This is a genomic window from Pseudoalteromonas sp. MMG024 (genome assembly GCF_021654175.1).
Lineage (GTDB): Bacteria > Pseudomonadota > Gammaproteobacteria > Enterobacterales > Alteromonadaceae > Pseudoalteromonas.
The window spans coordinates 115344-230686 of the sequence record NZ_JAKFZO010000005.1 but is presented as its reverse complement, the minus strand read 5'-3'; the positions used below and the strand labels follow the sequence as shown (position 1 = coordinate 230686).

The following is a 115343-nucleotide window of genomic DNA, read 5'->3' as shown; positions in this document are numbered from 1 at the left end:
GGTCGCGTGATCGGCGTTATGGCAACACAAAGCTATAATGTAAATCAGCCGTTTGATGATAGCCAAATAGCACTATTTGAAACCGTCGCATTCTATTTTAGTACCGCGGTTGAAAGGGTTAAAAAGCGCCAGTATATGGCGCAACAAGTTGCTGAGCGCACAGAGCAGTTAAGCCGCGAAATTGCTCGAAACCAAGATACTATTCGCAAACAAAATATTTTGTATGCGATTTCTAAGCTAGCGACAAAAAGCCTTAATAACCAAGACTTCTTTGAGCGAGTTCACAATATTGTTAACGAAGAAGTGTTCGCTAAAAACCTGTTTATCGCGCTTTATGATCACAGCGAAAATATGATCAGCTGTCCTTACGCTGTAGATGAAATGTCTGTTGATTATCAACCTCGTACCTTCTCTAAGGGGTTAACTGAATTTGTTATTCGTTCAGGTAAAACGGAATTGTTTGACCAAAACCGTATATTAAATGAGGTAGCAAAAGGTCATGTTGAGCTGCCCGCTAAATTTAATAACTCTCCTTTACCAACTTCTTGGATTGGCGTGCCGCTTTATCACCGTCAACAAGTAATTGGAGTATTAGCTTGTCAGGCGTTTAATCACGAATACAGCTACAAACAATCTGATATTGAGCTTATCTCATTTGTCTCAGAGCAAATTTCCAATGTAATCGTAAAACACTTGGCAGATAATCAATTAGAGCAACGAGTAAAAGAAAAAACCGCTGAATTACAGCAAGCCAATATTCATTTGCAATTGCAAATTGAAGAGCGTAAGAAAATTGAGCGTCAGTTATTTCACGATGCCCACCATGATAATTTAACAGGCTTAGCAAACCGAAGTTTGTTTATTTCTCAATTAGACAAAACCCTGCAACGCCATAAGCGGGATAAATCGCACGGCTTTGCTGTGATGTTTATTGACCTCGATAATTTTAAAGATATCAATGATACTCTCGGTCATCATGCTGGCGATAAATTTTTAAAATCGACCGCTAACGAATTTTCTACCTGCATTCGTGAACATGATTTACTGGCTCGTTTTGGTGGTGATGAATTTGTTATTTTATTAACTCATTTACAGCACAAAGACGAAGCTGAGCTTATCGCTAAGCGCATTATCAAATTAATGAACAAGCCTTTTTGTATTAATGAGTTATGCGTTAAAAGCGGGGCAAGCATTGGTATTGCATACAGCAATAAAGCCTATACCAGCACAGATCAAATTATTCGTGACGCAGACAGTGCTATGTACCAAGCGAAGAAATCAGGTAAAGGTACCATTGAGCTCAGCGCTGAACATCTAGAGCCAAGAAGTAGCCTGATTTGCCCGACAGAAATTAACGCTGGGCAACTGAGTTTTGCCAAATCGAATGTGATTGATCTGCATAAAGATCACAGTGTCGCTACTTTTTACAATCCACAGCTAACACTGGAGTCAGGTGCAACAATAGCCCTTGCTCATTTATTACAAGAACAACATGCAGCAATTGATTACTGTGATTACTTACTAAATCAAATTCTCCCTCATGTTGTGCAAAATGGTACGGTGTTTTTGCAACTGCATACCAGTATTTTGGCACGTGAATTTGATCGTTTTTACAAAGAACTAAGTAAGTCAGCAAATAATATTTGCTGGTTAATTAACGACAGTAACCTTGCTGAAATGTCGACGACCCAAGTTGATAATCTAGCAAAACTCAAAAAATTAGGATTTAAGATAGGTGTTATTGACGTTGCTCGTCAGCAAATCGATCTTGCAAAGCTAACCTGTGTGGAATTTGATTTTATGCAGTTAGAACTTAACTTTTGTCGAAAGTTAGTCACCGAGAAAATAGCACAGCAACAGCTTGCAGCCTTACTTGCACTAACAAAAGACAGTAAGTGTGAAATTATCGCAACCGGACCTGCCATAGTGAATTTTCAGTCGGCGCTCAAAATACTTGGTATCAACTTATTTTTAAGCCCACTGACGCAAGGCTCTGAGCAGCTATCGCAGTTCGATAAAAGCCAATCACTGCTCAGTAAAACCAATAAAAAGTAAACGTTATTTCTTTAACATGGCGCGTAAGTTAGCAACTCGCGCTTGGCCTTTTTCCATACGTTGTTGTTGGTTTTGCGGTTGTTTTCGCATCTCGTAAGCAAGATCATCTTGTGGCATTTCAGCAACAAAACGACTTAACTCTGGCGTTGCCGTTTCACCAAACATTCTGCGCTCTTTTGCATAGGTTAAGATCAACTCTTGCTGCGCACGAGTAATGCCTACGTAAGCTAAACGCCTTTCTTCTTCAACGTTATCTTCATCAATACTGGTTTGGTGTGGCAACAATCCCTCTTCCATTCCCACCATAAACACATAAGGGTATTCCAAGCCTTTCGATGCGTGTAATGTCAGTAATTGTACTGCATCTGACTCGTCTTCTTCTTCATTGCGTTCAAGCATGTCGCGCAGAGTTAGCTTCATCACTACTTCAGGTAAAGTCAGCGGCAGGTTATCGCTACTGCCAACCAACATATCGGTGATCCAACGATACAGCTCCGACACGTTTTTCATACGCATTTCAGCAGCTTTAGCGCTAGTTGAGGTCTCATACAAATAATCTTCGTAATTAATCTCGCGTACCATGTCTTTTACAGCTTCAAGAGTATCTCCGCGAGTTGCACGGTCTGAAAGCTCAACCACCCAACGGGCAAAACCCATTAACGCATTATAACCACGCCCAGCTAAGCGCGATGATAATTCAGGTTCAAAACACGCAGCAAACAAACTAATGTGCTTTTCATTCGCCAGCGATCCTAATTTCTCAAGTGTGATAGGACCAATTTCACGGCGTGGCGTATTTACGATACGTAAAAAGGCGTTATCGTCATCTTGATTCACCAACAACCTTAAATACGCCATAATGTCTTTAATTTCTGCACGTGAAAAAAACGACATACCGCCGCTAATTTTGTACGGAATATGGCTTCCCATTAAGGCTTTTTCAAATACCCTTGCTTGGTGATTACCACGATACAAAATTGCGTAATCTTTATAGCTGGTGCGCTTCATAAACTTATGCGAAATAATCTCAGCAACCACTCTCTCAGCTTCATGCTCTTCATCTTTTGTCGCAATAACTTTAATCTGTTCGCCATAAGCTAATTCACTAAATAACTTTTTATCAAACACGTGCGGGTTATTAGCAATCAGAATGTTGGCAGATTTAAGAATACGCCCCGCACTACGATAATTTTGCTCAAGTTTAATTAAACGTAATCCGGGAAAGTCTTTACTCAACAGCACTAGATTTTGTGGTTTTGCCCCGCGCCAAGAATAGATACTTTGATCATCATCGCCTACCACGGTAAAGCGCGCTCGCTCACCCACTAACAGTTTAACTAATTGGTATTGGCTGGTGTTAGTATCTTGATATTCATCCACCAACAAATAGCGAAAGCGATTTTGCCAGCGTTTACGCACCTCAGGCTTAGCGCTTAGCAGCAAAGTTGGGATCATAATTAAATCATCAAAATCGAGCGCGTTATAGGCGCGTAATTGATTTTGAAAACGTGCATAAAGCTGAGCAAATTGTACTTTTTGTTGCTCTCTGGCTTCTGCAATGGCCTGCTGTGGCAAAATCAGGTCATTTTTCCAATTAGAAATCTGCATTTTTAACAGGTTAAGTAAGTCTTTATCGCCTTTTAATTCGGGTTCTGTTAAATCAGCCAAGAGTTTGTTGCTATCTTGGTCGTCAAATAATGAAAAACCTGGTTTATATCCCAGTGCATCTAGCTCTTTTTTAACAATTTCCAAGCCAAGCGTGTGAAACGTAGAAACCCATAACCCTTTCGCTTCTTGCTTACCCAGTGTTTGTGCCACACGCTCACGCATTTCTTTAGCTGCTTTATTGGTAAAGGTTACCGCCGCAATATTGCGTGCCTTGTATTCGCACTTTTGCACTAAGTAGGCAATTTTATTTGTGATTACACGGGTTTTACCTGAGCCAGCGCCTGCCAGCACTAGGCACGGACCACTGATATATTTAACCGCTTCATCTTGTTTAGGATTGAGTTTCATTAAAATCGCTTGCATTAATACAACAAAGAAAGGGATTTTAAAATGCAGCTATGTCAGGCGCAAGGATTGTCTTTGCCTGCACGCCCTGATGGGTTAAACTAAACACAGTTTTTATTACTAGAATTTGACTATGATTAACCCAGCTAAACTTGAAGAAATTGCCAAGCAAATTACTGAAAACATGCCACAAGGTGTTAAAAACTTAGCAGATACATTGGAAGGCAAAACGAAACAAGCTATTCAAAATAAATTAAGTGAAATGGATTTTGTTAGCCGTGAAGATTTTGAAGTACAAAGCCAAGTATTATTAAGAACACGTGAGAAGTTGGCGATTTTAGAGCAACGTGTGAACGAACTAGAAGCAAAGCTTGCCGATAAAGACGCAGAATAAAAAAGAAGCTAAAGCGCTTCTTTTTCCTGTGCTTTTAATTTTGCTAACTCGCTGTTGAATGCGTCTAAAAACCAGCGATGCTCTACTAAAAAGTTATTTGAAAAGTAAACAGAGAAATTTTTGCTTGCTTCAGTAATACTTGCTATATTATCAAGGCTTTGCGAGCGTTTTGATAACGCATGAACAAATACACTCTCCGATAAAAACACCGCATCTAGTCGGTCAGCCAACAGCATTTCAACTAGCGTATCTACATCATTACTAAGAGTTGCTATAGGATAATTATTATCTTGTAGCCACACCTGCGTATTGGTGTTTAAAATAGTGCCGATTTTTGCTTGTTCGCGAAATCCACTGTGTTTCACATCAATTACATTAGATGATTTATAAAACCAGCTCCAATTGTTAATGAGTACCGCATCGCTAATTTTTGCAATACGGTCGCGAAAACGGTTTCGCGTCGCTAAGAAAAAACCATCAACATTGCCACTTCGCATTTCACGCAGCGCCACACCGTAATTTGCAACAAGTTCAAATTCGTAGTTTACTTCCAAGTTATTAAGTACTTGCGTTACTCGCACAATACCTTGCCCTGCAAGCTTTTTATTTTCATTTAAATAAATGTACGGTGGAAAATGCGGTACTGCAAAACGCAGTGTTATTTTTTGCTCTGTCGTTTGTGGTACAACTTGTTCGGCATAGGCATTATTAGCTGTTAAGGCAAAATACGCACTAACGACTAAACACACCTTGAACGGCATTGTTATAAATTTTTGCCACATCGTTCGCCCCATTAATGCTGGTTTCTAAATCTCTAATATGGCCATCGGCCAACCCATATATCCAGCCATGGACTTCTAATGCTTGCCCTCTTTCCCACGCATCCATCACAATATTTGTTTGGCACACATTCTTCACTTGCTCAATGACGTTTATCTCACATAAGCGATCAAACTTTTGCTGCACACTAACAGAACTACTAAGTTGAGTCTCATACTTATCGCGCGCATCGACAACATGACGCAGCCAATTATCGATTAAACCAAGTCGAATGCCGTCAAGAGCTGCTTTTACGCCACCACAGCCATAGTGGCCAACCACCATAATGTGCTTAACTTTTAACACCTCTACTGCATATTGTAGTACAGACAAGCAGTTATGGTCGGTATGTACTACCATATTTGCCACATTTCTATGAACAAACAATTCGCCTGGTAATAAACCAACTATCTCATTAGCGGGTACACGGGAGTCGGCACAGCCGATCCATAAATATTCGGGGTTTTGTTGCATTGAAAGAATCTTAAAAAACTCAGGATCCCGATCCGTTGTTTCTTTTGCCCACGAGCGATTCTTGACAAAAAGATGCGCTAATTTATTCATCAGTGTTTGCGTTCCTGATAGTGTTTAGGCTTTTGCCTGAATTAGAATATTCCTTGGTGTGATTTGCTTTTCACAAAACTCACTGAGTGTAACGCGGTAGCCAAATTGCTCCAAATATAAAACGCGATCTAGCACTAACCAAAGCTCAATCAAACGCCTAAAGCCATGGCGCACTAACTCAATGCGCTGCGTAATCTGACGCCGTAATTTGCCTTGCGCTAAATAAGCTGCGTAATCTATTTGTGCTGGTAAAGTGATATTTTTTTGCTTGGCAGCCCACGTACAAAAATCGCTAAATTCACCGGTGAACAACGCTTTTTTGGCGGACGGCACCGGAAGGTAGCTATCTTTTTCAAGTACATCATCAAGCAAACAATCAAATGCTAAACGCCATACGGTTTCAGTTTCACGTAAACGTGAAATACGTTTACCTGAGGTAACCGTCTCTTGCAGTGCAAGCTTTAAATCACTGGCAGTAAAGGTAACCTGAGATTGCTTGGCAATCTCACTCATTGCAACATACTGTTCAGATTGCTGAAATAAGTGATAACAACACGGTGAAATACTCATTAATTTAGTGCCTTTGGCGACACCATGTTTAATCAGTGCTTGATGCAGCCCACCACAGGCATGAAGTGCCACTGCATGTTGTTCTTGCTGTAAATAATCTGCCGCACGTTCAGATAAAACATCCAATTCAGCCAGTTTAATATCTAAACCAAATTGCTGTGCCAACTGCTGCCCCTGCGCCACCAGTTGAGGCTGTATTTCTACGCTCTGTACCGGCACTTTGTGGGCAAAATGATATAACCGACCTAAATGCCCTTTTCCTGCACACCACTCCAGCAGGGGTAAGTTTTGCTCTGCGGTTTGCATCACAAAACTTTCTAATTGCGCAATTTTGCTGCCTTTTATGCCGTTTGTAAGCCAAAACGGAAATTCAGCTGTTTGCTTATTTGCGCTTGGCAATTGCAATAAGCTTTCAACATTAGCTAATTCAGGAATAAGATTTGCCAAGTAACGCTGCAACTCAACTTGATTGCTTTCAAGTTTTTCAACATCATCGTCAGATAACGCCAGCAGGATTTCCGTTAAATGCGGCCAAGGTATTTCGCGCGATGCAAACGCAACACATTGCCAATAGGCTTGTGTTTTAGTTAATAGCGTATCGATTGCGGTAAAAAGTGCGGTGTGAGACATCTTCAACACAAGCTAAATTTGAATAGCGCTATGATAGCAAATCTTGCTGTGATGTTCAGAATAGAAAATACCCCAATAATTGGGGCATTTAGGTAAGTTGTTTACGTTAGCTATTTGCTACCTGCGCGAGCTTTTGTGCTTTACTCGACAAAAACTGCAAATAGCACGGATTGTTTGTTTCTTCTTGATAAGCATAAGCTAAACGTTGTAAGTGCTCACTAAAGGCAGCGTTATCTTGTTCAGGCACTTCAAATGCAGCCAATACATTTCCGGTTGCGGCACCATGATTGCGATAGTGAAACAAGCTGATGTTCCAATTTGCACCTAAGGTATCAAGAAAACGCTCAAGCGCTCCTGGGTATTCAGGAAACTCAAAACGGAACAAGCGCTCTGATAGCTGCTCACCCGGTTTACCGCCAACCATATAACGCACATGCAATTTAGCAAGCTCGTTATTGGTCATATCAACAAAAGCATAGCCTTTTTCAGTCAACTCTTGTTTTAAGCTCACCAGTTCTGCTTCACCATTACGCAAGCCAACACCAACAAAAATTTCAGCATCGCCTGGACCTGTGTAACGGTAATTAAATTCCGTAATTGAGCGACCATTTAGTGCCTTACAGAAACTTTTAAAACTGCCTTTCTCTTCTTTAATAGTTACCGCTAAAAGTGCTTCGTTATGCTCACCTAGCGCAGTACGCTCTGCCACATAACGTAATCTATCAAAATTAAGGTTTGCACCTGATAAAATTGCCGCAAGGTTTTTACCTTTTGAACCCGTTTGTGCTACCCACTTTTTAAGCCCTGCGAGTGATAAACCGCCAGATGGTTCAGCGACAGCGCGGGTTGAGACAAAAATGTCCTGCATCGCGGCGCAAATTTCATCACTCGAAACGGTAATGACTTCATCACAGTATTTTTGTGCTAAGCGAAAGGTTTCTTTACCAATTATTTTAACTGCAACACCATCAGCAAAACTGCCTACGCGCTCAAGCTCCACGGGTTCACCAGCTTCCATTGCAGCTTTTAAACAGGCGCTATCTTCCGCTTCAACACCAATTACTTTAATGTCAGGTCGCAGTGATTTTAAGTAAATTGACATACCCGCCAATAAACCACCGCCACCAACCGGAATAAATACCGCATCAAGCAATGGCAACTGCTGCATCAGTTCGCGCGCAATGGTACCTTGCCCGATGATCACATCTTTATCATCAAACGGTGGCACAAACACCGCCCCTTCTTTTTCTGCAATTTCCAGTGCATAAGCATTCGCAGCATCAAAGTGATGGCCATGTAAAATAACTTCGCCACCCAGATTGCGCACCGCATTTACTTTGATTTCCGGTGTAGTCACAGGCATTACAATACGTGCTGTATGACCAAGGTGACTGGCGCTAAGCGCAACACCTTGTGCATGGTTACCTGCCGATGCGGTAACTACTTGAGAGCCTTTTGGTAACTGCTTTAATTTGTTGTACGCACCGCGTAATTTAAACGAATATACCGGCTGCTGATCTTCACGCTTTAGCCAAATATGATTGCCAAGTTTTTGTTCAAGGCTGGTAACAGGGCTGACCTCCGTTACTTTTGCCAAGGGCTCCATATTGGCTTGGATAATAGCGCGAAAATAATCGAGCTCTTGGGAGACCATTAACTGAGCTCCTCTAACTTTTTAAGGTCGCGTACCGCGCCTTTATCAGCGCTGGTTGCGAGTAATGCATAGGCTTTTAATGCTGGCGTTACGCTACGTACGCGGTCCACTGGCTTATAAGCATCTTTACCACGGGCTAATTGCTTTTCATGACGCGCGGCAAGTTCTTCGTCGCTAACAATCATATCAATGCTACGCTTGGTGATATCAATGACGATTTCATCGCCGTTTTCAACCAACGCAATTGCCCCTTGGCTAGCGGCTTCAGGCGATGCGTGACCAATTGATAAACCCGAGGTACCACCCGAGAAACGACCATCCGTTAATAGGGCACAATCTTTATCTAATCCCATTGATTTTAGGTAACTTGTTGGATACAACATTTCTTGCATACCAGGGCCGCCTTTTGGCCCTTCGTAGCGGATGATAACCACATCCCCTTTTTCGATTTGACCACCTAAGATGCCGTCAACTGCGTCATCTTGGGATTCGAATACTTTCGCTGTGCCCTTAAATACCAACATGCCTTCTGCAACACCGGCAGTTTTAACGATACAACCGTCTGGCGCAAGGTTGCCGTAAAGTACCGCTAAACCACCATCTTGACTAAACGCATGTTCAACACTGCGAATACAACCATTTTCACGGTCTAAGTCAAGTTCAGGCCAACGCGTTTCTTGGCTCATTGCTTTAGTGGTGCGAATACCTGCAGGGCCCGCTTTATAGAATTTTTGCGCAGCGCTATTGTCAGAATTGGTTGCATCCCACTTTTCAATTAATTCGCCTAAGGTGCCACCAGCCACATGGCCTGCATTTAGTTCTAACTTGCCTGCTTTACCAAGCTCGTTAAGAATACCCATGATGCCACCAGCGCGGTGCACATCTTCAATATGATATTCAGGTGTTGCTGGTGCTACTTTACATAAGAAAGGTGTTTGACGTGACAGCTGATCAATATGGGTCATATCAAAATCAACGCCCGCTTCTTGCGCTGCGCCGATGATATGTAACACGGTATTTGATGAACCACCCATTGCAATATCGAGTGTCATAGCATTCATAAACGCACTGCGATCGGCAATATTACGCGGTAATACTGAATCGTCTTCATCGCGATAATAACTGCGACATAAATCGACAATACGGCGACCTGCTTCCACATAGAGTTGTTTACGATCTTTGTGTGTTGCTAATGTTGTACCGTTACCAGGCAGCGCTAAACCAAGCGCTTCTAATAAACAGTTCATTGAGTTAGCGGTAAACATACCTGAGCACGAACCACAAGTTGGGCAAGCACTACGCTCAACTTGATCGGAATCTTCATCACTTACCGATGGATCAGCACCTTTTACCATGGCATCAACTAAATCCAGCTTGATATCAATTTCAGCAAGGCGCGTTTTACCCGCTTCCATTGGACCACCCGATACAAAAATCACCGGAATATTTAAACGAAGTGCAGCTAACAACATTCCTGGGGTGATTTTGTCGCAGTTCGAAATACACACCATAGCATCAGCACAGTGAGCATTCACCATGTATTCAACAGAGTCTGCAATTAGGTCACGTGAAGGCAATGAATACAGCATACCGCCATGACCCATAGCGATACCATCATCAATCGCAATAGTATTAAATTCGCGCGGAACACCGCCTGCATCACGAATGGTTTCTGCCATCATTTCACTTAGTTGATTTAAGTGAACATGACCCGGTACAAACTGGGTATATGAGTTCACCACAGCAACAATGGGTTTACCAAAGTCTTTATCTGTCATCCCTGTTGCACGCCACAATGCACGAGCACCAGCACGTTTACGACCTTCAGTTGTTGTTGCACTTCTTAATTTTGCCATGGTTTACCTCATTTTAGGGCTCAGCCCCATTCCTCATTCCCAATAAATATGTCGTGTTTTTCTATTATTCGTTGATTAGTGTTAACCAGCCATTTTCATCTTCTGTTTGGCCTTTCACTAAATCAAAATACGCCTGCTGTAATTGCTCGGTGATTTCACCGCGCTTACCTGTACCAATTTCAATTTGGTCTACGCTACGCACTGGTGTTACTTCTGCTGCTGTGCCTGTCATAAAGAACTCATCTGCAAGGTAAAGCGCTTCACGCGAGATTGATTCTTCACGTACTTCAAAGCCCGCTTTTTTCGCAAGATACATCATGGTATCGCGTGTTAAACCTGGCAGAATTGCGGCGGTTGTTGGTGGCGTATAAATTACGCCGTTTTTAACAATAAATAGGTTTTCGCCAGCACCTTCACTAAGATAGCCATTTACATCAAGTGCGATACCTTCAACGTAACCATTACGTTTTGCTTCACCTGAAATTAGCTGCGATGACAAATAGTTACCACCAGCTTTTGCTGCTGTTGGCATGGTATTCGGTGCTAAACGGTTCCACGATGAAACACACGCATCAACGCCCGCTTCTAATGCGCCATCACCTAAATACGTCCCCCATTCCATTGCAGCAACGGCAACGTCTGCTTTATGAGATTTAGGATTCACGCCTAATCCCACATTGCCTAAAAACGCAAACGGACGTAGATACGCATTTTTTAAACCGTTTTCATGTACCGCTGCTTTACACGCTTCATTAATTTCATCAGCTGTGTAAGGGATTTGCATACGGTAAATTTTTGCTGAATCAAATAAACGCTTGGTGTGGTCTTGCAAACGGAAAATAGCTGGACCATTTGGCGTTTCGTATGCACGCACACCTTCAAATACTGAGCTACCATAGTGCAGCGCATGGCTAAGTACGTGAGTAGTTGCTTGTTCTTGTGGGATAATTTTGCCGTTGAACCAAATTAAATCTGACATTCTGTAAAACCTTAAAAAATAATAATTAGCTAGTTGCTGCTATCGATTGTTGTTCAAGTATTTCAACTTGGTTTACTTCAACTAACTTTTTTAATTGTTGTGTTAATAAATAAATAGGTCGATCACTGTCTACCATCATATTTACAATATACTTTTCTTCGCTAGTCTCAATGTTCATTGAGGTTAAATTAAAACCGCGGTGGCGTGTTACACGTAAAAACCGCTCTAATGCGATACTTTGTTGTTTCACTTCGATTGATAAGTTGTGCTTCATTTTGCCACCTCAGTTAGCATTTGGTCGTTCGCGGCGCCTGGCGGGACTAATGGCCAAACATTCTCTTTATCATCTATACACGCGTGAAGAATATATGGGCCTTCACTCGCCACTAATTTATCTATCGCAGCATCTACCTGATTTGCATGGGTAATGGTTTCACCCGGAATACCAAAAACAGCGGCTAATTGTACAAAGTCAGGATTATCTGAAAGATTTGTTTCACTGTAGCGACCATCAAAGAAAAGTTGCTGCCACTGTCTAACCATACCTAAACGCTGGTTATCTAAAATAAGTAGTTTAACGGGTAAGTTGTTACGACGAATTGTGGCCAGCTCCTGAATGTTCATCATGATTGAACCATCGCCAGAAACGGTTAATACAAAATCGTTAGGACGAGCTATTTGCGCACCGATTGCGGCGGGTAAACCAAAGCCCATAGTGCCTGCACCGCCGCTGCTTAAATGATTACTTGGATGTGAAAACGTCATGTGTTGCGCAACCCACATTTGATGCTGACCAACATCGCAGCACACCACGCCATTATTTGGCATTAAACGGCTTAAACGGTTTAATAAATAAGGGGCATATACTTTTTCACCAGGATAGTCATAGCGCCATGCATACTGCTGTTGCATGTGACTAATATGCGCCAACCATTCTGGATTACTTTTGTGTATCGCTAAATGCGGTAATGAATCTTTTAGATCAGCGACCAGTGAGGCATTAACTGGTTTACGCTTACCTACCTCAGCAGCATCAACATCTAAATGAATAACCTTAGCTTTACTGGCAAATTTAGCAAGGTTACCTGTTACACGGTCGTCAAAACGAGCACCAATACACACTAGCAAATCGCATTCTTGCACTGCTAAGTTAGCCGCTTGACCGCCGTGCATGCCCAGCATTCCGAGGTTATAGGCATAATCAGGCGTCACTGAACCTAGCGCTTTTAATGTGCTGACAGCAGGCATATTAGTCGCTTTTAAGAATTGCATAAGCTCATCTTGTGCATCTGCCATTTGTACACCGCCACCCACATACGCCAGTGGTTTTTTCGCTTGGCTTAGTAGTTCATTAGCTTTGGTTAGTTCCGATTGGCTCAATTCAGGTTTGTAGTCGTCTGCCGCAAGCCAAGGGTGATAGTTAACAGCGCCCATTTGGATATCTTTCGGAATATCAACAAGCACGGGGCCTGGTCGGCCTGACTGCGCTAAATGCATCGCTTCTTGTAAAACCTCAGCTAAATCTTCAGCTCGTTCTACCATGTAGCTGTGTTTAGTACAGCTCAGTGACATACCTAACACATCGACTTCTTGAAAGGCATCTGAGCCAATCGCTGCGGTAGGTACTTGGCCGGTAATTGCAAGCAGTGGTACAGAATCCATCATGGCATCGGCAAGTGCAGTGATAAGGTTTGTCGCGCCAGGGCCTGAAGTTGCAAAACAAACACCCAGTTCGCCTGTGCTTCTTGCGTAACCAACAGCGGCAAAACCAGCGCCTTGTTCATGACGGGTTAGGTAGTGGGTAACAGGCGAGCCATACAGCGCATCGTAAATTGGCATAATCGCACCACCAGGGTAACCAAATACCTCTTTCACGCCATGTTTGGCTAATAAATCGATTGTTAACTCTGCACCTGTCATTTTCTCTACCCTGTGATGTTTACTACTTGCTCATTTTTTTACTGCCAAAAAAAAGCCCCCGGACTTTTCAGTTCGGGGGCTCTCTCAATGCTTAACTTATGCTACAGCACTACGAAGCCCCCGCGGTAATAATAATCACCACGTTAATAATTAGGACTAGTACGTTTACTGTTTTAAACATGTGTTTAAGCAACCATAAATTCTTTACAAAAATAGCCAAGCGTTCGTCTGCTTGGCTTCTTTTTTATTAATATCGTTTATGAGTAAAAAAGTCAATCAAGAAATCTATGCATTTTTAAATCAATAGAATTAACTTAAAACCAAGATAAGCATAAAAAAACACATAAAAAGAATAAAAAATCCATTTTATACAATTTTAAAGATTATGTATGCTAAGACTAAAGCTTATTTGAATATCGCTTTATTTTTAAAAGTCTTATAACTTTTTTGTTAATAATTAGGCAAAGACTAATATTGCACTATCAAGTACACTGATACGCAAAATTAATTATTAACGCAAGGATCTGCAATGCGACTTTTCTTAATTACGCGAATACTGCTACTACCCATTTTATTACTTGGTTTAGCTCAACCAGTATTTGCAAACAGCAATATCAACCCAAGTCTTTGGAAAATTGAAAAAAATGGCGTGACATCTTATTTGCTTGGCACTGTGCACTTGGGTGATCAACAAATGGCGGGATTACCTAGCTACGTAAAAAGCGCGATTGAAAAAACCGATAAACTGGTTGTTGAGGTTGATCTATCAAAGGTGAATCCAATTGAACAACAGCAAGTAATGATGAACTATATGCTGCTCCCTGCAGGTAAAACATTACAGTCAGAGCTATCCGCTAAGAATTACAAAGCGCTAAGCAGTTATATGGCGAAGTTAGGCCTTGGTATGGAGCTTTTTCAGCAGATGCAGCCCTTTGCTGTAATGCTACAGATCACCCTAATGGAATACCAAAAAGCAGGTTATCAAGATTCCTTTGGTATCGACAAGCAAGTAATGAATGTCGCGCAACGTTTGCAAATTCCAATTATGCAACTAGAAACGCTAGAGCAACAAATGAGCATGTTTAAAGGGTTTAGCAAACATAACAACAAAATGATTGAAGACGGTTTAAAAGAACTGGCTGATATGGATAAGTACTTTAATCGTCTGATTGGTAACTGGAAACGAGGCAACGATAGCGCACTTGAAAGCTACTACCGCGAGACCTTTACAGGTGACAGCTACAGCGCGCTAACCGAAAAAGTACTGCTTACTGATCGCAATAACAACTGGGTAGATCAGTTAAAGGCTTCCCTTACCAAACACCCACATTTTATTGCTGTTGGCGCACTTCATTTATACGGTCCACAAGGTCTACTAAAGCTTCTTGAAAAGGAAGGATTTAAACTCTCGAAAAAAAATAAATAATTTTTTAAACCTTTTTAATTGATGCCTGCGTCTAACTAAATAACAAACAGTTAAAACTGATTAAGCGCAGTCATCAAAAGGAATAATCATCATGAAAAAATTAGCGTTAGCAATGACATTAATCGCCGCAAGTATCTCAACCAATCTGTATGCTGGCGATGAAAAACGTATCACTGAAACTCTTACATTAAACCAAGGCCAAAATCTTGAAATTGATTTCCCTGTGGGCAGCATCGAAATTATCACAGTAGATAGCAACGAGCTGAGCATTGAAATTGAAATTGAAGGCAAAGACGAAGGTTGGTTTTCAAAAAACCGTGATGTATCAAATGTAGAACTAAGTAAACGCGTTCGTGATAACCGCATTTCACTTGAAATTGACGAAGAAAACTTAAGTCAAGAATGGGTTGTAAAAGTACCAAAGCATGCAGCGATCGACATTGAGATTGGTGTTGGCAGCATTGATGTAGAAAAGCTTGAAAACTCACTTGAAGCAGAAGTAGGTGTTGGTTCAATTCGTGTCGACACAGTACTTGATGACTTTAAGCGCATCGAACTATCAACGGGTGTAGGCGATACTAGCATCAAAGGCTTTAGTGGCGACTTAGAAAGCACACGTAATATTGTTAGCTCTGAAACACGTTACTCTGGCGCAGGCGAGCACAGCATTGAAGCCGAAGTAGGTGTAGGTGATATTAAAGTGCGTAAATAAAATATGCAGCAAGTAATAAAAAAGGCGCGCTAAGCGCCTTTTTTATTATTTAGATTTTTTGTTCACCGTGAACATCGGCCAATGTAAACTGGGCATTGGTATCGCCAAAAACATACACAGAACAACTTCCCCAAGACTCAGGAATTTGCCATTTATTGCCTGATTCAACTAAAAATTGTGAATGATGATTATCACAACGCACTTCAAGATTAGTTAAATTACCAACCACATTATCAATGATAAAAGCACTGCGTTCGAGTTGATAGCTCCAAAAATCACGCTTACTTATTTGTGCATTAATAATAATTGGTTTGTCACTTTTTAAATACGCAGTTACTTGATTGTAGTAAGGCGAAAGCATCGCTAACTTTTCATTTTCAGGGTAATGCCTTTTAAGTGTTGCAAAAATCGAACGCGCATCACCATACTCCTGTAGTTCTACCGCTAAACTAAATGCACGTGCAGCAAGCGAACTGTATTGCGCTTCCTTTTGTAAGTCGTCATAAGACAACACTTTTTGAATTGCCGCGAGCTCTGCCTTTGGATTGGTATTTTTTTCGGCAATAAGCGAGGTAAGAATTGAATAATACATATCTTCATAGGCATTCCAACGACCTTTTTCTTCGATCTTCTTCGCTATTTCTTCGGCCTCGGCGACTTTATTTTCCTCTAAAAAAACCATTGCCGAGCGATATTGCCTAAAGAACCACTTTGAAGCACCTTTGGGGGCATTGCTTAATTTAAAGTCCAATTGTACTTGATTTCGACATTGCTGAATTGGCTTACCATCTTTAGTGGCTGGTGAATATTTCCACTTTTTGATTGAACGCAGTGCATACTTTTCAAATGCCTCATTAGAGGAATCTTCAACAATAATATTAGATGTTGAACCATCTGGTTCGACTACAAAACTTAGTTGTACCCAACCTTCTTTGCCGTTACGCGCAGCATTGATTGGATATTTAGGCGGCTCACGTTTAATTGCCTCAGCATTGACAATGGTATTTATGTGAAGTTGTTCGGTTTTGTTTGCTAAATCAGATGTATCAGCTGCACTCAAGGCACTTGCAGACAGCGTTATAAGCGGTAATAGAATCATTATCTAAGTCCTTTTATATTTATGGCGTTAACCAACTCTTTGCGTCTATATTCAAATATCGTGCTGTATAGATGAAGTGCTAATAAGACGGAATTTGTCTCATAGTGTTACGCTGCATCGATAAATTTAGGCCTAGTCAACATGGCTTCTAGCCCACTAGAATAATAACGATTACAGTGAGTTGGAGTTACTCTTCGTTGAAGTAGATTACAATACTGCCGCCACTAAGTACACTACCCTCGTTGTAATGCAAGCCAATACCGATATTATCAAACCAAGATGTCCACGGCCGAGTGTCAATTAATAAACCGCCACCGTACTCGTAATAATGGCCTGTGCTAAAGGCGCTACGTGCGTCCCCACCCAAATCAACACGTTGAAATTTAAGGTAGATTGACTCGGTATGTTTTAACTTTTGGTCGAGCTTTATGGTTGCCCTAACGCTATTCGCAAAATACCAACCTGATGGGGTTGAATCACGTGTTGCATCATCACCACCAAACCCTTTACCAAAGAAGTGGTTATAACTCGACTTAACGAGCCAATGCCCCCAACGACTGGCTTTTCTGCGACTGAGAGTTAACCCCATATCAGTTAAAACTGAGTTTGCAGTTGTATTAAAATAAATACCTTCCACTTCTGCTTTAGCGGCACGACTTTCAGGGCTGTTGTAGTCATGAATATTGTCGTAATGCATCACATGCGCACCAATTGAGCCTTCTAACAACCAATTATCGTAACGATACAGCGCTGTTTCATAATCGGCATAAGCGGTGAAGATTTGATCATGGCTATCGTCGGGAATGGTCACATCATCCAGCAATATTTCTTGCGATTGTGAAATATAAGAAAAGTGCGTGTTTATGCGTGAATCTTCGTCTAACGTGTAGGTATAAGGCAGTGCAAATACTTGTAGCTGAGTTCTTAAATCAACACTTTTATCGCCTGCATCATCTCCGAGTTGCTCTAAAATATTAACCGGGTCAAAATTACCAAAGCCAAAGCGCACTACGTCAGAGTCACTTAACACAACCGACGACGCAAATGATTCCTCATAGGCTTTTTTCACCGATGCATCGCATGGCAAGCTTATAAAAACGCACAACAGAAATACTAACTTTCTCACAACTAAAGATTTTTACTTAATTTCAAGGGCAATAGCCGCTAGTTATATCATTAAACATCATGCGATTGCAGTGCTCTAAAATAAATTTTATTGACATTTAGACGTCCAAAATGTTTCAATTGCCGCTCAATCACCCTATTTTACGTTAGTGGCTATTTAAAATAGCGGCTAGCTTAGGGCTGGAAGAGGTGCGTTATTCAGGTAGTTCAGTTGAGGGGAGCAAACTCCAAAGACACTGAATGAGGGGAATTAACGCCGAGAGATAAGCTTTTTTGCTGATAACTTATCTCGGGCGCTTGGGCTGAATCCCGGCGACTGTCACCAATTACTTGTATTAAGTAAATATGTTTGGTGGAGAGCTTCTGGTCTTAGAAAAATAAGGCCATTCGCCTTATCTATTTTTTAAGTCCATTGCTCTTCGAATTTTTAGTTGTTCGAAGCTGGACTGAGCCTTTCTCTTATCCCTTCTTCGAACACATATTAAGTTCGCTAGAGATGAAATCACAATTTAATTTAACGCAGTACCCACTTTGGACTGCATTAGTCACCCCCTTCACTGAGACAGGTGAAGTTGACTATGACAATCTTGCGCAATTAGTAGCAGATCAACAAGATGCCGACAATGGCATTTTATTACTCGGCAGCACAGGTGAAGGTTTAGCATTAACCATCGCAGAGCAGCAGCGAATCGTGCGTTTTGTCTGTGACTTATCACCGACGGTACCTTTGATGGTTGCGGTAGGCGGGGTCAACTTACCGCAACAACTTGAGTGGTTAGAATTCTGTAACCAACAACCGATTGACGCACTATTACTAGGTTCACCACTTTACGCTAAACCTGGCATTAAAGGCCAAATTCAGTGGTTTGATGCATTACTCAGTGCCACAGAACTTCCTTGCATGTTGTATAACGTACCAGGACGCAGCGCCGTAGCACTTGCTCCTGAACTGTTATCAGCACTAAGTCATCACACCAACTTATGGGCTTTAAAAGAAGCCAGTGGTGACATTAGTAAATTTGAAGTATTTAGAAGCAGCAATCCTAATGTAGCTATTTACAGTGGCGATGATGCCTTAATGCCATATTTTGCCCAAGCTGGCGCAAAAGGTTTAGTATCGGTTGCAGCTAACGCATGGCCTAAACAAACCGCAGAGTTTGTTCGCAGATCGCTTTTAGGCACACCAAACCTGTTTACTACTTGGAGCGACGCGGTAAATAGCTTATTTGAAGTAGCTAACCCTGTGCCGGTAAAAGTGCTAATGCACCAACAAGGCAAGCTCAACACCCCAAATTTACGTCCACCGCTTACCCATCATGAGCTGGAATCACCTGCAGCAATTCTCGCTGCTAATCAAACAATTTTATCCTGGAATTAAGAGAGAAGTACTATGAACTGGCAAGAACTATTAAAAAACCTAGAAAACGGCACCTTACGCGCGGCAAACCAAGATGAAAATGGTAACTGGCACGCGAACGTTGAAGTTAAAAAAGGCATTTTAGATGTTTTCAAAAATGGTACTAATACTGAATTTCCAGGTGGATTTGTAGATAAAGATAACCTTGCTGTACGCGGTTTTTCTGCACAAGAAGGTGTACGTATGGTGCCAGGCGGTACGAGTGTTCGCCCAGGTGCCTATGTTGCAAGCGGCACAGTAATTATGCCACCAGCCTATGTGAATATTGGTGCCTACATCGACACCGGCACTATGGTTGATAGCCATGCATTAGTAGGCTCATGTGCTCAAATTGGTAAAAACGTACATTTAAGTGCTGCAGTGCAAATTGGCGGTGTATTGGAGCCTGTTGGCGCAAGCCCTGTAGTAATTGAAGATGATGCATTTATCGGCGCAGGTTGTGTCATCGTTGAAGGTGTGGTCGTTAAAAAAGGTGCGGTACTTGCACCAGGCGTGCGTCTTTCTGCAACTATTCCTGTTTATGACTGTGTAAATGAGCGCGTATTAGAAAAAGGCGAACCAATTCCAGAAAATGCGATTGTTATTCCTGGCTCACGCCCTTCATCAAGTGAATGGGGTCGTGAGCAAGGCTTAAGCATGTCATGTGCCCTTATCGTTAAATATCGTGATGAGCAAAGCGATGCGTCACTAGAACTTGAAGAGGCTTTACGTTAATGAGCTTCTTGAGCACACAACAGCGTCATGTGCTGGCTGAACTATGCCAGCAAAACGATACTCCCTTTTATGTTTATGATCTCGATAAACTAGAAGCGCATTTAACCACGATAACATCTCAAAATGTGGTGAAGCTATGGTATGCCGTTAAAGCCAATCCGCTATCAGAGATTATTAAAACGTTAGATAAATGCGGTTTTGACTTTGATGTAGCCAGCAGTGGCGAGCTAAATCAGGTATTAGATCAAGGCATAGACGCAAAACGTGTGCTCAACACTGGACCTGCTAAATCGAAAAAGCAGATCCAACACTTTCTCAGCAAAGGTGTTCGCACCTTTGTTGCTGAAAGTCATAATCAAGTGGCTTGGCTAAACCAAGCTGCTAGCGAACATAACATAACACTGCAAATTTTATTGCGGGTGCAACTGCGCTGGCCAGACAGTGAGAAAAACCCTCTTGGCGGTGATAGCCTCACCCCTTTTGGTCTCGGCATTGAGGATTGGGCTACATTAAATATTACGGACTTTCCAGCGCTCGACTTTGCTGGGTTACATATTTTCCAGTGGGGTAATATGCTCAGCAGTGACAAACTTGCTGAACTATGGCGAGCCATGATTGCACCACTACAAAATTTAAGTGCACAGCTTGGATTTAAACTACGCATTTTAGATTTAGGCGGTGGCTTAGGTATTCCTTACACAGCAAATGATGAACACTTAGTATGGCCGCAATTATTAGATGCGCTCGATAACATCAAACAGTCTGTTGGCTGTGAAGAGCTGTGGATGGAGCTCGGCCGTTACGCCGTAGGCGAAATTGGCTTTTACGCAAATCCAGTTATTGAGCAAAAACAAAATTATGGCGCTAATCAACTCATTGTCGCTGGCGGCATAAATCATATTTTACGCCCTGCGGTGACTAATCAAGCATTTCCAGCCGAATTACTTCGCCAATCAAGCGAAGCGACTAAATCATTTTTAGTACATGGGCCACTTTGTACAGCACTGGATAGCCTTGGTGAGTTTTCGTTAGCGTCAGATATAAATGAAACGGACTGGCTGATCTTTGCTCAGTGCGGAGCATATGGTTTTACTGAAAGTATGCCGTATTTTCTGTGCCACGAACTGCCAGCCGAATACACCTTAAAACAAGGCCAAATAAGCTGTGTAAGACAGCCAGAAACTGCCGATTATTACCTGAGGTAGCCATGAACCAAATAACACAAGAAAATATTCAAGTGGGTGAGATTGCCAATGGCTTACCACTGACAATTCCTGTTTATCGTCTTGAAGGAAACGGCTCAGGACCAAATGTGTATATTCAAGCGAATATGCATGGCGCAGAAGTACAAGGCAACGCGGTGATATATCAGTTACTTGAAAAACTGAAGCACGAGACGTTGGCATCAAACATTACCTTAGTGCCTTATGCGAACCCAATTGGTTGTAATCAAAAGTCGGGGGAGTTCACTTTGGGTCGTTTTGATCCGATCACGGGTACTAATTGGAACCGTATGTATCAAGATCACTCACATCTTGTAAATGACTTTGTAGCTGAGTTTATCGACGCCGATATTGAAACCATTAAACGTGAATTTCAACAACGCTTAATCGATACTACGAGTGCTATTTTAGATGGCCCGAGTTATGCGCTAAATACAGGGAAACGTATTGCTCTTAACTTACAAAAATTGGCACACCAAGCTGATATAGTGCTCGATTTACATACCGGACCAATTTCAGCTAAGCATTTATATTGCCCAAATTATGCTAAAAACAGCGCGCGCTATTTCGATATTGAACATGTTTTATTAATTCCAAATGAATTTGACGGCGCGATGGACGAAGCCAATTTTTGCCCATGGTGGCAATTAAGTGAAACGTATCAAGCTGCTGGACGAGATATCCCTGTGTTGGTTGAAGCCTTTACCGTTGAGCTTGGTTCACAAGAAAAAATTGATCTTAGCGAAGCTGAAAACGATGCAAATAGCATCTTAAGTTATTTAACCTATAAAGAAGCGTTGCTTGACTCACAGTTTAAGCCACAACCAATTACGCGCTATGCATGTTACTTAAATGATTATCTAGCGTTCTACGCCCCTATGGGTGGCATGGTTGAATACACCGCAGAGTTAGGCAGTCATATAAAAGCTGGCGATACCATTGCCAAAATTTTACGTATGGAGCGCTATTTGTCTGAGCAGCCACTAAATGAAATTGCCCTAGAGCAAGATGGCATAGCAATTTTGCACTTTGCTTCAGCCAGCGTAAATCAAGGCACTGAGCTTTATAAATTTTTTACAAACTACTTTGAATTGTAACAGTTGCGTGAGAAGTCCCCTTTGGGGCACAAGGCGGCAAATATGCCGCCTTTTTTATGTTTCTAAAATGGTTATAATAAAAGCTCACTCATTTTAGGGATATAATTAATGCGCCTTTTAGCTTCTAGCTTAATACTCTCACTGGCCAGCTCGCTTGCATTTGCAAACGAAGACACTTCCGAAAAAGAACTCGCCAAGCAATGTATTCTTAACGAACTTGCTGCGGGTGATGATTCGCAAACGCTTGCTGAAGTTAAGAAAAAGTGTTTGAAAATAACAGATATGGATGACATGTCGGCAATTGATAAACGCGTTATCCGAGAAAAAGTTACCACTAATAACCCCAATGTAATTACGCCACATAATCGCAACTATATTCTACCGGTGACTTACATGGATCGCCCCAAGAACACGCCTGCAGAAAACGACCCTAACCTCAAAGGTGCGCCTTTAGATGAATTAGAGGCTAAGTTTCAACTTTCGTTAAAAGTGCCGCTATACCAAGTTAAGTCTGATATCGACCAAGCATTTTATTTTGGTTTTACCATGCAGTCGTATTGGCAACTCTATAATAATGATATTTCATCACCATTTCGTGAGACCAACTATCAACCTGAAGTATTTTGGATGAACTTACTGGACGATGAAAATCGTTTATGGGGTGACGAAATGGGTATAGTGCTTGGTTTTGAACACCAATCAAATGGTCGCAACATTCCCCTTTCACGTTCATGGAATCGAATTTATGCAAACCTGTTTTGGGAGCAAGACGGCTTTGTCTTTAGCTTTAGACCCTGGTACCGCATCCCTGAAGAAGAAAGACGCAACGAAGATGACCCAACTGGTGATGACAACCCAGATATTGATGACTACATGGGACACTTTGAGTTTGCAACGATTTATCGCTACGAAGAACATGAGTTTACCGTAATGTTACGCAACAACTTAAAGTCAGAAAACAAAGGTGCTGTACAGCTTGATTGGTCATTCCCTGCGTGGGGTCGGTTACGAGGTTACGCGCAATATTACAATGGTTATGGCGAAAGCTTGATTGATTACAACCAGCACATTGAACGCTTTGGTGTGGGTATTTTATTAACTGACTTTTTATAACTCCTAACTATTTCGTTAAATTTCAAACATAAAAAAAACCAGCCGAGGCTGGTTTTTTTATTACAAAACGAAATCGCTATTAGGCTTTTTTCGATTCGCGGCTAGCACGCTTGCGCTCGCTTTCAGTAAGAAGTTTCTTACGAATACGAATGCTTTCAGGCGTTACTTCTACTAGTTCATCGTCATCAATAAACTCAAGCGCTTGCTCAAGAGACATAATGATTGGTGGTACAAGGTTTTGCGCTTCATCAGTACCTGATGCACGAACGTTAGTAAGTTGCTTACCTTTAAGCGCGTTAACTGTAAGGTCGTTATCACGAGCGTGAATACCGATGATCATACCTTCGTATACTTCTACACCGTGACCGATAAATAGTTTACCGCGGTCTTGTAGGTTGAATAGTGCGTTAGTAAGCGCTTTACCTGTTGCGTTAGCAATAAGTACACCGTTCTTACGCTGACCAATGTTACCGCCTTTGTGAGGGCCGTAGTGATCAAACGTGTGGTACATTAAACCTGAACCAGACGTTAGTGTCATAAAGTCAGTTTGGAAACCGATTAGACCACGTGAAGGCATCATGAAGTCCATACGAATACGGCCTTTACCATCTGGTGCCATATCAGTCATTTCAGCTTTACGCAGACCAAGTTGTTCCATGATAGAACCTTGGTGCTCTTCTTCAACGTCAACTGTTACTGTTTCGTATGGTTCTTCTAACTGACCATCTACTTCACGAAGGATTACTTCTGGACGAGATACTGCAAGTTCGTAACCTTCACGACGCATGTTCTCGATTAAAATACCTAGGTGAAGTTCACCACGACCTGATACGCGGAAGCTATCTGGGTTATCTGTTTCTTCAACACGTAATGCTACGTTGTGAACTAGTTCAGCTTGTAAACGCTCAAGAATGTTACGTGAAGTAACGAACTTACCTTCTTGACCTGAGAAAGGTGAAGTATTTACAGAGAACGTCATAGTTACTGTTGGTTCATCAACAGAAAGTGCAGGAAGTGCTTCAACTTGGTTTACATCACATACTGTGTCTGAGATTTTAAGCTCACCCAAACCTGTAATTGCGATGATGTCGCCAGCTTGCGCTTGTTCAGCTTCGTGACGATCAAGACCTAAATAAGTAAGTACCTGGCCTACTTTACCGTTACGCTTAGAACCATCAGCACCAACAATTGTTACTTGCTGGTTAACTTTAACCGTACCACGCTTAATACGACCTACACCGATAACACCAATGTATGAGTTGTAGTCAAGCTGTGAAATTTGCATTTGGAATGCGCCTTCAGGATCGGCATCTGGCTTTTCTACTTGATCAACAATTGCTTCAAACATAGGTTGCATGTTTTCTGATGGTGAGTCTAGATCTAACGTTGCCCAACCATTGATTGCTGACGCGTAAATAACTTGGAAGTCTAACTGGTCATCAGTTGCGCCTAAGTTATCGAAAAGATCGAATACTTGGTCCATAACCCAATCAGGACGTGCACCTGGCTTGTCGATTTTGTTGATAACAACGATAGGCTTAAGACCTAATGCAAATGCTTTTTGCGTTACGAAACGCGTTTGTGGCATTGGACCTTCTTGTGCATCAACAAGTAGTAATACTGAATCAACCATTGAAAGAACACGTTCTACTTCACCACCGAAGTCGGCGTGTCCCGGAGTGTCCACGATATTAATGTGGTAATCATTCCACTCGATTGCTGTATTTTTAGCTAGGATTGTAATACCGCGCTCTTTCTCGATATCATTTGAATCCATTACACGTTCTTCATTACCGCCACGTGTTTCTAATGTACCTGATTGCTCAAGTAGCTTATCAACTAGTGTTGTTTTACCGTGGTCAACGTGCGCGATAATCGCAATATTACGTAATTTTTCGATACTCATATTTTTACTCAAGTTAGTGCTCTGGATAGAAGCTACGGATTATCTAATAGGCACAATACCCATCAAAGCCCGCTAAAAATCTAAGCTAAACACCTTTTATATCATCTTAATGATGACCTAAAAAGGGTCTGCGCCTGCAAAAAAGTGGCATATTATCCCCTATTACTGTGACAGATGAAAGTTTAGACAGAATAAAAATAGCTGATTTTTGCGATATTTTTGTCACATTACTGGTTTATTTTAAAAAATCGATTTTGGCCTTGCGATTTTAGCCGTGTTTTCTAGACTTTATCGCGCACCATATCAGTGCAAGCAAGGATCTTTTTGGTGCATCAAAATGGTGCAGAGTAAATTTAATTTACTAAAAATCATTAATATTCATTAAGTTATAAAACTGGCACAAAAGCCGCTTTATAAACAGCGATTTCACAATTAAAAACAACACACGGTTGGAGGACTATATGTCACACACGGTTTTACAGTTTATCAAGGAAAACGACGTTAAGTTTGTTGACCTACGTTTTACAGATACAAAAGGTAAAGAGCAGCACGTTTCTATTCCTCATCACCAAGCTGACGAAGATTTCTTTGAAGATGGTAAAATGTTCGATGGTTCTTCAATTGCGGGTTGGAAAGGCATTAACGAATCAGACATGGTATTAATGCCAGATGCAGATTCAGCTAAACTAGACCCTTTTGCTGAAGAAGCAACACTAATTGTACGTTGTGACGTAGTAGAGCCTTCAACACTACAAGGTTATGAGCGCGACCCTCGTTCTGTTGCTAAACGCGCAGAAGAATACATGCGTTCAACTGGTATCGCAGATACTGTACTTTTCGGTCCTGAGCCAGAATTCTTCCTATTTGACGATGTTAAGTACAAAACTGATATGTCTGGTTCTATGTACAAAATCGATGCTGAAGAAGCGTCATGGAACTCAGACAAAGACTACGAAGGCGGCAACTCTGGCCACCGTCCAGGTGTTAAAGGCGGTTACTTCCCAGTAGCACCAGTAGATTCATCACAAGACTGGCGTTCAGCTACTTGTCTAGTGCTAGAAGAATTAGGTCAAGTTGTTGAAGCTCACCACCATGAAGTAGCGACAGCTGGTCAAAACGAAATTGCAACTCGCTTCAATACAATGGTAATCAAAGCGGACGAAATTCAAGAAATGAAATACGTTATTCACAACATGGCTCACCTTTACGGTAAAACGGCTACATTTATGCCTAAGCCAATTGTTGGTGATAACGGTTCAGGTATGCACTGTCACCAATCACTTGCTAAAGATGGTCAAAACATCTTCGCTGGTGACAAGTACGGCGGTCTTTCTGAAGAAGCACTTTACTACATCGGCGGTATTATCAAGCACGCTCGCGCAATCAATGCATTTGCGAACGCGTCAACTAACTCATACAAGCGTCTAGTACCTGGTTTTGAAGCTCCGGTAATGCTTGCATACTCTGCACGTAACCGTTCTGCATCAATTCGTATTCCAGTTGTACCATCAGCAAAAGCACGTCGTATCGAAGTTCGCTTCCCAGATCCGACAGCTAACCCATACTTAGCATTCTCAGCAATGTTAATGGCTGGCCTTGACGGTATTAAAAATAAGATCCACCCAGGTGAAGCAATGGATAAAGATCTATACGATCTACCAGCTGAAGAAGCCGCTGAAATCCCAACTGTTGCAGCTTCATTAGACGAAGCCCTTGCAGCACTTGATGCTGACCGTGAATTCTTAACTCAAGGCGGCGTATTCACTGACGACTTAATCGATGCATACATCAATCTTAAGAGTCAAGAAGTAGAAAGATTAAACAGTACAACTCACCCAGTTGAGTTTGAAATGTACTACAGCGTGTAATAATTTCACGCCTTCCAGAATCAATTTATTGTTTCAATGTGTGTTCCTAAGCCCGTTCTGCGGGCTTTTTTTGTGGAAAAATGAATATATATATTATACATTTATACTATCTGAACCTTATCATATTGTTTCGCTGGGTATTTTGTAGCTAGTTTTTCTGTAAAACAGGCGAATTTTTCCGTTCAGTACTAAAATAAAAACAACATATCTAAGCAAGGAGCTGATGTGGCTTTTAGAAGCGCGCTGCTATCACTTTTAATTTTTATCATGTTACTGCCGGTAACAAACGTCGCTGCGAAAGAAATTTATATGTGGCGCGATGAAAACGGTGTTTTAGTATTCTCAGATACGAAACGTCCGGGTGCAAAAGTGATCTCTTTAGCTGACGATAAAACAACCAGCATGAAAAAAGCGGATACATCTATCTTTGATAAACCGGATGACCCCAATAAAAAAATAGAATACGGTGTTGAGATTGTATCGCCAAGTCATGAAGAAACAATTCGTGATAACACTGGCTCTCTCCATGTTTCTATTAGAATAACACCAAGCTTTAATCCCAAATATAAAGCACAGCTATTGTTTAATGGCAAACGTAACACTCCACCGCAATCCAAATCGGTTTTTGTAATGCGTAATGTGGACCGCGGCGCACATACAATTCAAGCGCAACTATTTGATGAAAAAGGTAATGCTGTTGCGACCAGCGAGCAAATCACCTTCTTTATGCACCGCGCAAGCAGTATCGCAAAATAACTCTCTAAATAAGCTCATTGCGGAACGCTTCTTGCTTTTTCTAATTAAACATCAATTTACATTGATTTTAATTAAAATAGCGCACTAAAATGGTGCAATGATGCTTAAAGACTTATCCAGCTACATTAAACTACTAGAAAATCTCACAAGCTGTGTATTGTTAGTCGATGGTGACTTTAAACTTCACTACGCAAATACCAGCGCAAGCGAATTATTTGGCATCAGTACCAAACGCATTGTCACAACCAATTTTAAACAACTATTTCATTATCACTCGATTGATTTGCATAAGATCTTAGAAAATACGTTTCTCAGTGGTAACGACTGCGTTCAACATCGCGCCAATGTGGTATTTAACGATGGTCGACATGCAACCATTAGACTTTCTGCGCGTCGCGTCAAATTAGATAACCAGCTTTTAATGCTGCTTGAATGCCGTTCACTTAACCAAGAGCTCAAGCATGATCAGGCCTCACACCAAATGCACCAACAAAGTGCAGCGCGTAATTTAATCCGTGGCCTCGCCCATGAAATTAAAAATCCGCTAGGCGGAATTCGCGGTGCAGCACAGTTACTGCAATATGAAAGCGACCAACAAGAACGCGAACAATGCGCCAACTTGATTATCGAACAAGCCGATCGTCTCACTGAGCTTGTTGACCGACTACTTGGGCCAAACCAGCTACCAAACAAAGAGTGGATAAACATTCACCAAACCTTAGAGTCAGTGATAAAACTAAGCCTGTTAGACAATCAACATAAAATAAAGCTCGTTAAAGATTACGATCCAAGCATTCCCGATGTATTTATCGATAACGGTAAAGTTCAGCAAGTACTGCTCAACATCGTTAAAAATGCGCAACATGCGCTCAATAAACTGGCAGAGCTTGGTACTATAACGTTAAAAACCCGCGTTAAACATCATGTACGCTTGCATAATAAAGCATTTAAAAATGCACTCATCATTCAAGTTATCGACAACGGCCCGGGCATTGATGAAGCGCTAAAAGAAACCCTCTTTTTTCCTATGGTCACCAACAAAGACGGCGGCTCAGGTTTAGGGCTAGCCATAGCACAAACACTTATTGACCAACATCAAGGCTATATTGAATGTGATAGTTGGCCAGGCCATACCGAATTTAATATTTATCTACCCCTGTCTATGGAGAAGCCATAATGAAAACCGTTTGGTTAGTTGACGATGACGCTTCGATTCGCTTTGTACTAGAAAAAGCACTTAAGCGTGCGGGTTTTAATACCGAATCATTCGCCAGTGCAGAAGCGGCAGCCTCTGCGCTTGAATACGATCAACCAACCGTACTGATTTCAGATGTGCGCATGCCAGGCCAAGATGGCATGTCATTGCTTGAAAATATTGTTGAGCAAAATCCGGGCTTGCCGGTAATTATTATGACCGCCCACTCCGATCTTGATTCTGCTGTACAGGCTTTCCAAAAAGGGGCATTTGAGTATTTAGCAAAGCCATTTGATTTAAATGAAGCTGTTTCACTTGTTGAAAGCGCATGTCGCGCCAACACACGCGTTAAGGTAAAGCCGAAAAAAGTCGAGAAAAAAGCCCCCGATATTATTGGTGAAGCGCCTGCCATGCAGGAAGTATTTAGAGCCATAGGCAAACTCAGCGCATCGAGCATGAGCGTACTTATCAACGGTGAATCCGGTACGGGTAAAGAGCTGGTTGCAGGCGCGCTGCATAATCACAGTCCACGCCGCGAAAAAACCTTTATTGCGCTCAATATGGCGGCAATTCCAAAAGACTTAGTTGAGTCAGAGCTATTTGGTCATGAAAAAGGGGCATTTACCGGTGCCGATAGCGTGCGTAAAGGCCGCTTTGAACAAGCTAATGGCGGTACACTGTTTTTAGATGAAATAGGTGATATGCCGCTTGATGTGCAAACTCGTTTGCTACGCGTACTGGCCGACGGTGAGTTTTATCGTGTCGGTGGCCATCAAAGCATTAAAGTGGATGTACGCATTATTGCCGCAACCCACCAAAACCTCGAAAAACTGGCCCGAGAAGGCAAATTCCGAGAAGACTTATTTCACCGCTTAAATGTAGTTCGCTTAAAACTGCCGCCACTGCGCGAACGCAGCGTCGATATTGAAAAATTAGCCAACTACTTTTTAAGTCGCAGTGCCAAAGAGCTCAAAGTCGATAGCAAAATCCTGTCTAAAGAAGCAGCCAATAAAATGATGGAATTTGCATGGCCTGGCAATGTGCGCCAGCTCGAAAATACCTGCCGTTGGCTCACGGTTATGACCCCAGGTCAGCTGATTAGTGTTGAAGATTTGCCAAGCGAAATTACCGAAAAAATAAGCCACAGTGACAATAGTCATGATTCAAACTGGCAACAGCAATTTCAACTGTGGTTTGAAAACGAGCTAAAACAAGGTAAACACAATATCTGGCCGGATATACAAAACAAAATTGAAAGCCAAATTATTAAAAGTGCGCTTAAACACAGCAATGGCCACAAGCAAGATGCCGCGCACTTAATTGGTTGGGGGCGTAATACCCTAACCCGTAAACTTAAAGAGCTAAATATCGATTAACTAACTTCAGGTTTAAATAAAAAATAGTAAAGGCACTTAAATCTGAAGTAACCACCTGTTTTTAATCATTTTGCGCTGGCAAGACGCGCCATTTAGTGCAATATTTAAGGTTCTAAATACAATAGCACCGCCTCAGGAAGTTGAATGCTTAGCACGGAGTCTTTACTTACTAACTTTTCCAAACGTTATAAAACGGCGCTTTTTGCAATTGCGGTGCTCATTTCATGTGCGTTTTTAATTATTACCCTGCAGCAACAGCAGCAAGAAAGCTATGCCAGTATTGTTAACAGTGCCGGCGAGCAACGAATGTTGTCGCAACGTATTGCCTTATTAGTGCAACGAGAGCCAACCCAATACCATCAACAGCAGCTAGCGAAGGCCGCAGAAAAACTACTAAGTAATCAAACACAGCTACTCAAACAACTTGAGCTATTTGACCAATATGCTCAACAACAAATTAAACAAATTTACTTTGCTGATAATCAGCTGCAAGTAACCCTTGAAGCCTACGCGAACGCTGCGTTATCTCTCTCGCGAGGAACAGCGCTTTCAACCTCACAAAACAGCTTGTTTACCACAGATAAAACCGACCAAATACTCTCCCAGTTAGACCAAGTTGTAAGTGAATTTGAAAACGCCGTAATACTTGATAAACAACAACAGAATGAACTGATTTATATTACTTGGATTGGCTCCCTGCTATGCCTGCTCGGGCTTGCTTTTGCGCTACTGAAACCAACGCAATCTTGGCTTGCAGACACCTACTCTAAACTGCTAACGCAGCGTAATCGCGCATCTGATTTTGAGTTCGCAATCAATAAACATTCTGCAGTTTTGCGAGTTGATAACCAAACGAACATCTTGTACTGCAATAAAATGTTCACACATTTTTATGGTTATGAGCAAAATGAGATTATTGGCCACTCAACACGTACGCTCAGAAGTTATTACCATGATGACGCCCTTTATCAAGAAATAACCGATGCCATCACAAAACACACGGTATGGCATGGCGAACTATGCAATAAAGCTAAAGATGGGCGTTTTTATTGGTTTAGCACCACCATAGTGCCGCTGCGCAGTAATGACGCGCAAAAAGACACCTCAATTATTATTCAAAACGATATTACTGAGCAAAAACATGCCGAGTTAGCGTTTAAACGCCTGCACGAAATAACCAGTGATATCAATGCGAACCTTGATGATAAAATGAATGCCATGCTAGCGCTCGGTTGTGATATTTTTCAGCTACCGCTTGGCATAGTAAGTGAAATTTCAAACAACTATAAAGTGCTGTACGCAAAAAGCCCAAATAACGAAATTTCACCAAGTGATCAATTTGATTTTGAGAATACCTACTGCTTTCACACCTTTAATGCTGACCAAGCAATTGCATTTCACCACGTAGCAAAAAGTGAAATTGCAACGCATCCTTGTTACTTAAACTTTGGCCTGGAAAGTTATATTGGCTGCCCTATTTTTGTCGATGGCAAGCGCTTTGGCACACTAAACTTTTCAAGCCCTGATGCATCATCGCACCCATTTACTAATAGCGATCTCGAATTGATTCGGCTATTTGCTCACTGGATTGGCTTTGAGTTAACGCGCGCAGCGCAACAAAACAAATTGCTTTCACAACGTCAATTAATGGAAGAAATGAGTGAACAAGCGCTCATTGGTGCATGGGAATATAATGTAACGAACAATTCATTGTATTGGTCACATATGACCAAGAAAATCCACGAAGTCAGTCACAACTTTGAGCCACAAGTTGAAACAGCCATTGACTACTACAAGCCTGGCGAAAACCGTGAGCGCATCGCACAATTAATGGCAAACGCAATAGAGCATGGCACCCCATTCCAAGAAGAGCTTCAAATAATCACAGCTAAAGGCAACGAGAAATGGGTTGCGGCACGCGCTCAACCAGAAATGCTAAATGGCCAATGCCTACGTGTATTTGGTTCATTCCAAGATATTACCGACCGAGTTTTAGCACGAGATAATTTAACCGATACTAACCAGCGCTTGCAGTTTGTGCTGCAATCTACAAGCGTGGGTATTTGGGATTGGGACGTTGATAGCGGAAAAACCACCTTTAATGATCGCTGGGCGACCATGATTGGCTATACGCTTGATGAATTAGCACCCACCTCAGTTGATACTTGGATGAGCTTGCTACACCCCGATGATTTAGCTAAAGCAGAACAGCAATTACAGCGTCACTGGCAGGGAGAAGACGAACACTATAGCTGTGAAACCCGTATGAAACATAAAAACGGCGAATGGGTTTGGGTACTCGACACCGGAAAAATAGTTGAATGGCATGCCGATGGTTCGCCAAAACGGATGATCGGCACACACCTCGATATTCATCAGTCGAAACAAGCTGAACTCGAAATTCAAGATAAAAACGAGCGCATGGCACTTGCCGCTGATTCCGCAGGCATTGGTATTTGGGACTACAACGTACAAACCCAAGCATTAACTTGGGATACGTGGATGTTTAAGTTGTACGGCATAGATGATGATCAATTTATCGGTGCATATGAAGCGTGGGAAAACGGGTTGCATCCCGATGACAAAGCCGACGCTGTTGCCGCACTCGCACACGCATTAGAAACCAATTCTAAATTTGATACTGAATTTAGAATTATCACACCAGCAGGTGAAACACGCTATATTAAAGCGTCTGCAATTAATAAGCTCGATGGCAACGGGCAAGTTTCCAATATGATCGGTGTAAACTACGATATAACCGAACGCGTTAGAAATGAGTTAGCACTTACTAAAGCCAAAGTGAATGCAGAAGCAGCCATGGTAGCCAAAGATGAATTTTTAGCTAGTATGAGCCATGAAATTCGTACGCCAATGAATGGCGTTATTGGTATGCTCGAATTAATGCAAGACAGTCCACTCAATGACGAGCAAACACACCGCTTAACTATCGCCAAAAACAGTGCAAATTCTCTTTTAAATCTGATTAACGATATTCTCGATTTTTCAAAAATAGAAGCAGATAAACTGGAGCTGGAGCAAATTCAATTTGATTTACACCTGTTACTTTCTGAGCTTGTTGAGTTATTTGCTACTCGCGCAGAGCAAAAACAACTTGAGCTTATTTTAGATACGGTCAATTTAAATGAGCATTTCGTAATAGGCGATCCCGGACGAATTCGCCAAATTCTGAGTAACTTAATCGGCAATGCCATTAAATTTACTCACCAAGGCGAAATCATTGTGAGTGCAGCTCTATGCGATGACAGTGAACACTATTGGCGTCTCACCTTAGCGGTAAAAGATACTGGCATTGGTATTTCCAAAGAAAAACACCAACATGTATTTGAGCTATTCAGCCAAGAAGATTCTTCAACCACACGTAATTATGGCGGCACCGGGCTTGGTTTAGCTATCGTAAAGCGATTATGTAATCACATGGATGGCGATATTAGCTTGACCAGTGCCACAAACAAAGGCAGCGAATTTGTTTGTAATTTACGTATTAAAAAGGCAAATCAAAGCTCGCTTTCTCAGCCTAATGTAGCAATAAGTGGATTAAATATTTTAGTTGTCGATGATAATGAAACTAACTGTGAAATATTAGCAAAGCAGCTTAAAAACTGGGGCGCCAAGGTCACTACGTTTTCAAACGGGCAAGAAGCCTTAGCGCGATGTAATACACTCAAAGCGAGCGAAACGTTATTTGATGTAGCGATACTTGATATGCAAATGCCAATAATGAGTGGTGAAATGCTGGCTAAAGAGCTAAAAGCAGATAACCAACTGGCTGCTATTAAGTTGATTATGATGACCTCAATGCAACATAAAGGCGATGCTAAACATTTTGCAAAGATTGGCTTTGATGGCTATTTTCCAAAACCTGCGACCAGTGCAGATCTGCGCGCGGCTTTACAGATTATAGTTGATAATGGCGAACCGTTAAAACACGCTGAACCACTGTTAACACGCCACTACATTAATGAACTAAATAACACCAAGGTTCAGCCTACCAGCAAGGAGTTACCACAACTTAATGCGTTGTTAGTTGAAGATAATAAAGTAAACCAAATGGTTGCAAAAGGTATTTTGTCTAAGCTCAAGCTAACTTGTGAGATTGCTGAAAACGGCCTTGATGCAGTGAATAAGCTAAAAGCACAATCAACACCGTACGACGTAATTTTTATGGATATTCAAATGCCGGAAATGGATGGTTACCAAGCAACTAATGCCATACGACAAAACCAATGTGGTGAACAACACCAGCACACAACCATTATTGCGATGACTGCCAATGCGATGGAAGGTGATAAAGAAAAGTGCTTAGCAGCAGGCATGAATGAGTATATTTCGAAGCCTATTTCAATTGACGATGTAAAAGGCAAGTTAAAGTTACTGTTTACGTAATCCCCTTATGGTAGAACTTTGGGAATTATCGTGAATAAATTCTATATCTACTATAGCGTCTAATTTAATAAACTGTTGCATCTTGTAAACAGCTTTATCACCGAGGACATTGACTCTAGGAAAGACCACCTCTCACCTTCAGGCAAACCTTTAATAATCTCAGCAAATCGGTTTACTCGCTCTTCATTAGAATCAGTTTCCGCCATGTAGATAAACAATTCTTTGAATCTGCTATCCAGTTCCAGTATCGATTTATCACTCAAGGCATTAACAGCATGGCCACCATCACTAAAGCCCAGCTCTAGTTTGGCTATCAATGGATCTATATCGGCTATGGTTAACTGCTTTTGCATGGCGTTTTTTATCTGGTTTAGCTGTTGGCTTATTAAGCTAGTGTCTAACGTCCTTGAATGAATAACAAGCCCTTTTAGCTGTAAAATTAATGGCTTGAGGCGCTCCATCAATACCAAGGCCACCTCGAGTTTGTGTGTCCTAAGGCACATCCTTATTTCCCTCATTCCAAGGCGCTTAGGTATTTTAACCCTAAGGTAATAAGTGGCCTTACGGCAATATAAATATTGGCAACCAACTACGGCCTGCATATTCACCTCACTAACCAATAAAAATTAAAGCACCGTGTACCAAAGCCATGTACCACGAAATTGTGCTTTTGAACTTTAAAATCAAACTGTTAGTGAAAAGTGTATCAGGCGAAAAGAAGTACCTAAATCAATACCTTAGGAATTTATAACGAGTTAAATTTTGTCTTGTGAATTGAGTTTTGAAGCTGCGAGCCGTGTACCAAAGGGTACATGGAAATGTGATTTGATGATGGATAATTTTAGCGAACCGCTTGATCTACATAAGCAAATCAAGCGGTTACTAAAATTTCTGAGCTAGCCATAAGCCGGGTTCTGTCGTGGATAATCATTCGTCTAGGCCTTGGATCGCTCCAAGGCTCAAGCAACCTACCCGGTTCCGATGTGGGCCACACGTTCTTTATAAATAAAGATGGAACCCTATTTGGTCTTGCTCCGGGTGGAGTTTACCTTGCAACCAACTGTTACCAGTGGCCCGGTGCGCTCTTACCGCACCCTTTCACCCTTACCAACCGAAGTTGGCGGTCTTCTCTCTGCTGCACTTGTCGTAGGCTCGCGCCTCCCAGCCGTTAGCTGGCACCCTGCCCTGTGGAGCCCGGACTTTCCTCCCCTTTACCCGTATATCCGAAGATACAACGATAAAGCAGCGATTATCTGGCTGACTCAGGGCGCCATTATACGGATTTTAACGTCTGCGGCTAGTTTTATTAGCGCCCCCGCAAAACCATTCATCTTAGATCAAAGAAACTGCGGCGATTTTAAAACTAGTTCAACACGTCTATTTTGCTGCATATTCGACTCGGTATCGTTTGCTGCTTTTGGCGCAACTGGGCCTACACCTACAGGCGTCAAACGTTGCTTATCAATTTTGTAGTTTGATATCAGCGTATTAACCACCTCTGCAGCACGGCGTTTAGACAAATCATGATTGTAACCATATTGTCCTTTGTTATCTGTGTGTCCCACCACATATAAAGATACTTGCTTCGAGTTTTTCAAAAAGTCTGCAATTTCTGCTAGTTGCTTATCCGAACTAGCTTTTAGTGTGTGCTTATCAAAATCAAATTCGATGCCATACAAAGACACGCTGCCTGTCGCTTGAATTTGCTTGCTTAGGGTATCGCTATCAATATTAAGTGCAACTTGGCTCATTGCACGTTCTTCAATAATATCAACCACCATGTCTACATTAAATTGAGCGCGTTTTTGAGTGCTATACATGGTTATGTAAATCTTACCTTGAGGTGTTACTTTTTCAGCACTGAATAAATAGTAATGACTCTCGCGGGTTATATTATAAATGTCTGAACGGTGATTCTTGGCATGAATTGTTTTTTCAAGGTTATCGCGAAGAATATAGTTACCACAATCTGCTGCACTGCACTCATAAATTAAATTGAACCCTGCTTTTTGTAATGCATTAATGTAATTCTGATGCACTGCGTAGGGGCCAACATTTTTGTCGATACTGTAGTTAATCGTAGTAATTTTACCGCTTACTTTTTTAGTCGGTATCGATTTTTTATACGGGCCAATTATTAAAGGGTAAGACTCGAAATCATTAACCGCTGAATGAATAATATAACTGCCAGGGAAGCGCTCTATCATTGGGTGGTCAGTACTACCTTTGGCATCTTTTTTTGGCGCTTTTAAATTCGAAAAATCGAGCGATTGTATTTCAAAATTGCTATCAATAGATATACCAATATCTGGCATTTTCGTTTCAACAATCTGCTCATAGGCATACTTTAATGCATCTCGATAATCATTTTGTGCAAACACTTGTATCGCTTGACGACTGCCCTCCTCTCCTTTTATCGCAGAAAGATAACCAAAGCGACTTTTTCTAACATTTGAATAACCCACTTGGTAAATATTGTTATAGCGAAAGCTATTTTCAACGGTTTTCCGGTAAGGTTTTGTACTGCAATCTGTGAGGCATTTTGTGGCAATCGTAAAACCGTCTGCAATTAGGTTATTTGCTAATTCTTCAAGGTAATGCGAGTAACTGATGCTAGGCTGATTTTTTTGTTCTTGAACATAAGACTTATATTGACCTGTAATTTCAACGGATTTTTTACCTTCATTGTCCATCATTATTACAGTAGGCACGTACGCATATTGCGCACTGCTAAGAGTTTTGGCGCTATCGTTTTTTGCCACGACTAAGCCATCTGAGCCGGCCATAGCAACCAATGGTAAGAGTGCGCATGAATATGCGAGTGCTTTTTTAAACATCTATCTTCCTTAATCTATTGCTGTTTAATATTTAAAAGCGCACGGTTAATGCGCTTTACATGTGAATATGTGTTTTTACTCCAGTTCGAGCATTGCTTTATACAGCGCGTTTTTCTTTAAATCTAAATACTCTGCGGCAATACCACAAGCCTTTTTCAGTGGCATTTCTGCTTGTAGCAATTGAATCAGTTTTATTGCTTCAGGTGATATTGCATTTTTATCCGCTTGTTTTCCAGGCAACATTAACACAATTTCCCCTTTCTGCCGTGCAGTGTCTTCCGTTAAGAAATCGATTAATTCCACCACTGTGCCACTAAAGAAAGTTTCAAAGCTTTTCGTTAACTCTTTTGCCAACACTACTTTTTGCTCATCACCAAGCGCGAGTTTTAAGTCATCTAAACTGGCCATAATACGGTGTGTACTTTCGTACATAATACTTGTCATACCTGAATTGAATGCATCAATAAAGAACTCTTGGCGCGCTTTGCTTTTAGCTGGCGTAAAACCAATAAATTGAAAACGATCTGTCGCTAGGCCAGAACATGAAACTGCAGCAATTGCAGCACATGCTCCTGGAATTGGGCTTACTTTTGCGCCTTTTTCACGACATAAATTAACCACTGCATAACCAGGATCGCTAATCAGCGGCGTGCCTGCATCCGATACAAGCGCCACATTTAATCCTTGCTCCAACCAATCGAGTAGCTCGCTCGCTTTTTGCTTTTCATTATGATCATGTACCGCAATCACTTTTGCTTTAATTGAAAAGTGGCTTAACAGCTTGTTGGTATGGCGCGTGTCTTCTGCTGCAATAATATCAACACTTGATAAAACGCTTAGTGCTCGTTGCGTAATATCCTCTAAATTACCAATGGGTGTTGCTACTACAAATAACTGCCCTTTAGCGCTTTGGTGATTTGATGTTCCTAAATCGGTTGGTTTCTGGCTATTTGCCATTGAGCTCTCCTACAACAGTTTGTAATATATGACCTAATTGGATAGAAAAATACTGAGATCAGCGTGCGACTAAAACTATTAGGGTTAACAGCTATATTTTCCTTGTTATCAGCGTGTAGTACAACCGAAAAAACACCGGTTGTTGAAACGGTAAAAGCCAAACCCGCTGTTGAGGTCGATCTAAGCGCACAAGATTTATATCAAAAAGCCTTATCTAAACGTGATTTTGATAAGATTCAGTTGCTTTATACTGCACGCGACCGTGCGATTGAAGAGCAAAACTGGCAGCTTGTTATTACCATTTGCGAACAATTAATCGAATCGGGTGGCCCAGATAGTGTGCGTAATCAGCTTTATATTGCCTTGGCTTACACCCAGCAAAAAGATTATCACACGGCATTAGAAACGCTTGAGTCGCTCAATGCCAAACTCACATCCCCAATGCATTTTTTTCTACACCAAGAAATTTACGGCAATATATACTCAGCTCAAGCTTTGCCTCATCAAGCGACACCGTATTTAATTCGCGCGTCAGAAACCGCAAATAAACACGACTTTAAGGCCGACAAAGTAAATAAAGCACTGTGGCAGGTGTTAAACCAACTTTCCATTAAACAGCTTGAAACACTTAACTCAGGTAGCAGTATTCAACGAGGATGGGTTAGCTTGGCACTTTATACCCAGCTTTATATTGGCGATGCAACCTCATTACAAGCCGCGCTAAATAAGTGGAATTATGCCTATTCAAACCACCCGGCAAGCTTTGCTCTACCTGATAACATGCAGCAGATTATCGATGTGCAACCAATTAATGTGAACCGCATCGCAATTATTTTGCCAAGCAATCAAAGTAAACAAAAAGCATTATCGCAATCATTAAAGGCTGGCATTTTAGCGGCATCAGAAAAACACCCTGACCGAGAATTGCACTTTATTAATTCAGCATTGAGCGCAGAACAAATTGCAGAGCAACTAAATGAACTTGCGCCTGATTTTGTTATTGGCCCACTTTTAAAAGAAAACATTGATAAGTTACAACAAGCGGGTACGCTCGATGCTTACCCTGCAATGTACCTTAACACCACACCACAGGCACTTGAGTCAATTGATCACTTTGCCTTTGCACTTAATCCTGAACATGAAGTAACCCAAGCGGTTTACCACTTTGTAAATAAAGAGTTTAAAAAGCCACTTGTTATTGCACCGGGCAATCGCTTAGGTAAACGATTAGCCAACCATTTCACCAACCAATGGTTGGAATTTTCTGATAATGAGCCGGAAGTAGGTTTTTATGCAAACAAGCGTGATATGCAAAAGCTGGTGCAAGAGCTACTTGAAGTCGACAAGAGTAAAAAGCGCATTAGAGAAATCAGCCTAATGTTCAGAGGTAAGCTGCATGAAGAAACACGCTCTCGCCGCGATATTGATGCGATTTATATTATTGCCGATGCCGCGCAAACGCGACTGCTGAAACCGTCTTTTGATGTGAATATTTCAACCTTTGCTAAGCGTATTCCTATTTTTGCCAGCTCGCGTAGCCACGATATTAAATCCGATAAAACCGATAAAAAAGACTTAGCCGGTTTGTATTTTTCAGAAATTCCCTGGATGCTGCCATTAACAGGCGAACAACAGTCTTTACGCAGTGAATTTGATCAAATCTGGCCTGAGCACACAACCTTAGAGCAACAGTTGTTCGCCATGGGTTTTGATGCGGTTAAGTTAATTCCGCAATTGCGCCAACTACAAATGGTGCCGGGCAAAACATTAACAGGCCTAACAGGTGATCTAACGGTCAATCAAGATGGCGACATTGAACGCGCATTAAAGTGGGCACAATATCGAGAAAAACAAATCGTAACGCTCGATATTAAGTCGCAAAAACCAACGCCGTTATTTATTAAAAATCACCAACAAGAAACGCAGGAAGCAGCTTTATAAGGCAAAAGGAATAGCATGGGATGGACCTCGAGATTATTTAAAAACAGTAAAGAAAAGGGAAACTTTTTCGAACTACAAGCTGAGCAATATTTAAAGAAACAGGGTTTAACACCAGTAACACGTAATTATAATTGCCGTTATGGTGAACTCGACTTAATAATGAAAGACGGTAACACTTTAGTGTTTGTTGAAGTTAAGTACCGCAAGTCAGAGGCATTTGGCGGTGCAATTAACGCGTTATCACACGCTAAACAGCAAAAATTAACACGCACCTTGTTTTATTATTTGAAACAAAATAGGCTAGAGGATTGTCCATATAGAGTCGACTATGTCGCAATAAGCGGACAAAACTCAGAACAATTTACTTGGATTAAAAGCGCATTTTAGTATGCAAGAACTCGTTAAAGAAATATACACAGAAAGCATTCAAGCTCAAATTGCCGCTGGTGAAGCATTGCCTAGCGCTTTAGAAGCTGCGGCATTTACCATAGTGCAAAGCCTAATTAACGGCAATAAAGTACTGTGTTGCGGTGGCAGCAATAATCATATGTTAGCAGCGCATTTTGCCAACTTGCTGGTTAATTTTTATGAAACTGAGCGCCCGTGCTTGCCAGCAATTGCATTAAGCAACGAATTAACGCACCTGTCGAGCTATGCCACAACCGATGCCAACGAAAGCTTTTCGCGCCAAGTACGTGCCTACGGACAAAGTGGTGACTTGCTTGTGGTGATCACGGTAACCGGTAACGAGAAAGAAGTGATCAGCGCCGTTGAAGCTGCTCTAACCAAAGATATGCAAGTAATTGTATTAAGTGGTGATGATGGTGGCGAGCTGGCAGGACTATTAGGGCCAAACGATGTTGAAATACGCGTGCCCTCAAAAAGACCGAGCCGAATTATCGAATCTCACTTGTTTAATATCCATTGCTTAAGTGAGCTTATCGATTTAACCCTTTTTCCACAGGATGATAGTTAATGAAATTTAAATTAGCTGTTGTTGCATCTATTGTTCTTTTACAAGGGTGTAGCGCTGCCATTGTAGCTGGTACTGCAGGCGCAGTAACATCAGCAACCGATCGTCGCACGCTTGGCACACAGATTGATGATAACAACCTTGAAATCAAAGCCACACTGGCCTTAAAAGACGACGAGCAGTTAGCTAAATTTAGCAATATTATTGTGGTGAGCTTAAATGGCCGCGTATTACTGATTGGCCAAACACCAACCACAGAAATGCGCGCTAAAGCCGAAGCGATTGTGAAACCAATACGTGGCGTTGAAAAAATCCATAATCAAATTCGTATTGGTAACATCACAGGTGTTAGTACCAAAACACACGATACTTGGCTAACTTCCAAGGTAAAAACCATGTTGGTATCTGAAGAAAGTGTCAGTGCTAATGATATCAAAGTGATTACCGAAAACGGGGAAGTCTTTTTAATGGGGCTCGTTACAGAACAAGAAGCTAATTTAGCAGCCGACGTTGCCCGTCATGTTTCGGGAGTCGAAAAAGTAATAAAAGTATTCGAATACCTTTAAGGCGCAGTTAGCGCCTTTTTTATTATAAAAATAAGAATAAAAACATGCGCCATTATTTAATTTTACCGTTACTGCTATTTGCAGTATTCACATTACACGCCAAGCAGCATTTTGCTGCGCCTTATAGCGAACGTGTTTATGTTACCCAAATCACCAAAGCATTTGCTGATGAAGTAAATCAAGAATTAGGGCTTAACATTGTTTTTCATAGCGGTGAAAGCCTTTACAAGCACAATGAAATTTACCGCGCACTGCGCACAAACCAAATACAACTTGGTGAAATATTTATCGCTCGTTTGAGCAATCATGGTGCTATCTATCAACTCGACAACTTACCGTTTTTAGCCACAAATTTTAGCAGCGCTCAACAACTAGCTAAGCAACAAGCCGTTGAATTACGTAGCCAATTCGCCGAGCACGGATTACATCTGTTACTTACCAACCCTTGGCCGCCACAGGGCTTATTTACCAGTAAAGCAATCAAAGCTGCAAGCGACCTCAGTGGCCTTAAGGTTAGAAGCTATAGCGCAATGACGGCAAAATTAGCAAACCACCTTAAAATGATCCCAACCGCCGTTTCAAGCGCTGAGATTGCACAGGCATTTGCTACCGGTATGATTGAAGCAATGATCACCTCGCCAGCGACGGGAGTTTCGAGCAGAGCATGGCAATTTAGTCGCTATTACACACCAATCAATGCCTGGATCCCAAAAAATATGGTGCTAATGAACCATGTCTTGTATCAATCTTTAACCCCAACGCAAAAACAGAAACTGAAACAAATCGTGAACAAGTATCAGCAGCGTGCATGGCAACAAGCTGAGCAGCAAACCACACAGATGACTAAGTTATTAGCGGATAACGGCATGATTATTTCGCCTGTGAGCGATAGTTTATCGCAGAGTTTAAAAATTGTTGGCGCTAACATGGCGCAAGAATGGGCACTCAATGCAACACAAAGCGAGTTACACGTGCTGCAAAAGTTTAAGGAGCAACAAAATGCTCAATAAATTAAATGCGTTCAACATGAAAGTGAGCATTTTACTTATCGTTGCGATTTTTTTGTTAGTGCTCAGCCAAATCGTATTGCGTTTGTTTAATTTGTACATTCCGTCACTCAATGAGATATGCGGATATTTGCTGATCAGCAGTTTTTTCTTGGCGTTAGGCTATAGCTTTGAACAAGAGAAACATATTCGTGTGGCTCTGGTGTTTGAATTCGACAACCCTCATCTCAGTCATTACGCCCAAGTAGTTAGCTATTTAACAGCGACCTTAATTTGCACCTTTATTAGCTATGCATGTATTCAGCTAACTATCGACTCTTACCATTTTCATGAAGTATCGAGCGGTGAGATTGCTATTTTAGAATGGCCCATTCAAGCTATTATGGCTTACGCCAGCTGCGTAACAACTATTACCATTGCATTTAAGGGATTGGAGGTACTACGTGGACATAGTTAGCCTTAGCGCTATTTTGGCGGTTATTTTTGCCGTTTTACTGCTAACAGGCGTATGGATTGGTTTTAGTTTAATCGGCGTTGCTTTAGTAGCACTTATTCTTAATAACAATTCGGCTATCGACCTGATATTTGCGGGCACTGCATTTGCGCATTTAACGCCCTGGTCATTAATCGCTTTACCGCTATTTATTTGGATGGGCGAACTGCTATATAAAGCCAAAGTAGCCGATGACTTATTTAATGGTTTAAGCCCGATACTGGCAAAGTTACCGGGGGGACACTTGCACATTAACGTGTTTGGCTCTGGTATTTTTGCGGCTTTATCGGGATCATCTGCTGCTACTGCCGCAACAATTGGCCGTATGACTATTCCAGAGCTAAAAAAGCGCGGTTATAACGAGCAAGATATTTATGGCTCTCTAGCTGGATCTGCTACTCTTGGACTGCTAATTCCACCGTCGATTATTTTGATTGTGTATGGCGTTGCTGCGGATATTTCCATTGCAGACCTATTTATTGCAGGCATTCTGCCCGGACTAATTTTATTAGCGCTGTTTTCCACTTATATTGCGATTCGCGGCTACTTAAAACCGGTAGATAAAAGCCAACTCATTGCAAGCTCAGGTAATCCATTAACGTTACTTCCAATTATCTCGTTAATCACATTTGTTATTGCTGCCATCTACTTCGGCTTTGCAACACCCAGTGAGTCTGCGGTGTTAGGTATAGTAGGTAGCTTTATTTTGATTAAAGCAAAAAAACGACTGACGCTAGAGCTGGTTAAGCATAGCTTAGTTGATGCGGCGATGACCACAGCTATGATATTACTGATTTTACTCGGTGCGAGCTTTGTTACTATCGCGATGGGCTTTTTACAATTACCTGCAACACTTGCCACTTGGATAGCCAGCCTAGAACTTGGTAACTATCAACTGCTAATCTATTTAACCTTAGCGTTTATTTTATTAGGGTTATTTTTAGATGGTATTTCGATTATTGTGCTCACCGCGGCCATACTCTTACCTATTGTAGAGCTAGCTGGCATCGACCTCATATGGTTTGGTATTTACTTGGTTGTGGTGGTGGAAATATCGCAAATTACGCCGCCGATTGGCTTTAACTTATTTGTTTTAAAGTCACTCACCAATGCCTCTTTGGCTCAGTTGGCAAAAGCCTGCTTACCGTACTTTTTGATTATGTTGCTGATGCTTAGTTTATTAGTGATGTTTCCAGAGATTGTTACCAAATAGCGTTATCGCAGGTTGTAAAAAAACCGGCCTAAGCCGGTTTTTTTTTGCGATTACTTAACCACTTTTAAATGCGAACCACGCTTTTTCGGTGGTTCATCATTACCATCACCCTCAGATGGTGTTTCCTGTGATTCAACCTCTGCTGGTTCTTCATATTCTGAAAAGTCTTCAGGGGTAAACACTGTACCTTCGCCATTTTCTCTTGCGTAAATAGCAAGTACGGCGCCAATTGGTACCACCACACGCATTGGTTGGCCACCAAAACGTGCATTAAAGCTTACTTCATGATTATCCATATGAAACTGTGCAACCGCACTTGGGTTGATGTTCAACACAATTTGTCCGTCTTGCACAAACTGCATTGGTACAGTGACATTTGGAAATTCAGCATTCACCACTAAATGTGGTGTACATTGATTGTCTACAATCCAATCAAAGAAAGCTCTCAGTAAATAAGGGCGATTAGAAGTCATTAAAGTCGAATCTCGCGCTCAGCTTCAGTTAATGATGCTTGGAACGACTCTCGCTCAAATAAACGCATCATGTAGTCTTTAAGCTCTTTGCTACCTTGACCTGTAAGTTCAATACCGAACTCAGGTAAGCGCCATAGTAGTGGTGCTAGGTAACAATCAATTAAGCTAAACTCTTCGCTCATAAAGTAAGGCGCTTCACCAAAAATAGGTGCAATCGCTAATAAACCTTCAGTTAACTCACGACGTGACGCATCAACATCAACACCTGCTTCAATTTTCTTAGCAAGGCTATACCAGTCATTTTCAATGCGGTGCATCATTAAACGGCTGCGACCACGCATAACTGGGTATACAGGCATTAGTGGTGGGTGAGGAAAACGCTCGTCAAGGTATTCCATGATGATGTTTGCTTCGTATAAACCAAGCTCACGATCGATCAATGTTGGTACAGTGCCGTAAGGGTTAATTTCATGTAACGCTTCTGGCAAGTTATCCTTTTCTGCTAGGTGAATATCAACACTTACGCCTTTCTCTGCAAGTACGATACGTACTTGGTGGCTATACATACAGTTTTCACCAGAAAACAGTGTCATCACAGGGCGCTTATTGGCAGCTACAGCCATGCTTTCCTCCAGTATATTAAAAACAGCAATAGGGGCTTAAGCCCCTATTACAAATTTTGTGCTAAAAAGTGTGCAAATTAATGCACATCTCTCCAGTATTCTTTCTTCAGTAAGAACGCTAGGATAAACAGGATTACTAGGAAACCTAATACCTTATAACCAATCGCTTCTGACTGTAAACGTGTTGGTTCACCAACATACGCTAAGAAGTTAGTTAAGTCACGTACCGCTTGGTCGTACTCGTCATCGCTCATTTCGCCTGAACCATCAGTCGTAATTTCAACAACTTTCTTAACTTTAACGCCGTGCTCTTCAACTTCTTCGAAACGCGCAGTAGGTACGCCTTGCAACTCTTGCAATACGTGTGGCATACCAACCGATGGGAATACAGTGTTGTTTACACCAAATGGACGACTTTCATCAACATAGAAAGACTTCAGGTAAGTGTAAATCCAATCTGCACCACGAACACGTGCTACTAACGTTAGATCTGGTGGCGCAGCACCAAACCATTTTGCAGCATCGTCTTGTTCGATTGCGTTAAGAATGTGGCTACCTACTTTTGAACCATCAAAAATAAGTTGCTCTTCGCCCACTTTAGTAGGAATACCGATATCACGGAATGTACGCTCATAACGCTGGTACTGCATTTGGTGGCAACCTAAGCAGTAGTTCATAAACGTTTTAGCACCACGTTGTAACGATGCTTTGTCCGTTAAATCATGATTCGCTTCTAAAAGTGGAACCGACGGGCCTGCTGCCATTGTTAGTGAAGGCAACAAAGCGAATAAACCAATAATTAGCTTTTTCATCATTTCGTTAACCTCTCTGGCACTGGCTTAGTCTTTTCGTTTTTACTGTAGAAGAACAGTAATACGAAGAACATGAAGTAAGTTACAGTCGTAATTTGTGATAACACAGTTTTAAAGTCTGTTTGTGGTGTCGCACCAACCCAACCTAGGATGATGAAAGTAACAACAAACTGAGCAATGTTTAACTTGTGGAAGCCACAACGGTAACGAATTGATTTCACTTTACCACGGTCAATCCAAGGTAGTAACGCAAGCACAACAATTGATGCGCCCATCGCGATTACACCTAGTAGCTTATCAGGGATAGCACGTAGGATTGCGTAGAATGGTGTGAAGTACCAAACAGGGAAAATATGCTCAGGCGTCTTCAACGGGTTTGCCGCTTCAAAGTTCGGCGCTTCTAAAAAGAAACCACCCATCTCTGGCGCAAAGAAAACAACCCAGCAGAACAAGATTAAGAAACCTGTTACACCCACAATATCTTTTACTGTGTAGTAAGGGTGGAACGGAATCGCGTCAACGATATCTTTCTTATCTGTGTAATATTCATGGAATTTGAATTTAGCTTTATCTTCTTCAGCAACAGTGCCTTTCTTACGTTTAATTTCAACACCGTCAGGGTTGTTTGAACCCACTTCGTGAAGTGCAATAATGTGTAAGAAAATTAAGATAACAAGTACTAATGGTAATGCAATTACGTGTAGTGCGAAGAAGCGGTTAAGCGTTGCACCAGAGATTACGTAGTCACCACGGATCCACTGAGTAAGGTCTTCACCAATCACTGGAATCGCACCAAATAGCGAGATAATTACCTGCGCACCCCAGAAAGACATTTGTCCCCAAGGTAGTAAGTAACCCATAAATGCTTCAGCCATTAGCGCTAAGAAGATAAACATACCGAATAACCACAGTAGTTCACGTGGTTTTTGGTAAGAACCGTAGATCATGCCGCGGAACATATGCAGGTATACAACAACGAAGAATGCAGAGGCACCCGTTGAGTGTAAATAACGCAGTAACCAACCGTATTCTACATCACGCATGATGTATTCAACTGAAGCAAACGCGCCTTCTGCTGAAGGAACATAGTTCATTGTTAACCAAATACCCGTTACGATTTGGTTAACAAGTACTAACATGGCTAATGAACCAAAGAAGTACCAGAAGTTAAAGTTTTTTGGCGCAGGATATTGTGCAATGTGCATATTCCAAACGCGAGTCATCGGAATACGCTGATCAATCCAATCGATAATATTCGCAAACATTACGCAGCCCCTTCTTCTCCACCAACTAAAATAGTGGTGTCATCGATAAATGTGTAAGGAGGGATTTCTAGGTTTAATGGTGCTGGTACAGCTTGGAAAACACGGCCAGCCATATCAAACTTAGAACCATGACAAGGACAGAAGAAACCATCTTCAGTACCTTCAACCTTTTCACCAAAACCACCGTTAAGGAAAGTTGGTGAACAACCCAAGTGAGTACAAATACCAACAGCAACAAAGATATTCTCTTTTTGCGAACGGTACGCATTTTGTGCGAACTCTGGTTGTTGTGGCTCTTCAGAATTAGGATCACGAAGTTGACCTTCGTGAGCTTTCATCTGCTCAAGCATTTTTGGTGTACGATTAATAACCCAAACAGGCTTACCTCGCCACTCAACACGAATTAATTGCCCTGGCTCAAGCTTTGAGATATCAACTTCTACAGGCGCGCCTGCAGATTTTGCTCTCTCACTTGGGTTCCACGACGCGATAAAAGGAACAGCAGCCCCTACAGCTCCCACACCACCAACAACAGAAGTTGCGATAGTTAGAAAGCGACGGCGGCTATTGTCTACTGGCGCATTGCTCATCCACTCATCTCCACTATGATTCTCAACACTTGCCATATTGAGAACATCAGTTACAGCAGTTTAAATTTTGACTTTACAAAATAGGTGCGATCATAAATAAAAGCCTTGATTAAAACAAGGTTATACCGGTCTTCAAGCACAATTAAATTGTATTTTAGTTCGATTTATTTGAAATCACGAACACACAGCCTAAAACTGTGAAAATTCTGTGCTTTTACAGAGCCTACCCAAAATTGAGCGAGCGTGTCCTGATAGAGATCAAAACTCCGTAGAAGTATGCGTGAAATTCAAAGTAATTAGTCGCTAAATTATGCTTTTCGAGCCACATTTGATGCACGCCAGAGTATAGCAACCTGCGGGAGGATTAACCAATGAAATAAGCGAGGAAATTCCTCGCTTTAGACTAATTTGTGACTAAAATGTGAAACTAAAACCAACTGACGGGCGCATTTCAAAGTCATCGCTCTCTTCTTTCAAAATCAAGTCATCGGTTGACTTCACCTTTGCGTAATCAAGGTCAATATACGCCGTATTGTCTTTAGCGTATAAATTCATTACTTCTAAAATCAGCAATGCATCGAGTCCAAAAAAATCTGTTTTGCGTTCAAAGCGCAAATCTAAACGGTGATAAGCATCAAAACGCTCAGAAAATGGTTCGCCGTATTCCGGTAAGAAACTCCCCTCAAATTCAGGGTTTTCACGCACACCTACAATAGGTGTGTAAGATTGACCACTGCGCGCTGTGAAGTTAAAGCCACCATTCCAGCGTTCGCTAATTTGGTAGTTAAACACCATATTAAACACAAGCGGTGTGTCGGCATAATAATCACGAGTGATATCACGGCGCTCATCAGTGCGTTCACTTTTGCCATAACTTAAACTCATCCAGCCGTACCATCGGTCAGTTTTGTTTTTATTAATCAATAAATCAACACCATAAGCTCTACCCGTTACATCGTTGCTATAACGTAAATGCTGATCCACATCGTTTTCAGTCAGTGCTAACGGTAAGTCATCCATGCTTTTGTAATAGGTTTCAATTGACCAACTCCAGTCATCGGCCAAAAACTGCTGATAACCAACAACCGACTGATTTGCTGTTTGCGACTTTAAGTTGGGGTTACCTGTGTCTTCTAAAATAGTACCGATATCTTGCAGGCGATTGTAACTGCCATATTTAACCCACACTGATTGATCTTGATTAATGTGATAGGTCAATCCTAAACGCGGGTGAGTAAACGACTCATCGCTGTAATCATTTTTTTGATGTTGTACGCCAATGTCGGCAATTAACGAGTCGGTTATCGTGTATTGATAATTTGCGCCAATAAAGTAACTACCAATATCGACTTCTCGTTTACCTGCTATACGCTCTCCTTTGGCAAGCTCGCAATCTGGATCTAATTCTGTACAGACATAGAGAAAAGTATCATATTCATAGCTTATCGTTTTATCAAAATAAGCGCTATCAAATGTAAGTAAGTCATCACCTACCACATTTATACTTACACGCCCTTTGTAGGTAAGTAGCTCTTCTTTTTCTTCTTCAAAATACCCTTTGGGTGTTAACTTGCTGCGCCCATAATCTAATCGACCCGAATGTGTTAACGAGCCAATCCCCACTTTTGCTTGATAACCTTTACCATAATGGTCCCAAATAACATTTTGGCTATCGAAGGAACGCGCAAAATCTGCATCGCCTTGGAAATCAGGATTCTTAAGTGATAAATCCGCGCGTTCACTAAAACTTGCTGCCGCGCTGTCTTCTGCGCCCGTAAACAACACACTTAACACATTGTTGTTATTTATATCCCAAACAAATTTATTTTGGTAATCATAGTCATCGGGAGCATCGTTTATTGTAATGCCCGTATTTTCGCCATCTTCGTCTTCAATTTCCTCACCTTCTGAGAAAAACAACGGAAGCGTACTTTTTCGTCCAGACAAATAAAATGAAATATCGTCGGTGATTGCACCTTCAACAAAAACCCCCGCTTTAAACATAGTAAAATCAAGCGTGGTTTTAATATCCTGATTTTTTGGGTTACGCAGTGTGACATCAAATACCGCCCCGGTTGCATCACTAAAGCTAGTGCCATAGCCCGCAGAATAAAGGCGAAAGTCTTGCACTAAATACTTGTTAAAAATCGAGCTGCCAAAATCATGAAAAATGTAGCCTGCGGGCATAAAGTCGACTTCAAAGTAATTATCATCTGGCGACGAACCACGTACAGCGGGTTCTCCCATTGAGCCTCCGGCCGCTACTACACCAGGCAATGCATATACAGCTAGCAAGGGGTCGCCCAAAGCACCCGGCATATTAATCAGCTTTTCAGCATCTTCGGTAATTTCAGTAAGTACACTTGAACGCTTCGATACCACTTGAATACGTTCAATTTCTTCGCCTTTTGCTTGTTCAGCCAAGGCATTAGTTGCAAATACACTCGCCACAGCCAGCGCGACTAAAGAGATCGGTTTAAATGAAGTCATATCACTTCCTTGATACGGATTAGTTGAGTAAGAAGTTAACGCGGGAAATAATACCCATACTCTCTGTAAGTGACTGTGGGAAAATGTTGAGAAATGTAGGGTGCCGTAACAAAGCCTTTAAATAGTAATTTTTAAAATTAGTGACTTACTGACAAACATAAATTTTAGGCAATAAAAAACCCGAGTATAAACTCGGGTTTTGTAATTCTTGTAAACGTAAAAAATTAACGTTTTGAGAATTGAGTGTTCTTACGTGCTTTCTTAAGACCCACTTTCTTACGCTCAACTTTACGAGCGTCGCGAGTAACAAAGCCAGCTTTACGAAGTGGTGAACGAAGAGACTCGTCAAACTCCATAAGCGCACGAGTAATACCGTGACGGATAGCACCCGCTTGACCAGTAGAACCACCACCTTCAACAGTGATGTAAAGGTCAAACTTTTCAACCATTTCAACTAGCTCTAGTGGCTGACGAACAACCATGCGAGAAGTTTCACGACCGAAGTATTCTTCGATAGAACGTTGATTGATTACGATGTTGCCAGTACCTGGGCGTAAGAATACGCGAGCACTTGAACTTTTACGACGACCTGTACCGTAGTATTGATTTGCCATGAGTTATGCTCCTTAAATGTCCAGTACTTTAGGCTGTTGAGCTACGTGACCGTGCTCAGAACCTGCGTATACTTTTAGTTTACGGTACATTTCACGACCTAGAGGGCCTTTTGGTAACATACCTTTAACTGCTTTTTCGATAATCATTTCAGGCTTTTTAGCTTGAAGCTTATCGAAAGTGATAGACTTAAGGCCACCTGGGAAACCAGAGTGAGCGTAGTACACTTTATCAGTTGTCTTGTTACCAGTTACAGTAACTTTCTCAGCGTTGATTACGATGATGTAATCGCCAGTGTCAACGTGAGGAGTGTATTCAGCTTTATGCTTACCGCGTAGACGGTGAGCGATTTCAGTAGCGATACGACCTAAAGTTTTGCCTTCAGCGTCAACTACGTACCAGTCACGTTTTACAGATTCTGGCTTAGCAACAAACGTTTTCATTTATTAAAAATCCAATGTTTACAATTTAAAAACCACAAGCAGAAACAACTTCTGCTGCTCTATTACACTTGCTTCAACCCCTTCGAGCTCAAGACTTAAAACCCTCAGCTGTGGCTAAACTAACCGAGGTAGAACGGTAAGTGGCGGACGCGGAGTATAGCAAGAGCTGGATAGATTTTCTACTAATAATTTGAGGAAAATAAAGGTTTTTGGCTGCTATCGCACGGTTTAATAGGATTTTGAAAGATTGGACAAAACCTCAGCATTTACCTCCCTGTATTTTAATAAGCCCCATCCATGGGCTTATGTCACTTTTCTTTGCTTCGCCAAAGATAAAGTAACCAAAAGAAAGGCGACCGTACAATCAAACTTAATCCTCAAAGTAGCTTTAAATTTAAAGATAAACGTCATAAATCGATATCCCTATCTCAGTATGACTTACTCGACACGCTCCGCTTCCTGTCTCGTATTATCAATTAAAACCCACTTTTCAGGTTTGATTGAAACGGACTAGCTGAATTAACCAGTTGCATTCTCAACTAAATCCTTAGCTTCTTTAATAATTCCTTGATGAAAGCGGACATTCATTCTTTCATTAGAAGGGCACTTAATTGTACTCCTGCCTTGCCTAAGGGATAAATTCTCACACCATGTAACTATTTCAAACTCTTTGTTAGCAGATAAAGGTAAATTCGCATTATTGAACCAATCTCGAACTGTGAGAATATACTTGCTATCTAAATCACTATTTTCAAGCTTTTCAACTCTTTTGCCTACATCAAGTACATCAGCTTTAACACCAGTCACCTCTTGTTTTAATTTCTCATGTTCAAAAATAGTATCAGCAAGCATTCGAGAGTTTTGCGCCACTATTTCTGCCATTTGAGCCAATGCTGACCCTTGTGCAGACACAGGAGGTGGATAGACGCCATGTTTTTGCAATGATGGTATTACTTCATGATATAACCACCTTTGAAATTTCTTTCCAGCTTTTGATTTATCACTCCCCATAACTCTATTGAGCCCGGGCTGTGTTACAAATATTTCCAATTCACCTTCAAATCTGGGAGTTTCCGTGGGGATATGAGTAAATTCATCATCATCTAGATCTTTAAGTTGAGACTTGATCATACTTGGGATAAATTTTGCGGGCTGCTCATGATCTAACTGTTTATTTTCTTTATTCAGAGTAACAAAAATGTCATTTAAAGAGATAAATAAAATTCCATCGACGTAACAAGTTCGAATCTCATTACTGCCCGAATCACCTTCGTAACATACATTAACCAGTCCACTTCCCATAAATATTCCTCTTAGAAAACAAGAGCTTTATATTAATACAAATTTTTATAAACCAAAAATCGGAGTATAGTTCTCGCTCTTACCCTTAAATCAAACCTGAAAATGAAGCTTTAAATGAATAATGCGAGACAGGGAGCGAAGCGGTCGAGCAAGCCATGCTGAGGCATGGATGCCGATTCATGGCGTTTATGTTCACATTTAAAGCTTATTTGAAGATAAGTTTGATTTCGGGGCGGCTTTTTCTTGGTTCGTTCTTTTTGGCCGTTTAAAAAGAATGAACGAGTGCGCCATGGATGGCGCAAGATATTGGCAAGGAGGCAAGGCTAACTGAAAACCCTTTGGCTGCCGTCGCCAGTGCGACAAACAAAGCTTCAGAAAACCCAATTGCCGAGAATAAGCACCATGGTCAAACACCAACGGATTTAAAATCTGCTAAGCCGCTACAACTAAACGCCTACTTCTACTAAAGCTTAACTTCCCCTACAATCAAACACTCACCCAGCAACTTCCCCTGTATTGCTACTAACATAAAATAATCACTATAAGAAAAAGATCATGTATTTAAAATCACTGCTTACAGCAATACTATTTTCAAGCTTTTCACTAAACGCGGCGCAAAGCCTAGATGCGAAACAATGGCGTTACGCAGTAGACCCGCATGGCAGTACTGCGAGCTATGAAAAGCCACTGGTTAAAGAAAACCATGTGGAAATTTCATTTAATCGCGTTCCTCGTGTTGATAAGCAAAATAATTCGTGGGTGGAATTAATTTACGACCTGCCAAAAAAGTCTCTAGAAGGTATTACAAGTGTCGAACTCACTTATCAAAGTGATAAACCGCTTGTGGTTAAGTTATCGCAGAAAGATTATGGTGGAAAAGGTGATAAAAGCTACGCACACTATCAAGCGCTTTTACCAAGCGCTAATCAATGGCAAAAGCACACTCTGACTTTAGATGATTTCAGCCGCCCAGAATGGACGCCAAGCTGGTCAAAGGATAAAGGCATTATAAAAACCAATGTTTCTGCACTTTATTTTGTGCCAAATCTAACCGATGAGAAAGGCGGTAATGCCTGGATAAAAATAAAAAACGTAAAGTTGAATCAAGAATAAAAAACGTAAAGTTGAATCAAGAATAAAAAGTATTGAGAAACGAGATCGTCAGATCTCGCTTCTTTTTGAAGATTAAGCTAAATGCTCGCGCCCTAAATACTCTAAGCTTTGCATTTCTTGTAAGCGGCTAATACAGCGTTTAAATTCAAAGTCTAAAATACCACCAGTATAAAGCTCTTCTAATGGTGCGATAGCAGAAATAATTAACGTAACATTACGCTCGTAAAACTCATCAACTAAAGCAATAAAGCGGCGCGCTGCATCATCATTTGCATGCTCTGAGCCCATGTATTTTACGTTTGAAAGTAGCACAGTATGGTAAATACGGCTTAACTCCATATAATCTACTTGGCTGCGTGCAGTTTCACACAACTCGCTAAATTCGAACATCACAATGCTGTCAGCTTCTTTGCGCGTCGTAAGGTTACGTCCCTCAATTTCAATCACCTTATCTAAGCAACCTGCTTCAGGCGATAATTTATCGAAGTACTCAAATAAATTTTTATCTGCCTGCGCATCTAAAGGGCTGTGATAGATTTCTGCTTGCTCAAGCGTACGCAAACGGTAATCAATGCCCGAATCAACATTAACCACCTCAGTATTAGCATTAACTAAATCAATTGCTGGCAGAAAGCGTGCACGCTGTAAACCATTGCGATAGAGCTCATCAGGCACAATATTGGATGTAGCAACGAGTACTATGCCGCGCTTAAACAACTCTTGCATTAAACCGCCCAATAGCATGGCGTCGGTAATATCTTGCACAAAAAATTCATCAAAGCAGATGATATCCGCTTCGCTTTTAAATTTATCAGCAACCTTTTCAAGCGGATCTTTTACGTCTTTTAGCTGCTTTAATTCATCATGTACACGGTGCATAAAACGGTGAAAATGCACTCGCATTTTGCGCTCAAACGGCAGCGAATCAAAAAACGTATCAACCAAATACGTTTTACCACGCCCAACCCCGCCCCAAAAATACAGGCCTTTGATCGGCTTTACTTCTTGTTTTGAGAAAAGGCTGGCAAAAAAGCCTTTTTTAGCCGGTGGCTGTGCAGTTAAATCGTCGTACAAACGTTGCAAATGACGCACCGCATTTTCCTGCGCAGCATCATGGTGGAAGTCATCGCGAGTTAAATCTTGTTGATATTTTTGCCAAGGGGTCATGATAAATACAAAGCGTTACTGAAATTTTGATGTAAAATATTAACACGAGCGCAATCAAAGCGTATATTTAAACTATCTATTTTGAAAAATTATAAGGCTTAATAGTATGAGTACAGCCATTTGGATCACCCTATTAGTAGTCACTGCCATTGCTAGCTTTTTTATCGGAAGCCTAATTACCAAACGTCAATACGAACATGATGAGCTCGAAAAAGAAGTAGAAAAAGCACAAGGTGACCTTGAGCAATTTAAACAAGATGTGGCCGACCACGTTGCTCACACCAATAAGCTTGTTAATAAAATGCAAGACAGCTACGTGCAGCTAGTTAAGCATATGGAAGAAACTAACAAGTTATTAGTTGCTGAAAAAAACGTAGAAGTCGTGCCTTTCTTCTCACAAGAAGCCACTGAGATTTTGTCTGAGACACGTAATAACGACAAAACTCGCTCTGAGTTATTAGCACGAAACGCTGAATTACAAGCAGCACCAGCCGACTTTGTCACTGGCGAATCGGGTATTTTTAGAGGTGACAGCTCAGAAAACAAGCAAACAGAAAGTGCTTAATCGCATCTTGATGAACTTTTTTTTGACCCCATAGTCATTATAAGTAACTGGCTGGTTTGCCGCTAACAACAAAAAGCAAATCAGCTACCCTTTTGATTTAAGGAGCGTTATTTTGACTATGAAAACTAAATTTACCGTTTTAAGTGCAGCAATACTATCTGCAACTCTTTTAGTTTCACCGGCAATTAGCCATGCAAAATTACCTGTTTCGGTTAACGGACAACAACTGCCAACGCTAGCGCCTATGCTAGAGCGCGTAACCCCGGGTGTTGTAAGTATTCGCGTATCTGGTTCAAAACAAGTACGCCAACGTGTAGACCCGTTTGATTTCTTTTTTGGTAACCCGCAGCGCCAGCCACGCGCCGAAAAACGCCCGTTTAGTGGCTTAGGTTCTGGCGTAATTATCGACGCAAAAGACGGTCATATTGTAACTAACAACCATGTTATTCAAGACGCTGAAAAAATTATTGTAACCTTACAAGATGGCCGAGAATTTGAAGCCAAGCTAGTTGGTAGCGATCCTCAGTCTGATATCGCATTACTTGAAGTAGAAGGCGATGATTTAACTGAAGTAAAACTGGCTGATTCAGACGAATTACGTGTCGGTGATTTTTCAGTGGCGATTGGTAACCCATTTGGACTAAGCCATACAGTAACTTCAGGCATAGTAAGTGCGCTTGGTCGCTCAGGCTTAAACATTGAAGGTTACGAAGACTTTATTCAAACCGATGCGGCAATTAACCAAGGTAACTCTGGCGGTGCACTTGTAAATTTAAACGGTCAACTAATCGGTATTAACACTGCTATTTTAGGTGCATCTGGCGGTAACGTTGGTATTGGTTTTGCGATTCCATCAAACATGATGAAAAGTCTTGTAGACCAAATTTTAGAATACGGTGAAGTTCGCCGCGGTAGCTTAGGTATTCGTGGTGGTGATGTGAATGCAGGCGTAGCGGAAGCATTTGACCTAGAAACCAAACAAGGCGCTTTTGTAAACGCGGTTGATGAAGATAGCCCCGCTGAAAAAGCGGGTTTAAAGGTGAATGACGTAATCACCAGTATCGATGGTAAGAAAATCCATAGTTTCTTAGAGCTACGCAGTAAAATCGCAACCGCTGGCGAAGGAAAAACGGTTCAGTTAGGAATTATTCGTGACGGCAAGAGCAAAACCGTTAAGGTTAAACTTGGCGGGATTTCAGATGTTGCTACCTCGGCAGATAAACTACATCGCAATTTAACGGGTGCAACGCTAGAAGCCGGCGAAACGAGCGATGGTAAAGAAGGTGTGTTGGTTAAATCGATTGATTCTAACCGTGCTCCAGCTGCACGTGTAGGGTTAGAAGAGGGCGATGTAATCTTAATGGTTAACCGCACCCGTGTAGATTCTGTGCGCGACTTAACCAAGGCAGTTGAAGATGTACAAGGTTATATTTTCCTGCGAGTTCAACGTGGATCTCGTATTTTTAACGTACAAATTCAGTAATCTCTGCTGTTCAAAAACTCATACAACTTGCTAACCCAAACGCCCAACGTAATTTGGGCGTTTTTTATGGGGTAGTGTAAAAACCTGCAACTTGCCGAATAGTCATATTCTTGCCACAATAAACCCCCTTTGAAAATAATAATTAACGGCGCAGCGTGTTAAAGAAGCTTCAGTTTTTGCTTACCCCTATTTTGTTAGGACTTGGTTTTGCCTTTATCTACCTAATGGTATTTTCACCAGAATTATTGCGTGAACAGCTTTCAACAAATAAAGCGCCACTTAATGCCAGTCATTTAAGCTTTGCTAACGCGGTAAAAGCCGCATCGCCTGCTGTTGTTAACATATATTCAGAATCAGTTAGCAATCGCCCTCGCAGTCTGCGTCCATCAACGCCTGTAAGAGAGTTAGGCTCTGGCATTATCATGTCCAAAAAAGGCTATATTCTCACTAACTATCACGTTATTAATAACGCGGACCAAATTTTAGTTGTACTTAACGATGGCCGACAATTTACTGATGTACAGCTTATTGGTTTTGACGTACCTACGGATTTAGCATTATTAAAAATAACCGCTGAACATCTACCGGAAATCCCAACCAATAACGACTTTATTCCACAAGTGGGCGATGTCATTTTAGCAATTGGTAATCCACTAAACTTAGGTCAAACAATTACGCAAGGCATTATTAGTGCCACCGATAAAACTAATATTGCGCAAACCCGCCATACCCGTTTTTTACAAATGGATGCCGCGGTTAATACCGGTAATTCGGGTGGCGCAGTGATTAATACCAACGGTACGCTTGTGGGTATTACCTCAGCTAAGTTTAAGCATGCACGTAATTTAGAAGTGCAAGGTATATTCTTTGCCGTACCCTACTCACTTGCCAAAGAAGTGATGGATAAAATAATTAAGTATGGCCGTGTTATTCGTGGCTATATTGGCTTTGATGCCGATCCTGTCGACAGTTCTGGTCGTTTTGTGAGAAACAATCACACCCCTGTATATGGCATGCGCATTGCTCGCCTCGACCCGTTGGGACCTGCATGGCAAGCCGGCTTTGAACTCAACGATATCGTGACAAAAATCGACGGTAAAAAAGTCGTGAATACCAATACAACATTGGAATTAGTAACGAACACACCTCCAGGTAGCATATTAAACTTTACAATTATTCGTGAAGGTAAAGTTATTGAAGTGCCAGTCACTGTTGGTGAGTTACAATTCTAAAATAGTAGCTATATAAACAAAAAGGCCGCATATGCGGCCTTTTTTGATTCTTCAACAATCTAGGTTATTAACTAAGCTTTGCGACGCTTAATTTTAACGCCTAAACCACCTAGTTTATCTTCAATGCGCTGATAACCTCGGTCAACATGATAAATGCGGTCTACCACGGTTTCACCTTGCGCAATCGCACCTGTCAGAATCAAACTCGCAGAAGCACGAAGGTCTGTAGCCATTACCTGTGCACCACTAAGTTGCTCAGTGTGCTCACAAATGGCGGTATTACCTTCTAAGCGAATATTCGCTCCCATACGCTTTAGCTCTGGCACATGCATAAAACGGTTTTCGAAAATCGTTTCGGTAATCGTTGCACTGCCTTCAGCAACCACATTTAACGCTGTAAATTGTGCTTGCATATCGGTTGGAAAGCCTGGGTGCGGAGAGGTTTTAATATTAACCGCTTTTGGCATGCGACCACGCATATCAAGGTAAATACTGTTATCCGCAAGCTCAATATGTGCGTTAGCATCACGTAGCTTTTCAATAACCGGTTCTAAACTAAAATGGTCAGTGCCATGACATAGCACTTCGCCTTTCGCCATTGCCGCTGCAACTAGGTAAGTACCAGTTTCGATGCGATCTGGCAAAATGCGATGCTGACAACCTGTTAGCGACTCTACACCAGTTACTTCAATACGATCCGAACCTGCACCTGAAATCTTCGCACCCATAGCACTTAGATACTTAGCTAAGTCGGTGATTTCAGGTTCGCGTGCTGCGTTTTCTAATACAGTAACACCGTCAGCTAAGGTTGCCGCCATTAGTAAGTTTTCGGTAGCACCGACGCTCACCACATCCATAAAGATATGTGCGCCTTTCAAGCGACCATTTACTTTGGCATTGATGTAACCACCTTCTACCGTGATCTCAGCGCCCATTTTTTCAAGGCCTGAAATATGAAGGTCAACTGGACGAGCACCAATAGCACAACCGCCTGGTAGCGACACCTGCGCCTCACCAAAACGTGCTAATAACGGTCCTAACGCTAAAACAGATGCGCGCATCTGCTTTACAAGCTCGTATGGCGCAAGCACTTTATCTATAGTCGCGCCATCAACGATTAAATCATCTTGCTGCCACTCAACTTTAGCGCCTAATGTTGATAATAGTGCTTCAGTGGTATTAATGTCACGCAAACGCGGTACATTGGTAAAACGGCTTTTGCCGTTAGCGAGGATTGCTGCAAATAAAATTGGAAGTGCGGCGTTTTTAGCGCCTGAAATAGTCACTTCTCCGGCAATAGTGCTGCCGCCTTGAATAACAAATTGATCCATTTATGCCACCTATAGCATCATCAATTTGCGATCACGTTCCCATTGCTCTGGCGTGTAGGCTTTAATTGATACGGCATGCATTGTGCCATCAGAAATCTTTTCCATTAATGGTGCATAAACCATTTGCTGCTGCTTAACGCGCGACGCGCCAGCAAAACACTCACCTACAACAATCAGTTCATAATGACTGCCTTCAGCTTTTACTTTAATAAAATCAAGCGATAATGCTTGCGATAAAATATCTTCGACTTGTTTAGGATCCATTAACTCTACTCAAATAAATTCTCTACGTGACCCAATTGCATTAGCTTTTTGAGTTGCTCAGGTAAGTGGACAAGTTTAAGGCTTATATTGTTCCGTTGCAATTGTGAGAAATTATAGATGAGCCAAGCAAGGCCTGCAGTGTCAACTTTAGCAACCTCGCTCAAGTCGAGTGTTAGGGTTGATTGAGTTGGAACTTTGGGTAGTTTAACACTCGGTACAGAGTAGCGATTTAGCTCGCCACTCAATACATAAGTTGTGTCATTAACCGCTTTTAACGTAAGTAAAGACATTACTTATTCACCAGCAAATTGCACTGGCAACTTGCTCTTTTTATCTAGCATATCAATTACGTAACCAAGGCCTTCTGTACGAAGAATACCGTGAAACTCTGATTGCTTAGCATCTAATAAGCTAATGCCTTCAGGTAACATATCGAAACCTTTCCATTCGCCTGATTTAGTTTTGCGTACTTTAAAATCGATGTTGATATCTGGCTTACCTGATTCAACAATCTTAGTTTTAACAAGCACTAACTTATCGTCTGAAAAGTCTTGAGCTGGTGCAAATTCTACCTCTTGACCACGATACTGGGTAAAAATACCCGCATAAGACGTAATTAAGTATTCGCGAAATACATCAATAAAGCGTTTAAGGTTTTCAATTTCCGCCTTTTGCTCTTCTTTATCTTTAATATTACGCACTTTAGAAATATAGCTACCTAACACACGCTGCGCCGCATAACGATAATCGATATAAGGAAGTAGTTCTTGCTCAACCACTACTTTTAAGTGATTTTTATCTTGTTCAATAATCGCTTTATCTTGAGTAATACGAGCAAAGGTATTTTCTGCAACCGTTCTCACCATTAAATATGGGTTACTTTCGTTCACTTCTTTAGCAACTGATACACTCGATGCCAATACCAGTAAAATCGCAAATAAATATTTCATCATCTTAACTATTACAATCCTAATTAATCGTTACTTTGGTTAAACAAAAACTGACCAATAAGCTCTTCCAATACCAGAGCTGATTTCGTATCAGTAATAAAGTCACCATCTTTTAAAACCTTTACTTCTTCGAGGCCAAACATTTCACTTAGTTCATCCTCACCATTCATATCTTTGTGCGCAATCACACCTGGGTTAATACCTAAATACTGCTCACCAAGAATACCTGAAGTTAATATATTGACCGACGTAGTCTCGGTAAAATTGCTGTATTCTGTCGCAATTTTCATGTGTACAACAGGAACATAGTCCGTAGGGTCTAAATTAATTGCTTCAACACGACCCACTACAACACCACCCACCTTGATTGGTGAACGCACTTTAAGTGAACCTATATTGTCGAATTTTGCATAAAGGCTGTAAGTATCGCCATTTCCGCTCATGCCCGCATTCGCTACCTTAAGTGCCAGCATCACAATTGCCGCAATACCAAGCGATACAAAAAATCCCACTAAAGTTTCAATTTTCTTCGAATTCATTTTTTACCCTTTACGCGCCAAACATAATTGCTGTTAGCACAAAATCTAATCCCAAAACTGCCAATGATGACTGCACTACGGTTTCTGTTGTTGCTTTACTAATACCTTCAGAAGTTGGTACACAATCGTAACCTTTATAAAGTGCAATCCAAGTCACAACAAAAGCAAATACCACAGCTTTAATTGCGCCATTTAGAATGTCTTTTTCAAACGATACTTGTGCCTGCATAATTGACCAAAAACTACCTGAATCCACACCAAGCCAATCAACACCAACAATATGTGCACCAAGAATCGCTACCGCCGAGAAAATCATCGCAAGCAGCGGCATACTAATCATGCCAGCCCAAAAACGTGGCGCAATCACACGTTTTAGGGGATCTACAGCCATCATTTCTAAACTAGTCAACTGTTCTGTTGCCTTCATTAAACCAATTTCGGCAGTTAATGCACTGCCTGCACGACCAGCAAATAACAATGCCGTAACTACTGGGCCTAACTCTCGCAATAAGCTTAGCGCAACCAATGGGCCAAGACTGTCTTCAGCACCGTAATCCACCAACACTGTGTAGCCTTGTAACGCCAATACCATGCCGATAAAAAGGCCTGATACTAAAATAATAATCAGTGATAAAAAGCCAACCATATAAAGTTGCTTTATCAATAATGGTGTACCCTTTTTGAAATTTGGCACACTAAAAATAGCGCCTAACAACATAATTAGCGCACGGCCTATGCCTGCTAGTGTGTCTAGTGTATTGCGGCCGATTGTTTGAATAGTATTAACCACGTTCGCTTCCCATTAATAAATCTTGTTCGTATGGCGCAGCATCAAAGTGGAATGGTACAGGGCCGTCAGATAGCCCTTGTAAAAACTGTTGAACTAGCGGCGATTTTGACTGAGCAACCTGTTCAGGTGAACCTTCACCAATCACTCCTTTATCCGCTAAAATCACGACATGATCCGCAATACTCATCACCTCTGTCACATCGTGCGTTACCACCAAAGAAGTGATATTAAGCGTTTGGTTTAGTGATTTGATTAACTTAACTAACACGCCCATTGAGATTGGGTCTTGTCCTGCAAAAGGCTCATCGTACATGATTAATTCGGGGTCGAGTGCAATTGCCCGTGCCAGTGCCGCACGTCGTGCCATACCACCTGAAAGTTCTGACGGCATTAAGTCTCGCGCGCCACGCAACCCAACCGCTTCTAATTTCATTAATACGATGATACGGATAACATCTTCTGACAGTTTAGTGTGTTCGCGAAGTGGAAAAGCAATATTGTCAAACACGCTCATATCAGTAAATAAAGCGCCGCTTTGAAATAACATGCTCATACGTTCACGCGCTTGGTATAACTCGCTGCGTGACATTTTGGGAATGCTTTCACCTGAAAACAAAATGTCGCCTGAATCGGGTTTCAGCTGACCACCAATCAAACGCAACATGGTTGTTTTACCGATACCACTTGGTCCCATTATCGCGGTGATTTTTCCTGTAGGAACGCTAAAGCTCATGTTTTGATAAATCACTCTATCGCCACGAGAAAAGGTAACGTCCTTTATTTCAACTAAACTTTGCGACAAGTCGCTCTCCTAGAATTAATTGCGCACTGTATTCTAAGCGTTTTAAAAATGTTCTGAAACCTATGAAAAAGTAAATATTTGTAATAACACTTACAAAAGCTGTGTTTTAAATCCAGATTTGATATTATTTGGTGTTATCTAAATTTTGGTTTTTATTCAATAATGTTGTTATCAATTGCTATTTTAATTGCAGGATTTGTCGGCTTAGTTTGGAGTGCGGACCGCTTTGTTTTTGGTGCGGCTGCACTGGCAAAGAACTATGGTATTCCAACATTAATTATTGGTTTAACAATTGTCGCGATGGGCTCATCGGCACCTGAGATGATGGTATCGGCGCAAGCGGCGCTAGCAAAACAAACAGACACAGCTGTCGGCAACGCGGTTGGTTCAAATATTACTAATATTCTGCTAGTACTCGGAATTACCGCGCTGTTGCGCCCGCTGAGTGTGTCATCGAGTACACTAAAACGTGAAATGCCAGTAGTAATGCTAGTATCGCTCGGTGCTTGGTACATTTTATCGGACAACTATTTAGCATTCGGTGAAGGCGTTGCTCTTATGGTGAGTTTCTTCATTTTTATTGCTGCAGTGACCATTATCTCGGTAAAACAAAGCAAAGCAACCAATGCCGAACACGACCCCTTTGTTGACGAAGCCTGTGACGAAGTGCCTGACAATGTACGCACACCGATTGCTCTTATGTGGTTAGTTATCGGCATGGCGATTTTACCTATCAGTTCACATTTTATTATTGAATCTGCAACCGATATTGCCAAACTATTTGGTATTAGCGATTTGGTGATTGGCCTAACTATTATTGCAATTGGTACCAGCTTACCTGAACTTGCGGCGTGTGTTGCTGGCGTACTTAAAAATGAAGACGACTTAGCGCTAGGCAACATTATTGGCTCAAATATCTTTAACCTGTTAGCGGTATTGTCGCTTGCGGGCATTATTAATCCATCAAGCGTTGATCCTGCAGTATCGAGCCGCGATATCTTAATTATGTTAGGTGCAACAGCAGCCCTTATTGCAATGAGTTTGAGTATTCGCGGTTCACGCCGTATTAATCGTGTTGAAGGCGGTTTGTTGTTAGCTGCCTTTTTAGGATATCAATACCTTATTTTCTCAACAGTAAGCGCTTAAGGCAAAGTCATGAACTTTATTGCTCGCGGTAAACGCGTTTTAGAAATCGAAAAAAATGCCATTGAGCAACTCGCTCAATATATTAACGATGACTTTAGCAATGCGTGTCAGTTGATGTATGACTGCAAAGGCCGTGTTATTGTCATTGGTATGGGAAAATCGGGTCATATCGGTAATAAAATAGCAGCAACGCTAGCAAGCACTGGCACACCCGCTTTTTTTGTCCACCCAGGCGAAGCAAGTCACGGCGACTTAGGCATGATCACACAAGATGATGTGCTATTGATGATCTCTAATTCAGGTGAAACCGCAGAAGTGATTAACCTGATCCCAGTAATCAAGCGCATTGGTGCAAAAATCGTAGGCATGAGTGGCAAACAACACTCAACTCTTGCACAACAATCTAATGTGCATATTTGTATCGCTATTTCAGAAGAAGCCTGCCCTTTAGGACTAGCACCTACAGCAAGTACTACAGCAACCTTGGCGATGGGCGATGCGATTGCTGTTGCATTGCTTGAAGAAAAAGGCTTTACCGCCGATGATTTTGCTTTATCACACCCTGGCGGCAGTTTAGGTAAGCGCCTATTGTTAATGCTTAAAGACATTATGCATCAAGGCGAAGCATTACCTGTGGTCGCTGAAAACACAACGGTTAAAAACGCTCTGTTAGAAATGACAGCCAAAGGGCTTGGTATGACAGCCGTTGTCGACAATAACGGATTACTTTCAGGTATTTTTACCGATGGTGACCTGCGCCGAATTTTAGAACAACGCATTGATATTCACGCTACAGCTATTTCAGAAGTGATGACGAAACAGTGCACAACAGCAAATGAATCGATGCTTGCTGCTGAAGCCTTAAACATAATGGAACAAAAGAAAATAAACGGTTTGCTTGTAGTTGACCAGCAACAACAGCCAATTGGTGCACTTAATATGCAGGATTTACTTAAGGCAGGTGTTTTATGAGTTTAACTTTATCACAACAGCTTTTTAACGAATTATATGCACAAACTAGTACTGACGTATTTGCAAAAGCCAGCAAAATTAAACTACTGATTTGCGATATCGATGGCGTATTTTCAGATGGGCGCATTTACCTTGGTAATGATGGTGAAGAACTTAAAGCATTTCACACTAAAGATGGTTTTGGTATTAAGTCACTAATTAACAGCGGCGTACAAGTAGCGGTAATTACAGGTCGCAACTCAAAGATTGTGGAAAACCGCATGAAAAGCCTTACCGTTCAACATATTTATCAAGGGCAAGAAGATAAAATTGTCGCTTTTAATAACTTAAAGAACACGCTATCACTTGATAACGAAAACATTGCTTATATTGGCGACGATAGTCCTGATTTACCCGTAATGGAATTAGTTGGCTTTGCTGTAGCAACCAATGATGCTCACCCTCTGGTAAAACGCATCGCTGATTATAAAACTACCATGCTAGGCGGTTTTGGCGCAGTAAGAGAACTGACCGATTTAATTATGCTGAGCCAAGACAAAACACTTAGCCACGCAGGCAGTAGCAGCTAATGTCGGCGCGTATTGCACTTACTATACTTTTCACCATTGCTATGGTTTGGCTTTGGTTGCCTTATTTCTTTACACCCAAAGAACCAAAGCCGATTGTTGAAAACGTTGCCAGTATTCCTGATTACATTGCAACCGACTTAAAACAAACCAACTTTAATGAATCTGGTACTGTTAGCCATAAAGTAATGGCGCGAAAAATGTCGATGTATCAAGATTTAGGTTTTACCCACTTTGAAAAACCGCAATTTACTATTTTTTCTGAACAAGGTGTGTGGCAACTCACAGCCGATGAGGCCACGCTCTACAATAACGAAAAGCTCATTTTGGAACAAAACGTTATTGCCAAAAGTCTAACGCCAAATATCATGCTCAATACAATTGAAGCGGCAAGTGTAGAATATTTAATTAATAGCAAACTAATGACTTCTCAATCCGAAGTAAAAATGACAGGTCCTGGACTTGAAATTAAAGGACAAGGCCTCAATGCTAATTTAGAAGAGCAAGTTATTAAGTTAATAAACCATACAAAGACCACTTATTATGACCAATAACATGACGAAATTACTGTCAATCGCTGGACTAGCCTTCACTTTGTGTATCACAAGTGGACACGCTATCGCTGAGCAGATCAAACTTAAGCACCCACTTGAGATTGACGCCGATGAGCAAGCTGCTCGCTTAAAAGAAAATGTCGGTATTTTTCGCCATAATGTACAAATTAAGCATGGCAACATGACCATCACCGCCGATTACCTTGAAGCACATAAACGAGCTGAGTTAGGAGATAACCAGCAATTGCTTATTGCCAGTGGTGACCCGGTAAAATTTAGTGCTGAACAAGAAGATGGGTCAACCATTGTCGCAAGTGCTAAAAAAGTCACTTACGATGTGGCTAAATCATTATTTACAATGTCTGGTGGCGCTAAATTTCAACAAAATGGCGACATGATGTCAGCAGATACCATCATCTATGATCGCGCAGCTGAAACAGTGACGTCTAAAAAAGCTGAAAACTCAACTAACCAAGTAAAAACCATCATCAATACGCAAAATGAACAAGGCGGACAATGAGCACATTAATTGCCGAAAAGCTGGCTAAAAGTTACAAATCACGCCAAGTGGTAAAAAATGTTGGTTTAGAAGTGAAAGCTGGCAGCATTGTTGGTTTGCTTGGCCCTAACGGTGCCGGTAAAACTACGACCTTTTACATGATTGTTGGTTTAGTACCGAGCGACAATGGCGTTATTCGCATTGATGATAATGACATTACATTGCAACCAATGCATAGTCGCGCCCGTTTAGGTATAGGCTATTTACCGCAAGAATCGTCGATTTTTAGAAAGCTTACTGTGTATCAAAACATCATGGCGATTCTAGAAACACGCAAAGAACTTAATCGTGTGCAACGCGAAGAAGCGCTCGATGATTTATTAGAAGAATTTAACATTGGCCATATCCGAGATTCACAGGGTATGGCATTGTCGGGCGGTGAACGTCGTCGTGTGGAAATTGCGCGCGCATTAGCCGCAAACCCCAAATTTATCCTGTTAGATGAACCTTTTGCTGGTGTTGATCCTATTTCAGTGATAGATATAAAGAAAATAATTGAGCATTTGAAAAATCGCGGCATTGGCGTGTTAATAACAGACCACAACGTGCGTGAAACCTTAGATGTATGTGAAAAAGCCTACATTGTTTCTCACGGCGAATTAATCGCATCTGGCACGGCTGAAGACGTTTTAAACAACCAAAAAGTACGCGATGTATACCTAGGTGAACAATTCAGACTATAGTAATAGTTATAGGCCTTAACTTTGGAATTGAATTGTTAACTAGCGGCTTGAAATCGAAAGAAGGATTAGAATAACTACATGAAGCAATCTTTACAGCTTCGCCTTGGGCAGCAACTAACAATGACTCCACAATTGCAACAGGCTATTCGCTTGTTGCAGCTGAGTACGTTAGATTTGCAGCAAGAAATTCAAGAAGCGCTTGATGCCAATCCTTTACTTGAAGAAGACATTGACTACAGTGACGATAAACAAAACAACGAAAACACTGAGTCAAACAAAGACGAATCATTAAACGGCGATGATATTGAAGCAGCGCCAAGCCAAAGTGAAATTGAATCAAGCGACGCACTTAGCAACGAGAATATTTCTGAAGATTTAGCTATGGATGTGTCGTGGGATGATTATATCAGCGCCGCACCTGTTTCTGTCAGTAACGCCCCAGCTCCTGACAACGATACTGTATATCAAGGCTCTACCAGCGAATCATTGCAAGATTACTTGATGTGGCAATTACGCTTAACGCCGTTCAGCGACACCGACGAGATGATCGCAACCACAATTGTTGAAGCGGTAGACGATTCGGGTTATTTAACACAAAGTAGCGAAGAAATTTTAGAAGCGGTACAGCAATCTGACGACCAAGAACAAATTGAACTAGACGAAGTTGAAGCGGTACTTAAACGCGTTCAACTCTTTGATCCTGTTGGTATTGCTGCGCGTTCGTTACAAGAATGTTTATTGATCCAGCTCAATCAGTACGACAAAAATACCCCTTGGCTAAACGAAACAAAGAGCGTAATCTCAAACCATATGGAACTTTTAGGGTTACGTGATTATCGTACAATAATGAAGAAGGCTAAACTCAAGGAGCCTGAGTTAAAAGAAGTCTTAACATTAATACATAGCCTTAATCCAAAGCCAGCTGAAAGCATCATAAAAGAAGAACCTGAATACGTGGTTCCCGATGTTTCAGTAAAGAAAATTAAAGGACGCTGGCGCGTTGATTTAAACAACGATAGCATGCCAAAGATCCGCGTGAATGAACAATACGCTGCGCTTACTCGCTCGATGAAATCAAGCACTGACAGCCAGTTTATTCGCAACCATTTGCAAGAAGCAAAATGGTTTATTAAAAGCTTAGAAAGTCGCAATGATACTTTATTAAAAGTAGCCAATTGCATTGTTGAACAACAACAGGCATTCTTTGAATATGGTGACGAAGCAATGAAACCTATGGTTTTAAACGACGTTGCCGAAATGGTCGAGATGCATGAGTCGACTATCTCGCGTGTAACAACGCAAAAATACATGCATACACCACGTGGCATTTATGAGCTTAAATACTTTTTTTCAAGCCACGTTAGCACGGAAAATGGGGGTGAGTGTTCATCCACCGCGATTCGAGCACTGATCAAAAAGCTAGTTGCGGCGGAAAATCCTGCTAAACCATTAAGTGATAGCAAGATTACCGACTTACTAGCAGAACAAGGAATTAAAGTGGCGCGACGCACTATCGCAAAATACCGTGAGTCGCTATCCATACCACCGTCTAATCAGCGCAAGAGCCTGATCTAGACCAAATAGAAGGAAAATGCTTATGCAATTAAACTTAACAGGTCGTCACGTAGAAATTACTGATTCTTTAAGAGACTATGTCACTAACAAATTTGCAAAACTAGAGAGGCATTTTGATCATATAAATAACGTGCACGTTATTCTAGATATTGAAAAACTATCACAAAAAGCAGAAGCTACTATGCATGTTAACGGTGGCGAATTGTTTGCCTCTACCGAGCATCAAGATATGTATGCAGCAATCGATGGCCTGGTCGACAAACTAGACCGCCAAGTAATTAAGCACAAAGAGAAACTTTCTCGCCACTAAAATGAAATTAACCGATATTATTGCTGAGGACTGCGCTAAAACCGCGGTCCTTTTTAATAGCAAAAAAAGACTGTTTGAATTTATTAGCGACCTTGCCCATCAGCAAGCCCCTGATATTACTTCTCAAGAGTTTCTTGAAGCCTTACTGCAACGCGAAAAGCTAGGTAGCACGGGTATTGGTAAAGGCCTCGCCATTCCTCATGGCCGCATTGATGGCCTACAAAATACCATTGGCTTTTTAATTGTAAATCAGTCACCTATTCCGTTTGATGCCATTGACGATAAAGACGTTGATATTTTTATCGTACTGCTCATACCAGAACAAAAGTGCCAGCAACATTTGCAGACTTTAGCCACCATCGCTGATAAACTAAAAGATAAGCAGTTTTGCCGTCAACTACGTCACGCTGAAAATAATCATCAGCTATATCAAATCATTAGTAGTGAGGCGAGTTAACTAAGGGAGATGTAAGTGCAACTTATTTTAGTCAGTGGTCGTTCTGGTTCAGGAAAAACAGTCGCACTCAGAGTATTGGAAGATCTCGGGTATTATGTTGTCGACAATATTCCTGTCAATTTATTGCCTTCGTTGATCCGCTCAGTTTCAGATAAATACGATAAAATTGCAGTGAGTGTTGATGCTCGCAATATGACTAAAGAGCCAGAGGAGATAGAAGAAGTACTCGACTATTTACCTGGTTTTGCAACGCCGACCTTATTTTACCTTGATAGTGATGATAGCACGCTAATTAAGCGCTTTTCAGAAACGCGCCGCTTGCATCCGTTATCACTGAATAATATCTCCCTTGAAGAAGCTATTGAAGCCGAGAAAAAACTGCTCGACCCTATCGCCTCGCAAGCAGATATTTTTATCGATACAACAGGCTTAAGTGTTCACCAACTTGCCGATAGCATACGAGAGAAAGTACTCGGTAAAAAATCAAATCAGTTAATTATCACGTTTGAGTCATTCGGTTATAAGCACGGTATTCCAAAACATGCTGACTATGTTTTTGACGCCCGCTTTTTACCTAACCCGCATTGGGAGCCAGCACTTAAGCCGTTAACAGGATTAGACCAACCGGTGATCGACTTCCTTTCTAGCCAGCCTGTGGTTCATAAATTTGCATGGCAAGTGCAAACCTTTATTGAAACTTGGTTACCGCATTTAGAGCGTAATAACCGTAGCTATTTAACCGTTGCAATTGGCTGTACTGGCGGCCAGCATCGTTCAGTTTATTTAGCGCAAACACTGGCTGATAGCTTCGCCAAACACCATAAAAACGTAAAAGCCCACCATCGTGAGCAAGTAAACAGATAAGCATAAGCGACTATTATGTCAGTTGAAAAACGATTTTTAATCGAAAACAAGTTAGGGCTACATGCTCGCGCTGCAACCCAACTAGCAAAGCTCGCAATGGCATTTGATGCGAAAATTAGTTTATCCCAAGGCGGTAAAACGGCTGAAGCTGATAGTGTATTGGGTTTAATGCTGTTAGAAAGCTCGCAAGGTAAAGAGGTATTAGTGCGTTGTGAGGGTCCTGACCAAGATCAAGCGTTACTTGCCATAGGCGATTTAATTCAAGCTAAGTTTAACGAAGACGAATAAACAGCTAACTTAGTTAAAACATTTTTCTGCAATAATGCTACAATAAGTTAGACGTAAGTTAACTCTAATAAATCAAAGAGTTGCAATCATTCACTCCAACCTTCAATAAATAATAGGGTGAACATGCCAGAAGCACTAGAACAAGACTACTCACAAACACAACTACATGAGGTTACAAAAGCCCTAAGTAGCGGCATGTTTGTGCATGTTCGACGCATGCTAGCGCATATGCCACCGTGTGATATTGCTTTATTGTTGGAGTCTTCACCGCATAAAAGCCGTACTGTTTTATGGCAATTGGTTGACCCTGATCTGCAAGGTGAAACCTTAGAAGAACTTTCTGAAGATGTGCGTAACGGCATTATCGCGCAAATGGATCCTGCGCTAATTGCCGCTGCAACGGAAGAAATGGATGATGATGACCTTGCAGAGGTGTTACGTAGCTTACCCGATACCGTATACCAAGAAGTATTGGGCTCAATGGATAAAACAGATCAAGAACGCGCGACATTTGTTTTATCTTACGAGGAAGAAACCGCAGGTGCTCTAATGAGTACCGATACCATCACGATTCGCCCTGATGTCACGCTTGACGTAGTTTTGCGTTATTTACGCTTAAAAGGCGAATTGCCTGAAGGTACCGATGAGCTTTATGTTGTCGATAAAGAAAACAAATTTTTAGGCGATATTCAGCTTGCAACATTATTGACAAAAAGTCCGTTACTCACTGTACGTGAAGTTATGGATAATGAATCTGAAGCTATCCCTGTCAGTATGGGTGAGTCAGAAGTTGCTCAATTATTCGAACGTCATAACTGGATTTCAGCCCCGGTTGTAGACGAAGACAGCCAATTACTTGGCCGTATTACCATCGATGACATTGTTGATGTAATTCGTGAAGAAGCCGAACACAGCATGATGAGTATGGCGGGTCTTGATGACGAAGAAGACACCTTCGCGCCCGTTGTAAAAAGTACCAAACGCCGCTCGGTGTGGCTTGGCGTAAACTTAATTACCGCAATCCTCGCTGCATTTGTCGCAGGTTTTTTCGAATCGACCTTAGGTATATTACCGATTTTAGCTGTGCTTAACGGCATTGTGCCTTCAATGGGTGGCATTGCCGGTAGCCAAACACTCACCTTAGTTATTCGCGGTATGGCTGTTGGCCACATTAACGATGCCAACCAGCGTTGGTTAATTGGTAAAGAAATAGCGATTGGAATGCTCAATGGCGTGATTTGGGCAGTGTTAATTGCTTCGGTAGTAGCGCTTTGGCAGTGGGACTTCACACTCGGTTTAGTGATTGCCTTTGCGATGTTTATGAATTTATTTGCCGCCGGTTGTGCCGGAGTAACAATTCCACTTATTTTAAAGAAGTTAGATATCGACCCAGCACTTGCTGGCGGCGTAATTCTAACAACAGTAACAGATGTAGTAGGGATTTTTGCCTTCCTTGGCACTGCAACCTACTTCCTGTTACCGTGATATAAGCACTTACGCTTATATCACCTTAGGTTCTACTTCTTTGGCAACAAGGTGTACTCACCGACAAACTCAGCAACCAGTTGCTCACCGTCAAAAATTTGCACAGGCACACTGTAAACTGCTTTTTCACCTTGCTCTAAACAAGAAAGGTCACCTGAGCACTTGTGTAAATCAACATTGCCGATAGGATCTTGTTTTAGCGGTTTCAGGTATTTAATACTTGCATCAGATAGCACTATTGCAGCGTCGCTTCCTATCTCTTTCAAATGTAAATAGGTTGCTCCCCAGCCTGTTAAAGTAGCAAGGCTATAAATAGAACCGGCAAACATCGTACCGTGAAGGTTTTGATTAGCACTAAATTCAGCGCTCGTAGTAAATTGCCAATCGGTATAACTCTCAACCTTTATGCCCATAGCATCGCTGATTGGAATATCCTCACGCCACGTATTTTGCAGCACCTTAGTCCATTCAGGGCGGCGGAACCAGCCTGGACATGACGGGCATACTTTAACCATTTTCCAATGTTGAATATCGCCGTACATCAAGTGCGCTTTTTCAACAACCACATAACCGTGGCGCTTATAAAAATCGACCGCTCTATCACGAGCAAACAAAAGTAATTCTTTAGCACCTTGCTGCCATGCAAGTTTCTCTAGTTCATGTAATAAACGGCTGCCAAGGTGGTGACCACGATGATCTTTATTCACCGCCATATAACGCACTTGTGCTTGTTCACCGGTATTCCAATGCAAACGTGCAACGCCTAGCACTTGTCCTTGTTCATTTTTAATAAAACGATGTTCCGCTTCTTGCTCGAACTCGTCTTGTTCAGAACCTCGAGGCTGCTGCCAAGGGGCGCGTAGCACCTGCCATCTAAGTTGATAATAATCCTGCCAATCTTGACTGCTTTGGGGTGTCGTAACTTGTAACATAGCGACTCCTTATAATTTTAATTGGCAACAGATTAACCTAAAAATGCACAATATAAAATCACTCGATGGTAAACACTTTGGTATTAGCCTAAGCTTAATATTGAACGCGTTTACAAGGGCTTAATGTGGTATCTATTGATTTTGTAAATAACGCAAACATGCTTGGCACCCTTGTTTGCTTAAGAAAAACGCCAATAGGCACATGCACTATTAGGCAGCTTGAAGATGTTAGGTGGCTATTAATAGACAACACATTACAGTCAGTGAGCGATTTAACACAACCTCAGCAGTTTTTACTGCCACATTTGCAACAATTAGCAAGCTTATGGCAAACCTTACCTGAGCCCAGCAATATATTAGAAGTAGGATTAGGTGGCGGTGCAATTCGTAATTACCTTAATGCAAGTTACCCGCATTGCAACATTACTACTATTGAGAAAAGCCAAGATATTATCGAGTTATATACGCAGTATTTTGCGTCACTACCACAAGCAAATCTCATTGCCGGCGATATTACAACTTATCATTTTTCCCACTCTTACAATTGGGTTGTGCTTGATTTATTTAGTAAGCAAGACTGCCCTATTTTTCTTTTTCAACACGAGTTTTATCAACGAGTGAAGTCGCTGTTTGTTGATGACGCTAATCGGCACTTATTTATTAATTTTATATGTGAAAGCGCGCAACAATTAAATTCGTTGCGCACTGTACTGACGAGCGTATTCAAAGCGGATGTGACAATTTACGCGATTAAGGACTACAACAACAAAATAGTGCACTTACACTTCTAAACGAAACGTCACGGGCCCATCGTTCACTAAGTGCACTGTCATATCGGCACCAAATTGGCCTGTTTGCACTGTTGTTAAGCTTTGCTTAGCTTGGCTTACAAAATATTCGTATAACTCTTCACCAAGCACTGGTACAGCTGCAGACGAAAAGCTAGGACGCATTCCTTTTTTAGTATCGGCTGCTAGTGTAAATTGCGAAACCACTAACAAATCACCGCCGATATCTTTTAGGCTCAAATTCATTTTCCCTTCACTATCGCAGAAAATGCGGTAGCCAGATACTTTGTGCAATAGCTTATCGGCTTTTTGCTGGTCATCACCTTTTTCTACCCCTAGCAGCAGTAAAATACCGTGACCAATTTCACCAACAACCTTCCCATCAACGACCACTTTGGCTTCACTCACCCGTTGAATTAACCCTTGCATATTATTCTTCCTCTTGCTCAACGATTAACGGCTTCTTTCTCTCACCGAAGCTCTGTTGCAGTGATACTGTGAATTCGGCACCTAATAATACGACAATCCATGACAGATACACCCAAACAAACAAAATAGGAATGGTCGCTAGCGCACCATAAATCACTTCATAAGATGGGAAGTTACTTACGTAAGCTGCAAACCCTTTTTTACTGAGCTCAAATAACAGTGCGGCAAACATCGCGCCTGGTAAAGAGGCTTTAATAGGCACTCGAATATTAGGTACTACGGTGTAAATCAGCATAAAACCCACAGTAGAAATCACGTAAGGTAGCAAACCAAGTAAAAAGCCGCTAAAACCAGGGATCCCTTCATCGGCATACGCTGCCAAGCTGACAAGATACGATGTCATACCTAAGCTTGCACCCAATAAAACCGGGCCAAGCGTTAATACCATCCAATAAACCGCAAACGAGATCACAACCGGGCGCTTCTTCTGCGTGCGCCAAATACGATTGAGCGTTGCATCTACATTACGAATCAAAAACAACGCTACAACGATTAAAAAGCCAATACCCATTGCCGTCATTTGACTCGCATTACCCGTAAACGCACCTATGTGTTCTTTAATGGTTTCTGAAGAGGTAGGCACAAAGTTATTAAAAATAAAATTTTCGATAACCGCTCTAAAGTCCTGAAACACAGGAAACGCAGAAAAAATAGCAAATACCACAGCAAGCATTGGAACCAATGACAACAAGGTAACATAGGCTAAATAACCAGCATTGACGGTAATTTGGTCATCTAAGCAACGTTTGCCATACCCCTTAAACCAAAAGGCGACATAGCGTATTGCTTTACCAAATTGCTGAAACATCTGGGAGTAATCGACTTTATTCTGCATCGTAAGCGCTACTAATAAAAAAATATTGCCATATAATAACAAGATAATGGAAAGCATAAAGAGAATTGAACACACTATGAAAAAATTACTGCTCGCTGTCGCAACCACAAGCTTATTAACCCTTTCAGGCTGTCAAACAGCTTATTACTCTGCAATGGAAAGCGTAGGTGTTCACAAGCGCGACATTCTGATTGACCGTGTAGAAGAAGCAAAAGAGTCGCAACAAGACTCTCAAGAAGAATTCCAATCAGCCTATGAGCGCTTAACAACATTAATTAATTTTGATGGTGGTGAGCTACAAAAAGTTTACGACCAACTTAACGATGATTATTTGGCGAGTAAAAAGTCTGCCGAAGATGTATCGAGTAAAATTAATGCTGTAGAAGATGTAGCAGAAGCACTGTTTGATGAGTGGGAAGAAGAATTAGAACAGTATTCCAACGCTAAATTAAAACGCGATAGTCAAAAGAAACTTTCCGCGACTAAGCGCCAGTTTGAGCAACTATTACGTTCAATGCGTCGCTCTGAAAGTAAAATGGAACCCGTTTTAACCGCGTTAAACGACAACGTTTTATACCTAAAACATAACCTTAATGCGCAAGCAATTGCCGCAATAAAAGGTGAGTTTTCTACATTAAAACGCGATATTAAAACACTTATGAGCGAAATGAATAAATCCATTGCAGATTCAAATAAGTTTATAGCGCAGATGAATAAGTAAAGATTATATAGTTCAGGTTGTGCGAGTTTGCTTGTTCAACCTTTTCCCAATTTAAAGCCATAGTTGCATAATAAAACTTAGATGCCTACATAAGAAACCGCTGTTACTCCCAATAATTACCATTCATCAGCTTTTTACGCCATTTCTCATATAATATTCCCTTTAACCACTTCCATATATTACTTTATAGCGAATATCGTGATGTTAAATATTTGTATTAATTGCTCACGAACCTATTGTACAAAAATTCATAAAAGGACATTAGTTATGGCAAAGCATTTAAAAATAATTACAAACGTATTGATAGGTGCAATCTTATTCTCTGCACCCACGTTTGCTGAGCGATTAGATATTGGTTCAACATTACCACTGGACCTTGGTAAAACATTTGAACATAAAGAAATTAGTTATGAAAAATTTAAAGGACAACAAAACTACATATTAGTTTGGGACGGTTCAAACCCCTATGTTTTAAGTAACTTACTTAAAAACACCAAAGACACACCAGCCCCAGTTATTGTTTTCTGTACAGGTTACGTAAAGCTAGGCTCTCGGAAAAAAGATTATAAATCTTGTGAATATCAAGAAGGTGTAATAAATAGTGACCGAGTAACTATGCTGTACTCAAGAAGTCTCCGACTAGAAAATGATATTTTGTTACCAAAAGCAACGCATCTCTTCATTTCAGATGAGAGCGGAAAAATTACTCACAAGAGTAATTTACAACAGAATTAATGCTAGCTGAAAGTGCACTTCATTTAAAAGTGCACTTAAATTGTGTAACTGATTATTGCCAGCCACGCTAAACACATAGCTTTGGTTAGTTCTTTAATCCGCAATCATTATCTAACCAGTTAATTAAGTTGCTATAAAACTCGTTTTTATGATCATGAAACAAAGTATCATAAAAATGGTCGGCATCTTCTAGTTCAATATACTTATGAACTTTGTTTAGCTTCTCTAGTTCAGTCACAAATTTTCGACTATGAACAACAGGCACTCTCTCATCAATATCACCATGGATCACCATAATTGGAATATTCACTTTCTCAACTTTATCTATAGGAGAAATACCTGTGATAGTTGGCTGTTGAAGTTCGCTCAAGAACTCATCTTCATTCAGTGTAGCATTGATTCTACTTAAATCACTCACACCAGCGCCGGCTACAGTACATTGATAAATGTTCTTTTCTCGCATTGATGCAGCAAATGCAGCATAACCACCATAACTCCAACCAAACATTGCCAATTTATCTATTGTCGTATAGCCTTTTCCGACCAAGTACATTGCAGCGTCGTCAAGGTCATCTTGCATCTTAAGACCCCAGTTATTATCCCCTGCAACCCAATGTTCCAAGCCATAACCCGTAGAACCTCGGTAGTTAGGCTGAATTACAACATAACCATTCGCTGCTAAAAGCTGCGCCCATTCATCAAAGATGATCGTGTCACGTACCCACGGACCACCATGTGGTAGTACAATTGCAGGATGAGGTCCTTTTGTATTTGGCGTTGTCACATAAGCGTGTATTTTTCTACCATCACGAGCGCTATAGCTAATGTATTTTACGTCGGCTAATTTATCCTCAGTAAGTAAAGGTAAGCGCCCACCAATTTTATCCAACTTTTGTTTATTAGTAATTATGTAAAAAGTACCTGGATCTTTGTTAGAACTGGTCTGAACAACTAACACATCATCACTATCAGAACGACTAGTAATATTGACAAACTTCCTCGGAAATAGCCCCTCTAAGCTTTGGTATAAAGCATCTTCGTTAGGATCTGTAAAATATCGCTTAGGCCAGTTTGTTGTGTATGAATAACCGAGCAAAGACCCCCATTTATTTTGTATAATACTGCCAGCATCAACAGATTTCAGCCCAAATAAGCGTTCCGATATTTCTCCAGTTTCAATATTAAATGTATAAATACCGGTTTTATCTTGCCCTAAGTTTGCGCTAATATACATGTCGTTAGGTGACTCCTTTGAGAAACCTAAAAAGTCATAGCTTTCACGACTTTTGGGAGAAATTGTTTTTATCTTTTTCCAGTTAGCGCTCCCTTTTCTACGCGCAAACAACTCTATGGAATTTGTAGCCCTATCAAACCCTCTAGCTGCACGAATATCACCGTCCGCATCAGCAACAAACCCACCAGTTATTTCAGTGTTACCTCGCATAACCGTTTTGAAACTACCGTTATCAAGATTATATCTAACTACATCAGGGATACGATTATCGTTTACATCAGTCAATGCCAGAACAGTGTTATCTTCTTTAGGTAACAGATCAAATATTTGAAAGAAACCTAAACGTTTGTTATTTGAAGGAATAACCCACTTACCTTTACCATCAGCGTCCGTAATTGCAAACTCATTAACCCAACGTTTAGAGTTTCCATCTTCTAATATTTGGCGAAAGCTAACGCCTATTTTTTCATTATTAAGAAAGCCAACACTTGATACCATCATCTTGCTGGCCCCTAAAACTACTGGCTCTTTCTTTAAATTAAATGGATTTCTTATTTCAATTACATAATCACCATTTTTAGTTGTCGCTCTAAGAATCGCTACCTTTTTACCATCTGGAGATACAGAAACACTTCGTATCATTGGCATCATAGTAAATGACTCAAGAGTAGCATTCGATGAGTTAGCTAGTTCACTAGCTGATGAATTCGTTGGATTAGCCAAGCTTGCAGCAAGCACTCCAAGGGCCAATATTATTTTTGTCATTATCATAGACCTCAATTAAAAATGGCCTCATCAGAGGCCATTTGCTAAGTTGCAACGCTCAATTAAAAATTAACTGAGAAATTGATATAAGGCATGCGGCCATACATGTCATAACCAACACCTAGTGGTACGTTAGTATTAGAGAATGAACCACTTGGATCAACTTTAGGTGGCGCTTCATTAAATACATTACGAACACCTGCAGAGATTAGATATTCATCAGAAGACCATGAAACTGATACATCATGCTTCCAATAGTCTTCAGTAAAGCCTACAGGGCGACATTTAAGGCGCTCACCAGCACTATTAAACAAGCCTGTACAACCAGTTGTATCTTCCTCAAACTCTCCTAAATCGTCTTCTCGACCACCTGAGATGTAACGAGCCATCCAGTTAAAGCGGAAATCGTCATAAGAAAGCATTAGACGAGCTGTACCACGCCATTCAGGATAATCTGGTTCACCTACATTATCATCGACAACACCTAACACATCGTATAGGGCTTCAGTCATCTTAGTTGCTTGAAGGTCAACTGTTACACCTAAGTTTTGTTCTGAAATAACAAAATCTTGATTGTAGTAAATATTATAGTCATAACCTTGAGACGTTAATAAACCTACGTTGATGAATGATTGGTCAACTAGACTAATTTGACCGCCTTCATCACGACTAATACGGCTACAGAAAGCAGCATTACCATCTGCACCATAACATTGGTTAATGCTGTAGAAAGCTGATGGTTCGGCAATACTATTAGTTACTTCAATATCAAATCGAGTTACAGAAAGCGTTATATCTACGTCTTCAATGAATGGCTGCTCAATAACAAAACCATATGTCTTAGCTAGTGACGTTTCAGGGCTCAACTCCGTTGTACCACCGCTGATAACTTCAGTACTTGTTGATTCAGTGAAGGTAGGATCCAAACCTAATGAAGTTGGATCTAAACCATCAGAAACACAACGAGCTAGAGTTACATCATCACGCGGGTCATTAGCTGCATCATATGTTGGAATTGCATCTGGGTTGATTGGATCTGAGATACGAGCATCACTTGGAACAACGCATGGGTCACTCACAGTCAAGAAGCCTGAAGTACCGTTTAAGAAACGCTCACGTAAGTTAGGTGCGCGGAATGATGTTCCTTGAGTACCACGAAGCGTAACCCATTCAACTGGACGATAAACAGCTTTTACAGAGTATGTACTTTCTGGGTCATAGTAGCTTTCGTCAGAAATACGACCAGATACAGTCAATGTAAACTCTTCAACACCTGTTACACCTTTAACAAGTGGTAGGTCAATTTCAGTAAATACTTCACGAAGACTACGAGAGCCATCCGCACCTTGGTCTGAGAAATAACCCCATAGTAAACCCTGTGCAGCTACTGCGTTAGGATCTGATTCAATCTCGTCACGACGATATTCGGCACCAAAAATACCTGATACTGTTTCATTGTTCCAAGGCAAAGTATAAAGATCGCCACCTAAGAATCCATTAACAACTAACTGATTAACTTTCGTTTCAATTTTACGTTGATCGAACAGATAATTGTATTCTGCGTCTGTCAACGTACCACCACCTGGTTGATAAATATTATCCGCAAACAGGTTAACTGGAACACAGCCATCAGTACCATCACCACACGTTACAGTACCATCAGCATTTAGAACAGACGTGTTCAATGAATGTAGTAGTCGCTGTTCGTTAAAACCATTACGGACATCAGTGCCTTTTGATGCACTGTAAGAAACATACGCATCATAATACCAATTATTTAAGTTAATCGACTCTAGGCCTGGTAAATTACCAGTAACACCTGTTACTAATCGGTATTGGGCAACATCAACTTCAAAACGATCACGGTCACCGCGAATATTAATAATAGGATCAACATCTAAAGGACCAGCATCACCAAACCCTAGTACGCCAAAACAATCTACTTCACCATTTACACCACATGGATTATATGGGTTTGAAGCCGGAACAGTTTCAAATAACTGAGCACCAGGGCTGAATACTGGAGAGTTACGTTGCGCATACAAACCTTCGTAATAAAGAGTTGTATCATTGTCATCGGCAAAGTTATGCTCACCATTTACCATGAATGAAAGACGTTCATTGCGGCTGCGGTAATCACCACTCTTATAATAATCAGACTGTTGGAATGCATATAATGGGTCTTGGAAGTCAACATCACGCAAACCATCTCCATTACCGTCTACAATAGCGCCGTCAAGGTCGTCAATAATACCATCGCCATTAAAATCTGCTAAAACCCACTCAGGGAATAAACCAGCATATTGTGAAGGTACTGTCGTTTCACTTAAATTTGGAATGCCTGTGTTAGTAAATCCAGGAGTTACATATAGGCTACCCCAGAAAGCTGGAACGAAAACACGGTTTGTTAGCGGAAAAATATCACAGGTATCTTCACCACCAGCTGTTGGACCAATACCGCTAAAGCGTGTAATGATATCACCTTCTTCAGATTCAAAAATACGCTCTTCACAACCTTTTGCAAAAGCAGTTTCCGAGTATGATTGTGCTTTTGAATCAGCGTATTCTAAACCAACAGTAATGAAACCATTATCGTAAGTGTCACCCCACATAACAGAAAGATTTGATTGTTCACCACCACCACTTTGCGGCGCTTGATAAGAACCTTGAACTTCAAAGCCTTCAATATCTGACTTTAATACTACGTTCGCTACGCCAGCTACTGCATCAGAACCATAAACCGTTGAAGCACCATCAAATAAATTCTCTACACGGTCAATCATTACGCCTGGAATCAAATTAAGATCTGGTGAAGTAGGCGCGCCTCCAACACCAGCAGGAGCCATACGACGACCATTAATGACAACAAGTGTACGCTCAGCACCTAAACCACGGAAACCGATTGTCGCCGCTCCTGGTCCGTTATCTAATACGTAACCACCAAACGTGTTATCAATCTGAACACCAGCTGCTTGGTTGGTTGATTGAAGCATTTCACCAGCTTCGAATAAGCCCATCTCTCGAGAAAGGTCGCCGCTAATGACTTGAATTGGTGATGCGTTCGAAAATTCAGCTTTGCGAATTCGAGAGCCTGTCACTACAACCTTTTCAATTTCTTCGTCTTCCGCATTATTTTTTTCTTCTTCTGCGGCAACACCTGCAAAGCTGGTTATTGCGCCTGCAAATAGCGCAGACTTAACGCTAAGTGCTAATAAGTTTAATTTTTTCAAAATGAGATTTCCCTGAAGTTTTCTAAATGTTAATTGTCACAAATTACACAAATGTTTCTCTTTGTTTAAAAATGTAATCCGAACAACACAGTTTTAACATAAAAATTACAAAACATGAGTACTATTCGACAAATAACATTATTTACATCTAAGCTAAGCCAAAAAGAAAAACACAAAAAACACAAAAAAAACAATAAACTACAAAAATATCGATAGTAAAATTAAATTTACACACAAATTAATTGTTTACAATCATTTACAACACATCTGAAATTGTTGATGTTACAAGAGGAGGACCTGGGCGTGTTAAAGGTTAAGATCGATAGTTTAGAGTAGGAAAAACGTAATTTTAGCAAGGTAACTAAAACGTCACCTTACTAAAATGCAAAAATTTAAACTTTAATTAACATCAACGATATATTTCAACTTTACGAAACTTAGCCGCATCAATTATTGCCCATAAGTGGAAAATACCGCCAATAATTGCTGGAACGACAAAAAACCATAAAGCGTAGCCACCAAATACTACAATCGCAAATATCAGTGCCGCGCCAATGCGCCCTTGTACCAACTGCCCAAGACCTGGGAAAAATACGTTACAAATAGCAGCGATTACATTGCCTGCTGATCCTTGTTCTGCCATATAAACCTCTCAAATTTCCAATTTATTTAATTTAAATCAAACTCTATGCCAAATATATATTAATATAACTTTCAGTGTGTTAGCTTAATTTCGTGTCTTGCTAACAATTCATTGTTAGTAAGATTGACTAAAATAGAGCTAATTACACTAAATATGGAGCTTGCCATGAAATTAACATTTATCGGGGCAGCAAGTACAGTTACAGGTTCCAAACACCTACTGGAAATAGATAACCTAAAGATTTTAATTGATTGCGGCCTTTACCAAGGCATAAAAAACTATCGCACTCGCAACTGGCAAGCTCTTCCGTTTGATGTAACTAAGTTAGATACGGTTTTATTAACCCATGCGCATATAGACCATTCGGGCTATATTCCGCTTTTATACAAGCAAGGATTTAGAGGCCCTATTTTTTGCTCTCACGAAACACTTAAACTGTGTGAAGTATTACTGCCTGATGCGGGTTTTTTACAAGAAGAAGACGCAAAATATGCAAATAAAAAACGCTTCTCTAAACATTCTCCTGCTGAGCCACTGTATACATTAAGTGATGCTAAAAAGTCGTTATCTCTTTTTGTACCGCTCGATTTTCAACACGATGTCGAAATTTTGCCAAATATCACAATTAACTTAAAACCAAATGGACATATTCTCGGCTCTTCAAGTGTTGAGCTAAACGCAAACAGTAAAACGTTAGTTTTCAGCGGAGATGTTGGTAGGCAAGACGACCCAATTATGTATCCGCCAGAGCCGGTTTCCCCCTGTGACTTACTAGTTGTAGAGGCAACGTATGGTGATAGACGTCATACTGCAACCGACACCAAGCAAATTCTCGCCGATGCCATAAATGACACCTTTAAGCGTGGTGGTATATTTCTTATGCCCTCTTTTGCCGTTGGCCGTGCACAGTTAATTTTGCATTTGATCGCTGAACTAAAAAAAGAGCAGCGCATTCCGAATGTCCCGGTTTATCTCAATAGCCCGATGGCAATAAAGGTCACCGATCTTTATGAAAAAGCCCACAAGCACCACAAACTAACAAAAGAACAATGCCAAGCAATTGATGACATGACAGAGTTTGTTAAAACGCAAGAAGAGTCGGAAATGCTCAATAGCCGCAATCTACCCTGTATTATTGTATCAGCAAGCGGCATGGCAAGCGGTGGACGGGTATTACATCACTTAAAAAGTTTATTGCCAGATGATAAACACACAGTCGCATTTTTAGGCTTTCAAGCAGCTGGCACACGCGGCGAAGCGCTTATTAATGGCGCCGAAAGAATAAAAATTCATGGCGAATATATTGATGTAAAAGCAAAGATTCTAAACCTAGATTCACTTTCGGCCCATGGTGATTATCAAGATATTCTAAATTGGTTGCAGCAAGGCGAAGCATTACCAAAGCAAATTTATATTAACCATGGTGAAGTCAGTGCATGTGAGGCAATGCGCTGCCACATTAAGGAGCAACTTGGCATCGACGCCAAAGTAGTTGAGTATTTGGAACAAGTGGAACTTTGAAAACCCAATTTTTAACCTACCAAGGTATTTATATCGCATTTAATGATAAATTGATGGCAAATGAACATAGCCATCAATTTATTCAAATTAACTTATTGTCGCCACAAGCCAGTATTACTGTTGCACAAAAAACGCTTTCCACTACCTGTTTAATAATTGCAAGTAAGGTAAAGCACACTTTAAAAAGTGATAAACCGGTCATCACCATATTGATTGATAACTTTAGTGTACTCGGTAAAAAGCTAACTCACCTTATTAACTGCCAAAAAAATGAAAACAATGTTTATACCTGTTTTGAACAGGCCAAATCGCAATACCTTTGGCAATATTTTATTGATAAAACAGGCAGCTTTGATTATGCGATGACTGAATTTTTAAATAGTATTTTATGCCACCATGCCCAAGCAAAGTCCCCCACGGATCCGCGTATTGCAAATATACTTAATCACTTAGAGCAGTGTGACAGCGCCCAGCTAAATCTTTCACAATTAGCAAAAATAGTTAATTTATCGCAAAGCCGATTATCACATTTATTTAGTCAACAAATTGGCATGCCATTTAAAAGTTATCAACGCTACTTACGATTCAAACGCTTAATACCATTACTCGCAAATGGATTTGATTTAACCAAAGCCGCCCATCAAGTAGGGTTCAGTGATGCCGCACACTTAAGTCGCGAATGTAAAAAGTTATTTGGCATACAACCAAAGCTATTAAAAGGAACGCTTACATTCGAGCAAGTCTAATAAATTAAAATCATGCTCAATGCCCATAATCAAGCCCGAACCACGCGAGTTCAGCCAAGGTTGAGACAAGATATATAACCCCGATATGTCGGATACTTTATCAAAAATATCTTTATCGCTAGCTTGCTGCGCTAAACAGCTTTCAAGCCAAGAAAAGTCATTTTTATAGCCTGTTGCAATTATCACCTTATCTATCACTTGCCCTTTAAGTGTTATTGGCTTTTCGCTATTTAACTTATTCAAATTAAAGCGCTTACAAAGTGTTATTCCAGCGTTAGCCAACTGATGATTACAACTACCAGTTGCAGGAAATGGGTCTTTCTTTCGCATTTTTTTCGCTAACCAATGTTGTTTTTCCAGACGAGTCAGGCCGAGCTTATCTAACCAAAAGAAAATATCTCTACCCAAAAAACGCTGTGGTAAAAAAGTGCGTGCTTTGCCCATAGATAAAAATACTTGATTCTTTTTAACCAACATTTTTGCCAGTTGCCGGCCACTGGCACCGTCACCAATCACTAACCAGTTTTCGTTTTCACACGTTAAGTGTCGATCACCGATAGATTCTGGCGTAAACACTTTACCGTGATAAAAAGAGTTACTATCCAACTGATACGAATTAGGAATTTGAAATGCACCAGTACATACAAACAACATTTTACTGTGGTAGGTTTCACCATTACTGCAGTTCACTGTAAAGCCATTAGTGTCATTTCGCGCATCAACTACTTTACAGCCAAATCTAATATCTAACGACAGTGCAGCAGCATATTGTTCAAGATATTCAACAAATTCCTGTTTTGACGGGTACCCGCTTGCGTTGCCAGATATATTCCCCCCTGGCAACTGACTATAGCGCCGAGAAGTAAACAAAGTTAACCCTTCATAACGATTTCGCCACGCACTACCTACAGCATTTGATGCTTCTAAAACAACTACTTTGTGATAGCCCTTTTGCCTCAATAAATAGGCGGTTGCTAAACCAGCATGACCTGCACCAACAATAATTGCTTGTTTCATAACTACTCCAACTGAAAACTCTCAGCTAGAATAAAGGTACAGCAAAACTAAAAATTGAATTTAAACGCTATATGCTTGAAAAATTTAAAATGCATGGCGATGTCAGCCTTAATTGGCAAGGAAAAACGCTAGAAATAAACACAATCGGGCCATGGAATGCTGAGTTTTTTATGCATTTACATGAGCAATTAATTGATATGGTGCGTAACCAGCAAATTACTGATTTTGATGTATTACTTAACATTCATGGCGAGGCACTGCCAACGCCAGACGCACAAAATGCACACATTGAGTTTTTAAAAGCCTCCAGTGCCAAAGCTGTCGCAGTAAATCTTGAACATTGTGTAACAAGGTCGATGACACAACAAGTGTGTGACTATGTTTACCCTGCAGCGGGGCTAACACATCAGTGTTTCAACAATAAAGCGCAAGCGCTCAATTGGCTAAGTACGCAAAGCAGGGAATAATAACGCCATTAACGCATTAACCGCCTCTAAACGGGTTTGCTCTTCCATACTGGCAAACCCTAAACGCAGATACTGATAACCTTGCTCGTCACAACTGGTGACTTGTGAGTTAAAGTCATGCTGACATTGAATATATATTTCATGCGCCTGTGCCAACTCAGTAAAACCAGTTAAATCACGCTTGCAGCCAAGCCAAATAGCCATGCCGCCATCGGGAACAACAAAGGTAATCGGGTAACCCGCTTGTTTGTAATTTTCTAACAACATCACAAGGTGATCTCTTCTCGCTAAATACAATTGCGTCATTTTGCGAAGATGCCTTTCAAAGTCCCCTTCGCTCATCCAATTAGCCACCGCTTGCTGTAACACACATTCGGTTTTGTGGTTGATGATTTTTTTACTATTAGCCAAATACTCAATAACTTGCGGGTGAGCCGAAACATAACCTAGTCGCGCGCCTGCAAACATAATTTTTGAAAACGTTGAGATATAAATGACTCGACCGTCAGGGTCATTTGCCGCCATTGGTACTAAAGGTGAACAGCGATAATGAAACTCATGGTCGTAATCATCTTCTAAAATTAAAAAATCATGCTGCTGAGCTAATTGGTATACTTGGCTGCGACGCTGTGGCGATAATGTTACTGTTGTTGGGTACTGGTGTAGCGGCGTTAAATACAAAAGCTTTATTTTAGTATGCGCTAACACGCGCTTTAAGCTGTCAGGTTTTATACCAAACTCATCTTGTTCAATGGTAATCAGGTTTGCACCATTTGAGCTGAGCGCAGCACATGCAGGCGGATAACTAAGTTGCTCAACCGCCACATTGTCACTGCCCTGTAACACCGCTTGCGCGACAATAAACAGTGCTTCTTGCGATCCATTGGTTATTAATATTTCGCCAGATGAAAGACCGCGCGCTTTTACTAAGTATTTTTTTATTTGTTCACGTAATGTTTCATTCCCGAGCGTGCCCTGATAATGCAAGCTGCCCAAATCTAATTGTTTTAACGCAGTATTTAAATGGCTTTTAAATACCTTCATTGAAAATTGGGTTATATCTGGTAATCCACCAGCAAAATTAAAGCGCACGTTAAAATCAGCGTTAGAAAGACTCTCTTTTGACGATTTAAATAAGTGAGCCAAATTAAATTGCTGAGTTTCGGTCAATTCGTTTGGTATACAGCTCTCTACCGGTAAGACCGAAACCACTTGATAACCAATGCGCGGTAAACTTTCTAAATAGCCCTGCGCCACTAACTCATCGCATGCTGCCATAATAGTATGACGATTCACATTGAGCTGATTTGCTAAATCCCTGCTTGCCGGCAATCGGTCTTGTGGTTTTAACTGACCCGATAAAATGGCCTCTCGAATGCTCGCAGCAATGGCGAGGTATTTCTTTTCATGTGGATTAAATGAAATGGTCAGTAAGCGCATTTAATTTCTGGTCTATATAAATAACAAAAATTGGTTGTTAACGTTATACCAGGTTTATTTTTTAATACACCTCATTAAGCATTATAAATTTGGAATGAGGTCACCATGCAACAATTAACACAAACACAATTTGAAACTAACAAAGTCATTTTACAAAAGCTGCAACACCACCATTTAAATGATTTATTACAAGCAGGGAAAAACCCGAAAATTTGGCAATATGTACTTAGCAATTACTGCAAAGACAAAGATACGCTTGAGCATTGGTTTAATAAAACAGCGCAATACCAAGCTGATAAGCAATTGCCGTTAGTGATTATTGATAAAAAAAATAATCAACTGGTGGGCAGCACACGCTTATTTTCCCTTGATTTTAATCACGATAAACTTGAAATTGGCCATACGTTTATTACCCCTGAATTTCAACGTTGCCATATCAATACCCATACAAAATATTTACTGCTGAGTTACGCATTTGAACAACTTAGTGCAGCCCGAGTAGAACTTAGAACCCATGAAAACAATCAAAAGTCACGAAACGCTATAGAGAGATTGGGCGCACAATTTGAAGGCATCGCATGGCAAGATAGAAAGCTAATTGACGGTAGCTATCGTAATAGCGCAGTATTTAGTGTAACCCAAACTATTTGGCCAAATGTAAAACAACAGTTAGAGGCAAAGTTATAACATGTATCCACCACGCCAATATATTGAAAATGACTTCGCTCGACTGTTAACGCGCATTGAGAAGTCTCCGCTAGCAAGTTTGATTTATCAAAATGCGCAAGGCGACATTGAGCTTTGCCACATTCCATTAGTGCTTGATGAAAAAAAGCAGCACTTATTGGGGCACATGGCAGCAAACAACCCGCTTGCCAAGCTACTTGCCAAGCAGCCTTTAAACGTAAAATGCCTATTTAATGGTGCAGACTGTTATGTTTCTCCCAATGATGCCGAAAAAGTCTATTTACCTACATGGCATTACGCCAAACTAGAGGTAAAAGGCACAGCACAACCGATTACAAAGCCATCACAAAAGCGCGAGATAATGGCTTACTCCGTTGCGAAATTTGAAGATAAACTGGCAACGCAGTGGCAACTTTCTCAAGTAGATGAGAATGAAATATCGCAATCATTAAAGTACATAATGGTGTTTAAAATAGAGATTGCAGAAGTCGTTGGTAACTTCAAACTAAGTCAAGATAAGACAAGTGAAACGCGAAAAGAGATAAAACAGAGTCTTTATGCTCGTGGCGATAAAGACTCTGCCGAATTGATTTATTAGCGGGCTTTATGAATGCGCTCTACAAACTGAGAAGAGGCAATTGCCACAATACAATACGCAGTAAAAAACCAAAAGCCGATGCCTAGCTCGGCTTTCATTTTTAACATATCGCCCATTTGCCCATCGGCATTGCCAGCCAAATAAGAAACGATAAGTGCAATCACAAATACGTCAGTCATACTCCACTTACTAAGCTTAGAAGCAGCGGTATTAAGCAAACGAGTGAGCTTAATTTTAGCGGGCAATAATACACTGAGTAGCTGCATCAACAGTTTTAAAAATGGAATGATCACCGCAAATAACCCAACTAACACTGCCACCACATGGTTTTTGTTATTGGTAAGTTCTTTAATGGTGCCAACAATACTGCGGGTTTTGCGATAGGCTTCAACTTCACCTTCTAACTTATCAAGGCCAAGCATACCCGAAAACATACGAAGCATGCTGCGTGTATTGCCATCGCCTTCTTCGGCAAGCATGGTAATACCCACATCTACAATTTTGGCTTTATCAATATTCCCTTGCAGTGTTAACACGGGCTGAGTTACCCCAGGGATCAGCAAGGCAATGCTCACGAGTAATAAAATAACAGCGCTAATTTTTGTTTTCATAATGCTTCTTAAAAATTAATTTTCCCGACTTTAACGCAACACACATTGTGCGGCTAATTTGATTTGTTAAAAAGCGTTATAAATCGAAGCAACTTATAACGCAACTAACTCATTTAAAGAACTTATTGCGCTGTTCAAGCCATGGATTATACGGTCGCCCTGGTGCACTTTGCTGATGACGCAAAATTGTTTCACTGGTTGTGGCTTTTTCTTGCGAAAACGTCATTTTGGCTGATGGTCCACCCATCATTTTAATTTCCGTTTCACTTAAGCTTCGGCCAGCAAATAGCGCAGCATTTAAATACCCTGGTTGGGCTGCCCAAGTTCCATCGGTTAGTAATAAAAATTGCTCGCTTAATGCAAAACGCTCAGTAATATTTCGACCTGTTTTCTCACAGGCTAATTCACCATTAATGTAAACTTTAAAGGTGCCATCAAATGGGGCACTATAAAATACCAGTGCAATTCTGTACCAAGTGTCTGGTAACATTTCACCACAAAAACCATCAAAGCCAACACCACCAGTTGTGCGCTCATCTTCAATTGATTCAAAGCGAATTTCAGCCTTTTTTTCGTCTTCGATTTCGCTTTCATAATTGAGAGATGTTTGTAATAACGGACGGTATTTCGCCACACTTTCACTTGGCCACAATAAATCCATTACCAATGAATAATCAGACACCAGTCCTTGCTCGACAAAATCACCGTTGGCATCTACGTTATGGCGTACTTTTAAGCCTTCGTTTATTTTAAAGCGTGGGAATTGCATAACGGTTGCATCAAAACCAGAAAGACTTGGGATTGATTCTTCAAGTTGCGAAATTTTTTCAAAAATCACCTCATCGCTATAACTTTTACGATCAGGGTTAAACAACTTCATGGTCGATGGACCATAGTCCGCTAAAAATGGATCTTCGCTATTATCAAACTGCCAAAGCGTTATAAATTTATCTTCTTTACAGGTATTTAATTGTGTATCTGTGTCTAAGTGCAAGCATTGGCCAGTGCGATAACGACCATATTCTTCAATCACTCGCCAGCTATCATCTAGCGCAGTGGGGTTTTCAAAGTTCACATCATTAAAAAACAAAGATGGATTTAATGCAGCACCTTTGTAAAGCGCTACCGTGTACGTACTATCCGGATTAAATTGCTGCTCACCAAAGTATTGCCACTGGGGCTGCTGACCCACCATAGACTCTAAATCCGCACCTGACACTTCAACCGAGTAAACCGCATTAAAACCCAATGTATTCGATGGCTGACGCTCTACCGGAAACGCATCATGCAATTCTTGCTGGGTTACACCACCAGCTTGCCAAGGATACAAGCTAAACGGATCTGCCAAGTCATAAGCCCCCAACAAAACAGCATCTACTTTGTGAGTAAACATCAGCGCATCGGCTAGCACTTTTTCAATATCATTGCGGTCGGGGTAATTTTCAGAAATCACCACTTTATAGTTTGGATCTTCTAAATAGGTTTTAACGATTTCTGCTATTTTGTTATCAAGCGGTTCATGAAATGTATTGATATCTAAAGTATCAATTTGAATTTCATCATTTTCAAAGCGCACCGGACGTGACGTTTTATCAAATAAATTAAATTCGATATCAATCACGGTTGCGCCCATGCCGTAAATATCGGGTTCAATCACAATCGATTGATTGTCGTTATACCTATGGATTTGCGGCTTATCATGGCTATGACCACCAAGAATTAAATTAATCTCAGGTACATTTTGCGCAATGCGATCATCCACCCAACCTAAATGGCTCACCATTACAAGATAATCAACTTGCTCACTATAAAAGCGCACTAAACCTTCTGCGACTTCGGTAAACTCATAATCCATTACAAAATTATCAATAAAGTCTGGTAGTGGGCGTTCTTTGTATTCTTTATCAAGCTCATTCCATGGACCTGAGGTCATACCCAAGAAGCCAACTTTGACACAACCTACATCAATAATGCCAAATTTATGTGTAGCAAAGCCTTGTGCTTTTTCACCAACATATTGCGTATTTGAAGCAAGTACCAGTGCAGTTTCATCTTGTGCGTAAGCTAGTAGCTCGTCTTCACCCCAAGCATAATCGTGGTTTCCCACCACACGCACATCAAACTCCATAGCTTGTGTTGCAAGTGATGAGGCCCGACCCATAGATACTTGCTCAGCCACATTGCCTTTTTCATAATCATCACCACCATTAGTAAAAACAGTGTAAGGGTTCTCTTTTAGTGAAGTTAAATGCAATGATTTCAAACGGCTGTATAAGCGCTCTTTATAGCCGAAGCGAGAATGCAAATCAGCAACATGCACAAAACGAATCGTTTGTTGTACAGCAGCTGTATCACAGGCTGGGCCAATGGATTTAAAGGTAGAAACATTCGGTAATTTACGAATGCCGTATATACCTAAGTGATAAATTTCAGCGCTAATAAAATTACCTTCTATGCGCGAATTAAAATTAGGTACCCATGTATTGTTAACAAGTCTAGCCAGTACATATTGCTGATCCGCTTGATAATCACTTGGTAATGGAATTGTCAGATCCGCTTTGTCAAATAATGCGGTTTCAATTGGTGTTATCGAATACACTTTCGAAAGCGAATTTTGCGCATCGGGAAAGGCTTGCGACTGCCCCACATCAACTGACAGTGTCAAGCCATCGGCAACAGCGCCAACTTCTAGATCTAAAGTGCCTGTGCCATCAAAGCGTATAACTCCCCCTTCACTGCCTACGGGTACCGGTGTTTGTGCCGCATCTTCACTCACTGATTTGCTGGTTTCGCCTTCACCTACACAACCCAACAACAGCAACGTGCTGAATACATATAGCAATACTCTGAAATACACTTCCTTGCCTCGCGTTTAAATTCGCATTTATGAAAATTAACAAATGGCTAATTTAACAACAATTATTGAAAATATTACATCATAGCTAATAATAAATTCCCAGATTTAAAGAATTAAATTATCTTAAAATGCAAAAAGCCGATGCTAAATAACATCGGCTTTTATAACCATCACACTCAATTACACAGCTGAATCGTTACACTGCTTGCTGAATAATCACTTGCTCAGCTTTTTTAGTATAGTGCGGCATTCTATGAAAATTTAAGTACCGGTATGTATCAGCAGCTGTTGCATTTATCATTGTCGCGTATTCTTGGTACTCAGCTGGCGTAGGTAATTTACCTATAATTGCAGCTACTGCAGCAAGTTCGGCAGATGCTAAAAATACATTTGCTCCCGTACCTAAGCGGTTAGGAAAGTTACGTGTAGAAGTAGACATCACAGTAGATTGGTCTGCAACTCGCGCTTGGTTACCCATACACAACGAGCACCCTGGCGTTTCAATGCGCGCCCCTACACGGCCATAAATGCCATAGTAGCCTTCGTCGGTAAGCTCATTTTGGTTGGTGGTGCAATCCACATTCGTGTTGGAAGCTGACCTTGCTGTGCATCTAACGGTTTTGGCACAATACCTTGGGCTGCACGCTGCTCGACATGTAAACGATATTCTTGAAGCACAATAATACCTCCTTGGTAATGTGAAATACCTAACATGGCTTGAGTGTTTGAACGACTTCAAACACTTTAATAAACTGTAGCACTTTAATTAAAAGCGTCAGGTATTGGTTAGCTATTCACCTTTAGTATAAGGGTTTTATATTACGACCCAAGGCCAGCATGTTTATGCTTATCATAAGCTGTATGAATAGAAAGGAGTTAAAAATTAACTTTTATGAATGATGAACGCCATTGCTGTTCAATTAAATTATATTCTTCAGAAGCATGTAAGCTCGCTAAACTTTGCTGTAAACGCTCAACTAGCTGTTTGTCAGATCCTTTACTAAGAGCAACATACAACTGGGGAGTATGCCCTAAATCAACAACAGGCACAAAATCGTTTAAATCAAATGCCATTTGCTTACTAAGCGCAATTAAATTGTTTTTCTGCAATACAATCGCATCTACACGCTGTTCTTTTAATGCGTTAATTGCTTCAGGCCAATGCCTTACCTTCATTACGTTTTTTTCAGGCCACTGATAGCGTGCAACAATTTCATCCATAATGTAATCGTCTCTTGCGACGACCAAGGTTAGGTTTTGCATTGACTGAGTCGTGACGTTTGCTTGTTCACGTGCTTTTAATTGCCATAAAAACAATGAACTTTTGCTTTGTAGTATTGAGCTATTTGGAAAAACCGGTCCAATCCACTCAAAACTACTTTCACGTTTTTGCGTTCGGCGCATTGAGTAAATTAATACGTTTTTTTCTGTGGTAGCAATATGATAAGCACGAGACCAAGGCAATACTAAATGCTCGGTGGATATTTGCTCTCGGCGCAGTAACGCCTTAACAATATCGACAGCAACGCCATCGAGTTTTCCCCCTGACTTAACTTGATAAGGAGGAAAGTGCTCTGTAACAACCATTTCAAGTTCAACAGCACTTACGCGGGTAGCCACTAATACAACAATCAGTAATAAAAAGCTAATCCCCGTCCAACGTCGCCACATCGCATATTCAATAAAAAGAAAACAATACTGTTAGTCTAGGTGAGTGCTAGCGTAAATAAAAGTGTGCCGATTAAAGGAAATAAATAAGCGATGATTCGATTAGGCATTCGATATAAAAAAGCGTTACTTGGGTTGCTAGGATCAACAAAAATAAACACTTCTTGATTATTCTCCAGCGCCGTTAAGCAAGACTTATCGTAATCAACAATCACGCTATGTTTGGTTTGTTCAAAACAGTATTGCAGCATCATTTGTTTATCTTTAAAACTATGAAATGGCATCAAATCTTGTAAGCCAACTAAGGTGGCTTTTTCAATCGCGCAAGCACGCCAAGAGCGCTTTCGTTGACGGCACAAAAAATAATATACCCAAGGCTCCAAACCCCAAAATAATATTAACCCGCCAACTAATAACAGCTCTAACTTCATGCCCATTCCCAACTTAGTTAGATAACTTATAAACGAGATTAGCAGCCACAAGATCGCTAAGTGCCGTGCCCACCGATTTAAATAGAGTGATGCTGCTTTCTTGCTGCCTACCAGAAACGCGTTTAGCACATAAGTCGGCTAATTCACCTTTTATTTGCTGTTGGCTAAACGCTCCTTCAGCCATCGGAATTAACAACTCGCCCGCTTCATTTAACACATTTGTTAGGCCATCCACGTACACTTCACTTTGTATTACCGTTTGCGTATCACACTCTCGGTAATGTTTGTGATGGTTACCGATTAGGTCAATGTGCGTACCAGCACTCAGCCAGCTACCATCAAACAATGGTTCAGGTGAGCCTGTTGCACAACTAATTGTGCAAGCGCTTGCAATCGTCTCTTTATCGGCTTGCCCAGCAACAAAGGCAACGTGACTAAATTCGCTTTGTAACTGGCTAATTAAGGTATCTACCTTGTCACGATTACGGCCAATAATGGTCACTTTACGGTAATTGCGAACTGACAAATGCGCTTTAATCATATAACTGGCAAGGTTACCGCTACCAAAAAACACTAAATGTTCAGCATCTTTACGTGCTAGATATCGCACCGCTAATGCTGAAACTGCTGCGGTGCGCCAAAGCGTCACACTGGTACCATCCACCAGCGCAAGCGGTACGCCATGCGCTCGGTCAAACAACATAATTTTGGAATATAAGGATTCAAAACCCGCTTCGCCATTTTGCGGGAAATAAGTAAAGGATTTCACCCCAATCACCTCTTCATCCCACGCAGGCAAAACAGCAAATGCATTATTCGAAGGAGCACCCGGATGTAATTCAAACACTTGTCGCTGTGGCATTAAAAAGTTGCCTGCAAAGCTAGTATTAAGTGCTTTAATTAAGGCATCAAACGACAGGCTAGATAACACCTGTTCTTTTTCAATTATTTTCATGGCGTATCCTCTTAGCCTCTTTCAGGTAAAATCATTTGCTTAGGGGCATGGGTAAGTAGCTTGTAGCCATTTTCAGTAACCAAAATATCATCCTCTAAACGCACACCACCAAAGTTTGGAATATAAATTCCCGGTTCAATAGTAATGACATTACCTACTTCAAGATGGTAATCACAATTTGGCTTTATAATTGGAAATTCATGTAAAAATAGCCCCACGCCATGGCCTAATCCTTCACCTGCATACTCAGCAAAGCCCGCATTTTCAATAACTCGATGACTTGCTTTTAAAGCATCAGTTGCCGCAGCACCTGCAACCACTTCAGCCATAGCTGCGGCCTGTGCATCGGCGACAGTTTGATAAACCAATTGTTGTTTTTCACTGGCTTCGCCATAAATATAACTGCGCGTCATATCAGAACGATAACCATTAATCACAGCGCCAAAATCAAGGGTAATCAAATCACCAACTGCGAGTTTGCGCTCTCCCGGCATACCATGTGGCAAAGAGGTGCGTTCGCCAAATAACAAAATCGTGTCAAAGCTCATGCCGTTTGAGCCGAGCTTTTGCATGCGATATTCAAGCTCAAGTGCAATATCGCGCTCACTGGCTCCGGTTTTAAAATAAGGCAAGGTTTCGTTAAGTGCTTGGTCTGCAATCGCTGCTGCAAGCTCAATTTGCTTTACTTCCCAATCATCTTTTACAGAGCGCATTCGTTCAACAACACCTTGTATTGGTGTTAATTGTGCAACTGACAACTCTGCATTTATTGCTTGCCAAGCCCCAACATTAATATGTTCAGCTTCAAAACCGAGCTTAGCGTTTTCTTCGATAAGGCGATTAAAGCAATGGCCTAACGTTTCGTTATCACGATCGCGACAAATGACTTCAAAGCCTTGGCTTTCATTTGTGGCTTGCTCTGCGTAACGGTAGTCAGTGACTAAATAACCACTATTTTGATTAATCAATAAATACGCGGCATGACCGCTAAAACCAGATAAATAGCGAATATTCTCATAGCCAAAAATCAATGCGCTATCAAGTTGTGAACTCGTTAATAAACTGCGAAACGTCGCTTGGCGTGATAAAAATGGGGTACTCATCGGAAAATAAATCCTGTGTTTAATGCATCGTTATGATCAAAATAAAATGTGTTTTTACCTACCACATTAGCGCTCCCACTCACTTCGGGGATCACCGCCATGTAATCACCATATTCTAGTGTATCAACCACTTTAACGCTGAACTGTGAGCCTAAAATACTTTCAATTACAATCTCTTGCTGTGCTTCAATTTCGTTTTTAGCAAAGTGAATTGCCGCCCGACCTGCCACACCCGAACCTGTTGGGCTGCGATCTAACTCACCTTCAGCAAAAATACACACATTGCGGCTATGCGAATCTGGATGCTCCATTTGGCTATGCGAAACAAAAATAGTGCCGTACAAAAAGCTTAAATCAGCTTCAAAAGGATGATTAATTTCGGTGCTGGCAATCACTGCCTGTTTAATACGCTTACCCCAATCAATAATTTGATTGCTGTTATCTTGCTTCAGAGACAAACCAATGGCATCCGCATCAACATAGGCATAAAACGCGCCGCCATAGGCTAAGTCAAAAGTCACAGCCCCTATACCTTCAACCTCGATTTTCTGTGCTTTTAGCGCTAAGAATGAAGGCACATTTAAAAAACGAATATCGCTAATTTCACCATTCTTAACGGTTACCGATGAGCGAATTTGACCACAAGGCACATCAAAATTAATCTGATTAACGCCTTCTTTTTTGTTTATCACACCCGCTTCAATTGCCGCTTTAGATAGCGCAATAATGGCATGACCGCACATAGTGCTGTAGCCTTCGTTATGTAAAAACAGCACACCCAAGTCACTGGTATCTCGCTCGGGCTCAACAATCAATGCGCCATACATATCTGCATGACCGCGAGGTTCAAACATCAAGCCTTTTCGTAAATCATCATGATTAGCTAAACAGTCCTGACGTTTTGCTAAAATGGTGTCGCCTTTTAAAGTAGGAAATCCCGATGTAATAATACGTAACGGCTCACCACCTGTGTGCATTTCTAGGGTGGTAATTTGTTGTATTACTTTGCTTGGTTGCCAATTAACAAACGCATTTGTGTTCATATTTAGCTTTCTATATCGAAATCAATATTTGCATACAATATACCTTTGTAAATATTAAAATCAATATAAAGCCCTGCATGGGTAAGTGATTATTGCTTAAAAGGATTACTAAATGCTTTGTTTTTAATAAACTTTTCGTCAGTTAAAGTATGTAGAAATGCCACTAAGTCTTGCTTTTCTTGTTCAGTTAACTGAAAACCTTTAATAAATGCACTTTTATATGGGTTTTCACGGCCATCGCCGCGATGCTTGCCAGTTGTAATATTACGGCCTGCACCGGCATAAAAATCAATCACTTGCTCTAAAGTTTGTAAACTACCATCGTGCATATAAGGAGCTGTTAAGGCGATATTACGCAATGTTGGCGCCCTAAACTTACCCATATCCTGTGGCGTTTCTGTAATCGCAAATAATCCTTGATCACTTAGCGGAAAAGCCCCTTTGCCATCAATATTATAAAGGCCTGTATTATGAAACGGATGACGGTCTAATTGCTGCTTTTGATGGGTCGTTGATTGCGTAAAGTTAAAACCACCATGACAATGGTGGCATTCTAAACGCTCAGAAAAAAACAAATCCATGCCGCGTATTTCGCTTGCTGTTAGGGCATCATCCTGCATGGCGTAGGCATATTGATCAAAACGACTTTGAAACGAAATCAAACTACGGGTAAAACTAGCAAGCGCTTTAACAATGTGATCGAAATTAGCATCTTCAGTGCCAAAAGCGCGCTCAAATAATGTCTTGTACTGTGGCGTATTAAAACGTGCTAACACCTCTTCTTCGTGCCCTGTTACGCCCATTTCAAGCGGTGTTTCACCAAATAACGGGAGCAAAATTTGCTGTTCCAACTCTGTCATTTCAGAGTGAGCCCAGGTCAGTGTTTTATTGTAAGCAACATTTACTAAGGCCTGCGCATTGCGATGATGTAGCTCACCTGTGGAGCCAATTGACGTTGGGATCATTTCGGCAAATGCTCGATCTTGCTGATGACATGACGCACAGCTTTGCAACCCATTTGCTGACAAGTTTTTGTCGTAAAATAAGTGTCTACCAAGTTCAACTTTATCATCACTCATAGGGTTGGTTGAAGGTACTTGAGGAAACGGAAAGCCCTCTGGTAGTTGCCATTGATAAGGCTTGCTTGGTTCGCTACAACCGACAAGTAATAGTGCCAACAACAGTAAAGAACGACGCATATTATTCCTGATAAAATATCTTAGTTGTTAAGTTGCTAAACAACTGCTGACAAATCTCGTTCGCTTGTTCACTCATACAAGAGCGAGAACGGTTCACCTCAGTAAGTAAACGATCTAAATCTAAAATAATTGGTTTTTGCACATCGAATTGGGCTAGTTCAAACCGATAACGGTTTGGGTAAGCACACGGTGCTGAAGGCGCCCGCAAACGCGATGCACTTTTACAGCCGGTACTGCCTAGATGAAATGCAAACCCATTGTCGCCATCAAAGCGGAAAAATTTATGGCCTAACTGCCAACTCCAAAACATTTCACTAATATTAAGTGGTGATGCCGCAGTAAGTGGATTTAGGTGATTTTCATTGAACGGAACCGCCATCTCAAATGATAGCTTTTTTCCGTCTAAATCATCTGCCATAAGCTCAACTTGCCAACTTTTTTTCTCACAGTTAGCACCAATTAGCGCCACACTATTTGATGATAATGGACTCACTTTAATGGTTATTTCGCTGACAGATTTGAACTCAGACACAAACCACATTAACACTTGCCGTTCATCACATGTGTGTTGAACGCCATGTTGTTTTACAACAAATTCAATTTTAGTCGTTGATGGCTTTTGGCACGCAAGCAAAAAGCCCATTAACAAAAGTATACAAAATGACCTAAGCAAGGTGGTTTACTCTCTTCATTGATTAGTTACACTGTAATTAATACAGGAACAGGATTCTAACAAAGTTATGATGACTCAGAAACTTACACTGCTAACACTTGCTTTGGCAAGTAGCATTACTAGCCTGAACGCGATCGCACATACAGAACATGATAAGGCGCGTTATGTAACCGAAAACGGAATTGATAAAGGCGACTGCAACAACCCCGTCAGGCCATGTAAATCCATCGCCTACGGAGTATCGCAAGCAAGTAAAGGTGACAAAGTATTGGTTGCCAGCGGTCAATACGAGTTAAAAAATGAATCTGAGCTATTTTATTTACAAAGCGAGTTAGTACCCGTGTTAGGCGGCTTTAACCGCTTTGACCACTTTCAAGTACAAAACCCTAATCGCAACAAAACACAAATTGTTGGTGCACCAATAGCCTTGCATGACATGCTGCAAAAGGCTGGCTTTAATGTCATTGCAGATACTAAAAGCTTAACAATTTCAAAACAGTTAAAACAAAAACTAGCACGTCACCAAGCACTTTTTGAGCAGCAAAGTAGCACAGCATGTGTAAATGGCCGTGCCGGTTCGTATTCCTGTAACAACGTAGATTTAGTCGCCCATGTACCATTGCCAGCAAACACCTCTGGCAATGATATTTGGGGGCATGTTGATTTAAATAACGGCATTGAATATGCCATTATGGGGTTCTCTGATGGTATTCGCGTATACAGTTTGGCCGATCCTACAAACCCAACATTAGTTGGTCGTGTCGCTGGCGCGAATACGACATGGCGCGATATTAAAGTACTGCAATATTACGACGAAACTTTAAAAGCCTATCAAGCGTACGCCTATGTAACAGCTGAAGCAAACACTGGCGTGCAGATAATTAACCTAAATAATTTACCCACATCGGTATCGCTCTCTGGTACTAACTTCACAGTGAGTAGCGCGCATAATGTGTATGTCAGTAATGTTGATTACAGTTTAAATCTACCGCTCAACGGCCAATCTGCAAAAATGCAAATCGTTGGTTCAAACAAATATGGCGGCTCGTTTACTACCTATGACTTAACAACGCCCAGTAATCCCAGCAAAAGCTTTGATATTGGCTCAACATCACGGGCTAACTACACTCATGACGCCACCAGCATGTCGATAAACGACACCCGTGCTACGCGAGATTGCGTTAATGCCACTAGCGGTGTGTGTGATGTATTTATAGATTTTAACGAGAATGAAATTCGCATTTGGGATGCAACCCAATCTGCCAATACAGAACGTTTAGGCCAAGTTGGCTATGATGATGTTGATAGCAGCAGCCAGTATGTTCATTCAGGTTGGTGGCACGAGAACAAACGCTACGTGTATGTGCATGATGAGTTTGATGAGAATAAAGGCGGTTTAAATACCACTGTACGCATTCTAGATTTAGCCGATTTAACACAGCCAACGATTGTTGGTAAATGGACCAGTAATAACCGCACCATCGACCACAACGGCTTTGTTAAAGGCAACCGTTATTACATGTCTAATTACGAGCGCGGTTTAACTATTTTAGATATTAGTGACCCAATCAATCCGCAAGAAGTCGGTTACTTCGATACATTCCCAACATCAGATAATCCATCATTTAATGGTGCTTGGGGCGCTTATCCTTATTTACCGTCTGGCAATATTTTAATCAGCGACATTAATAGCGGCTTGTACGTATTAAAAGATAACACTCGTGATAATAACGTTAATGTAGCGTTTGAAAACACCGAATTAATTGCTGAGCGCAGTGATGAACTGCGCCTTGTCGTCACTAAGCCATCCGCAGTTAGCGATGAAGCTAGTGTTGAATTTGAAATCATCAATGGTAGCGCATTACTTGATAGTGATATGAACCTACGAAATAGCTCTCAAACATTAACTTGGGCAGCCAACGATACAACACCTAAAGTAATTGGCATGGCGCTTACAGATAACGGTGAAACATCGCTTAAAGATTTTTATATTCGCTTACACAACGCATCAGGCAACCTTGAAATCGGTGATAACCGAATTATGAAAGTCACCATTAATGGCCTTGCCAGCCAAGGCAAAGTTGGTTTTGTTCAAACAAGCCGCACCTTCTCTGAAAAAACAGGTGATGTAAATATTGAATTAAGCCGCATGGGTGGCAGCCGCGGCCAAATTACCTTTGACTACCAAGTTGAATACCTAACAGCGAGCAGTAACGATATTTCTTTTGAGAATGGCACTGTAACTTGGGCTGAAGGCGACACTGCCAATAAAACCATTGCATTCAGCATTACGGACGATCAAGAAATTGAAGGTGCTGAACGCTTTATTATCAAGCTCACTAATAATGATGACAGCCTGTTAAGCAATCAGCAGATTGAAATTACCATTTCAGATGACGATAGCAATAGCGCGCCTGAGGTGTACGCCGGTAACGATATAGAGTTGGCAACAAATGCATCAACAGTGTTAAATGCCGCAACTGCGAGCGATGATCGCACAGAGCAACTGAATTATCAGTGGCAATTTGTCTCAGGTGTTGCAATTAATATCACTAATGCAGATAGCTTAACGCCCAGCGTTTCAGCTAGCAGCGAAGCGGGTACTGCTGTCATTTCATTTACAGCAACCGATGAACATGGCGCGAGCAGCAGTGATGAGTTAATCATTACCGTTGTTGCACCAGTTATTCCAGTAGGCCCACCGGTACCAGAAGAATCAAGCTCATCCAGTGGTAGTTTACCTATTTACTTATTACTACTAATGTCACTGTTAGCAATTCGTAGAAGGTAAAAAGTTAGGCCTGATTATCTTTGAAAAAAAGCGCCTTTTGGCGCTTTTTTGCTTTATGCTTGGGTGCGTTCATTGCGATATAACAAGTAATACGCACAAGGTAATACCAGCATACTAACCAGTGGGCTTATCACCATACCGCCAAGCATTGGCGCTGCAATTTTTTGCATCACCTCACTGCCCGTGCCGCCACCCAACATAATCGGTGTTAAACCAATTACGATAGTCAGTACCGTCATCGCTTTAGGGCGAACGCGCTGTACCGACCCCTGTTTAACCGCAGTTAAAATATCCTGATGTTGCTTTAACGCCTGATTGAGGTAAATCAGCATCACGACACCAAATTCAGCCGCAACCCCCGCAAGGGCAATCATGCCTACCGCAACCGCAACGGATAACTGATAATCCAGCAAATAAACAAACCATAATGACCCCGCCAGTGCCACGGGCAGTGTTAACATCACTAACGTTGCCTGCAGTGATGAATTGAATGCGAGGTAGAGAATGATGAAAATAATCGCCAAGGTAATTGGGATCAGCAATTCCAATTTACTGGTAACTCGTTCCATATACTCGTACTGGCCAGAAAAACGGATGCTGTGCTTAGCAGGCAGCACTAACTCACTATCCAGTGCCGCTTTGGCAGCCGCAATATAATCACCAATAACCGTATCTGGCGCTAAATCGACAAATGTCCACGCAATAAAACGACCATTTTCGCTTTTAATCATCGCTGGGCCATCTTTAATTTCAATATCAGCAACCTGTTCTAGCGTGACCCATGCACCCGTTGGTGATAAAAACGGTAATGTTTTTAGCTCTTCAATTTGGTCACGATAACGGCGTGGGTAGCGCAAGTTAATTGGAAAGCGCTCTTTGCCTTGCACCGACTGGCCAATATTGGCGCCACCTAACGCATGCCTAACTAGATTTTGAATATCAGCAATATTTAAACCATATTTGGCTGCGTCTTTGCGCCTTGGTGATATATCAATATATCGCCCTGACTGCGCACGTTCGGCATACGCCGATAGCGTACCAGGTACATTCGCTAAAATACGCTCCACATCACGGCCTATTTGCTCAATTTGCGCTAAATCATCGCCCGAGATTTGAATGCCAACTGGAGTTTTAACACCGGTCGACAACATATCAATACGGGTTTTAATCGGTTGCACCCAGGCATTGGCAAGTCCCGGAAAATTCACACTCGCTTGCAACTCAGCAATAATGGTTTCAAGGGTGACTCCTTCGCGCCACTCGCTCTTTGCTTTTAACTGAATGGTGGTTTCAAGCATGGTGAGCGGCGCAGGATCGGTTGCGGTTTCTGCGCGACCGACTTTACCAAATACGCTAAGTACCTCGGGCTGCGTTTTAATTAAGCGGTCGGTTTGTTGTAGTATTTCACCCGCCTCCGCAATGGAAACTCCCGGCAGCGTGGTTGGCATATAGAGTAAATCCCCCTCTTCCAACTCAGGCATAAACTCACTACCTAATTTAGAAAGCGGGTAATAACTTGATGCCGCAATCACAATAGCAACCAACAGCGTAAATTTAGGTACTTTTAAGCACAGTTCTAGAGTCGGGCGGTAGATTGCTACTAATGCGCGAGTGAGGTAGTTATTTTGCTCATTTGGAATATTACCACGTACTAAATACCCCATTAGCACAGGCACTAACGTCACGCTTAACAGTGCCGCAGCCGCCATTACAAAGGTTTTGGTATAGGCAAGCGGGCTAAACAATTTCCCTTCTTGTGCTTCAAGGGCAAACACCGGCATAAAGCTCACTGTGATTAAAATAAGCGAGAAGAAAAGCGCAGGCCCAACTTCCACAGCGGCTTTACTTACTAACTGCCAATGTGCTTTTCCCTTAGCGTTTTCGCCAGTTTCAGCGCGATAATGCTCAAGGTGTTTATGGCAGTTTTCCACCATAACAATAGCTGCATCAACTAAAGCGCCAATCGCAATCGCAATACCACCCAAGCTCATAATATTGGCATTAATGCCCATTAAGCGCATTAAAATAAAGCCCGCTAATACCGCCAACGGTAAACAAATCACAGCCACTAGCGTTGAGCGTGCATGCATTAAAAATACTAAGCACACCAAGGCAACAACAATCATTTCTTCAATCAGTTTTGACTGCAAGTTTTCAACCGAGCGTTCAATTAAGTTTGAGCGATCGTAAACCGTTACAATCTCAACCCCTTCAGGTAGGCTCGGGGTAATTTGTGCAATTTTAGCTTTTACATTGGCGATAGTCGTTAGCGCATTTTCGCCATCGCGCATCACCACGATGCCACCAACCACTTCACCTTCACCGTTTAATTCGGCAATGCCTCGGCGCATTTGCGGGCCCAAACGAATAGTCGCAACATGTTCTAGCAATAACGGGCTACCGTCGTCATTTATTATGCCCAGAGGAATAGCTTTAAACGCAGCTAAATCGGTTAAAAAGCCGCGACTGCGCACCATATATTCAGCTTCGGCCATTTCAAGCACCGAGCCACCCACCTCACTGTTGGCATTTTCGATTGCAGACTTTACTTGTGTAAGCGTTACGCCGTACTGCATTAGCCTCAGTGGCTCAACGACTACTTGATAGCTTTGCACCATGCCGCCAACGGTAGCAATTTCACTTACTCCCGCCACTGACTGCAATTCGTACTTTAAAAACCAATCTTGCAAAGTACGTAACTGGGCTAAGTTTTGTGTGCCGCTTTTATCTATTAAGGCATATTGGTAAACCCAACCGACCCCTGATGCATCAGGCCCTAAGGTTGGTTTGGCATCACTTGGTAAATTAGCAGTAACTTGGTTTAGGTATTCCAACACGCGCGAGCGTGCCCAATACAAGTCGGTATCGTCTTCAAAAATAATGTAAACGTAAGAGTCACCAAAAAAGCTAAAGCCCCGCACCGTTTTTGCTTTTGGTACTGCCATTAAACTGGTTGATAACGGATACGTTACTTGCTCTTCAACTACTTCAGGTGCTTGCCCCGGAAAGCTGGTTTTAACAATGACCTGCACATCCGAAAGATCAGGAATAGCATCAAGCGGTGTTTGCTTTACCGAGTAAACGCCCAATATCGCTAGCATGGCAGCCAATAACAGCACCAATACCTTGTACTTTAAACTGGTTTGAATAATCCACTGCAACATAACCGCCTCCTAGTGTTGATGCGACTGCATTGCTTTAGCTGGTTTGCCATCTTGACTCATTTTCAAAATAGCTGAGCGAATGTTCGATTCGCTATCTATTAAGAATTGGCCAGAAGTTACAACTTTCTCACCTTGCGCTAGCCCTTGCATAATTTCAGCGCGGCCTTGGGTGATCATGCCCACCATCACTTCGCGAGAGACAAAGGTGCCATCGTGTTGCTCTACAACTACTCGATTCTGCTTGCCAGTGCGAATTAGCGCTTCAACCGGAATATTAAGCACATCTTCTTTCGGGCCACCGTAAATACGTACATTTGCCAGCATATCTGGCTTAAATGAACCGCTTTCATTATTTAAAGACAGCCTAACCTTTAATGTACGGGTTTTAGGATCAAGCGCTGGATAGATATATTCAATCTTACCTTCAATGGCATAAACACCAATCGCAGGTAAGTCAAACTCAACCCACTTACCATTTTCTACCCAATCAATTTGATGCTCAAATACATCGGCTAACACCCACACCTGTGAAAGATCCGCCAAGGTCATCAGCTTCACGGCTGGCTGCACATACATACCTTCACGAATGCCCAGCTCAGACACTATCGCATCATGTGGTGCGTAGTAAGGCACGCGAAACAATGACTCTTTAGCTTTCTCAACTTGGTCGATTAGTTTTTCAGACATACCTAATAAACGTAAACGTGTGCGACCACGTTCTTTTAGGCCTTTATTCGTTGGGTTTGTTTTAAGCAGGGATAAATAATCGTCTTGCGCAACGATCAGTTCAGGCGCATAAATTTCATAAAGTAACTCACCTTTTTTTACGCGTGCACCTAAAGTTTTTACTTGTAGGTTTTCAACCCAGCCCGTTGCTCTTGGGTGAATATGGGTTAGGCCATTTTCGTCATACTCAACCTTGCCGAAGGTCTCAATAAAACGCCACAATGTAGTTCGCTCAACGGGTGCTTTAGTTAACGCCATGCTCTGCTGAGTATGCCCTGATACTGAAATCGCCACTTCTTCACTAATTTCAGGTGCTGACAGTTCCACTAAGTCCATACCACAAATAGGGCATTTGCCTGGGTGGTCTTTAACGATATGGCTGTGCATTGGACAGACGAATTTGGTGTTTTTGGCAGGTGGTTGTGTCAATTCATTTACCAGATTAGGCGATGACACGTTTGCAAAACTCAGGCTTGCAAAAAGCGTTAAGCAAATAATTAATAAATTTTTCATAGATTTAGTTCTCAATTCAAATAAATAAGGTGTATTTGACGTTGGCAAATACGGCTTAAAATATTGAATTAAGCTATTGGCGGTATAATGCTAACTTGCAGTGGTGTTGGGTAGTTTGAAAGCCCAATGGTGAGATACGCGAGCTCTTTTGCTATTGGCTCTGAGAAGGCGAATGCCGAAAAGACACAACATGAGGTATGGCATTTTGCACTGCAATCATTACAGGTTTCGCAATCATGCTTGGCCATTTCTTGCTGCATTTGACTGTCATCACAACAACTGTGATTTGAACTTTCCATGCTTTTTTCTACTTGATGCATTTCAGCGCACGACATTTCTTCCCCTTGCATACTGTTTGCCGCAAGTGGATTTAGAAAAATACTGAAAATAAGCATTAAATATAAAATTCGCATAACGCAAAAAGTATACGTGATTGTATAAAACTTAGCTAGACCCTAGGCGATCACCTGTTGTTACTGCAACTTCGTTTTATACAGCAAATAAGCAAGTCCTAGATACTAAAGATCAATATCAAAACAGTACACTCAAAATTAAAATACCGCTTTTAACATATTAATAACCATATAGATCAGCATATTTAACTAACATAGCCATCTAGATGTTATAAAATATACATACACACATTTTCATCTTTGCAATTAAATTAAACGACTAATGGTAAAAAACCAAAAACATGCAATTCTGTACGCGTTATCAGCGGTCTTTTTATGGTCGACGGTAGCTACTGCATTCAAACTCGCGTTGATGCAACTTACACCACTTCAGTTGGTGTTTTATGCCTCTGCATTTAGCTGGTTGTTTTTAGCTATATTTTTGCTTGTGAACGGTGACTACAAACACGTCAAAACGGCGTTTTTAACTAAACCTTTACTGTATTTAAAATTAGGCATACTTAATCCATTTTTGTATTACCTCATTCTGTTTAAAGCCTATGATTTACTACCAGCACAACAAGCGCAGGCACTCAATTACACGTGGGCGATTGCACTAAGTTTGCTTGCAGTACCAATGCTCGGTCAACGCCTACGAAAAGTTGATATTACCGCATTGCTTTTTGCCTATTTAGGTGTGCTGATTATTAGTACAAAAGGGCAATTTACTGAGCTTAATTTTGAAAGCCCGCTGGGTGTTGGGCTTGCTTTATTATCAACACTACTTTGGGCACTGTATTGGATTTTTAGTACCAAAAACACTGATAAACCAGTAATTAGTTTATTTATTTGTTTTTCTATCGGCTTACCATTTATTGCCTTAGTACTGACTTGGCAAAACGCTTGGCAAATTCCTACAGGCAAAGCTTGGCTAGCAGCGGCTTATGTTGGGTTATTTGAAATGGGTATTACATTTGTGCTGTGGTTAATGGCAATGAAAAAAGCTGAAAACACAGCAAGTGTTAGTAACTTAATTTTTATTTCGCCGTTTTTATCACTTATCTTTATCTACACCTTGCTGGGAGAAGCAATTCATTCCACCACGATTATAGGTTTGGGTTTTATAGTGTGTGGTTTGGCAATACAAAAGTTAGTAAAAGCTAAACGCTAGCAGCGTTAAACCACCAAAATTGCGCTACAGTTAGCGTTATCTATATTACTTGATTGATTTAAAACAGGGCTTTCATGCCTATTGTTGATATACTATAAAACCCTAAAAGTTTTAACTTGCTAACAAGGCAATGGAACGTTTTTCATTAATGTATGTACGATTTGTCTGAAATAAAACATTTTTACAGCTCTTTTCTTGGCCGTCTCTTTATCATTATTGTTGCGCTAATTTTTGTTTTAGCAACAACGCTTGTCGCTATGCATTATCAAAATCATTTGGTCAAAGTCGATGAGAAAATAAGGGCACACTCAGAATTCATTATGGATTCTTCAGTTACTCAGCTAGAACAACATTTAGTCGTGTTTACGATGGCTGAAAGATTGCTATCAGAGCTAAAGCAACCATACAGTCAGCAAGCGTTGGCACAAATAAGCCAAGAAACGTTTGCCAACTTTCCCCGCTATTTGAATTTAAGTTACTTCCAACTTACTAATAATCAGCAGCTAACGGCGTTACATACAACCCGAAAAACCTCTGCTAAGCCTGCAAAAAATTTATCTGAGCTTGGCATTAAGCAGGTTATTCAAAGTAATAAATTGCTGTTTAGTATTCCGTATTACGAAGCGAACGATGGCTCACTTCGCATGGCGATTAGCTATTTATCGCAGTTAAGCAATGCTCAACCTCCGCTTTTAATGGTTGCTGAGATAAATTTAAACTCACAATATAACCCATGGCGTTACAATATTTTAGATAAAGGCATGGAGATATTGGTTACACAAAAACCACGCATTAAAGATCAGTATTGGAGCCTTTACCACACAGCACCAAAGTCACTGCATGGTGATCTTGGTAAAGCCTACAACCAACCTATGCCGCCTGCATTTGTTGCCTACGTAAATAAAAGCGCTCAAAAAGCCACTGGCCGACCAGTCGATAAGTACTTACAAAGTGATGGTGTGTCTATTTACACCAACCGCACCCAAGGTATTGCCAATGTAAGAGTGGGCATTTCCTACAATAAGCATTTTAATACTTTTATTGCGGTTAGAGTGCCGTTAAAAACTATCTACAACGAAGTAAGCAATTTTGCCAGTTGGATTGGCGCGTTTGGTTTGCTTACTATTGTTGCCACTTTTTTTATTACGCGACACTTATTCCGACTTGATCTTGGCTACAAAAACAAACTGTATCAACAAGCCAACTTCGACAAACTCACCAAACTGGCGAACCGCTATTTCTTTGATAACACATTAGTTAATGAACAAATTCATAATCAAGGTCGCTACACCCTTTTGTGCATCGATCTAGACAACTTTAAACATATTAATGATCGATTTGGTCGCCACACTGGCGACAAAACCTTGCAACTGATTGCCGAACGCATATCGCAATCTTGCCCATCAAACGCTTTGCCTGTGCGCACTGGTGGTGATGAGTTTTTTGTTATTTTACAAACAGTTGATCGCACTATAAGTAGCTCGTTAGCACGCAATATTTTAAACGCTATTGAGCAAACAATGATGCTCGATAATTTACAGCTTTCAATAACCGCAAGTATCGGCATTTACCATGCTGATGAACATATTGATCCACAAACTGCTGAAATTTATGCTGAAATAGCCATGTTCGAAGCTAAAAAACTAAAAAATCGTTACTGTTTTTTTGATAAAGGCTTGGCGGAGCAATTACATCAACGCGTAGATATTGAAACTGAACTAAAACATGCAATTGAAAATAAAGAGCTTTATTTAACCTATCAGCCGCAAATTTGCTCTGCTCACGGCTCAGTTAAAGGTGTTGAAGTTCTGTTGCGCTGGCACAATAGAAAGCTCGGCTTAATTGCACCAGATAAATTTATTCCAATCGCAGAAGAAACAGGGCTGATTGCCGATATCGGGGAGTTTGTTATTCAACAAGCGCTTTACGATTATGCGCAAAATTTGAAATACACTGAAATCAGTTTATCAATAAATGTATCGGCGTATCAGCTAATGTACACACCGCTATTTGATATTCTTAAGCATCATGTCGAGCATTACCAAATCTCGCCAAATCGCGTGATTTTAGAAGTAACTGAATCTATTTTTATTGAAGATAAAGGCGCGGTGCAGGGCTTGTTTGAAAAACTAATGAGCTATGGTTTTTTAATTTCACTCGATGATTTTGGTACGGGTTATTCATCACTTTCTCAAATGCGAGACTATCCAATTCACGAGTTAAAAATCGATCGCAGCTTTATCACCCATATCCATGAAAAAGATCAAGATGCGGCACTATTGCATCAGATTGTTTCTATTGCCAAATGCCACGATATTGTCACCGTAGCAGAAGGCATTGAAGTTACAGCTCAACATGAAATAGTGCGCACCTTAGGCATAGATATAGAACAAGGCTATTTGTATGCCAAACCGTTAGAAATCGATGCGCTAAAAGCGTATTTAGCTGCTAACACGCTAACCCAACAGGCCTGCTGTTAACGACGCTTTTTCGGCACCCAAGCCCAACGCATTTCGCAATGTATTGGGCTATCACTACTTTCATCAGACAGTACTACAGGCACAATTAAGTCTCCTTTCTCATCACTGTGGATTGCTGTGATCACTTGAGTTGATAGCTGCGCAGTTGCCGTTATATCACCTTGCATGCGCTTATTGTATTCTAGCGTCATTGATTTCAGTAACGGTAAGTGGCTATCAGGCACATTCATACCAAACACTATACCCGACGCTGATTCAGCAGCTAATGCTGCACCAACCGCATGAATACCACCAATATGGTTTTGTACTCGCTTTTTGTTTGCAAGTTTAACCACTACTTTGTCATTACTAATCGATAAAACTCGTAGTTTTGCAGTGCCCGCAAATTTAACCTGACTGGTAAATAACTTAGTCAGTAAAAATTCATGGGTCGACTTTGGCAGTTTATAGATTTTATTAACAAGCTTGCTTAATTTATTTGCCATATTATTTTTCAACTTAACTGGTTTGACCACCTAGATTACCGCAAGCAAACTCAAACAGCAAAATATCAAATAGCTAAATACTATTTCAACGATAATTCAATAAGTTGCATAGCGTGCTTTTAACTTTTTGACGTAAGCATTATGACCCTAGAAACACTACTTGAACAACTAAAGACTTCTCCTGAAAGTGTTACTTTTCAACAGGTAATGGCTGTGATTGAGGAAACGTACAACTATACAGCGCAGCACTTTACCAATGGCGAGCTGATAAATAACGCTGGTGAAAATACGGGTAGCTGCAAAATTTTCAGCTTTGCAAAGCTTAACAACTTAAATGAAGAGCAAACGCTAAATTGCTTTGGCGATTACTACCGAGTTGATGTGTTACAACACCCAAATGGTGACGATCACCAAAATATTCGCAACTTTATAAAAACAGGTTGGGCGGGTGTGAACTTCACTAAAAGTGCGCTTGAAGTAAAATAACGGTATAAAAAAACCAGCAAAATGCTGGTTTTTTATTAACTAATCTTAGTGATTAGAAAGGAATATCATCATCAAAATCAATTGGGGGTTCCATTGGGTTTGATGCGCCGCCTTGTGGTGCATTTTGCTTAGGAGCAAAGCCGCCTGACTGCTGCTGTGACGCAAAACCACCAGATTGTTGCTGACCACCTTGCTGTGCTGCAAAACCGCCAGACTGTTGTGCTGTCGCTGATTGCTGCTGTGCCGGTTGCTGGTTAAAGCCACTTTGTTGCTGTTGACCACCTTGGTTAAAACCTTGTGATTGTTGTGGTGCAAAACCTGATTGCTGTTGATTCTGCTGTTGGAAACCACCACCAGAATTGCTACCCGCGTTATCACCGCGGCCACCTAGCATTTGCATTTGACCGGTAAAGCCATCAACCACAATTTCAGTTGTATACTTTTCTTGGCCTTGCTGATCTTGCCACTTACGCGTTTGTAATTTACCTTCAACGTAAATTTGTGAGCCTTTACGGCAATATTCACCAACAACTTCAGCTAACTTGCCAAAAAACACCACACGGTGCCATTCGGTTTTATCGACTAACTGACCCGTGTTTTTATCTTTATAACTGTCAGACGTTGCAAGTGTGATATTGGCAACTGCGTTACCGTTTGGCATATATCTCACTTCTGGATCCTGGCCTAAATTACCAACTAGGATCACTTTGTTAATACCACGAGCCATGGTCTGTCTCCTTTAATTAAACTATACCTGCAACCGCTTTCGCTTGTTGCAAATCGAATTCTGATTCTTTTACTTTTAAGTATGTACGATTTTCTTCAAGTACTACTGTTGTTTCTAATACACCCGGTAAATCAGCAAGGTCATTTGCTAACTTTTCGGCTGCTTTTTCAGGGGCAAAATCCTCTTTCTCCCCTTGTAATTCAGTGAGTAAGCTTATCAGCTTACTTTTTGGTGGTACTTCCATCCCCCACGCTATAGCAAACCATATTACCCCAACCAAGGTTGCTGCGGCAAATACTGTCTGAGCATCGCTCACTTGCGCAAAATACCCGCCAATAATACCGCCTAAAAAGGCGCCTAAAAACTGGGTAGAACTAAATGCGCCCATTGCAGATCCCTTTTGGCCTGCAGGAGAAATGCGCGCAACCAATGCCGGCATTGTGGCTTCTAAAAAGTTAAACGCTATAAAATAAATAAGCATGCACACGCCAATAATAAGTGCGCTTGAACCAAACAAACTTAAGCTCATTAAACTTGCAACAATCAGTGCGATTGACACTAAAAAGGCCATTTTTTCTTTTTGCTTTTTAATCGCAATAATCATCATTGGCACCATAAATACAAACGCCAATAATAAAACCGGAATATAAAGCTTCCAATGCATTTCTGCGGCTAAACCATCTTTAATAAGTTCAGCCGGCAGCGCAACAAACACCGCCGTTAAAGTTAAGTGAAGTAACATCACACCTAAATTTAAACGCATTAATTGTGGGTGTTTCACTAGGTTTTTAATATCGTTCAAAGAGGCAGATGTATCACCTTTGGGTGCACGGTTTACCGCGGTTGGCACCACAGTTAATACTATAAAAATACCCAACACAGCCAAACATGCCGTCAGCCAAAATATGCCACTCACGCCAAACGATGCCGCAATCATTGGGCCTAGCAACATGGCAGCAGCAAAGCTAAGGCCAATACACATACCAATAACAGCCATTACTTTAGGACGCTGCTCATCACGGCTTAAATCGGCCGCTAGCGCCAATACAGCAGCGGCAATTGCGCCCATTCCCTGTAATGCACGCCCTAGGGTTACGGTGTAAATTGATTCGGCCATAGCCGCTATTATCGAGCCAATCGCAAACATAATTAAGCCGGCTACAATCACCCGTTTACGGCCAAATTTATCTGATAACCAGCCCATAGGAATTTGTAAAAGCGCTTGTGTTAAGCCATATGCGCCTATCGCAATACCAATCCATAAAGGCGAAAACCCTTCTAATTCAGTACCGTAGATTGCAAGCACAGGCATAAGCATAAATAAGCCAAGCATGCGAAATGCAAATACGCATGCAAGCGACACCGCTGTGCGTTTTTCAAGAGCATTTAATGAAGAAGCTGACATTAACGAATTAGCAAATAATGATTAGAAAATTAAGGCGGCAAGTTTACCATAAACCTTATTGGTTATTCTAACCCGTATTTGGTTAAAAGTGTTTATCGCTGCAGCTACTCAACTAATTCCGCTACTAAAGGTGATCCAAGCAGGTAATTTCTGCTTAAATAAACTATTACCCATTAAAATTTGCGCCTACCAAGCTCTATTAAATACGCAATTTAGCCTTATAACATGATGAGCCATTTGGGGCATCGGTATAAGTTAGGGCTGTATATTTATACAATATAATGCAATACTAGGCGCAATATTGCTGTTCGCTAATGCTATAGGATAACAATGGAACATATCGAGGTTCGCGGCGCCCGCACGCACAACTTAAAAAATATCAACTTAACCATTCCACGCGATAAACTGATTGTTATCACAGGTTTATCTGGTTCAGGA

At 41.1% G+C, this 115343-nt stretch carries 106 protein-coding genes, 1 other RNA gene, 1 pseudogene and 1 riboswitch (2 of these 109 cut by a window edge); of the genes and pseudogenes, 51 read left to right on the top strand and 57 right to left on the bottom strand.

Going from position 1 to position 115343, the window contains the following annotated elements; all coding sequences use genetic code 11:
• On the top strand, positions 1 to 2055 hold the 3' portion of the coding sequence (locus L1068_RS06885) for a diguanylate cyclase (protein ID WP_237129622.1). The gene continues 459 nt to the left of window position 1, outside the view; only the last 2055 of its 2514 coding nucleotides appear in the window; the start codon falls outside the window, past its left edge; its stop codon occupies positions 2053 to 2055.
• 3 nt (positions 2056 to 2058) lie between these two features.
• Here L1068_RS06885 and rep read toward each other — a convergent pair whose 3' ends face one another.
• Positions 2059 to 4071 carry a DNA helicase Rep gene (gene rep, locus L1068_RS06880; protein ID WP_237129621.1) on the bottom strand — a complete coding sequence of 671 codons (2013 nt, stop codon included), beginning with the start codon at positions 4069 to 4071 and terminating at the stop codon, positions 2059 to 2061.
• 130 nt (positions 4072 to 4201) lie between these two features.
• Between rep and L1068_RS06875 the strand changes: the two genes are divergently transcribed.
• Positions 4202 to 4462: an accessory factor UbiK family protein gene (locus L1068_RS06875; protein ID WP_010561639.1), complete on the top strand. Its 261-nt coding sequence runs from the start codon at positions 4202 to 4204 to the stop codon at positions 4460 to 4462.
• Between the two features lie 8 nt (positions 4463 to 4470).
• Here L1068_RS06875 and L1068_RS06870 read toward each other — a convergent pair whose 3' ends face one another.
• The 8 genes from L1068_RS06870 to ilvG form a co-directional block, all read right to left on the bottom strand.
• Positions 4471 to 5244: a transporter substrate-binding domain-containing protein gene (locus L1068_RS06870; protein ID WP_237129620.1), complete on the bottom strand. Its 774-nt coding sequence runs from the start codon at positions 5242 to 5244 to the stop codon at positions 4471 to 4473.
• Positions 5195 to 5845: a carbonate dehydratase gene (gene can / locus L1068_RS06865; protein WP_237129619.1), complete on the bottom strand. Its 651-nt coding sequence runs from the start codon at positions 5843 to 5845 to the stop codon at positions 5195 to 5197. Before can ends, L1068_RS06870 begins: the two co-directional genes overlap by 50 nt.
• A 24-nt stretch (positions 5846 to 5869) precedes the next feature.
• Positions 5870 to 7045, bottom strand: coding sequence for a methyltransferase (locus L1068_RS06860; protein ID WP_237129618.1), 1176 nt, complete (start codon positions 7043 to 7045; stop codon positions 5870 to 5872).
• Between the two features lie 106 nt (positions 7046 to 7151).
• The gene (gene ilvA, locus L1068_RS06855; RefSeq protein ID WP_237129617.1) at positions 7152 to 8699 is read right to left on the bottom strand and encodes a threonine ammonia-lyase, biosynthetic; all 1548 of its coding nucleotides are present in this window, start codon (positions 8697 to 8699) and stop codon (positions 7152 to 7154) included.
• Positions 8699 to 10555, bottom strand: a complete 1857-nt coding sequence (gene ilvD, locus L1068_RS06850) for a dihydroxy-acid dehydratase (RefSeq protein ID WP_237129616.1) — start codon at positions 10553 to 10555, stop codon at positions 8699 to 8701. The genes ilvA and ilvD overlap by 1 nt, the downstream gene beginning before the upstream one ends.
• 64 nt (positions 10556 to 10619) lie before the next feature.
• Entirely contained in the window at positions 10620 to 11534 is a 915-nt protein-coding gene (locus tag L1068_RS06845) for a branched-chain amino acid transaminase (protein WP_237129615.1), read from the bottom strand.
• Between the two features lie 25 nt (positions 11535 to 11559).
• Positions 11560 to 11808 carry an acetolactate synthase 2 small subunit gene (gene ilvM / locus L1068_RS06840; RefSeq protein ID WP_010561632.1) on the bottom strand — a complete coding sequence of 83 codons (249 nt, stop codon included), beginning with the start codon at positions 11806 to 11808 and terminating at the stop codon, positions 11560 to 11562.
• Positions 11805 to 13454, bottom strand: a complete 1650-nt coding sequence (ilvG, locus tag L1068_RS06835; protein ID WP_237129614.1) for an acetolactate synthase 2 catalytic subunit — start codon at positions 13452 to 13454, stop codon at positions 11805 to 11807. Before ilvG ends, ilvM begins: the two co-directional genes overlap by 4 nt.
• A 529-nt stretch (positions 13455 to 13983) precedes the next feature.
• Between ilvG and L1068_RS06830 the strand changes: the two genes are divergently transcribed.
• Both L1068_RS06830 and L1068_RS06825 read left to right on the top strand, forming a co-directional pair.
• Positions 13984 to 14880: a TraB/GumN family protein gene (locus tag L1068_RS06830; RefSeq protein ID WP_237129613.1), complete on the top strand. Its 897-nt coding sequence runs from the start codon at positions 13984 to 13986 to the stop codon at positions 14878 to 14880.
• Between the two features lie 91 nt (positions 14881 to 14971).
• Entirely contained in the window at positions 14972 to 15592 is a 621-nt protein-coding gene (locus L1068_RS06825; RefSeq protein ID WP_100914240.1) for a hypothetical protein, read from the top strand.
• A gap of 49 nt (positions 15593 to 15641) precedes the next feature.
• Here L1068_RS06825 and L1068_RS06820 read toward each other — a convergent pair whose 3' ends face one another.
• Together L1068_RS06820 and L1068_RS06815 are read right to left on the bottom strand one after the other, a co-directional pair.
• Positions 15642 to 16691 carry an energy transducer TonB gene (locus L1068_RS06820; RefSeq protein WP_237129612.1) on the bottom strand — a complete coding sequence of 350 codons (1050 nt, stop codon included), beginning with the start codon at positions 16689 to 16691 and terminating at the stop codon, positions 15642 to 15644.
• A 187-nt stretch (positions 16692 to 16878) separates the two neighbouring features.
• The gene (locus L1068_RS06815; RefSeq protein WP_343221879.1) at positions 16879 to 17817 is read right to left on the bottom strand and encodes a Solitary outer membrane autotransporter beta-barrel domain; all 939 of its coding nucleotides are present in this window, start codon (positions 17815 to 17817) and stop codon (positions 16879 to 16881) included.
• A 175-nt stretch (positions 17818 to 17992) separates the two neighbouring features.
• A riboswitch (Lysine riboswitch) is annotated at positions 17993 to 18187 on the top strand.
• A gap of 125 nt (positions 18188 to 18312) precedes the next feature.
• Between L1068_RS06815 and dapA the strand changes: the two genes are divergently transcribed.
• The 5 genes from dapA to L1068_RS06790 all read left to right on the top strand — a co-directional run bounded on the left by dapA (position 18313) and on the right by L1068_RS06790 (position 23380).
• On the top strand, positions 18313 to 19194 hold the full coding sequence (gene dapA, locus L1068_RS06810) for a 4-hydroxy-tetrahydrodipicolinate synthase (protein ID WP_237129611.1): 882 nt from the start codon (positions 18313 to 18315) through the stop codon (positions 19192 to 19194).
• Between the two features lie 12 nt (positions 19195 to 19206).
• Complete coding sequence (locus L1068_RS06805; protein WP_010561625.1) at positions 19207 to 19947, top strand: 2,3,4,5-tetrahydropyridine-2,6-dicarboxylate N-succinyltransferase; 741 nt, start codon at positions 19207 to 19209, stop codon at positions 19945 to 19947.
• Positions 19947 to 21152, top strand: coding sequence for a PLP-dependent decarboxylase (locus tag L1068_RS06800; RefSeq protein ID WP_237129610.1), 1206 nt, complete (start codon positions 19947 to 19949; stop codon positions 21150 to 21152). Before L1068_RS06805 ends, L1068_RS06800 begins: the two co-directional genes overlap by 1 nt.
• Before the next feature lie 2 nt (positions 21153 to 21154).
• Complete coding sequence (locus L1068_RS06795; protein ID WP_237129609.1) at positions 21155 to 22267, top strand: succinylglutamate desuccinylase/aspartoacylase family protein; 1113 nt, start codon at positions 21155 to 21157, stop codon at positions 22265 to 22267.
• Between the two features lie 108 nt (positions 22268 to 22375).
• Positions 22376 to 23380: a phospholipase A gene (locus tag L1068_RS06790; protein WP_237129608.1), complete on the top strand. Its 1005-nt coding sequence runs from the start codon at positions 22376 to 22378 to the stop codon at positions 23378 to 23380.
• A gap of 79 nt (positions 23381 to 23459) precedes the next feature.
• Here the strand turns inward: L1068_RS06790 and typA are convergent, their stop codons facing one another.
• Positions 23460 to 25286, bottom strand: a complete 1827-nt coding sequence (gene typA, locus L1068_RS06785) for a translational GTPase TypA (RefSeq protein ID WP_237129607.1) — start codon at positions 25284 to 25286, stop codon at positions 23460 to 23462.
• Positions 25287 to 25747: 461 nt separating this feature from the next.
• Here typA and glnA point away from each other — a divergent pair, with 461 nt between their 5' ends.
• The 5 genes from glnA to L1068_RS06760 all read left to right on the top strand — a co-directional run bounded on the left by glnA (position 25748) and on the right by L1068_RS06760 (position 34885).
• Entirely contained in the window at positions 25748 to 27154 is a 1407-nt protein-coding gene (gene glnA / locus L1068_RS06780; RefSeq protein WP_237129606.1) for a glutamate--ammonia ligase, read from the top strand.
• Between the two features lie 225 nt (positions 27155 to 27379).
• On the top strand, positions 27380 to 27910 hold the full coding sequence (locus L1068_RS06775) for a DUF4124 domain-containing protein (protein ID WP_237129605.1): 531 nt from the start codon (positions 27380 to 27382) through the stop codon (positions 27908 to 27910).
• A gap of 100 nt (positions 27911 to 28010) precedes the next feature.
• Positions 28011 to 29087: a nitrogen regulation protein NR(II) gene (glnL, locus tag L1068_RS06770; RefSeq protein ID WP_237129604.1), complete on the top strand. Its 1077-nt coding sequence runs from the start codon at positions 28011 to 28013 to the stop codon at positions 29085 to 29087.
• Positions 29087 to 30481 carry a nitrogen regulation protein NR(I) gene (gene glnG, locus L1068_RS06765; protein ID WP_138629432.1) on the top strand — a complete coding sequence of 465 codons (1395 nt, stop codon included), beginning with the start codon at positions 29087 to 29089 and terminating at the stop codon, positions 30479 to 30481. Before glnL ends, glnG begins: the two co-directional genes overlap by 1 nt.
• Before the next feature lie 144 nt (positions 30482 to 30625).
• Positions 30626 to 34885 (top strand): PAS domain-containing protein, encoded by a 4260-nt coding sequence (locus L1068_RS06760; protein ID WP_237129603.1) that lies wholly within the window; start codon positions 30626 to 30628, stop codon positions 34883 to 34885.
• A 59-nt stretch (positions 34886 to 34944) separates the two neighbouring features.
• Here the strand turns inward: L1068_RS06760 and L1068_RS06755 are convergent, their stop codons facing one another.
• The 4 genes from L1068_RS06755 to rsmI form a co-directional block, all read right to left on the bottom strand.
• Entirely contained in the window at positions 34945 to 35487 is a 543-nt protein-coding gene (locus L1068_RS06755; protein ID WP_343221878.1) for a DUF6538 domain-containing protein, read from the bottom strand.
• Between the two features lie 286 nt (positions 35488 to 35773).
• Positions 35774 to 36150: RNase P RNA component class A (gene rnpB / locus L1068_RS06750), an RNA gene on the bottom strand.
• A 72-nt stretch (positions 36151 to 36222) separates the two neighbouring features.
• The gene (locus L1068_RS06745; RefSeq protein WP_237129601.1) at positions 36223 to 37722 is read right to left on the bottom strand and encodes an OmpA family protein; all 1500 of its coding nucleotides are present in this window, start codon (positions 37720 to 37722) and stop codon (positions 36223 to 36225) included.
• A gap of 75 nt (positions 37723 to 37797) precedes the next feature.
• Positions 37798 to 38679: a 16S rRNA (cytidine(1402)-2'-O)-methyltransferase gene (rsmI, locus tag L1068_RS06740; RefSeq protein WP_237129600.1), complete on the bottom strand. Its 882-nt coding sequence runs from the start codon at positions 38677 to 38679 to the stop codon at positions 37798 to 37800.
• 63 nt (positions 38680 to 38742) lie between these two features.
• Here rsmI and L1068_RS06735 point away from each other — a divergent pair, with 63 nt between their 5' ends.
• The 7 genes from L1068_RS06735 to L1068_RS06705 are packed head-to-tail and all read left to right on the top strand — an operon-like array spanning position 38743 to position 44872.
• Positions 38743 to 40620, top strand: coding sequence for a penicillin-binding protein activator (locus L1068_RS06735; protein ID WP_237129599.1), 1878 nt, complete (start codon positions 38743 to 38745; stop codon positions 40618 to 40620).
• Between the two features lie 15 nt (positions 40621 to 40635).
• Entirely contained in the window at positions 40636 to 41007 is a 372-nt protein-coding gene (locus tag L1068_RS06730; RefSeq protein WP_054978152.1) for a YraN family protein, read from the top strand.
• Between the two features lies 1 nt (position 41008).
• Complete coding sequence (locus L1068_RS06725) at positions 41009 to 41596, top strand: SIS domain-containing protein (RefSeq protein WP_010561602.1); 588 nt, start codon at positions 41009 to 41011, stop codon at positions 41594 to 41596.
• Positions 41596 to 42159 (top strand): division/outer membrane stress-associated lipid-binding lipoprotein, encoded by a 564-nt coding sequence (gene dolP / locus L1068_RS06720; RefSeq protein ID WP_010561601.1) that lies wholly within the window; start codon positions 41596 to 41598, stop codon positions 42157 to 42159. Before L1068_RS06725 ends, dolP begins: the two co-directional genes overlap by 1 nt.
• 44 nt (positions 42160 to 42203) lie before the next feature.
• On the top strand, positions 42204 to 43169 hold the full coding sequence (locus L1068_RS06715) for a TRAP transporter substrate-binding protein (protein WP_237129598.1): 966 nt from the start codon (positions 42204 to 42206) through the stop codon (positions 43167 to 43169).
• Entirely contained in the window at positions 43159 to 43623 is a 465-nt protein-coding gene (locus L1068_RS06710) for a TRAP transporter small permease subunit (RefSeq protein WP_237129597.1), read from the top strand. The genes L1068_RS06715 and L1068_RS06710 overlap by 11 nt, the downstream gene beginning before the upstream one ends.
• A complete protein-coding gene (locus L1068_RS06705; protein WP_237129596.1) occupies positions 43610 to 44872 on the top strand; it encodes a TRAP transporter large permease subunit in 1263 nt (420 codons plus the stop codon). Before L1068_RS06710 ends, L1068_RS06705 begins: the two co-directional genes overlap by 14 nt.
• Positions 44873 to 44922: 50 nt before the next feature.
• Here L1068_RS06705 and L1068_RS06700 read toward each other — a convergent pair whose 3' ends face one another.
• The 9 genes from L1068_RS06700 to L1068_RS06660 all read right to left on the bottom strand — a co-directional run bounded on the left by L1068_RS06700 (position 44923) and on the right by L1068_RS06660 (position 53482).
• On the bottom strand, positions 44923 to 45345 hold the full coding sequence (locus tag L1068_RS06700; RefSeq protein ID WP_010561597.1) for a ClpXP protease specificity-enhancing factor: 423 nt from the start codon (positions 45343 to 45345) through the stop codon (positions 44923 to 44925).
• Positions 45345 to 45968: a stringent starvation protein SspA gene (gene sspA, locus L1068_RS06695; protein ID WP_010561596.1), complete on the bottom strand. Its 624-nt coding sequence runs from the start codon at positions 45966 to 45968 to the stop codon at positions 45345 to 45347. The genes L1068_RS06700 and sspA overlap by 1 nt, the downstream gene beginning before the upstream one ends.
• Positions 45969 to 46045: 77 nt before the next feature.
• Positions 46046 to 46783, bottom strand: a complete 738-nt coding sequence (locus tag L1068_RS06690) for a cytochrome c1 (protein WP_040641442.1) — start codon at positions 46781 to 46783, stop codon at positions 46046 to 46048.
• The gene (locus L1068_RS06685; protein WP_010561594.1) at positions 46780 to 48045 is read right to left on the bottom strand and encodes a cytochrome b N-terminal domain-containing protein; all 1266 of its coding nucleotides are present in this window, start codon (positions 48043 to 48045) and stop codon (positions 46780 to 46782) included. Before L1068_RS06685 ends, L1068_RS06690 begins: the two co-directional genes overlap by 4 nt.
• On the bottom strand, positions 48045 to 48635 hold the full coding sequence (gene petA / locus L1068_RS06680; RefSeq protein WP_010561593.1) for a ubiquinol-cytochrome c reductase iron-sulfur subunit: 591 nt from the start codon (positions 48633 to 48635) through the stop codon (positions 48045 to 48047). Before petA ends, L1068_RS06685 begins: the two co-directional genes overlap by 1 nt.
• Positions 48636 to 49049: 414 nt before the next feature.
• The gene (locus tag L1068_RS06675) at positions 49050 to 51125 is read right to left on the bottom strand and encodes a TonB-dependent receptor (protein ID WP_237129595.1); all 2076 of its coding nucleotides are present in this window, start codon (positions 51123 to 51125) and stop codon (positions 49050 to 49052) included.
• Positions 51126 to 51349: 224 nt separating this feature from the next.
• Positions 51350 to 51739: a 30S ribosomal protein S9 gene (gene rpsI / locus L1068_RS06670; RefSeq protein WP_237129594.1), complete on the bottom strand. Its 390-nt coding sequence runs from the start codon at positions 51737 to 51739 to the stop codon at positions 51350 to 51352.
• A gap of 12 nt (positions 51740 to 51751) precedes the next feature.
• Positions 51752 to 52180 (bottom strand): 50S ribosomal protein L13, encoded by a 429-nt coding sequence (gene rplM, locus L1068_RS06665; RefSeq protein ID WP_237129593.1) that lies wholly within the window; start codon positions 52178 to 52180, stop codon positions 51752 to 51754.
• A gap of 519 nt (positions 52181 to 52699) precedes the next feature.
• Positions 52700 to 53482 (bottom strand): BRO-like protein, encoded by a 783-nt coding sequence (locus L1068_RS06660; RefSeq protein WP_237129592.1) that lies wholly within the window; start codon positions 53480 to 53482, stop codon positions 52700 to 52702.
• A 293-nt stretch (positions 53483 to 53775) separates the two neighbouring features.
• Here L1068_RS06660 and L1068_RS06655 point away from each other — a divergent pair, with 293 nt between their 5' ends.
• Both L1068_RS06655 and L1068_RS06650 read left to right on the top strand, forming a co-directional pair.
• Entirely contained in the window at positions 53776 to 53949 is a 174-nt protein-coding gene (locus tag L1068_RS06655) for a hypothetical protein (protein WP_237129591.1), read from the top strand.
• An 88-nt stretch (positions 53950 to 54037) separates the two neighbouring features.
• Complete coding sequence (locus L1068_RS06650) at positions 54038 to 54595, top strand: hypothetical protein (RefSeq protein ID WP_237129590.1); 558 nt, start codon at positions 54038 to 54040, stop codon at positions 54593 to 54595.
• A 72-nt stretch (positions 54596 to 54667) separates the two neighbouring features.
• Here L1068_RS06650 and zapE read toward each other — a convergent pair whose 3' ends face one another.
• On the bottom strand, positions 54668 to 55762 hold the full coding sequence (zapE, locus tag L1068_RS06645) for a cell division protein ZapE (RefSeq protein ID WP_237129589.1): 1095 nt from the start codon (positions 55760 to 55762) through the stop codon (positions 54668 to 54670).
• Between the two features lie 106 nt (positions 55763 to 55868).
• Here zapE and L1068_RS06640 point away from each other — a divergent pair, with 106 nt between their 5' ends.
• The 3 genes from L1068_RS06640 to L1068_RS06630 all read left to right on the top strand — a co-directional run bounded on the left by L1068_RS06640 (position 55869) and on the right by L1068_RS06630 (position 59042).
• Positions 55869 to 56327 carry a DUF1043 family protein gene (locus L1068_RS06640; RefSeq protein ID WP_237129588.1) on the top strand — a complete coding sequence of 153 codons (459 nt, stop codon included), beginning with the start codon at positions 55869 to 55871 and terminating at the stop codon, positions 56325 to 56327.
• 118 nt (positions 56328 to 56445) lie between these two features.
• On the top strand, positions 56446 to 57810 hold the full coding sequence (locus L1068_RS06635; RefSeq protein ID WP_237129587.1) for a DegQ family serine endoprotease: 1365 nt from the start codon (positions 56446 to 56448) through the stop codon (positions 57808 to 57810).
• Between the two features lie 155 nt (positions 57811 to 57965).
• The gene (locus L1068_RS06630) at positions 57966 to 59042 is read left to right on the top strand and encodes a trypsin-like peptidase domain-containing protein (protein ID WP_237129586.1); all 1077 of its coding nucleotides are present in this window, start codon (positions 57966 to 57968) and stop codon (positions 59040 to 59042) included.
• 71 nt (positions 59043 to 59113) lie between these two features.
• Here the strand turns inward: L1068_RS06630 and murA are convergent, their stop codons facing one another.
• Genes murA through mlaF form a run of 7 tightly spaced genes read right to left on the bottom strand, consistent with a single transcriptional unit; the run spans position 59114 to position 63718 of the window.
• Positions 59114 to 60373, bottom strand: a complete 1260-nt coding sequence (gene murA / locus L1068_RS06625) for a UDP-N-acetylglucosamine 1-carboxyvinyltransferase (protein ID WP_100914274.1) — start codon at positions 60371 to 60373, stop codon at positions 59114 to 59116.
• A gap of 9 nt (positions 60374 to 60382) precedes the next feature.
• Positions 60383 to 60637 carry a BolA family protein gene (locus tag L1068_RS06620; protein ID WP_010561582.1) on the bottom strand — a complete coding sequence of 85 codons (255 nt, stop codon included), beginning with the start codon at positions 60635 to 60637 and terminating at the stop codon, positions 60383 to 60385.
• A gap of 5 nt (positions 60638 to 60642) precedes the next feature.
• On the bottom strand, positions 60643 to 60927 hold the full coding sequence (locus tag L1068_RS06615; RefSeq protein WP_237129585.1) for an STAS domain-containing protein: 285 nt from the start codon (positions 60925 to 60927) through the stop codon (positions 60643 to 60645).
• 3 nt (positions 60928 to 60930) lie between these two features.
• Positions 60931 to 61590: an ABC transporter substrate-binding protein gene (locus L1068_RS06610; RefSeq protein ID WP_237129584.1), complete on the bottom strand. Its 660-nt coding sequence runs from the start codon at positions 61588 to 61590 to the stop codon at positions 60931 to 60933.
• A 20-nt stretch (positions 61591 to 61610) separates the two neighbouring features.
• Positions 61611 to 62126: an outer membrane lipid asymmetry maintenance protein MlaD gene (mlaD, locus tag L1068_RS06605; protein WP_237129583.1), complete on the bottom strand. Its 516-nt coding sequence runs from the start codon at positions 62124 to 62126 to the stop codon at positions 61611 to 61613.
• Positions 62127 to 62136: 10 nt separating this feature from the next.
• Complete coding sequence (mlaE, locus tag L1068_RS06600) at positions 62137 to 62916, bottom strand: lipid asymmetry maintenance ABC transporter permease subunit MlaE (RefSeq protein ID WP_010561578.1); 780 nt, start codon at positions 62914 to 62916, stop codon at positions 62137 to 62139.
• Positions 62909 to 63718, bottom strand: coding sequence for a phospholipid ABC transporter ATP-binding protein MlaF (gene mlaF / locus L1068_RS06595; protein ID WP_010561577.1), 810 nt, complete (start codon positions 63716 to 63718; stop codon positions 62909 to 62911). Before mlaF ends, mlaE begins: the two co-directional genes overlap by 8 nt.
• A gap of 162 nt (positions 63719 to 63880) precedes the next feature.
• Here mlaF and L1068_RS06590 point away from each other — a divergent pair, with 162 nt between their 5' ends.
• From L1068_RS06590 to mgtE, 12 genes are all read left to right on the top strand, one after another.
• A complete protein-coding gene (locus L1068_RS06590) occupies positions 63881 to 64864 on the top strand; it encodes a calcium/sodium antiporter (RefSeq protein ID WP_237129582.1) in 984 nt (327 codons plus the stop codon).
• A 9-nt stretch (positions 64865 to 64873) separates the two neighbouring features.
• On the top strand, positions 64874 to 65836 hold the full coding sequence (locus tag L1068_RS06585; protein ID WP_138629507.1) for a KpsF/GutQ family sugar-phosphate isomerase: 963 nt from the start codon (positions 64874 to 64876) through the stop codon (positions 65834 to 65836).
• Positions 65833 to 66405, top strand: a complete 573-nt coding sequence (gene kdsC, locus L1068_RS06580) for a 3-deoxy-manno-octulosonate-8-phosphatase KdsC (RefSeq protein ID WP_237129580.1) — start codon at positions 65833 to 65835, stop codon at positions 66403 to 66405. Before L1068_RS06585 ends, kdsC begins: the two co-directional genes overlap by 4 nt.
• Positions 66405 to 66956 carry an LPS export ABC transporter periplasmic protein LptC gene (gene lptC / locus L1068_RS06575; RefSeq protein WP_010561573.1) on the top strand — a complete coding sequence of 184 codons (552 nt, stop codon included), beginning with the start codon at positions 66405 to 66407 and terminating at the stop codon, positions 66954 to 66956. Before kdsC ends, lptC begins: the two co-directional genes overlap by 1 nt.
• A gap of 1 nt (position 66957) precedes the next feature.
• Positions 66958 to 67476, top strand: a complete 519-nt coding sequence (lptA, locus tag L1068_RS06570) for a lipopolysaccharide transport periplasmic protein LptA (protein ID WP_237129579.1) — start codon at positions 66958 to 66960, stop codon at positions 67474 to 67476.
• On the top strand, positions 67473 to 68198 hold the full coding sequence (lptB, locus tag L1068_RS06565) for an LPS export ABC transporter ATP-binding protein (RefSeq protein WP_010561571.1): 726 nt from the start codon (positions 67473 to 67475) through the stop codon (positions 68196 to 68198). Before lptA ends, lptB begins: the two co-directional genes overlap by 4 nt.
• A gap of 78 nt (positions 68199 to 68276) precedes the next feature.
• On the top strand, positions 68277 to 69773 hold the full coding sequence (locus tag L1068_RS06560; RefSeq protein WP_100914281.1) for an RNA polymerase factor sigma-54: 1497 nt from the start codon (positions 68277 to 68279) through the stop codon (positions 69771 to 69773).
• 22 nt (positions 69774 to 69795) lie between these two features.
• On the top strand, positions 69796 to 70083 hold the full coding sequence (gene hpf / locus L1068_RS06555) for a ribosome hibernation promoting factor (RefSeq protein WP_010561569.1): 288 nt from the start codon (positions 69796 to 69798) through the stop codon (positions 70081 to 70083).
• A 1-nt stretch (position 70084) separates the two neighbouring features.
• On the top strand, positions 70085 to 70540 hold the full coding sequence (gene ptsN / locus L1068_RS06550) for a PTS IIA-like nitrogen regulatory protein PtsN (protein WP_010561568.1): 456 nt from the start codon (positions 70085 to 70087) through the stop codon (positions 70538 to 70540).
• A 15-nt stretch (positions 70541 to 70555) separates the two neighbouring features.
• Complete coding sequence (gene rapZ, locus L1068_RS06545) at positions 70556 to 71404, top strand: RNase adapter RapZ (RefSeq protein ID WP_237129577.1); 849 nt, start codon at positions 70556 to 70558, stop codon at positions 71402 to 71404.
• 15 nt (positions 71405 to 71419) lie between these two features.
• Complete coding sequence (locus L1068_RS06540; RefSeq protein WP_010561566.1) at positions 71420 to 71692, top strand: HPr family phosphocarrier protein; 273 nt, start codon at positions 71420 to 71422, stop codon at positions 71690 to 71692.
• A gap of 123 nt (positions 71693 to 71815) precedes the next feature.
• Positions 71816 to 73177, top strand: coding sequence for a magnesium transporter (gene mgtE / locus L1068_RS06535; protein ID WP_010561565.1), 1362 nt, complete (start codon positions 71816 to 71818; stop codon positions 73175 to 73177).
• Positions 73178 to 73209: 32 nt separating this feature from the next.
• Here the strand turns inward: mgtE and L1068_RS06530 are convergent, their stop codons facing one another.
• Positions 73210 to 74109, bottom strand: a complete 900-nt coding sequence (locus L1068_RS06530) for a bifunctional GNAT family N-acetyltransferase/hotdog fold thioesterase (RefSeq protein WP_237129576.1) — start codon at positions 74107 to 74109, stop codon at positions 73210 to 73212.
• Between the two features lie 125 nt (positions 74110 to 74234).
• Here L1068_RS06530 and L1068_RS06525 point away from each other — a divergent pair, with 125 nt between their 5' ends.
• Positions 74235 to 74900, top strand: a complete 666-nt coding sequence (locus L1068_RS06525) for an SAM-dependent methyltransferase (RefSeq protein WP_237129575.1) — start codon at positions 74235 to 74237, stop codon at positions 74898 to 74900.
• On the opposite strand, the gene dtd is transcribed toward L1068_RS06525, so the two are convergent.
• Both dtd and L1068_RS06515 read right to left on the bottom strand, forming a co-directional pair.
• Complete coding sequence (gene dtd, locus L1068_RS06520) at positions 74889 to 75326, bottom strand: D-aminoacyl-tRNA deacylase (RefSeq protein WP_237129574.1); 438 nt, start codon at positions 75324 to 75326, stop codon at positions 74889 to 74891. The genes L1068_RS06525 and dtd overlap by 12 nt on opposite strands.
• A gap of 1 nt (position 75327) precedes the next feature.
• Positions 75328 to 76221: a virulence factor BrkB family protein gene (locus L1068_RS06515; protein ID WP_237129573.1), complete on the bottom strand. Its 894-nt coding sequence runs from the start codon at positions 76219 to 76221 to the stop codon at positions 75328 to 75330.
• A 76-nt stretch (positions 76222 to 76297) separates the two neighbouring features.
• Between L1068_RS06515 and L1068_RS06510 the strand changes: the two genes are divergently transcribed.
• On the top strand, positions 76298 to 76942 hold the full coding sequence (locus tag L1068_RS06510; RefSeq protein ID WP_010561560.1) for a DUF2959 domain-containing protein: 645 nt from the start codon (positions 76298 to 76300) through the stop codon (positions 76940 to 76942).
• Between the two features lie 267 nt (positions 76943 to 77209).
• Positions 77210 to 77677: a hypothetical protein gene (locus L1068_RS06505; RefSeq protein ID WP_237129572.1), complete on the top strand. Its 468-nt coding sequence runs from the start codon at positions 77210 to 77212 to the stop codon at positions 77675 to 77677.
• 85 nt (positions 77678 to 77762) lie between these two features.
• On the opposite strand, the gene L1068_RS06500 is transcribed toward L1068_RS06505, so the two are convergent.
• The 3 genes from L1068_RS06500 to L1068_RS06490 all read right to left on the bottom strand — a co-directional run bounded on the left by L1068_RS06500 (position 77763) and on the right by L1068_RS06490 (position 83549).
• Entirely contained in the window at positions 77763 to 79676 is a 1914-nt protein-coding gene (locus tag L1068_RS06500; RefSeq protein ID WP_237129571.1) for a prolyl oligopeptidase family serine peptidase, read from the bottom strand.
• 62 nt (positions 79677 to 79738) lie between these two features.
• Positions 79739 to 82906, bottom strand: a complete 3168-nt coding sequence (locus tag L1068_RS06495) for a TonB-dependent receptor (protein WP_237129570.1) — start codon at positions 82904 to 82906, stop codon at positions 79739 to 79741.
• Between the two features lie 409 nt (positions 82907 to 83315).
• Positions 83316 to 83549 (bottom strand): hypothetical protein, encoded by a 234-nt coding sequence (locus L1068_RS06490; protein ID WP_010561556.1) that lies wholly within the window; start codon positions 83547 to 83549, stop codon positions 83316 to 83318.
• Between the two features lie 165 nt (positions 83550 to 83714).
• Between L1068_RS06490 and L1068_RS06485 the strand changes: the two genes are divergently transcribed.
• Both L1068_RS06485 and L1068_RS06480 read left to right on the top strand, forming a co-directional pair.
• Positions 83715 to 85070: an MBL fold metallo-hydrolase gene (locus L1068_RS06485; RefSeq protein ID WP_237129569.1), complete on the top strand. Its 1356-nt coding sequence runs from the start codon at positions 83715 to 83717 to the stop codon at positions 85068 to 85070.
• Positions 85067 to 85816, top strand: coding sequence for an AraC family transcriptional regulator (locus L1068_RS06480; protein WP_237129568.1), 750 nt, complete (start codon positions 85067 to 85069; stop codon positions 85814 to 85816). Before L1068_RS06485 ends, L1068_RS06480 begins: the two co-directional genes overlap by 4 nt.
• Here L1068_RS06480 and L1068_RS06475 read toward each other — a convergent pair.
• The gene (locus tag L1068_RS06475) at positions 85784 to 86833 is read right to left on the bottom strand and encodes an NAD(P)/FAD-dependent oxidoreductase (RefSeq protein ID WP_237129567.1); all 1050 of its coding nucleotides are present in this window, start codon (positions 86831 to 86833) and stop codon (positions 85784 to 85786) included. The two genes, L1068_RS06480 and L1068_RS06475, sit on opposite strands and share 33 nt — an antisense overlap.
• Before the next feature lie 71 nt (positions 86834 to 86904).
• On the opposite strand from L1068_RS06475, the gene L1068_RS06470 reads away from it, so the two are divergent.
• Positions 86905 to 87300 carry a hypothetical protein gene (locus L1068_RS06470; protein WP_237129566.1) on the top strand — a complete coding sequence of 132 codons (396 nt, stop codon included), beginning with the start codon at positions 86905 to 86907 and terminating at the stop codon, positions 87298 to 87300.
• Here the strand turns inward: L1068_RS06470 and L1068_RS06465 are convergent.
• Complete coding sequence (locus L1068_RS06465; protein WP_237129565.1) at positions 87277 to 88740, bottom strand: PLP-dependent aminotransferase family protein; 1464 nt, start codon at positions 88738 to 88740, stop codon at positions 87277 to 87279. The two genes, L1068_RS06470 and L1068_RS06465, sit on opposite strands and share 24 nt — an antisense overlap.
• Positions 88741 to 88845: 105 nt before the next feature.
• Between L1068_RS06465 and L1068_RS06460 the strand changes: the two genes are divergently transcribed.
• A complete protein-coding gene (locus L1068_RS06460) occupies positions 88846 to 89427 on the top strand; it encodes a GNAT family protein (RefSeq protein ID WP_237129564.1) in 582 nt (193 codons plus the stop codon).
• A gap of 1 nt (position 89428) precedes the next feature.
• Positions 89429 to 90025: an FMN-binding negative transcriptional regulator gene (locus L1068_RS06455; protein WP_237129563.1), complete on the top strand. Its 597-nt coding sequence runs from the start codon at positions 89429 to 89431 to the stop codon at positions 90023 to 90025.
• On the opposite strand, the gene L1068_RS06450 is transcribed toward L1068_RS06455, so the two are convergent.
• The 10 genes and pseudogenes from L1068_RS06450 to L1068_RS06405 form a co-directional block, all read right to left on the bottom strand.
• Positions 90022 to 90636 carry a paraquat-inducible protein A gene (locus L1068_RS06450; RefSeq protein ID WP_054978183.1) on the bottom strand — a complete coding sequence of 205 codons (615 nt, stop codon included), beginning with the start codon at positions 90634 to 90636 and terminating at the stop codon, positions 90022 to 90024. The two genes, L1068_RS06455 and L1068_RS06450, sit on opposite strands and share 4 nt — an antisense overlap.
• A gap of 109 nt (positions 90637 to 90745) precedes the next feature.
• The gene (locus L1068_RS06445) at positions 90746 to 93493 is read right to left on the bottom strand and encodes a metallophosphoesterase (protein ID WP_237129562.1); all 2748 of its coding nucleotides are present in this window, start codon (positions 93491 to 93493) and stop codon (positions 90746 to 90748) included.
• A gap of 196 nt (positions 93494 to 93689) precedes the next feature.
• A pseudogene (locus tag L1068_RS06440) lies at positions 93690 to 94096 on the bottom strand (aconitase family protein); the annotation flags it as partial.
• A gap of 273 nt (positions 94097 to 94369) precedes the next feature.
• Positions 94370 to 95164: a transporter substrate-binding domain-containing protein gene (locus L1068_RS06435; RefSeq protein WP_237129561.1), complete on the bottom strand. Its 795-nt coding sequence runs from the start codon at positions 95162 to 95164 to the stop codon at positions 94370 to 94372.
• Positions 95165 to 95199: 35 nt separating this feature from the next.
• On the bottom strand, positions 95200 to 95592 hold the full coding sequence (locus tag L1068_RS06430; RefSeq protein WP_237129560.1) for a hypothetical protein: 393 nt from the start codon (positions 95590 to 95592) through the stop codon (positions 95200 to 95202).
• A 13-nt stretch (positions 95593 to 95605) separates the two neighbouring features.
• Entirely contained in the window at positions 95606 to 96547 is a 942-nt protein-coding gene (locus L1068_RS06425; RefSeq protein ID WP_237129559.1) for an ornithine cyclodeaminase family protein, read from the bottom strand.
• An 11-nt stretch (positions 96548 to 96558) separates the two neighbouring features.
• The gene (locus L1068_RS06420; protein WP_237129558.1) at positions 96559 to 97650 is read right to left on the bottom strand and encodes a Xaa-Pro peptidase family protein; all 1092 of its coding nucleotides are present in this window, start codon (positions 97648 to 97650) and stop codon (positions 96559 to 96561) included.
• Complete coding sequence (locus L1068_RS06415) at positions 97647 to 98693, bottom strand: proline racemase family protein (RefSeq protein ID WP_237129557.1); 1047 nt, start codon at positions 98691 to 98693, stop codon at positions 97647 to 97649. The genes L1068_RS06420 and L1068_RS06415 overlap by 4 nt, the downstream gene beginning before the upstream one ends.
• A gap of 89 nt (positions 98694 to 98782) precedes the next feature.
• Positions 98783 to 99892, bottom strand: a complete 1110-nt coding sequence (locus tag L1068_RS06410; protein WP_237129556.1) for a methanobactin export MATE transporter MbnM — start codon at positions 99890 to 99892, stop codon at positions 98783 to 98785.
• A gap of 1 nt (position 99893) precedes the next feature.
• On the bottom strand, positions 99894 to 100526 hold the full coding sequence (locus L1068_RS06405) for an MbnP family protein (protein WP_237129555.1): 633 nt from the start codon (positions 100524 to 100526) through the stop codon (positions 99894 to 99896).
• Positions 100527 to 100632: 106 nt separating this feature from the next.
• Between L1068_RS06405 and L1068_RS06400 the strand changes: the two genes are divergently transcribed.
• Entirely contained in the window at positions 100633 to 103356 is a 2724-nt protein-coding gene (locus L1068_RS06400) for a choice-of-anchor B family protein (RefSeq protein WP_237129554.1), read from the top strand.
• Positions 103357 to 103409: 53 nt separating this feature from the next.
• Here the strand turns inward: L1068_RS06400 and L1068_RS06395 are convergent, their stop codons facing one another.
• The 3 genes from L1068_RS06395 to L1068_RS06385 form a co-directional block, all read right to left on the bottom strand.
• Positions 103410 to 106520 (bottom strand): CusA/CzcA family heavy metal efflux RND transporter, encoded by a 3111-nt coding sequence (locus L1068_RS06395; protein ID WP_237129553.1) that lies wholly within the window; start codon positions 106518 to 106520, stop codon positions 103410 to 103412.
• A 9-nt stretch (positions 106521 to 106529) separates the two neighbouring features.
• Entirely contained in the window at positions 106530 to 107759 is a 1230-nt protein-coding gene (locus L1068_RS06390) for an efflux RND transporter periplasmic adaptor subunit (RefSeq protein WP_237129552.1), read from the bottom strand.
• 68 nt (positions 107760 to 107827) lie between these two features.
• Positions 107828 to 108172, bottom strand: coding sequence for a hypothetical protein (locus L1068_RS06385; protein ID WP_237129551.1), 345 nt, complete (start codon positions 108170 to 108172; stop codon positions 107828 to 107830).
• A 262-nt stretch (positions 108173 to 108434) separates the two neighbouring features.
• Between L1068_RS06385 and L1068_RS06380 the strand changes: the two genes are divergently transcribed.
• Positions 108435 to 109322 carry a DMT family transporter gene (locus tag L1068_RS06380; protein ID WP_237129550.1) on the top strand — a complete coding sequence of 296 codons (888 nt, stop codon included), beginning with the start codon at positions 108435 to 108437 and terminating at the stop codon, positions 109320 to 109322.
• A 320-nt stretch (positions 109323 to 109642) separates the two neighbouring features.
• A complete protein-coding gene (locus L1068_RS06375; protein WP_237129549.1) occupies positions 109643 to 111802 on the top strand; it encodes an EAL domain-containing protein in 2160 nt (719 codons plus the stop codon).
• Here the strand turns inward: L1068_RS06375 and L1068_RS06370 are convergent.
• Complete coding sequence (locus tag L1068_RS06370) at positions 111799 to 112287, bottom strand: DUF4442 domain-containing protein (protein WP_237129548.1); 489 nt, start codon at positions 112285 to 112287, stop codon at positions 111799 to 111801. The two genes, L1068_RS06375 and L1068_RS06370, sit on opposite strands and share 4 nt — an antisense overlap.
• A gap of 141 nt (positions 112288 to 112428) precedes the next feature.
• Between L1068_RS06370 and L1068_RS06365 the strand changes: the two genes are divergently transcribed.
• Complete coding sequence (locus tag L1068_RS06365; protein WP_237129547.1) at positions 112429 to 112773, top strand: HopJ type III effector protein; 345 nt, start codon at positions 112429 to 112431, stop codon at positions 112771 to 112773.
• Between the two features lie 52 nt (positions 112774 to 112825).
• Here L1068_RS06365 and ssb read toward each other — a convergent pair whose 3' ends face one another.
• Positions 112826 to 113500, bottom strand: coding sequence for a single-stranded DNA-binding protein (ssb, locus tag L1068_RS06360; protein WP_237129546.1), 675 nt, complete (start codon positions 113498 to 113500; stop codon positions 112826 to 112828).
• A gap of 16 nt (positions 113501 to 113516) precedes the next feature.
• A complete protein-coding gene (locus L1068_RS06355; protein ID WP_237129545.1) occupies positions 113517 to 114905 on the bottom strand; it encodes an MFS transporter in 1389 nt (462 codons plus the stop codon).
• Positions 114906 to 115235: 330 nt separating this feature from the next.
• Here L1068_RS06355 and uvrA point away from each other — a divergent pair, with 330 nt between their 5' ends.
• On the top strand, positions 115236 to 115343 hold the beginning of the coding sequence (uvrA, locus tag L1068_RS06350; RefSeq protein ID WP_237129544.1) for an excinuclease ABC subunit UvrA. Its footprint extends 2712 nt past the window's final position; only the first 108 of its 2820 coding nucleotides appear in the window; its start codon is at positions 115236 to 115238; its stop codon lies beyond the right edge, outside the window.

Excerpts from the sequence above, each read along its gene's own strand:
- L1068_RS06585 (WP_138629507.1), top strand. The coding sequence starts at position 64,874 with ATGAACTTTATTGCTCGCGGTAAACGCGTTTTAGAAATCGAAAAAAAT.
- L1068_RS06410 (WP_237129556.1), bottom strand. The coding sequence starts at position 99,892 with ATGCGTCGTTCTTTACTGTTGTTGGCACTATTACTTGTCGGTTGTAGC.
- L1068_RS06590 (WP_237129582.1), top strand. The coding sequence starts at position 63,881 with ATGTTGTTATCAATTGCTATTTTAATTGCAGGATTTGTCGGCTTAGTT.
- L1068_RS06650 (WP_237129590.1), top strand. The coding sequence starts at position 54,038 with ATGTATTTAAAATCACTGCTTACAGCAATACTATTTTCAAGCTTTTCA.
- dapA (WP_237129611.1), top strand. The coding sequence starts at position 18,313 with ATGAAATCACAATTTAATTTAACGCAGTACCCACTTTGGACTGCATTA.
- lptB (WP_010561571.1), top strand. The coding sequence starts at position 67,473 with ATGAGCACATTAATTGCCGAAAAGCTGGCTAAAAGTTACAAATCACGC.
- L1068_RS06690 (WP_040641442.1), bottom strand. The coding sequence starts at position 46,783 with ATGATGAAAAAGCTAATTATTGGTTTATTCGCTTTGTTGCCTTCACTA.
- L1068_RS06380 (WP_237129550.1), top strand. The coding sequence starts at position 108,435 with ATGGTAAAAAACCAAAAACATGCAATTCTGTACGCGTTATCAGCGGTC.
- lptA (WP_237129579.1), top strand. The coding sequence starts at position 66,958 with ATGACGAAATTACTGTCAATCGCTGGACTAGCCTTCACTTTGTGTATC.
- L1068_RS06460 (WP_237129564.1), top strand. The coding sequence starts at position 88,846 with ATGCAACAATTAACACAAACACAATTTGAAACTAACAAAGTCATTTTA.
- L1068_RS06790 (WP_237129608.1), top strand. The coding sequence starts at position 22,376 with ATGCGCCTTTTAGCTTCTAGCTTAATACTCTCACTGGCCAGCTCGCTT.
- mlaD (WP_237129583.1), bottom strand. The coding sequence starts at position 62,126 with ATGAATTCGAAGAAAATTGAAACTTTAGTGGGATTTTTTGTATCGCTT.
- L1068_RS06430 (WP_237129560.1), bottom strand. The coding sequence starts at position 95,592 with ATGAAGTTAGAGCTGTTATTAGTTGGCGGGTTAATATTATTTTGGGGT.
- L1068_RS06450 (WP_054978183.1), bottom strand. The coding sequence starts at position 90,636 with ATGAAAACAAAAATTAGCGCTGTTATTTTATTACTCGTGAGCATTGCC.
- glnA (WP_237129606.1), top strand. The coding sequence starts at position 25,748 with ATGTCACACACGGTTTTACAGTTTATCAAGGAAAACGACGTTAAGTTT.
- L1068_RS06455 (WP_237129563.1), top strand. The coding sequence starts at position 89,429 with ATGTATCCACCACGCCAATATATTGAAAATGACTTCGCTCGACTGTTA.
- L1068_RS06820 (WP_237129612.1), bottom strand. The coding sequence starts at position 16,691 with ATGATTCTATTACCGCTTATAACGCTGTCTGCAAGTGCCTTGAGTGCA.
- L1068_RS06620 (WP_010561582.1), bottom strand. The coding sequence starts at position 60,637 with ATGGATCCTAAACAAGTCGAAGATATTTTATCGCAAGCATTATCGCTT.
- L1068_RS06745 (WP_237129601.1), bottom strand. The coding sequence starts at position 37,722 with ATGTTTAAAAAAGCACTCGCATATTCATGCGCACTCTTACCATTGGTT.
- L1068_RS06760 (WP_237129603.1), top strand. The coding sequence starts at position 30,626 with ATGCTTAGCACGGAGTCTTTACTTACTAACTTTTCCAAACGTTATAAA.
- L1068_RS06370 (WP_237129548.1), bottom strand. The coding sequence starts at position 112,287 with ATGGCAAATAAATTAAGCAAGCTTGTTAATAAAATCTATAAACTGCCA.
- L1068_RS06675 (WP_237129595.1), bottom strand. The coding sequence starts at position 51,125 with ATGACTTCATTTAAACCGATCTCTTTAGTCGCGCTGGCTGTGGCGAGT.
- hpf (WP_010561569.1), top strand. The coding sequence starts at position 69,796 with ATGCAATTAAACTTAACAGGTCGTCACGTAGAAATTACTGATTCTTTA.
- L1068_RS06375 (WP_237129549.1), top strand. The coding sequence starts at position 109,643 with ATGGATTCTTCAGTTACTCAGCTAGAACAACATTTAGTCGTGTTTACG.
- L1068_RS06715 (WP_237129598.1), top strand. The coding sequence starts at position 42,204 with ATGCGCCATTATTTAATTTTACCGTTACTGCTATTTGCAGTATTCACA.
- L1068_RS06390 (WP_237129552.1), bottom strand. The coding sequence starts at position 107,759 with ATGAAAAATTTATTAATTATTTGCTTAACGCTTTTTGCAAGCCTGAGT.
- rep (WP_237129621.1), bottom strand. The coding sequence starts at position 4,071 with ATGAAACTCAATCCTAAACAAGATGAAGCGGTTAAATATATCAGTGGT.
- L1068_RS06465 (WP_237129565.1), bottom strand. The coding sequence starts at position 88,740 with ATGCGCTTACTGACCATTTCATTTAATCCACATGAAAAGAAATACCTC.
- glnL (WP_237129604.1), top strand. The coding sequence starts at position 28,011 with ATGCTTAAAGACTTATCCAGCTACATTAAACTACTAGAAAATCTCACA.
- L1068_RS06395 (WP_237129553.1), bottom strand. The coding sequence starts at position 106,520 with ATGTTGCAGTGGATTATTCAAACCAGTTTAAAGTACAAGGTATTGGTG.
- L1068_RS06530 (WP_237129576.1), bottom strand. The coding sequence starts at position 74,109 with ATGTTACAAGTTACGACACCCCAAAGCAGTCAAGATTGGCAGGATTAT.
- L1068_RS06825 (WP_100914240.1), top strand. The coding sequence starts at position 14,972 with ATGAAAAAATTAGCGTTAGCAATGACATTAATCGCCGCAAGTATCTCA.
- L1068_RS06660 (WP_237129592.1), bottom strand. The coding sequence starts at position 53,482 with ATGGGAAGTGGACTGGTTAATGTATGTTACGAAGGTGATTCGGGCAGT.
- L1068_RS06385 (WP_237129551.1), bottom strand. The coding sequence starts at position 108,172 with ATGCGAATTTTATATTTAATGCTTATTTTCAGTATTTTTCTAAATCCA.
- ilvD (WP_237129616.1), bottom strand. The coding sequence starts at position 10,555 with ATGGCAAAATTAAGAAGTGCAACAACAACTGAAGGTCGTAAACGTGCT.
- L1068_RS06485 (WP_237129569.1), top strand. The coding sequence starts at position 83,715 with ATGAAATTAACATTTATCGGGGCAGCAAGTACAGTTACAGGTTCCAAA.
- L1068_RS06425 (WP_237129559.1), bottom strand. The coding sequence starts at position 96,547 with ATGAAAATAATTGAAAAAGAACAGGTGTTATCTAGCCTGTCGTTTGAT.
- L1068_RS06365 (WP_237129547.1), top strand. The coding sequence starts at position 112,429 with ATGACCCTAGAAACACTACTTGAACAACTAAAGACTTCTCCTGAAAGT.
- L1068_RS06805 (WP_010561625.1), top strand. The coding sequence starts at position 19,207 with ATGAACTGGCAAGAACTATTAAAAAACCTAGAAAACGGCACCTTACGC.
- murA (WP_100914274.1), bottom strand. The coding sequence starts at position 60,373 with ATGGATCAATTTGTTATTCAAGGCGGCAGCACTATTGCCGGAGAAGTG.
- L1068_RS06800 (WP_237129610.1), top strand. The coding sequence starts at position 19,947 with ATGAGCTTCTTGAGCACACAACAGCGTCATGTGCTGGCTGAACTATGC.
- sspA (WP_010561596.1), bottom strand. The coding sequence starts at position 45,968 with ATGGCTGTAGCTGCCAATAAGCGCCCTGTGATGACACTGTTTTCTGGT.
- ssb (WP_237129546.1), bottom strand. The coding sequence starts at position 113,500 with ATGGCTCGTGGTATTAACAAAGTGATCCTAGTTGGTAATTTAGGCCAG.
- L1068_RS06355 (WP_237129545.1), bottom strand. The coding sequence starts at position 114,905 with ATGTCAGCTTCTTCATTAAATGCTCTTGAAAAACGCACAGCGGTGTCG.
- L1068_RS06725 (WP_010561602.1), top strand. The coding sequence starts at position 41,009 with ATGCAAGAACTCGTTAAAGAAATATACACAGAAAGCATTCAAGCTCAA.
- lptC (WP_010561573.1), top strand. The coding sequence starts at position 66,405 with ATGTCGGCGCGTATTGCACTTACTATACTTTTCACCATTGCTATGGTT.
- L1068_RS06415 (WP_237129557.1), bottom strand. The coding sequence starts at position 98,693 with ATGAACACAAATGCGTTTGTTAATTGGCAACCAAGCAAAGTAATACAA.
- L1068_RS06500 (WP_237129571.1), bottom strand. The coding sequence starts at position 79,676 with ATGACAAAAATAATATTGGCCCTTGGAGTGCTTGCTGCAAGCTTGGCT.
- L1068_RS06870 (WP_237129620.1), bottom strand. The coding sequence starts at position 5,244 with ATGTGGCAAAAATTTATAACAATGCCGTTCAAGGTGTGTTTAGTCGTT.
- L1068_RS06420 (WP_237129558.1), bottom strand. The coding sequence starts at position 97,650 with ATGAGTACCCCATTTTTATCACGCCAAGCGACGTTTCGCAGTTTATTA.
- L1068_RS06710 (WP_237129597.1), top strand. The coding sequence starts at position 43,159 with ATGCTCAATAAATTAAATGCGTTCAACATGAAAGTGAGCATTTTACTT.
- ptsN (WP_010561568.1), top strand. The coding sequence starts at position 70,085 with ATGAAATTAACCGATATTATTGCTGAGGACTGCGCTAAAACCGCGGTC.
- L1068_RS06635 (WP_237129587.1), top strand. The coding sequence starts at position 56,446 with ATGAAAACTAAATTTACCGTTTTAAGTGCAGCAATACTATCTGCAACT.
- typA (WP_237129607.1), bottom strand. The coding sequence starts at position 25,286 with ATGAGTATCGAAAAATTACGTAATATTGCGATTATCGCGCACGTTGAC.
- can (WP_237129619.1), bottom strand. The coding sequence starts at position 5,845 with ATGAATAAATTAGCGCATCTTTTTGTCAAGAATCGCTCGTGGGCAAAA.
- L1068_RS06845 (WP_237129615.1), bottom strand. The coding sequence starts at position 11,534 with ATGTCAGATTTAATTTGGTTCAACGGCAAAATTATCCCACAAGAACAA.
- L1068_RS06610 (WP_237129584.1), bottom strand. The coding sequence starts at position 61,590 with ATGATGAAATATTTATTTGCGATTTTACTGGTATTGGCATCGAGTGTA.
- L1068_RS06830 (WP_237129613.1), top strand. The coding sequence starts at position 13,984 with ATGCGACTTTTCTTAATTACGCGAATACTGCTACTACCCATTTTATTA.
- L1068_RS06560 (WP_100914281.1), top strand. The coding sequence starts at position 68,277 with ATGAAGCAATCTTTACAGCTTCGCCTTGGGCAGCAACTAACAATGACT.
- L1068_RS06510 (WP_010561560.1), top strand. The coding sequence starts at position 76,298 with ATGAAAAAATTACTGCTCGCTGTCGCAACCACAAGCTTATTAACCCTT.
- zapE (WP_237129589.1), bottom strand. The coding sequence starts at position 55,762 with ATGACCCCTTGGCAAAAATATCAACAAGATTTAACTCGCGATGACTTC.
- L1068_RS06515 (WP_237129573.1), bottom strand. The coding sequence starts at position 76,221 with ATGCAGAATAAAGTCGATTACTCCCAGATGTTTCAGCAATTTGGTAAA.
- L1068_RS06470 (WP_237129566.1), top strand. The coding sequence starts at position 86,905 with ATGCTTGAAAAATTTAAAATGCATGGCGATGTCAGCCTTAATTGGCAA.
- dtd (WP_237129574.1), bottom strand. The coding sequence starts at position 75,326 with ATGCAAGGGTTAATTCAACGGGTGAGTGAAGCCAAAGTGGTCGTTGAT.
- L1068_RS06730 (WP_054978152.1), top strand. The coding sequence starts at position 40,636 with ATGGGATGGACCTCGAGATTATTTAAAAACAGTAAAGAAAAGGGAAAC.
- L1068_RS06475 (WP_237129567.1), bottom strand. The coding sequence starts at position 86,833 with ATGAAACAAGCAATTATTGTTGGTGCAGGTCATGCTGGTTTAGCAACC.
- kdsC (WP_237129580.1), top strand. The coding sequence starts at position 65,833 with ATGAGTTTAACTTTATCACAACAGCTTTTTAACGAATTATATGCACAA.
- ilvM (WP_010561632.1), bottom strand. The coding sequence starts at position 11,808 with ATGAAGCACAACTTATCAATCGAAGTGAAACAACAAAGTATCGCATTA.
- L1068_RS06685 (WP_010561594.1), bottom strand. The coding sequence starts at position 48,045 with ATGTTTGCGAATATTATCGATTGGATTGATCAGCGTATTCCGATGACT.
- L1068_RS06540 (WP_010561566.1), top strand. The coding sequence starts at position 71,420 with ATGTCAGTTGAAAAACGATTTTTAATCGAAAACAAGTTAGGGCTACAT.
- mgtE (WP_010561565.1), top strand. The coding sequence starts at position 71,816 with ATGCCAGAAGCACTAGAACAAGACTACTCACAAACACAACTACATGAG.
- L1068_RS06700 (WP_010561597.1), bottom strand. The coding sequence starts at position 45,345 with ATGACTTCTAATCGCCCTTATTTACTGAGAGCTTTCTTTGATTGGATT.
- L1068_RS06875 (WP_010561639.1), top strand. The coding sequence starts at position 4,202 with ATGATTAACCCAGCTAAACTTGAAGAAATTGCCAAGCAAATTACTGAA.
- L1068_RS06795 (WP_237129609.1), top strand. The coding sequence starts at position 21,155 with ATGAACCAAATAACACAAGAAAATATTCAAGTGGGTGAGATTGCCAAT.
- L1068_RS06435 (WP_237129561.1), bottom strand. The coding sequence starts at position 95,164 with ATGTGGCGACGTTGGACGGGGATTAGCTTTTTATTACTGATTGTTGTA.
- L1068_RS06615 (WP_237129585.1), bottom strand. The coding sequence starts at position 60,927 with ATGTCTTTACTTACGTTAAAAGCGGTTAATGACACAACTTATGTATTG.
- rpsI (WP_237129594.1), bottom strand. The coding sequence starts at position 51,739 with ATGGCAAATCAATACTACGGTACAGGTCGTCGTAAAAGTTCAAGTGCT.
- ilvA (WP_237129617.1), bottom strand. The coding sequence starts at position 8,699 with ATGGTCTCCCAAGAGCTCGATTATTTTCGCGCTATTATCCAAGCCAAT.
- L1068_RS06755 (WP_343221878.1), bottom strand. The coding sequence starts at position 35,487 with ATGCAGGCCGTAGTTGGTTGCCAATATTTATATTGCCGTAAGGCCACT.
- L1068_RS06490 (WP_010561556.1), bottom strand. The coding sequence starts at position 83,549 with ATGGCAGAACAAGGATCAGCAGGCAATGTAATCGCTGCTATTTGTAAC.
- L1068_RS06505 (WP_237129572.1), top strand. The coding sequence starts at position 77,210 with ATGGCAAAGCATTTAAAAATAATTACAAACGTATTGATAGGTGCAATC.
- rsmI (WP_237129600.1), bottom strand. The coding sequence starts at position 38,679 with ATGGCAAATAGCCAGAAACCAACCGATTTAGGAACATCAAATCACCAA.
- rplM (WP_237129593.1), bottom strand. The coding sequence starts at position 52,180 with ATGAAAACGTTTGTTGCTAAGCCAGAATCTGTAAAACGTGACTGGTAC.
- L1068_RS06655 (WP_237129591.1), top strand. The coding sequence starts at position 53,776 with ATGGCGCAAGATATTGGCAAGGAGGCAAGGCTAACTGAAAACCCTTTG.
- L1068_RS06860 (WP_237129618.1), bottom strand. The coding sequence starts at position 7,045 with ATGTCTCACACCGCACTTTTTACCGCAATCGATACGCTATTAACTAAA.
- petA (WP_010561593.1), bottom strand. The coding sequence starts at position 48,635 with ATGAGCAATGCGCCAGTAGACAATAGCCGCCGTCGCTTTCTAACTATC.
- dolP (WP_010561601.1), top strand. The coding sequence starts at position 41,596 with ATGAAATTTAAATTAGCTGTTGTTGCATCTATTGTTCTTTTACAAGGG.
- ilvG (WP_237129614.1), bottom strand. The coding sequence starts at position 13,454 with ATGACAGGTGCAGAGTTAACAATCGATTTATTAGCCAAACATGGCGTG.
- glnG (WP_138629432.1), top strand. The coding sequence starts at position 29,087 with ATGAAAACCGTTTGGTTAGTTGACGATGACGCTTCGATTCGCTTTGTA.
- L1068_RS06640 (WP_237129588.1), top strand. The coding sequence starts at position 55,869 with ATGAGTACAGCCATTTGGATCACCCTATTAGTAGTCACTGCCATTGCT.
- L1068_RS06400 (WP_237129554.1), top strand. The coding sequence starts at position 100,633 with ATGATGACTCAGAAACTTACACTGCTAACACTTGCTTTGGCAAGTAGC.